The organism is Microbacterium sp. CCNWLW41 (assembly GCF_037083505.1).
Genome location: NZ_JBAOJP010000010.1, coordinates 114697 through 230039, shown reverse-complemented (window position 1 = coordinate 230039; position 115343 = coordinate 114697). Strand labels below are relative to the sequence as shown.

Below are 115343 nucleotides of genomic sequence, written 5' to 3'. Positions count from 1 at the left end.
GAGCGGATGCTGCGGGCGCTCGACGCTCCCCCGCCGCCGGTCCCGCCGCAGCGGGCGCGGGAGCGGGGTCTGCCTGCTGCCTAGGCACGCGCGCCGCGTCCGCCTCAGGACGCGTCGGCCACCCGCAACCGCAGAGTGCGGGCCGCCGGCTCTTCAGGCAGGTCCAGCGTCAGCTCGCCGGCATCCGCGTCCCACTGCGCGCTCGTCTCCAGACTGGTGGGGAACACCGCCTCGACCGTGAGACCCGCGCCCGCGTGAGCGGCCAGCGGCACACGGACGCGGGCAGGACCGGAGCGGCGCCAGACCGTGAGGAGGTCCCCGTCGGCGTCGCGCAGGCCCACCGCGACGACCGGATCGTGCCAGCCGGGCAGACCGAGCGGCCAGAAGGGCCGCGCTCCCGGGATGCGGTGCCGGATGGTGCGATAGGCCGAGGTCGCCTCCTGCACGAGCCGCATCTGCTCCGGCGACAGCCGGTCGATGCGGCCGGCCAGGTGCATGCGACCGAGGAGCGCGCTGGCGAGCGAGAAGGCGATGCGCTCGTCGGACCACGACGGGTCGGGGTACGCCCACACCGCACCCTGCTCGGGTGTCACCGTCGTGGGGGCCGCCGCCGCGATGGCGGCGGTCATCAAGGGGTCCTGGTTGTCGCTGGTGGACTGGACGGGATGCACCCGCAGCGTCGCGCCGTCCATCCGCTGCCCGCCGCTCGCGCAGCTCTCGATCACCAGCCCGGGGTGCCGGTCCATGAGCTCGCTCACCCACTCCAGCAGGGCCTGCTGATGGCCGAGCGCGCCATCGCCGGGGCTGTCCGCCCGCACGTCGGTGCCCTGGGTGACGTCCATGTTGTAGTCGAACTTGAGATAGCCCAGTCCGAGATCAGCGATCAGCCGCTCGACGGCGTCGTCGAGGTGCGCCCGAGCGGACGGATGCCGGAGATCCAGCTGCAGCCGGCCGGACTCGACGACCCGGCGCCCGTCGCGCTGGAAGAACGCCTCTGGCGGCAGCAGCTCGGCGACCGGGCTGCCGACGGAGACGACCTCCGGCTCGAGCCACAGCCCCGGCACCATGCCCCTGTCGCGGATGCGCCTCGTCATCGCCTCGAGCCCCTCGGGGAATCGGCGGGACGACGGACGCCACGCGCCGAGCTCGTTCCACCATCGCTCGCCCTCGGCGTACCAGCCCGAGTCGATGCAGTAGACCTCGGCTCCGGCCGCGGCGGCCGCGTCGATGAACGGCGGGAGGTTCTCCGCGGTGGGATCGCCCATGAGGGCGTTCATGAAGTCGTTGACGATGACCGGGAGCCCGTCATGATCGGGGTGGGGGCGACGCACCCGGCGCCGCGCCTCCGTCAGCGCGCCGAAGAGGTCGTCGTCGTCGCCCAGCACGAGCATCGCGGGGACGGAGCGGAACCGGCGCCCGGGCTCGAGTCGCCGCATCCACGCCGCACCCTGATCCGTGGGTCCGCTCGCCACGACGTAGAGCGCATCGCCGTGGTCTCCGATCTCCCATCGCCACGGCCCGTTGTGCTCGATCTGCCACAGCACAGAGCGCGGCTCCACGCGCGATCGGAGCATTCCCATCGGCAGGTGGCCGCCGGTGGACCAGCTGCCCCGCTGCGCCACGGCGAAGGAGGCGCGGGAGGTGGGCAGGCCCCACGTCCGCAGGCCCGTGTCGTCGAGTCCCAGCTCCGCCGGCGTGCGTCGCTGCCAGGCCATCTCGCGGAACCACGTGTTGTGCGCGAATCCGACCTCGTGATCCAGCCACCACTGCGAACCGGGCGCGGAGATGCCGCCGAGGGCGACCGACGACACCGCTCGCAGATCGACGGCGTGATCTCCGGCGACGACTTCGGTCTCGGCGCGGACGACAGGGAGGTCGGGCCAGCTCGACCAGCGGGCGATGACCAGGACATCCGACACCGCGTCCCGGGCGCTCACCTCGAGGTGCGAGACGCCGGCCTCGCTCCACGAGCGGTGCTCGACCGCACGCAGGCGCAGCCCGACCGCGCTGCCCATGAGTCGCTCCGACGATGCCACGCCGGAGCCTTCCGCGTTCACATGCACCTCCGCGATCGGCAGCGCCGCAGCGGGCGCCGGCGCCCCGGAGTCACCGGCCAGGGCCAGCCGCGAGACCGTCGGCGGACCGTCGGGCCCGAGATCCAGGTCCAGCTCCACGGCACCCGGGCGCCAGCGGACGATGCGCGATCCCATCGCGGTTCCTCTCTTGGTTGGCGGGCGGCATCGAGGCGGGGCGCTCACGCACCCCGCCCCGGAAGCCGTCGCTCAGCTGGCGTCGTACGCCGCCTGCCAGATCTCGACATAGCGGTCGACGCCGAGTCCCTGCAGACCCTGCAGGTAGGCATCCCAATCGGCGTCGCTCTCGGGATCGCGAACGCCCGTGATGAACTCCGCCGTCGACGTCGCCACGTTGCTCTCGATGTTGGTCGTCAGCGTGGACAGCTCGTTGGCCTCCTCGACGGGGACCCACAGGTTCCAGTACGGGAAGATCGCGTCGGATTCCTTGCCCTCGTAGAGCTCGGTCGCCTGGAAGAGGCGGCGCTCGAAGCCCTCCTGCGTGTAGATGTCCATCGGCTGCACCTGGGCGTTGCGGAACTCCTCGGTGTCGAACACCTGGGCCATCGGGCCCCAGTTGCCGTTGTAGTCCGCCTCGTTCTCCTCATCCAGCGGAAGATCGACGAAACTGGGCTCCAGCTCCGGGTCGAGAGCGATCTCGCCTTCCTCCGGGGCGCGCCATCCGATCCCCTCCTCGCCCTGCTGGGCCCTGACGTGGCCCTCGGGAGTGAAGATGTAGTCCATCATCTCCATGATGATCTTCTGCTCCGCCTCATCGGCGGCCTTGGTGACCACGAAGGTCGCGCCGGGCACGCTGGGCAGCTGATACGTCGTGATCGGGCCTTCCGCTCCCTCGAGCGGCGGCAGCGGGTTGTACTGGTTGTCGCGCCCGTCCTCTTGACCGATGCTCACGCCGATGCCGGGGTGGATGGCGGTGAAGCCGCCCACCACGACCGCCTCCGCGGAGTTGCCGGTGGCCTGCATCGTGTCACCGCCCTGCGAGAAGGCCGCAGGATCGATCACGCCGGCGTCCCAGAGACGGTTGAGGAACTTCACGCCCTCGCGCCATCCGTCCTGCATGGTCTGCATCTGCACGGTGTCGCCGTCCAGGCCGAGCGAGATGGGCTGGCTGTTCGCGCCCGCCCCCGTGTTGAACGAGTTCGAGATGAACGCGTTCATGATGTACGGCACGATCGACCACTGCGCGCTTCCCGTGATGGGGATCTCGTCGGCGACGCCGTTGCCGTTGGGGTCCTGCGTCTTGAACGCCACCATGACGTCGAAGAACTCGTCGGGCGTCGTCGGCATGGCGAGGCCCAGGTTTTCGAGCCAGACGGTGTTGATCCAGAACTTGTACGGGTAGGAGCAGTGGTAGCAGTCGTTCCACTGCGGAAGCCCCCAGATCGTCCCGTCGGGCGCGGTGGCCAGGGTCTCGAAGCCGGGCTCGGCATCGAGCGCCTCGGCGATGTGAGGCGCGTGCTCATCGATGAGGTCGTTCAGCGGAAGGATCAGCCCCTGCTCGCCGTAGCGCTGCAGCTCGGCCTGCGTGAACTGCGACGCCCACGGCACGAGCATGTACGCCTCGGGCAGCTCGCCTCCGGCGAGGCTGATCTGCCGGGCCTCGGTGGCCGCGCCCGAGTCGTACCCCGTCGTCTGGAAGTCGATGTCGACGTCGAACTCCTCCTCCAGCAGCTTCGTGAAGGAGTTGGTGTTGAGGTCCATCTGGCCGCCCTGCTCGCCGAAGATGGTGATGACCTTCTGGTCGTCCGCGGCATCGGCCGTGCAGCCGACGAGCGCGAGGCCCATCGTGGCGATGAGGGCGGAGACCGTCATCGCACGGCTGCGGTTCCGGCTGCGGCCGGACAACGGTTGTCTGAACACGATCTTGCCTTTCTGTAGGGGACGGATCTCTCCGGCTCTGCGGGTGCGGTCGGCGCCGCCGGGTCTCGTCGTCAGCCCTTGACGGCGCCGACGAGGATGCCCTTGTTGAAGAAGCGCGCGACGAACGGGTAGACGAGCATCACGGGAACGGTCGAGATGACGATCAGGGAGTACTTGAGGAGGTCGGCCAGCTGCTGCCGCTCGAGGGCGGCCGCGGCATCCATCCCCGGCGCCGCCTGATTGAGGATCAGCACGTTGCGCAGCACCAGCTGCAGGGGATACAGGCTCGGGTCTCGCAGATAGAGCAGCGCGTCGAAGTACGAGTTCCACTGGAAGATCGCGTACATGAGCGCGATCACCGCCAGCAGCGGCTTGGACAGCGGCAGCACGGTGGAGAAGAGGAAGCGCAGATCGCTGGCGCCGTCCAGCTGGGCCGCTTCGTAGAGCTCCTCCGGGATCGAGGTGCGGAAGAACGCGACGGCGATGATGACCTGCCACACCCCGATGGCCTGCGGGAGGACGAGCGCCCACCGGGTGTCGAGCATCCCCAGGTTCTGCACCACGAGGTACGTGGGGATGATCCCGCCGGCGAACAGCATCGTGAAGACGACGAACAGTGTGATCCCGCGGCGCCCCCAGAAGTCCCGACGCGACAGCGGGTAGGCGATCGCGACGGTCAGCACGAGGCTGATGGCGGTTCCGGCCAGCGTATAGATCAGCGAGTTGGTGAAGCCGGTGAGGATCGAGCTGTCGCTCAGCGCCCGCTGGTAGCCCTCGAGGGTGAAGTCGATGGGCCAGAACGTGACACGACCCGACGACACCGCCAGCGGATCGCTGAAGGAGCTGGCGAGGATGTACAGCAGCGGCAGCAGCACGCACAGCAGGAACGTCGTCAGCAGGATGTAGACCCCGACCATGAAGACGCGATCGGTGGTCGTCTCCTTGATGCGCCGCGGGCGCCCGACCTCGCGCGGGGCGCGCCGGCGCGGGCTCTCGGCGTCGGTGTCGTTCTGGATCAGTGTCGAGCTCACCACAGTCCGTTTCCCGTCAGTCTCTTGACCCCGGCGTTGACCGCCAGCAGCAGCACGAGGTTGATGGCGCCGTTGAACAGGCCGATCGCTGCGGCCTGGCTGAAGTCGGCGTTGAGCAGGCCGACCTTGTAGGTGTAGGTCGGGATGATCTCCGACTGAGAGATGTTGAGGCTGTTCTGGAAGAGGAACGCCTTCTCGAACCCGATCGCCATGACGTTGCCGACGCCCAGCACGAGGATGATCATCGCGGTGGGGAGGATGCCGGGGATGTCGACGTGGCGGATCTTCTGCCACCGGCTGGCGCCGTCGACCTTCGCCGCCTCGTAGAGGGTCGGATCGATCCCCGCCAGTGCCGCGAGATAGATCACCGCCGAGTAGCCCATCGTCTGCCAGATGTCGCTGAGCACATAGATGTGCCGGAAGTAGTCGGGGTCGCTGAGGAAGTCGATGGTGCCCAGCCCGAAGAAGTTCGTGACGTCTCCGGCGAGGCCGACCCGCGGCGAGAGGAAGAGGATCGTCATCGACACCACGACGACCGTCGAGATGAAGTACGGCGCGTACGTCACCATCTGGACGGTGTTCCGGAAGAACTTCAGCCGCACCTCGTTCAGCGCCAGCGCGAGGATGATCGGGACCGGGAAGCTGGCGAGCACGACGTACGCCGACAGCAGGAAGGTGTTGCCCAGCACCGGCCAGAAGATCGGGTTCGAGAAGAAGCGCTCGAAGTGCTTCACCCCGACCCAGTCGCTGCCCCAGACGCCGTCTACGACGTTGTAGTCCTTGAAGGCGATGACGGTGTTCGCCATCGGGATGTACTTGAAGACCACGAAGTACGCCAGCGGGATCAGGATCAGCAGGTACAGCTGCCAGTGGCGGCGGAAGCTCCGCTGGAAACCACGGATGCCGCGTGAGCCGCCCCGCTCGCGCACCTTGCGGGTCACGCCTCCGACGTCGAGACCGACGCCCCCGGGCGGCGTCACCATGCGCGCACTCCGTGACGGGCGCACTCAGTCACCGCATCGGGCACGGCGGCGCGGGTGGATCGCGGCAGCTCGCAGCGCATCATCCGGCCATTCCCATCCGCATCGTCGCAGGCATTGCTTCACCATAATCATCAGATGATTTCATGTCAACGTTGTAAACGGCGGCCGTTCCGGGGGCTTCGGCGCGAGATTGATTCAATCTTTCTGCTCCCTGTCGCCGTTTCTCGGGCCTGCGGCACGCGGCGGCAGAGTCTGTGCGGCATAGACTGCTCGCGTGGCGAACGGCGTCGACGACACCCCAGCGAGCACCGGCTCCCGCTCCGACCACGTGATCGCGATCGTCAAGCGCATGATCGCGTCGGGTGAGCTGCGCGCGGGTGATCGCCTCCCCATCGAGAAGGAGCTCGCCGCGCGCTGGGGCGTGTCGCGAGGGTCGCTGCGCGAGGCGGTGCGGTCGCTCGCCGCGCTGGGCGTGCTCGAGACCAGGCAGGGTGACGGGACCTACGTCACGCAGCTTGACCCCGGGTCGCTGCTGCGCCCCCTGGAGTTCTGGGCGGGCCTGCAGGAGGCGACGCAGGCGGTCGATCTCCTCGCCGTACGACGCGTCCTGGAGACGGAGTCCGCAGGCCTGGCGGCGGTGCGGCTCTCCGACCAGGATCTCGACGAGCTCGACCGCATCCTCTCCGGCATCGAGGAGGGACTGAGCACGGGCGAGCTCGGCCCCGAGTCCTTCATCGACGCGGATGCCGAGTTCCATCGTCGGATCGCGCAGGCCAGCGGCAACCCGGCCCTGGCCGCACTGATCGACAGCCTCATGACCCGGACGCTGCGCGGCCGGCTGTGGCGCGCCATCACCGAGAGCGACTCCGTGGGCGAGGCCCACGCCGACCACCGGGCGATCCTCGCCGCGCTGCGGACACGCGACGCCGAACGGGCGCGCATCCGCATGGCGGCGCACCTGCTGGGCGTCGAGCTGTTCGCCGCGGAGCATCCGGTCGCCGTGGACGCCCTCCCCGCGGCGGGCGCCGCGGCGGGGGCGCCGGTGGATCAGGTCACCGAGTAGCCGCCAGCGGTTCCATGGCGGCGCGCTCGAGCCAGTACGCGCCGTCGGGGAAGCGGTACCGCTCGACCGACTCCTCCCGCAGCTCCGCGCTGTAGCCGGGCGCGGCGGGCAGCCGGTAGTGGCCGCGGGCGACGACCACGGGGTCGACGAAGTGCTCGTGGAGGTGATCGACATATTCGGTGACGCGGTTGTCGAGGGATCCGGAGAGGGCGACGTAGTCGAAGACCGAGAGGTGCTGCACCAGCTCGCACAGCCCGACGCCACCGGCGTGCGGGCAGACCGGCACCCCGAACTTGTGGGCCATCAGGTAGACGGACAGGATCTCGTTCACGCTGGCCAGCCGAGCGGAGTCGAGCTGGCAGAAGTCGATCGCCTCGGCCTGGAACATCTGCTTGAACAGCACGCGGTTCATGCCGTGCTCGCCCGTGGCGACGCCGATCGGCGCGACCGCTCTGCGTATCGCCGCGTGCCCGAGGACGTCGTCGGGGCTCGTCGGCTCTTCGATCCACAGCGGCCGGAACTCCGACAGCGCGGTGATCCATTCGATCGCCTGCGGCACGTCCCACACCTGGTTGGCGTCGATCATGAGGTGGGCGTCCCAGCCGATCACCTCGCGGGCGATGCGGAGGCGACGGCGATCCTCGTCCAGGTCGGCCCCGACCTTGAGCTTGAAGTGGCGATGGCCCTCGTCCATCGCCGTCCGCAGCAGCGACCGCAGCCGGTCGTCGGAATAGCCGAGCCAGCCCGCGCTCGTCGTGTAGCAGGGATACCCGCCGCGAGCCCTCAGATCGTCGAGGCGCTCGCGACGACGCGGGGCGGCGGCGCTCAGCATCGCGATCGCCTCGTCGCGGGTCAGGACGTCCGACAGGTAGCGCAGATCCGCCGCGTCCACGAGCTGCTCGGGGCTCATCTCGACCAGGAGCCGCCAGAGGGGGACGCCGGCGCGGCGCGCCGCCATGTCCCACAGCGCGTTCATCACCGCCGCCATCGCGAGATGCACGACGCCCTTCTCCGGGCCGAGCCACCGCAGCTGCGTGTCGGAGGCGAGCTCCCGGTACGTCGCACCCAGGTCGTCGAGCAGCTCGTCGACGTCGCGCCCGACGAGCGGCAGTGCGCGCTGGCGAGCGGCCTCCACGCACAGGTCGTTGCCGCGCCCGATGGTGAACGTGAATCCGAAGCCCCGCAGAGCCTCATCGGTCTCCAGGACGACATAGGCCGCCGAGTAGTCTCCGTCCTTGTTCATGGCGTCGGAGCCGTCGGCGTCCAGCGATGTGGGGAAGCGCACGTCATGGACACGGAAGCCGGTGATGGTGGGCATCGTCTATTCCTTCATGCTCGCAATCCTCCGATTTCATTAGATCTATCGGAGTCGTTTGGCCGCGTGAATGCGCGCCTTCGGGCGATCTTGCCATATCTGTTCGGCACGCCTGGCCAAAAGGTCAGATCTTTACGGGATACTGACGCGCTGCTAGCGTGACGGCGAACCGAGAGGCGGGATGTCCGGATGCAACGTGAGCTCTTCGACCGCGGGTGGGAGTACCGGGAGCGCTTCACCGATCACCCGCCCGCGTTCGTCCCGGTGGCGCTCCCCCATGACGCCGTGGCGGGCTCGGCCCGCATCGACGACTCGTCACTGCAGGCCACCGGGTACTTCCCGGGGGGTGCGTGGGAGTACCGGACCCGGCTCACGGCGCCCGCGGAATGGCGTGACCGCCACGTGGCGCTCGAATTCGAGTCCGTGTACTGCTCGGCGGCGGTCTTCGTGAACGGCGAGCCGGCGGCGCGGCATCCGTCCGGCACATCCGGGTTCATCGTCGACCTCGATCCGCTCCTGCGCCACGGAGCCGACAACGAGATCGTCGTGGAGGCGCGGGCGAACAGGCACGCCCGGTGGTACACCGGCGGCGGCATCATCCGCCCGGTGCACCTGACGGTCGCGCCGCGCGTGCACATCCCCCTCGACGGCATCGTCGTCACGACGCCCGAGCATGACGCCGAGGCCTCGGTGGTGCAGGTGGTGACGACGGTGCGCAACCTCGAGCGGGTCTCCGTCGTGCGGCGGCTGGAGACGGCGATCCTCGATCCTGAAGGGCAGATCGTCGGCGTGGATCGCACCCGCGTCACCGTCCCGCCGCGTCGCGCGATCGAGGTGAGTCAGCGCGTCCTCGTGATGTCGCCGCTGCGGTGGTCGCCCGAGGCGCCGCACCTTTACCGCGTCGACTCGACTCTCGGATCGGGCGACCACGAGCGGGATCGAAGTCAGGTGGCCTTCGGCATCCGCACCCTCCACCTCGACGCGGCGCGGGGCTTGCGCATCAACGGCGCACCGGTCGATCTGCGCGGCGCCTGCGTCCACGCGGACAACGGCGTGATCGGCGCGGCCGTCTTCGATCGCGCCGAGGAGCGCCGCGTCGCCATCCTCAAGTCGGCGGGGTTCAACGCGATCCGCAGCGCGCATCAGCCGATGAGCCGCGCGATGCTGGACGCCTGCGACCGTCTGGGGATGCTCGTCATGGACGAGCTGACCGACTTCTGGACACGGTCCAAAGCGCCCGACGACGGAGCCGATCGGTTCGCCGACACGTGGCCTCGCGAGCTGGAGGCGATGATCGCCAAGGATCGCAACCACCCGAGCGTCGTCATCTACTCGCTCGGGAACGAGATCCCCGAGGCGGCCACGCGCACCGGCGCGGAGCTGTCCAGGACCATGTCCGCCGCCGCACGACGCCTCGACCCGTCGCGGTACGTGACGGCCGCCGTCAACGGCGCCCTGTTCGTGATGGACGGCGCGATCGAACCGGACCCCGCGTTCCTCGGCGGCGCCTCGACGGACCCGGTCGCGGAGATCAACGGCCGCACCCTGAGCCTCGAGGACCGGATGAGCACGCTGGGCGTCACCGACGCGGTCACGGCGCTAGCCGAGGAGGCGTACGACGCACCCGACATCGCGGGGATGAACTACCAGTCGTGCCGGTACGAGCTCGATCGCCGGCTCTTCCCCCATCGCGTCATCGTCGGGTCGGAGACGTTCCCGACGCAGATCGATCGCCTGTGGGCCCTCGTCCGCGCGAACCCCCACGTCATCGGGGACTTCACGTGGACGGGCTGGGACTACCTGGGAGAGCCCGGGCTCGGCCGCATGCACTACACCGACGACCCGCCCGGCGGCGGCGCGCTCGGCGCGTACCCGTTCCTGGTCGCGGGTTCGGGCGACATCGACATCACCGGGGAGCGTCGCCCGGCCTCCTACTACCGCGAGATCGTCTACGGACTGCGGTCGAAGCCGTACATCGCGGTCAGGCGCCCGCAGACGAGGGGCCGCACGATGAGGTCCGCGCCCTGGTCGTGGACCGACTGCGTGCCGTCGTGGACGTGGAACGACGTGGGGACCGAGCCGCTGGAGGTCGAGGTGTACAGCGACGCCCCCGAGGTGGAGCTTTTCCTCGACGGTCGGTCCGTGGGCCGGCTGCCCGCCGGGGCCGAGAACAGGTTCCGCGCGCTGTTCCGCGTCGGATTCGCGCCCGGGCGGCTGGAAGCCGTCGCGCTGCGCGACGGCGTCGCTGCCGAGAGCTTCGCGCTGCAGACGGCGGGGGCCGACCGCGCGCTGAGGCTCACCGTCGAGCCGACGGACCTCGCGTCGAACGGGCGCGACCTCGCGGCGAACGGGCGCGACCTCGCGGCGAACGGGCGCGACCTCGCCTTCGTCGTCATCGAGCTCGTCGACGCCGCGGGTGTCAGAGCAGCCGATGCCGACGTCGAGGTCGAGGTGCACATCGACGGGCCGGCGTCGCTGCAGGGTCTCGGGAGCGCCGCGATCTCCACCGAGGAGTCGTTCGCCGATGCCCGGCACCGGCTGCACGACGGTCGTGCGCTCGCGGTCGTCCGCCCGACCGGCGCCGAGCCCATCACCGTGAGCGCGTCCGCGGACGGCCTGGCGACGACGTCGGTCGTGATCGCCGCCCGCTGACGCTCAGCCGGGGATGCGGACGCGCGCCGGGCCCCGTGACAGGTCGAGGTCGGCCGTGAACCGGCCAGGGCCCGAGACGGTGATCACCTCGCCGTCCCGCGTCGCCTCCGATCCTTCGGCGAGCGAGAGGATGGCCGTCGCGCCGTCGGGCCCCCAGGTCAGCTCCTCCACGACGACACCGCCACGCGCTCGCACGCCCCGGATCGACCCGCTCGGCCAGGACGCCGGGAGCGCGGGCAGCAGGGCCACGTGCCCGGGCTGCGACTGCACCAGCATCTCGATCACGACGGCCGGGAGCCCCCCGCTCGCATCGACGTTGAAGATCGCGTCGCCGTCATGCGTCGACACCGCGTTCGACCTCCAGAAGTCGCGCGCGAGCGATTCGACGCACCGGCGGGCGGCGTCGGCGTCGCCGAGTCGCGCGGCAGCGAGCCCGAGGCCGACCAGGCCGAAGGCCATCTCCATGCGGCCGGTGGGAGCCGCCCAGGGCTTCTCGTCGCGCCACGCGAGCTTCCTCCTGATCGTCTCGAGGGCCGCGGCGCGCAGCTCGGGGGTGTCGGCGGCGTCGTCGTCCTCGTACCAGAACGGGTAGAGCTGCGAGACGTGGCGGTGCCCGATCTCCTCGTCGACGCTCGGGTCGAGCCACTCGGCGAAGGTCCCGTCGGCGGCGACCCGGTAGGGAGCGAGGCGGTCCGCGAACGAGCGCCAGGCGTCACCGTCGACGTCTTCTCCGAGCACGTCGGCGATCCTGGCACCCACTCGCGCGGCGTCACGGAAGGCCGCCACGTCCATGGTCGCGTCGGCGGCGATCGGAAGCGGCCGGTTGCCCGGGGTGTTCTCGGGCGAGTACGACGGGGCCAGGCGCAGCCGGCCGTCGTCGTCCGGGACGGCGACGGCGAGGGCGAACGCCATGACTTTGCGGGCCAGCGGCCACGCGTACTCGCGCAGCAGCTCGATGTCGCCGGTCGTGCTGAACTGATCCCAGGCCAATCGCAGCACCCAGGCGCCGCCGGCCATCCAGTAGAGGTGCGGATACGTGTCGGCGAAATGGCTGCTGTTGCCGTGCGAGTCGAAGCGGGCCGGAAGCAGCCATCCCGGGGCGCCGAAGACGCGTTCGGCGTTGGCCGCGTAGTCGTCGACGTGCCGGAAGAGCGCTCGGAGGTACGAGGTGAACAGCTGGGGAGTGCCGGAGAAGACGAGGGATGCCACGCCGCCGTGCTGCACGTTGCCGTTCTGCGTCCAATCACCCGACCATGCCGGCCGTCGGGTTCCCTGCCAGATGCCCACGAGCGTCGGAGGCAGCACGCCGGTCGAGGAGATGATGGTGTGGCGGCCGGAGGCGAACGCCAGCTCGACCGCCGCGAGCACGCTCTGCGCGTCGCCCGACCTCGCACCGCGCAGCACGTCGTCGTACGAGACGGTGTCGTCGATGCCGCTGCGGAGGTCGAGGGCGCACACGTCGAAGAGTGCGTCGTGCGACTCGGCGGGCACGGCATCCGCTCCCGCGCGTCCGCCGAAGAGCTCGATCCGGACCGGCAGGGTGACCGGGCGGCCGCCGGGAAGGCGGACGCGCACGCCGCCCTCGACCGGTTCCGCCGCAACGTCCTCAGGCAGCGCGACGGTCAGCCGGGCGTGCCGGGGCGGCCACGGGCTCGGCGGGTTCTGCCGCACGAACGGCAGCAGCCGTTCCTCGTCCACCCGCACGTCGAGCACCAGCTGCGACCCGCTCGACACCGGCACCGTCTGATCGAGATACACGCCGTAGTCGGTCGACGGGAAGGAGCCTTCCCCCTGCGCATCCTCACCGAACCCGAGGGCCAGCACGCCGCTGGCCTCGTGCTGCGACCACACCTCGATCGCCATGCCTCCCGACGCGCGGTCGGGAACGAGGGCGATGCCGCTGCGCCCGCCCGCCTCGTCGGTCCACTCGACGCCCACGCGGCCCGTCGTGAAGTCGCCGCTCCTGCGGTAGTCGTCGTGGCCCGCAGCAGCGTCGGGCGTCCAGGACAGCTCGCCGACCGGCACGAACGGGTCCGTCCAGATCATCGAGCCGTCGTACCCGTCCTCGTGAGCGGCGCGGTCGGTGAGCTCGGCGACCGCGCGGGAGTCGCCGGCGAGGGCCGCCGCTCGCACCTCCTCGATGACGGGCGCGATGCGCGGAGCGGCCTTCGCGGAGTTCACGGGGAGGAAGAACTCCTCGTGGCACACGTGGATCGCATGGCGCTCCGGCGTCCCCGACAGCACCGCCCCGATCGAGCCGGTGCCCGCGATGAGCCCGTGCTCCCAGTCGTGCCCGATGGATGAACTCCAGAATCCGGTTCTGACCGCCACGCGGCTCTCCTCGTCGATCGTTCGCCAGGTGTCCCGTTCAGCCTAGACGGAATGATCTGATGAATCAGCGGCGCCCGATCGCTCCGGGCGCAAGAATCGCCGATCAACACGGATTCGCCGCCGCTGACATCTGATCACTGCCGGGTCGCCCAGCGAGCCGTCCGGTAGCTGAACCTCCCTCAGACCGCCAGCTCGCGGATGGTGAGGCCGCGGAACGTCGCCGATCCCTCGTGCGCGTAGAGGCGGATGCCGTCGTCGCCGTCGAGCGGGAACACCCGGTGCGAATGCACCACACGGCCGTCGCCCACGAAGAACTCAACGCTCGTGCGATCGACGAGGATGCGGACCGTGAGACGCCCCGTCGAGGGATCGATCGGCGTCTGCGATTCGCCGCCGGTCGGATTGATCGTCGGGCGACGGTTCACGTACGTGAACGGCCCGTTCAGAAAGGCGCCGACGGCGACGTGACGGCCACCGCCGGCGGCGCGGCACACCTCGAAGCCGATGTTGGCGGGCCTCGCCGCCGGGTCCCACACGAGCTCGCACGTCAGGTCATAGGCGAGCGACCGGACGTCGAGATCATGCGTCCCCGCGACGGTGACGTCGCCGAGGGTGTGGGTCTTCTTCGCGTACTGAGCGAGGGCGGCGGTCGGGGTGGAGGCGAGGTAGTAGCCGCCGTCCCCCGCGGCGAGCCTCAGGTCGCGCACGATCATGTCGTCGCCGTTGTAGCCGTCGGTCGCGAGGGTCGGCGTGTTGTGCGGGTAGTCCCAGAAGTTCGCCCATCCGATCGCGCGGCGCAGCGTCGGGTCCTCCGCACCCGACGCGTCGTGGTTCGGGTAGGTCACGGCGCCGTAGAAGTCGAACCCGTAGTCCAGCCAGCGGGGCTCGCCGTGATCGGGGGCGAACGACGCGCCGTCGAACGCGCCGGTCCAGTACGCGTACGTCGCCGGCAGACCCCGCCCCTTGCCGTTGGCGCTGATGCCGAGGATCCAGTGGGCCGTGCCGTCGTCCGCCGTCATGCGGAAGATGTCGGGGCACTCCAGGAGCCCGAGGTCGGTGCGGACGAACTCGCCGACGCGCTGCCACGAGCGGAGGTTCGCCGAGACGTAGAACCCGATCCGCTGTCCTTCGGCGTTCGCCATGAACCAGCGCCCGCGGTCGGCGTCCCAGATGACCTTCGGGTCGCGGAAGTCGTGCACACCGGGGTTGGGCAGCACGGGGTCGTCGCCGCCGGGGCGGAACGTCTTGCCGCCGTCGGTCGAGTACCAGAGGTACTGCGCCTGCCGGCCGCCGGGCGCCTGCGTCACGAGGGCGATGACCGCGCCCACCCCGTAGCCGGCGGTGTTCTGCTCGTCGATGACGAGGCATCCCGACCAGCAGTCGCCGTTGCCGTTGCTGAACTTCGGAATGGCGATGCCCTGGTCGCGGAACGCCACGTGGTCGCGCGTCGTGGCCCGCCGCCACGCCGTACCCGCGCCGCCTTCGAGGTAGTCGGCGTTGTACAGGTAGTAGTAGTGGTACTCGCCGTCGATGAAGATCGGCCGCTGCGGGTCGTTCTTCCAGTTGTCGGGAACGCTGACGTGGTACGCGGGGCGCATCCTCATGCGTCCTTTCGAGGTGGTCGTGCCGGGAACGGATGCCGCTTCCGCCGCGGCTGCGGCGGCTCCGCCTCCTCCAGCCAGCGCCAGGGTGCCCGCTAGAGCGGTGACGCCGGCCCCGGCGAAGAGCGCGCGGCGTGAGACTGTCGTCGATGCCTCCATGAATGACCTTTCGTCGTGGCAGCGTCGGCGCTGCCGTGGGTGGTGGTTGCGCGGGAATCTCAACCGGCGGATGCCATGCGCCACGCTCGCAGCGTGGCTCCGGCGCCGCCGTCGACATCGACCGAGACCTGAAGCGCGTCGGGCCGTGTCGGATACGCGCGCGCGGCGAGCGCGATGCCGTTCGCGAACGCCTCCAGCGCGGAATGGTCGACCACGACGCGCAGGCGCACGGTGTCGCCCTCGAGGCCGACGACACCCGCGAGCGGCTTCGTGTCGACGGTGGTGTCGAGGCTCGACCGGCTCCGATCGAGCGAGAACTCGACCTCGTCGCCGACGCGGCGCAGGCGATAGACGGTGCGCTCCGCGCCGTCCGCCGTCGCGCGGACGGCGAGCTCGACCGACGCGCCCGCCGGAAGCACGGCCTCGAGTTCGAGGTCGAGCTGGTCGCCGCCGAGTCCCGACCCGGCGACCCCGGCGGCCGGGCCGTCGTAGAGGAGCTCCGCCCGCAGCGCGTCGACCTCGGGCGCCGGCGCCTGGTGCAGCGAGCCGTCGGAGCGCGCGGTCACGACACGCGGCAGCGACATGACGCCGGACCAGCCGGCGGCGACGGCCGCGGCATCCGTCCGCCCTTCCTGCATCCAGCCGAACATGAGCCGCCTGCCGGTCTCGTCGCGCATGGACTGCGGCGCGTAGAAGAATCGCCCGCCGAGGTCGAGGCGGTGCAGCGAGCGGGGCTCGAACCCGTCGCCGCGGTAGGAGCCCGACCAGTACAGCGGGTGGTGCGTCACGCCGTCGTCCCAGGCGGAGAAGACGAGCACGTCCGTGCCGTCGACCGCGAAGAGGTCGACGCACTCCCACATGGTGCCCGTCCAGTCCGGAGCCGTCCGCGCCCGGTCCGCCGTGTCGCCGACGAGGAGCGGGCCCACATAGCGCCACGAGCGCAGGTCGTCGGACTCGTACAGCAGCGCCGTGCCGCCCTCGCCGCGGATGCCGGCGCCGATGATGTGCCGCCACCGCGCCGGACGCGCATCGGTCGCCTCCTCGCGCCACACGCAGTGGTCCCGGTAGGCCACGATGTCCAGGTCCGCCGGCGGTGCCGCGATGACGGGGTTGCCGGGCTCCTTCGTCCACTCGACGAGGTCGTCCGACCCTGTGGCGAGGCAGGGCAGCTCCACGCCGCCGTGGCGGCCCGAATACACCAGCGTGGGCACGCCGCCGTCGTCGACGAACACCCCCGACCAGCAGCCGTCGGCGTCCGGGCCCGCGCTCGGTTCGAGGGCGATCGGCAGGTGCTCCCAGTGCACGAGGTCGGTGCTGCGGGCGTGCCCCCAGTGGATGCGGTCGTGCACGGGCGCGTACGGGTTGTACTGGTAGAAGAGGTGGTACCAGCCGTCCCGCTGGGTGAGGCCGTTGGGGTCGTTGAGCCACCCGGCGGGGGCGACGAAGTGGAACGCCGGCCGGTGCGGGTCGGCGGCGGCGCGCTCGACGAGATCGGGCGCCGCGGAGACGGGACTGGTCATCGGTGGCGTGGTCATGCGGCGTCGTTCTCCTGGTCGTCGGCGGGCTGTTCCAGCGCGGTTCCGGGCGCATCGGCGGGCGGGGCGTAGAGGCCGCAGCGCACCCAGTGCTGGGGCGTCTCGCTCAGCCGGTGGAACACCGGCTTCTCGTTCGAGCACTCCTCGTCGGCGACACCCGTCCAGCGGCACTCGGTCGGGCGGAGCACCTCACGGCGCAGGCGGGCCCGCTCGACGGGATCGAACGGCTCCGTGCGCTGCGGGTCGGGCACCGCCGAGATGAGCAGGCGCGTGTAGGGGTGTGCGGGGTTCGCCAGCAGCTCCATCGCGTCGCCGCCTTCGACGAACTCGCCCGCGAACATGACGATGATGCGGTCGGCGAGGTAGCGCGCGGAGGCGAGGTCGTGCGTGATGTACAGCATCGAGATCCCCTGCTCCTCGCAGAGGGTGCGCATGAGGTTGAGCACCCCGATCCGCACCGACACGTCCAGCATCGACGTGGGCTCGTCGGCGAGGATCAGCCGCGGGTTCACGGCGAGCGCGCGGGCGATCGCGATGCGCTGCCGCTGACCGCCGGAGAGCTCGTGCGGGTAGCGGTCGAGCATCTCGGCGGGAAGGCCCACCTTCTGCATCAGCCGCTGCTTGGCGTGCTCCATCGCGTCGCGTCCGGATGCCGCGCCGTGGATGCGCAGCGGACGCTCGAGGAAGTGCCCGACGCGGTGCACCGGGTTCAGCGACCCGAACGGATCCTGGAAGATCATCTGCACGGCCGACCGGTACTCGCGGCTGGCGCGCCGCTTCGAGGCGGCGAGCATGTCTTCGCCCTCGAAGAGGAAGGTGCCCGCCGACGGCTGCTCCAGACGCGCGAGGCATCTGGCGAGCGTCGACTTGCCGCTGCCGGACTCCCCTACCAGCGCGACGATCTCGCCGTGGGCGATGTCGAGGTCGACGCCGCCGAGGGCGCGCACCCGCTTGCGGGATAGCGTGCCGCCGATGGTGAACGTCTTCTCGAGTCCCCGCGTGGAGAGCACCGGGGTGTCGTGTCGGTTCATGAGATCGCCTCCGTGATGAGGGACGCGTCGTCGCTGGGCGCGACGAAATGCGTGGGGCCGACCTGCTCCAGATCGGGGATGTCGCGGAACCGCACGCCTTCGCCGAGCCCCTGCAGCCGCGCCCGGGGGCCCGACATGGGCGGGAACGCGTTCATCAGAGCGCGGGTGTACGGATGCCGCGGCGCGGCGAAGATCTCGCCGGCTCGAGCCGTCTCGACGAAGCGCCCCGCGTACATCACCGCCATGCGGTCCGAGAGCTCGACCATCAGCGACATGTCGTGGGTGATGAAGAGGATCGCGAACCCGAGCTCGCGCTGCAGGTCCTTGATCTGCGCCATGATCTCCTGCTGCACGACGACGTCGAGCGCCGTGGTCGGCTCGTCCATGATGAGCAGCGGCGGGCGCAGCGCGGTCGCCATCGCGATGACGACGCGCTGCCGCATCCCGCCCGAGAGCTGGTGCGGGTAGGCGCGCAGCCGTTCACGCGGGATCCCGACGAGGTCGAGCAGCTCGCCAGCCCGCGCGAGCGCGGCCTTCTTCGAGATGCCTTCGTGGGTGGTGAAGATGTCGGCGATCTGGTCGCCCACGGTCATCACCGGGTTGAGCGAGTTCATGGCGCTCTGGAACACCATCGCCACCTGGCGCCAGCGGAAGTCGCGCAGCTCGTCGGCGGTGAGGGCGAGCACGTCGGTGCCGGCGAAGCGGATCGAGCCTCCCGAGATGAGCGCGGGGTCGCGCAGCAGCCGCAGGATCGCGTTGGCGATCGTGGACTTGCCGCAGCCGGACTCGCCGGCGAGGCCGAACACCTCGCGCTCGGCGATCGAGAACGACACCCGGTCGACGGCGCGAACGGTGCGCGCCTCGGTGACGTACTCGACGGAGAGGTCGTCGACCTCGAGCAGCGGAGCGGTCATCGTGCCGCCTCCTTCCGCGGGCTGGCGACGACGCGCGTGGGCGCGTCGGGAGTGGTGCGACGGCGGGGCCGGCGCAGGCGCGGGTTGGTGGTCTCGTCGACGCCGTAGTTGACCAGCGCGAGCGCGAAGGCGACGAGGGCGATGCAGACACCCGGAGGGACGAACACCCACCATGCCCCGGTCAGCAGAGCGCCGTCGTTGCTCGCCCAGTACAGGTTCGTGCCCCAGCTGATGGTGCTGATGTCGCCGAGACCCAGGAACTCCAGGCCCGCCTGCGCGCCGATGCCGAAGATGACGCACGCGAGGAACGTGCTCATGACGATCGACGCCATGTTCGGCAGCATCTCGCGGAACATGATGCGCAGCCCGCCCTCGCCGGTCACCTGCGCCGCGGCGACGAAGTCCTTGCCGCGGATCGACATGGCCTGCGAGCGCAGCACGCGGGCCGAGCCCGCCCAGCCGGTGATGACCAGCACCAGGATGACGGTGCCGAGGCCCTGCGGCAGGAACGCGGCGAGGATGACGAGCAGCGGCAGACCCGGAAGCAGCAGGAACACGTTCGTCACCAGCGCCAGGATGTTGTCGACCGTGCGACCGAGGTAGGCCGAGGCGAGCCCGACCAGCAGTCCGACGAAGGTGGCGGCGATGCCGACGGTGAACCCGACGAACAGCGACGATCGCGAGCCCCACACGTTGAGTGCGAAGACGTCCTGTCCCTTCGCGGTGGTGCCGAGCCAGTGCTCGGCGGACGGCGGCTGGGAGCCGATGCCCTGGATGAGGGTCGGGTCGCCCGGCGCGATGACGGGGGCGAAGACGGCCATGAGTGCGAACACCACCAGGATGATGACGCCGGCGAGGGCCTTTCTGTTGCCGAGGAGTCCGCGGACGAGCCCTCCCCCGCCGCGTCGGCGGCGGGGTGGCGGCGCCGTGACGACCTGGCCGTCGGGACCGGGAGGCGAGCCGAGGTCGAGCTCGGCCATGACGCGGGGATCTTGGGCGAGTGACATGTCACACCCTCCGTTCAGCTCACGCGCACGCGCGGGTCGAGGCGCACGTACACGATGTCGACGAGGAAGTTGGCGATCAGCACGGCCGTGGTGATCGTGAGGAAGAGCCCCTGCATGAGGGGGTAGTCGAGGTTCTGCACCGCGGCGAGCAGCGTGTAGCCCACGCCCGGGTAGGCGAAGACGACCTCGGTGAGCAGCGCGCCGCCGACGACGAAGCCGAGCGACATGCCGAACGCGGTGACGGACGGCAGCAGGGCGTTGCGGGCCGCGTACTGCATCATGACGCGGTTCGCACGAAGGCCCTTCGCCTCGGCCATGACGATGTAGTCCTCGGCGTTCGTGGCGATCATGGTGTTGCGCATGCCGAGCATCCAGCCGCCGACCGAGACGAGCACGATCGAGGTGGCAGGCAGGATCAGGTGATAGGCGACGTCGCCGAGGAAGGCGAGCGAGAACTCGGGCACGGTGCCGACCTCGTACGCGTGCCGCAGCGGGAAGGCCTGGAGCGTCACCCCGAAGAGGTACAGCAGCCCCATCGCCAGCCAGAAGTAGGGGAACGAGCCGATGAAGATCAGCACGGGCGGCACGACGGAGTCCAGGATGCCGCCGCGACGCCAGGCGGCGAGGATGCCGAGCACGTTGCCGATGACCACGGCGATGATCAGCGACACGAAGCCGAGCAGCAGCGTCCAGCCGAGCACGCTCGCGATCACGTCGGTCACCGGCGTCGGGAACCGCGAGATCGAGAATCCCATGTTCCCGGTGAAGATCTGCCCCAGGTAGCGCAGGTACTGCTCCCACAGCGGGGCGTCGCTCAGGCCGAACGACTCGCGCAGCGCCTCGATCTGGTCGGGGCGGATCTGCCCCTGCAGCCGCGCGACCATGCGCGAGACCGGGTCGCCGGGCATGAAGCGCGGAAGGAAGAAGTTGAGGGTGATCGACACCCAGAACGCGACGAGGTAGAACCCCAGCCGTCGCAGTATGTAGCCCATGATGCGTCTCCTGGGTCGTCCTGCTGCGCCGCGCGAGCGGCGCAGCAGGACGACGCGATCGGTCAGTCGGTGACGACCGGCTCGAGCGTGGTGAGGACGAGGACCGTCGTGCGCGCGCGCGTCGAGAGCGTCGCGTAGGGGTCGTCCTCGGTCGGCCAGCCGGTGAACCGCTCCGTGCTGGCAGCGCCCCACTCCGGTCCGGGGAAGAGCGGTGCCACCGGTGCGAGCTCGGCGAACAGCGCCTGCAGCTGGTCCATGACCTCGTGCTGGGTGGCCTCGTCGGATGCCGCGGCGAACTGCGCGAGGAGTGCGTCGGCGTCGGCGCTGCCGAAGCGGTGGTAGTTGTCGAACGTCTGCTCGCCCACCGGCTTCACGGTCTCGGTCGACATCACGCCGCGGTAGAACTGGTACGGCGTGGGGGCGCCGGCGCTCCACACGATGCCGGAGTCGAACGTGCCGTTCTCGTACCCGGCGACGACGTCGCCCCAGTCCTTCGCGGCGACCGTGACGGTGACGCCGAGCTCGGCGAGGTTCTGCGAGATGACGTTGCCGACCGACACCCAGTCGCTCGAGGTCGAGCCGACCGAGAAGTCGAAGGCGAACGGCGAGCCGTCGGGGAGGACGCGCGTTCCGTCGGCGCCGAGCGTGATGCCCGCGGCATCCAACAGCTCTCCCGCTCCTTCGAGGTCGCGCTCGGTCCACGTGCACGACTCGACGACGGACTCGTCGCGCCACGTGTCGTATCCGCCGCTCAGGCCGGTGCAGTCGGCCGGAGCGGTGTAGCCCTGCATGCCGATCGAGGTGACCTGCTCGCGGTCGACGGCCATCGAGAGCGCCTTGCGCACGTCGGGGTCGTCGAACGGCGCCTTCGTGGTGTTGAACTGCCAGTTGATCATCGATCCGGTCGGCGGGAACCAGTAGAACCGGTGCTCGGGGTCCTTCGCGACGTAGGCCTCGTCGATGTTGGGGATGAACTGCGGCGCCCAGTCGACGTCGCCGTTGGCGGCGGCGAGGTTCGCGCCGTCGTTGCCCGAGAACGCGAGCACGCGGATGCCCTCGATCTGCTGCTTCTCGGGCTGCCAGTACTCGGGGTTCTTGCCGAGGTCGAACGACTGCGCCTGGAAGTTGGTGACCTCGGTGTACGGCCCCGTGCCGACCGGCTCCTCGTTCGCGAACTTGGTCGGGTCGTCCACCTCGTTCCAGATGTGGGCGGGGGCGATGATCTGCTGGCCGATGTCGAGCAGCGCGGGCGAGAACGGCTGGTTGAAGTCGAACTGCACCGTGAGCGGGTCGACCGCGGTGACCGACTCGATGTAGTCGAAGCCGCCGCGCACCTCGCGCTGCAGGTCGAACGACACCACGACGTCTTCGGCCACGAGCGGTTCGCCGTCCGACCAGGTGACGCCGTCGCGGAGGTGGTACGTGATGCCCGTGCTGTCGGGCGCCACCTCCCACTCGGTCGCGAGCCACGGGGTGGTCGAGCCGTCGGCGGGGTTGTAGATGAGCATCGACTCGTAGATGGCCTGATGCGTCATCGGGAAGTCGGGGTTCGCGAACGGGTTGAAGTTGCGGTCGAACGTCCCCATGTCCTCACGGGGGATGGTCAACAGCTGCGACCCGTCGAGCGCGTCGGCGGATTCGCCTCCGCCGGCGCTGCAACCGGACAGCGCGAGCGCCGCCGTCGCCGCCATGGCGGCCGCGACGACCGCCACCTTGCGGTGAAGTGTCATGATGAGGGTGTTCCTTTCTTCTTCGTTGAAGCCGAAGGGGGCTGACGCTCGGCGGTCGGATGTCCAGTCACACCGACGAGCGTTCCAAGAGTGGGCAGTCGACCGTCACGGTTCCCGTGGCGGTCGGCTGACCCGCGATGATCTCGGCGAGGAGTTCCACGCCCAGGGCGCCCATCTTCTCGAAGGGCAGTGCAACCGTCGTCAGACCCGGCCGCAGGTAGCCCGCGATGAGCTCCTGGTTGTCGAATCCGATGACGGCGACATCGTGGGGGATGCGCAGACCGCGTTCTTTGATCGCGTCGTACGCGCCCATCGCCATGCGGTCGTTCGCGCAGAAGAGGGCGGTGGGAGGGTCGGCGAGATCGAGAAGAGCGGATGCCGCGTCATAGCCGCCGTGGGCGGTGGCGTGTCCTGAGATCTCGAGCTCGTCGTCAGGGGTGATGCCCGCCTCCTGCAGCACCTCGTGGTAGCCGGTGAGCCGGCCCACGGCCGCGGGGATGTCGGGATCAAGGTTGATGAACCCGATACGGCGGTGCCCCGCGGCGAGCAGGCGCTCGGTCGCGCGGCGTCCGCCGGTGCGCTCGTCGGGGACCACGGCGGGGTACCGGCCCTCGGCGTCGAAGCAGTTGACGAGGACCGTCGGCACCTCGCGGGCGATCTCGGGCAGCACGACCGCGCGGTGCCACGTCGCGGCGTAGATGAGACCTTCGACGCGCTGCTCGAGCAGCCGCTCGATGGCCGCCGTCTCGACGGCAGGGTCGGCCTCGGTCGACGCGATGAGCAGATACTTGTCGTCGACGAGCGCGCGATCCTGGGCACCCTTGATGATCTCCACGGCGAAGGGTGCGGTCACGATCTCGGTGACGAGGCCGTACCAGTCGCTCTGCTTCTTCGCGAGGGCGCGGGCGCCGGCGTTGGGGCGGTAGCCGAGCTCGGCCGCGGCAGCGAGCACGCGGTCGCGCGTGTCCTCGGCGATGCTGACCGAGCGGCGGTCGTTGAGCACGAACGAGACGGCCGAGCGCGAGACGCCGGCGTGACGGGCGACGTCCGCCATGGTCACCGCGCGCCGGGTCGTCTCTGACATGTCGTTCCTTCGTTGGATGCCGCGCGATGGCGTACTAACGCGCGTGAGTGATGCGTGAGATCGATGCTAACGCGAGTTAGCGGATCCGGCAACCCGGCGTCGGACAAACAGCAATCGGGTAAGCGGGAAACGAGTGTGCGGGAAGGAGCGGTGAGGAACGGAGGTCCGGGCCCACTCACCGCGCTCTCGCGGTCGGTGCGGAACACCACCTGTCAGGCGACGCCTTTCGCCTTCCCTTGTCCCGCGAGCGTGAGTACGCTCTGCAGGCCCGCCGGCGTGCCCGGCCAGTGCCGCTCGATCGCTTCGCGTCCGGCGTGCCGGATCGCGAACCGCAAGACGACCGCGACCACGATGGCGTCGTCGGCGTATCCGAGCACGGGGATGAAGTCGGGGACGAGATCGATCGGGAGCAGCAGGTAGCCCAGCAGCCCCAGCAGCCACCACCTCGTTCCCCGCGGAACGGTCGGATCGCCTGCGAGGCGCTTGACCAGCCGGATCACATCCGGCACGAGCCGCAGCATCCCCCTCCAGTCCGCATCGGCTCCCGCGCGACGCTGCTGAATCGACAGCAGAAGCAGAAGCAGCATCCACAGCAGGACGAATCCGCCGACTACGGTCAATATCACGATGAGCCAGTCCGGCACGGATCACCTCCAGGACTTTCAGATCGGCCGCTCCCGCCGATCCCATCCCACCATGCATGCGACTCGCCTCATAGAAGGGTCGGAACACCGGCGCGGGGGCTCACGCGGATCTGGCGCGTCTGAGTTCGTTGAGGAGGAGGCGGTTGGGTTCTCGCCATCGTCGTTGCGGGTCGAGCCAGCCGGGTGGTCGCACCTGTGGCATGCCGTCGATCATGCGGATCTCCCACCCGCTGGTCTCGATGCCGCGGTGGTGGTGCCAGCACAGCAGCACGCCGTTGTCGATCGAGGTCGGGCCGCCGTTGGCCCAGTCGATGACGTGATGCACTTCGCACCAGGCGGCCGGGACTGTGCAGCCGGGGATGATGCAGCCGCCGTCGCGGGCGCCGATCGCCTTACGCTGCCAGTGGTTGAACACCCGGTCCTCGACGCGCAGCGCCTTGATCGCACCGTTGGCCGCGAGGGCGAGTCGGTGGATGGTGCCGTGGCAGCCGATGTGCCGGGCCAACGACGCCGGCACCGGCACCGGACCGTCCGCGCTCTCCACGAACGCCACACCATCCGCCCGGTCGAGGTCTTCCGCGGTCGTCGTGACGATCAGCGTCGGCGCCGCACCCCCCAACGTCGGAGTGCCGGCGGCACCGGCGGCAGCGGACAGGATCGACGCGAACGCATCATGCCGCTTCTGGTCGACGGTGCGAGGATCCAGCACCCGGTCCTCGGGCGCACCCTGGGGCTCGGCACTGTCAACCGCGGCATCCACGAACCGCGGCCCGCGGTCCTGCGAACGCGGGTTCAGGTGCGCGTCCACGAGCCGGTCGAACTGCGCCGCGACGTCCTCGGTCACATCACCGGAGATCCGGCGCAACCCCCGCCGGGACCGCCGACTGATCCGGATCCCCCGCATCCGCTCCGAGTACTCCTCATCCGGCAACGTGCCGTCAGGATCCAGGAACAACGCCCACGTCGTCGCCATCACCTTCAACTCATGGATCCCGCACCCAGGCGCCGCACCATCCCCGACCGCCGCCCCGACGAGCTCGCACTCGGCGGCCTGAAGCTCATCGACCGAGCACCGGCCCTGCAACGGCCGCAACGCGTCGACGATCGTCGTCAGCGCATCCGCACTGAGCCGCCCCACCGCCAGCGCAGCCCGGGCATGCTCCAGCGGAGCCGGACGTGACTGCCCCGTCAACGTCACCCGTGTCCGGTGATCGCCTTCGCATCCCGCAGCCGCGCCCGCGCCGTCCCGGCCGACACCAGCGTCGTCCGTTCCACGAGCTCCTGCGCGGACCCGCACCCGAACAGCGTCGTGATCGCATCCTCGCCGAACTCCGAATCCGCGCGACGCGCCACCTCACCGGCAAGCGCCAAGCGCGCGGCATCCGTGATCCGACCCAGCCGTTCGACAACACCCAGCGCCGCGACCAACTCACGGTGCGACAACGCCCGCTGCGCCTCGCCGCGCAGCGCCGACCCGAGCACGTCGCCGAGCGCATCGGCGAGGCCGGTCAGGTCGGCGAGCGGGAAGTTCATACCCCCAATTCTGGCGAGGGGTTCCGACATTGCCAACGATCTAAATCCCAGGTCAACAGGGGTTCTGTGGATAACTCGCAACACGCCGACAAAACCCCCACCTGGGGAGGAACCGCCGCCAGTCAGAGGGACACCGAATACCCCGCGATGGCCACGCCGACGACAGGACGGCCTACTCAACGCGGCAGTCCCCGCCGCCCGAGGACCTGCGCGCGACCACCCAGCTCCCGCTCACGACGCACGCCCCGAGCACCCGCAACTAATCTCGGTGATCAACGGCACTCAGGAGATCACAGCAACCCGCCAGACGCCGACCGCCAGCACCCCGGTGGTCGAGCGCGCCGCGCGCCGTCGGCTACTTCAGCTTGACGCGGACGGCGCCGCCGCCCTCTCTCGACTCGAGGGTGAACAGCCCGAGCTCGCGCAGCAGGTCCGACGTCTTCGCGTAGCCCCAGTTGCGGGGATCGAAATCGGGAAGCTGCTTGCGGATCTGCAGCCCCACCGCCGAGAGGTTCGCCCATCCGTCGTCTCCGGACGCGGTGCCGATGCTCTGACGGATCGTGGACAGGAGCTTGGTGTCACTGCGGAGCTTGTTCCCCGGCACGCGGGTGACGACCGCCTGCACGGATCCGGCATCCGGCTCGGCGCCCGTGTCCGGCTCGACGAGCACGTCGAGGTAGGTGAACCGGTCGCAGGCATTGCGGAACGCCTCCGGAGTCTTGCGCTCACCGAATCCGTAGACCGTCACACCGTCTTCGCGGATCCTCGACGCCAGCCGGGTGAAGTCGCTGTCCGACGAGACGATGCAGAAGCCCGTGAAGCGCCGCGTGTACAGCAGGTCCATCGCGTCGATGATGAGCGCACTGTCGGTCGCGTTCTTGCCGACAGTGTTGTCGAACTGCTGCATCGGGTGGATGACGTGCTCGCTCGCGGCATCCTTCCATCCCCGCAGGTTCGCTTTCGTCCAGTCGCCGTACACACGCTTGACCGATGCGATGCCGTACTGCGTGATCTCGGCGAGCACCGCACCGATCCGCGCGGGCGACACGTTGTCGGCATCGATGAGGACGGCGAGGAGGTCATTGGGTTGCGCCACGCGTACAGCATGGCAGTCGGATGCCGCGAACCGACGTCGCCCCGTGCGACCGCCCGCTACTGCTCCTCGCCCCTCCCTCCCTGCTCCTCGCCCCTGGCTCCCCGCTACTCCCTCGCCCTACTCCTCGTCGCCCGCCTCGAGCTGGGCCCGGGTGCTGGCGCTCAGGATCCCGGCGAGCTCGTCGTCGTCTCCGACCCGGCGCACCGACTCGCCGTACGCCGCCGTCACCTCGCGCGCGACGAGGTCGGCGAGGTGCCGCCACGGATCCGAAGTGGCCAGAAGCCACGTGCGGCGGGCGTCCCACGCGCAGGACTCGAGCAGCTCGAACGCGATGAGCGCCACTCCATCGCCGTCGACCGACGCGCCGACCTCGGCGAGCACACGCCGCTGCACGTCGGGAGCGATGCGGGCGCGCGCCTGGCGCAGGAACTCGTCGCGCTCGTCGTCGTCGATGGGCGGGGCGAACATGCCGGCGCGCAGAAGGGTCAGGAACTCGCGGAAGCGCTGGGCGCTCCACAGGGCGTCGTGCATCATGGTGCCGTCTCTCGTGTCAGCCGCGCGAAGCTGCACCGCGCGGGCGGTGAATCGAACAAGGAGGGCCGACAGCGCCGGCCGCGATACTCAGCGGGTCGCCGAGCATCGGCTCCTTGGGTCGGCGGCGCGGAGGGACGCGCGCACGATGTCGTTCACGAGTGACACGCCTGCGACCCTACGACCGGGCACCGACACAAGACAGGAGGCGGGCCCTACCCTCGGCGTATGCGGTGCGTCGCCTTCCTGCGGAACGTCAACCAGGGTCAGCGCGGGCACCCCTCCACCGCCGATATCGTGGCCGGGTTCGCGGATGCCGGATGCCACGACGTGCAGACCTTCCAGAGCAACGGCACCGTCGTCTTCGACTCCGACGAACCCGCCGAAGCGGTCGCGAGCGCGGCGGAGGCGATCGCCGCTCGATCCGGCCACGAGCGCGACATCCTCTGGATCCCCCTCTCCGACCTGGTGGCGATCGCCGCCGAGCACGGGGCGACGCCCGAACCCCGCGGGTACGAGTTCACGCTCCACTGTGGAGGCACCGTCGACGCGCAGGATCCCGAGGTCGCGAGTCTCGCCGCGCAGTACGGCTGCACGCTCGTCGACGCCGGTCCCCGCTGGACGCTCGTCCACAACGACGTCGAGGGTCAGGGCAACGCCACGCCGATGCTCGAGCGCCTCACCGGCGGCCGGGCGACCTCGCGCGGACTGCCGACACTCGTCCGGCTGGTCGCCCGCTTCGGCCCGTCGTGACCGAGCACCACCGCCAGCCCCGATCAGAAACGACGGCTTCCCTCCACGCCGACCTTGTCGCAGACTCGACACGTGGGCTCGCTGCACGTCGTGACGCTGGTGATCGACCTTCCGATCACGAAGCTCGACGCGCTCGACACGATCGCGTTCGTCGCCGACGGCGAGGTGGAGAACCCCGGCACGGCGCGGCCGCGCGTGTGGCTCAGCGTCGACGCGTGGGCGCAGGTCGAGATCCCGAAGTTCGCCGATCCTCCCCCGCTCGCGATCGACGTGTGCTCCGAGACCTCACGCGACGCCGCACTCTTCCAGGCCAAGCGTCTGGCCGCCGCTCTCGAGAAGCTCGGTTGGACGGTGCGTCCCGAACGGCCGGTCCACTGATGGGCACGGGCGGCCAGCCGTGAACGCACTCTCGCCGCGCCTGTAGAGCGGCCGGGCCCGCCACGCAACCGGATGCCCAGACGCCCCCGCCCCGCCTAGGCTCGCGTCACATGAGGACGAACGACCGCGACCACGACATCGTCCTGCTCGGCGCCTCGGGGTTCGTCGGCAGGTACACCGCGCGGCACCTGGCGCGATCGGCGCCCGACGGCGTGCGGATCGCCCTCGCCGGCCGGTCGACCGCACGCCTGAACGAGGTGAAGCGCGAGCTCGGCGTCGATTGGCCGACCCTCGAGGTCGACACCGCCGATGACGCGGCCGTCGCCCGGGTCGCGGCATCCGCCTCTGTCATCGCCACCACCGTCGGACCGTACCTGCGCTACGGCATGGAGGTCGCCGCGGCGTGCGCGCGCGCCGGCACGTCGTACGCCGACCTGACCGGCGAGAGCATCTTCGTCGCGCGCAGCATCGAGCGCAATCACGCGATCGCCGAGAGCACCGGCGCCAAGATCGTCCACTCGTGCGGGTTCGACTCGATCCCGTCCGACCTCGGCCTCGGGCTCGCCCACGCCGCCGCCGGCGGTGCGCCGATCGTCGCGGCGACCTTGACCGTGCGGTCGCTGCGCGGCGGCATCAGCGGCGGCACGATCGACTCGCTCCGACAGCAGGTGAAGGAGGCGAAGACGGATGCCTCGGCCCGCCGCCTCCTCGCCGACCCCTACGCGCTCACCCCCGGGCCGTCGGTGCGTCTGCCGAACCGGGCCGGCAGCGGCTGGGGCACCGTGCGGGGAACGTGGCAGGCGCCGTTCGTCATGGGCGGCTACAACCAGCAGATCGTCCAGCGCAGCAACTACCTCACCGGCTGGAGCTACGGGCAGCTGATGCAGTACCGCGAGGTCGTGGCGACCGGGCGCGGCCTCGCCGGCTTCGCACGGGCCGGCGGGATCGCCCTCGGGACGGCCGCCCTCGTCGGCGCGATGTGGTTCCCTCCCACGCGCGCCGTGCTCGACCGGGTGCTGCCGTCACCCGGCAGCGGACCCAGCGCGGAGGCGATCGAGCACGGCCGCTTCGCCCTCGACGTCGACGCCTACCCGGTCGAGGGCCCGCCGGTGCGCACCCGCGTCGCCGCGCCGTACGATCCCGGCTACGGCGGGACCGGGGTGATGCTCGCCGAGTCGGCGCTGAGCCTCGCCCTCGACGACCTCCCCGACCGGGCCGGCGTGCTGACGCCGATGGTCGCGATGGGCGAGCAGCTGGCGGAGCGGCTGCGGGGGCAGCGCTTCACGCTGGAGGCCAACGCCAGGTGATCCGGGCTCGGCGCACCGGGCGGTGTCGTCGAGCTCTCCGATAAGCACCCCCGGGCGCCTCCGAACCGGCGCCCGTCCCGCGGGCGCACGCGCCGGGAAAGGCCTCGTCGGCGGCCTATATTGCCTGCGACGCCGCCGTGTCAATCCCTTCCTGGATCGCGGGCGCGTCGCCGCGGGTCTTCCTACGATGTCCCTGCGCTCGATGAAGCGAGGGTGCGGCCCAAGTCCCAGGGGCGGGCAGCCGCACTCACCGTCCAAGACGAGGGGCCCGAGGGGGGCACCGGGAATGGAAGAACGATGAGCACGCAGAACCCATCACGTCCGCTGACCAGTGAAGAACTCGAGGCCGAGGGCGGCGTCGCGCTTCCCGACAAGGAGGTGGCCTCGATCCTCGACCTCAACGCCGACCTCGATCTCGGCATCTCCGCCGCGGCTCCCATCGACCTCGCGGTGGCTGCGAACGCGAACGTCGCGGCGCCGATCGATGCCGCGGCGTCGGCCAACATCCTCTCGTCGGGCTCCTCTGCTCAGGCACTGGCCGACCAGAGCGTCAGCATCGACCAGGGGGTCACCGCCGACGCGACGGCCGAGTCCACGCAGGACAGCACTCTCCAGCAGGGCGACACCGCCGGAACCGACGACACGACCACCGACGGCACCGCCGACACCGGGCTGCTGCCTGACGGCACGCTCCCGGACGCCGAGACCGTGCCCGACCTGACGTCGAGCCTCGACGGCGACCTGCTGAACGTGGACGTCGACGTGGCGGCCGATGCGGACCTCGCGGCGCCGATCAACGGTGCGGTGGCCGCCAACGCGAACGTCGCCGCCCCCATCGACGCGGCCGTCGCCGCGAACATCGGCTCGATCGACAGCGAGGCCGCTGCGCTGGCGCAGCAGGACGCGATCATCAACCAGCAGATCGACGGCGAGGCCACTGCGACGGCGGATCAGCAGTCCGACATCGGCCAGTAGGCACGGATGCCTCGAACCCCGGGCGGGTCGTCGACCGACGGCCCGCCCGCCGCCACCGCTCCGACCGCTACCGCTCCGCCGGCCGCCGCCGACGCCGCCGTCCCCGCCGGAGCGTGGGTTCCCGCCCGAGCGTCGGCCGTCGAGCTTCTCGGTCAGGCGCAGAACTCCGGTTATCGTGAGCCGCCGTGGCTCGTGCGCCGGGCGGATGGTCAGACGATCCAGCTGACACCGCTGCTGTACGCCGTGCTGGACGCGATCGACGGCGGGCGCGGACTGGCCGAGATCGCACAGGCAGCGGGTCGGGCTTCCGGGCGCGAGGTCAGCGCCGACAACGTGCGGGTGCTCATCGAGAACCGGCTCATGCCGCTCGGACTCCTGCGCCTGCCCGACGGCTCCGAACCGGAACTGAAGAAGAGCGACCCGCTGCTCGGCATCCGTTTCCGCTACACCGTCACCGACCCGGACCGCACGAACGCGCTCACCAGGCCCTTCGCCGCGCTGTTCCACCCCGTGATCATGATCGCCGTCACGGCGGCGTTCCTCGCCGCCTGCTGGTGGGTGCTCTTCGTGAAGGGCCTCGGCTCGGCGACGCACGACGCCTTCGCCAACCCCGGCCTGCTGCTGCTGGTGCTCGTCGTGACGGTGTTCTCGGCCGGATTCCACGAGTTCGGTCACGCCGCCGCCGCCCGCCGCGGCGGGGCCACGCCCGGATCCATGGGCGCAGGGCTCTACCTCGTCTGGCCTGCGTTCTACACCGACGTCACCGACTCGTACCGCCTGGGTCGCGGCGGTCGCATCCGCACCGACCTCGGCGGGCTCTACTTCAATGCGATCGTCGCCGTCGCGATCATGGCCGTGTGGCTCGCCACCGGCTGGGACGCGCTGCTGCTGGTCGTCGCGATCCAGGTGCTGCAGATGGTCCGGCAGCTCCTGCCGCTCCTCCGGTTCGACGGGTACCACATCCTCGCGGATCTCACCGGCGTGCCCGACCTTTTCCAGCGCATCAAGCCGACGCTTCTCGGGGCGCTGCCGTGGCGATGGGGCGATCCGGAAGCCAACGCGCTTCGGCCCTGGGCCCGAATCGTCGTAACGCTGTGGGTGCTGGTGACGGTGCCGCTCCTGATTCTGAGCGTCGCGCTCATGGTGCTCGCGCTCCCGCGGATCGTCGGAACCGCGTGGGCGTCCGTGCTCGACCAGCAGGAGCGGCTGGCGGGCGCGATGCCCGAAGGGAACTGGCTGGGCGTGATCGGGCACGTCGCGGCGATCGCCGTGCTGCTGCTCCCCCTTCTCGCGATCGGAGCGATGCTTGTCTTGCTCGTGCGCGGCATCGGCACCAGGATCATCCGCGGCACGCGCGGCCGCCCCGTCCGCCGCACCGCCGCCATCGCCCTGGCCGCGGTCGTTGCCGGCGCGGTCGCGTTCGCCTGGTGGCCCGACGCGCACCGGTACCGGCCCGTTCAGGCCTACGAGCGCGGAGCCCTCGTCGACGCGGTCGGCGCCGTCACCGCGCTGAGCCCCACCGAGTCCGAAGGACTGCGCCGCGGGGCGCAGGGCACGACCGTCACGGCTCTGCCCGAGAACACCGAGCTCGGCACCGCCGCGGATCCGCAGCTGGCGATGATCCTCGTTCCGCGTGAGGGGTCGGATGCCGCGACCTGGGTCTTCCCGTTCGACCGGCCGCTGCCGCCCGAGGCGGATGGCAATCAGGCCCTCGCCGTCAACACCGGCGATGGGTCGGTCGTCTACGACGTCGCATTCGCCCTGGTGTGGGCGGAGGACGACACCGTCGACACGCGCAACGAGGCGTACGCGTTCGCGAGCTGCACCGACTGCGCCGCGGTGGCGGTCGGCTTCCAGGTGGTGCTCATCGTCGGTCAGGCCGACGTCATCGTGCCCGAGAATCTGTCGGCGGCGGTCAACTACGGCTGCGTGAACTGCCTGGCCTACGCGCTGGCCAGCCAGCTCGTGGTGACCCTCGACGGCCCGCTCAGCGAGGACGGGATGGCGCGCCTGTCAGCCCTCTGGGAAGAGATCATGCTCTTCGCGGAGGACCTCGAGAGCGTTCCGCTGTCGGACATCGAGAATCAGCTGGAGGAGTACAAGGCCCTCATCGTCGAGGTGATCGAGGAGGACGCCGCAACGCGCGCCGAGGGCGACACGCGCACCGGGGACGACTCGGATCCGGCCGACGAGACCGGCACAGAGGGCGCCACACCGGCTCCCACCGCCGACGACGAGGGGTCGCTGCAGGACGCACCCGAGCCGACGCCTACGCCGACGCGCACGCCGACGCCCGAGGCGACGGCATCCGTCGATCCTCAACCGTCGCCCACCCCCACGCCAACGGGCACGGATCAGGAGACGGCGCCCTGAACGAAGGCGCCCAGGCGAGGGTCCGTCAGTCCCCTGCGGCAGGGGTTGCCGTCGCGAGCCGCTGCGCCCGGTGGAAGCGGATCGCGAGCAGCGGCCCGGCCGCCACGAGCGTCAGCCAGACGATGCTGATGACGATGATCTCGAACACGTCCCCCCGGTCCATGCCCATCCCGACACTGACCAGCACGAACGAGATCACCGTCGCCGCGAAGCTGCCGAGGAAGAGCCAGCGGATGCCGCGATCCAGGCCGGTCCGCTCCGCGAAGACCGGTGCGAGGCACAGGAAGACGAGGCTCATGACGATGTAGCCGAGTTCCTCGAGGGCGATGAACACGCCGTTGGGGTTGTACTGGGTGAGGATCGACCAGCCGTCGAGTTGCCCCTTCTCGAGGTTCAGCTGCATCACGGCGGCTTGGACGTAGTAGTCGATCAGCAGCACCGCGGATGCGATGACCGCGAGGCCGAACGCGAGGCGGCTGAAGACGGCTCGTCCGGCGGCGGCGAGCTCGTGCACCGCCGCGACGAGGGCGACGAACAGCACCATGAGCAGCATCGCCGGGAACATCCAGTAGTAGTCCCCCGGCCACTGCGCGACGATCTCGTCGCTCGTGAACGGGTACTCGACCTTGTTCGGGAGCGCCGTGATGGCCAGCGCGAACGTGATGACCGTCAGGGCGGCGGTGGCGATGGCGGTCCAGAAGCCGAAGCCCGCCGCGGTCGGGGTGATCGTCGTGCGGTTCTCGGGAAGCGTCGCCAGCGTGTTCATGTTCCCGCCCTTCCGGCTGCGACTTCAGCATCCGCCCGCTGGCGGAAGCCCGCCGGGACGAAGGTCCCCTGACCGGCATGGTGAGGCGCCGGCGCGCGGCATCCCATCCGATTCCGGACTCGCGCCGAAGACCTCTCACAGCACGGCAGATCGCCGTTGACAAGAGAGAGGTCTCACCATGGGCTCTTCACCGAATCGCATCGTCGCCACGGTCTTCGGCGCCGTCTACCTTCTCGTGGGCCTGCTCGGGTTCGCGTTCACGGGAGGTGTCGGCTTCGTCGCCACCGAAGGCGGGCTGCTTCTGGGCATCTTCGAAGTGAACCCGCTGCACAACGTCGCCCACCTGCTGATCGGCGCGGCGCTGTTCATCGCCGGCCTGCGCGGAGTGCGCCCCGCGAAGCTCGTGAACACGATCATCGGCGCGGCCTACCTGCTGCTCGGTGTGGTCGGCTTCTTCCTCGTCGGCACGCCGGCGAACATCCTCGCGCTGAACGCGCCCGACCACTTCCTGCACCTCGCCAGCGCCCTCGTGCTGCTCGGTGTCGGCCTGGGCGCCGAGCGCTCGTCGCGAGTCGCAACGGCGTGATCATGCGACACGAGGCATCCGCGACGGACCGCGCGGCCACCCGCGCGCCGTCGTGGGTGCCCGTGGCGGCGTGGGGCTTCGGCCTCGTGAGCGCGGCTCTGGGGGCAGCGGCGACCGTCGCACTCCAGGCCGACACCCTCTCGCGAGTGCTGGGGACGCTCGCGGTCGTGGTGGGGTTGACCGCGCTCGCCTGGGGCGCGGCCGGCCTCGCCATGGGTCGCACGCCGGCACCGCGGGGGGCGGTCGCCGGCGTGTCGGCGGGGGTGGTTGTCGCGGTGGGTCTGCTGGCGACCGCGCCGGGGCGTGCGAGCGTGTTTGCGATCGCGCTGCTGGGGGCGCTCGGAGTCGTGGTGGCGTGCGGCATTCTGCGGGGTCAGCGTCGTCCGTCGCGGCGCACGAGCCTGTGGGGCATGGTCGCTGCTGCGGCCGTTGTGACGATTCTCGTCGTGCCGGCGCTGGGCGCGTGCCAGGGGGCCGCGCTACTCAGCGCCGACGGCACGGTGCTGCCCGTCGTCACGCACGACGGACATTGATGACGGATGCCGCCACCGCCGGCGTTCGGCGTGCGCGAGCGGTTGCGTCACATCTCGTCACCATCTGACACGCTCCGACACTCGCCGACGATCCGGGCGGACCGCGTTTAGCGTGGGGTCATCGCGGCGATCCGGGCGGTCCCGGGCTCCGGTTCATACCCGGCAGCGTTGCGGGTTCGACTCCCGCCGTCGCGTCCATCCACAGCGCAGATAAGTAGTACGTAACTCACCGTTGCCGCACGGGCCCCTTGGGCGTCTTGCCACACTTTGCTCACACGCTCGGAGAACGTGGAGCGCCTCAAGCGGGGTTGTTCTGTCCGGCGGGGAGTTCGAGCGTGACGTTGTCGCCGGGGCGAGCGCCGTGTTGACGGTCTGATTGGACTGGTCGTGGCTGCATTGGCCTCGTTCTGGCGTGTCGACGCCGATGATCCGAACGGTACCGGCGCTGGTTTCGATCGTGTCCCCATCAACGACTGACAAGAACCCGACGGCTTGCCCAGTCGCGGGTGCGTCGAGGCCATCGCTGGACGATGGGGAGGCCGTGGCGGCGGGCTCTTTGATCGGTGGCGACAAGGGTGCACACGCGGTAAGCGTCACCACCAGGGCCACTGCTGGCGCCCCGAGCACCTGGCGTCTTCGCACACTTCTCCCTCTGCGGCTTGACTCTCGCATCGTGGCTGACTGCCCGATCCATGCTGGGCCGCCGTCCGGGGGTTATGTCGCGTGACGTTCGGAGCCAATCGACCGGGACCGCTCACACCGGGATCGCGGACACCGTCAGCCCCGGAATACAGGCGCGCTGCGCTCATCCTCGAGCTGACGGGAGTACGACAGCATGCCGTGAGTGATGGCAAGACGGATCACGAGGTACACCAACAACAGGTTGACGAGAAGGACGAGGAGGCCGATCGAGATAGCAGGAACCCAATACATGGGATCAGAGGCGCCAACAAGCATGCGCTCAACATATCCGCGCTCATTCGTCTGTGACTGACGGGCATCACATCCTAGAGGTGGCGTGTCGCCCAGGAACCGGGCCCGCATCCTCGCACGCCACCCGGAACATGGCGGGCACGCCCCGGCCGTGCGCGGATCAGACAACAAGCGCCGGGAGTCGGCATCTTCTCGCCCGCCTGTCGTTTCCCGACTGCCGCGAGGCGAGACCGCGAGTCCCACCGACGACAGCTTCGGTCCCGATGACTTCGTCCCAGAACCGTGGCTCGTCATCGTGATCCTCAAGGTCGCGTCAGCTTTGGCTCATGCCGCTTCGCATACCGCACATTTCGGTGCGCGGAGTCTACGGGTGCTCGCTAGGGTCGGGATGGATTTTCTCTGGGGGGAGAAGCTAGTGACGACACAACCGCCTGGGTGGTACCCAGATCCCGCAAGTGTGAACCGGCAGCGCTGGTGGGACGGCGCGGCATGGAGCCCGCATGTTGCCCGCAACGGTACGAGCTGGGTCGAACCACTCCCTGCCACGGCGCCCCCACGGCGCGGCGTCCGGCGCATGCCGGTGTGGGCGTGGGTCGTCCTCGGCGTCGTCGGGATGGCGATGATGCTCCTGCTGTGGCCGGTGGCGGCAGTGATCGCACTGGTCGTGCTCATCACGGGCATCGTGGCGTTGACCAAGGGCAGCCGCACCTGGCTACGGATTGAGTCTCGCAAGGCAGCGATCGCGGTGACCGCGGCAGCTGCTGCGGTGTTGCTGGTGACCGCAAGCGTGAGCGCGGCGGTGCTACCCACCCCCGGCAGCAACATAACCGCCGAAGCCGCGCGTTTCGGCGGTGCACCCTCGAACGACGCGGGCGATTCCGACGCTGCTACGTCGGAACGCTCAACTCCGAAACCGACACGGACGCCCACCCCGACTCCGGTGGAGACCAGCCGGGAAGAGGTCGTGACCGAGTTGATCCCCTTCACCGAAACACGGGTCGACGATGGAGCGCTGCCTCAAGGGCAGACCCAGGTCCGAACCCCCGGGCAGGACGGTGAGAAGGCGCTGACCTATCTTGTGCAGTTCGTGGACGGTAAGGAAGTCAGCCGCGAACTCATCTCTGAGACCATCACGACGCAGCCGACAACTCAGGTGGTCGCTAACGGCACCTACGTCGCGCCACCACCCCCGCCCGCCCCCGCTCCCGCTCCTGCACCCGCCCAGCCCGCCGGCGACTGTGACCCCAACTACGCCGACGCGTGCGTACCTATCTCCAGCGACGTGGACTGCGCCGGTGGCGGCGGCAACGGCCCCGCCTACTTCGACGGCGTCGCTCGAATTGTCGGCAACGACGTCTACGAGCTCGACCGCGACGGGGATGGGTTCGCCTGCGAACCCAATTGACGCGGGTTCGCCAGCCGCGAGGTCCCGGCTTCGGGTCGTAGTCGGGTCGTTGCCTTGTTTTCGGGAGGACGACAACGTTGATCGGACGATCGAAGCGGATCCGCGTGCCTGGGGTACCGGCAGACTTCCGGGTGCCACCCGGATGGCCGAGCCCAACGGACAAGTGGATCCGTGACAACGCGATGTGGCAACCACCCGCGGGCTGGACACCGGCGCCGAACGTGGTCGCAGCACCGTCGGGGTGGCACTACTGGGTGCCCAACAAGCTGTGGTCACAGACGACGGGTGCGTACTACAGCTCTATCGCGATCTGGGCGCGTCTCTCGAACTGGTGTGCGGCCCTCTGGCTCGTGGCATTCGCCGCGAGCGTGTTCCTCGGCTTCTCGCCAATGTTGCGGCTGATCGGGTGGTCCGCGGCGGTGGCGTCGCTCGCATTGATCATCGTTCACGAGTGGCTCAAGGCCCGCATGTCGAAGAAGCTGCTCGCGCAGTTCGCGATCGTGGCGCAACGCGGCCGGGAGCGAAGACTTACCCGCGAGTACCAGCGCTATCTCACGGCGATGACATGACCCTTGACGAAGCGCGCGCCCACCTGGGGGTCACCGCGGCAGCAAACGTCGACGAGATCCGTGATGCGTTTCGGCGACGGGCACGTGCGCTGCATCCCGATCTTCACCCGGAAGCAGATGATGCCGATCGAGCGCGACTCGGTCGAGAGTTCCACAACGTCCGCGAGGCCCGCGACATTCTGGTGCGCTACATCAGCGACCCGCTGCGGAAGCCTGCCCAACAGCCCACCGAGCAGAAGCCAGCTGGTCCTTCGACAGGCCGGCGCACAGCTCCACCGAAGCCGGCAGAGTCGATGCGAGCGACGCCGCCGCCGCCTCGTGTCACGATGCGGTTCGACGAGTTCGTCGCTTGGACGGATGCAGCGGGATTCGGCCCAGGCGCTCGGTCACCTCGCTATGTCGACTGGACGCGGATCATCGTGTGGACGACGCTTGGCCTTGTCGTTGCCGCGCTTGTCGGCGGAATGATTTTCGCCGCCAGCTCGATCTCGTCGATAGGTTGATCACGTGGCACCCGACTGACGCACGCCGCCCCGCCGCCGTACAATCACGACAGGCGCGACGGCGCGCCGACTCTCACGTGGGAAGTGACGTCCATGTCGACGGCGGGGCGAACGATCGCGGTCCTCGGTGCCACGGGCCGCCAGGGCGGTCAGGTTGTGCGCCACCTGCTCGAAGGTGGCTGGACCGTCCGCGCGATCACCCGCACGCCCGATGGGAAGAAGGCGGCTGAGCTGAGGCGTCTGGGAGCTCACATCGTCCGCGCCGACCTCGAGGATCCGGCGTCGCTCGACGCGGCATTCGCCGGCGCCTACGGCGTGTACAGCGTCCAGTTGCCGCGCTCCGGCGCCATCGAGGTCGAGATCGGCCAGGGCCGCAACGTCGGGGAAGCCGCTGCGCGCGCTGGCGTGAAGCACGTCGTCTACGGCTCGGCCGGACTCGACGACCAGAAGCGGGGCATCGAGCAGTGGGACGCCAAGATCGAGATCGCGCAGGGGTTCCGCCGGCTCGGCCTACCGCTGACCGTCCTGCGACCGATGGCCTTCATGGAGCTCATGACGGACGCCGCGTACTTTCCGCAGAGCTCGACCTGGTACACGATGCCGAAGCTCTTGGGCGACGACTACCGCGTCACGTGGATCAGTGTGCGTGACGTCGGGGCCATCGCCGCGAAGGCCTTCGCCGATCCGGAGCGCTTCGTCGGGCGGAGCCTGAACCTCGTGGCGGATGTCAGATCCCTCTCGGAGTGCAGAAAGATCTACCGCGAAGTGCGCGGGCGGAAGCCGCCGCGCTTCCCCATGCCGTTGTTCCTCTTCCGCCGATTCGTCGGCGACGACCTGATCACCATGTGGCGCTGGCTGCACGACAACCCGTTGCGTGCGGATCCCGCCGAGACGCGCGAGATCCTCCCCGAGGCGATGGACGTGCGCACCTGGCTGGCTGCGACGAGCTGAGGCATCCGTCCCCCGCACCATCGTGCCGTGGCCGAGGCTGGGTGCCGCGCGCGAGGAGGCAGAGGCATGATGAACGGATGCTGCGCGACCTGAGTCACCCGATCCACGACGGCATGATGGTCTACCCCGGCGACCCGGCGGTCGCCATCCGGCCGGCCCTCACGCTCTCGCAGGACGGAGTCGCCGTCGCGCACCTCGACCTGGGTTCGCACACCGGCACCCACGTGGACGCGCCGGCGCACACCGTGCCGGGCGGCCGGACGATGGCCGACGTCGCGCTCGACGAGCTGCTCGCGGACGCGCTGCTGATCCGGGTCCGCGGCGTCGGCGACGGCGAGCGCTACGGATGGGATGCCTTGACCGCAGACGGTGCGCTCCCCGAGACGCTGCCCGCGATCATCGTCATCGACACCAGCTGGGCGCAGTGGTTCGGGACGGATCGGGGGCTGCGGCATCCGTCACTGGATCCGTCCGCCGCACGAGAGCTGATGACGCGAGGGATGCGAGTGCTCGCGGTCGACACGCTGAGCCCCGACCCCACCGGGTCGGACGGCGGCTTTCCGGTGCACGACGTCGTGCTCAGCGGCGATGGGCTCATCGTCGAGAACGTGTGCGGGCTCGACGGCCTCCCCGCGCGGGTGCGGGTCGGGTTCTTCCCGCTACGGCTCGCAGGAGACGGCGCACCCGTGCGGGCAGTCGCGTTCGTCGACTGAGCACGCAACCCTCACCGTGTAGGCCGCGCCTCGACGCGCGTTCATCGGCGCACGACGTCCCCGGAACCCGACACGCGCAGGTCGGTACTCGGGTCGCCGGAGTACGACACCTGCCCGCTGCCCGAAAGGTCAACGGCGAGGCTCTCACTCGCTGAGACGTCCACCTCGCCCGACCCCGACAGGGTGACGACGGCATCCCGCGCCTCGAGCTGCTCGGCGTCGACCGCGCCGCTGCCCTCCACGTCGACGGAGAGCTCGACGGCAGAACCCGTCAGCACGACGTCGCCCGAACCCGACAGCCGCACCTCGACGCGATCCGCGTCCAGCCCTGACCAGTCGACGTCGTCCGAGCCGTCGAGGTCCAGGTGCACGGTGCCGTCCGTCGACACCGTCGCCTCGACATCGCCGGAGCCGTTCAACTCGATCAGCTCGAGCCGTGGCAGAGTCAATTCGTACCGCACGTCGCTGAACCCCATCGTGAGGCCGGGCTCGGCGGCCAGCACGAGGGTGTCGCCGTCCACCTCGGACGTGAGGCGCTCGATCACCCCCTCCGGCGCGTGCACGGTGAGTGACGGCTCCCCCTCCGACACGACGACATCACCGGAGGTGTCGAGCACCACCTGCGACACGTCGCCGATGTCCCGCTCCTCGGAGGTCATCGGCCCGACCGGGATCATCAGCGAGCACCCCGAGAGCGCGAGCGCGGACGCGGCGGTCACGAGAGCGACGCCGAGGGTGCGGCATCCGATTCTGTTCATCGCAGCTCGTTCCCTTCGTCGGCGACGAGGCGCCGCCACACAGTCAAGCCAGCGCCCGCCACGCGTCATGGGCCGAAGGTCCCCCCGCCGCGCCCTCGGCCGGTCAGCCGAGCGCGACGAAGCGAGCGGTCGTTCCGCGGAACGCCCGCGCCGGGCCGGCGTCCGCGGCGCCCGCAGCACCGGCGCCGCCGGGGGGCCGCTCGGAGCCCCGATCGACGAGCCGGCGATGCACGACCGGACGGTCGCCGCGCGGATGCAGGATCCTGCCCGCGCGAGCGAGAACCCGGGCGGGAAGGGTCGTCATCGCAGCTTCTCCGTGCAGAACCCCGGCGGCTCGAGCCACCGGCGGGAGGGATGGGATGGCGACGGGCTTGCGGTTACGCGGCTTCGGCATGGCTTTGACATTCGATGCAGGCGGCTGCGTACGGCAGTACTTCGAGCCGCGCGGGCGCGATCTGCCGTCCGCACCGGGTGCAGCGGCCGTACGTGCCCTGGGTGATCCGATTCAGCGCCGCGGTGATCAGCTCGACGACCGCGCGGTGGGATGCCGCCGTCTGGTAGGCGACGGGGTCGACGCTCGGAAGCGCGAAAGGCTCGAGCTCGGCAAGGACGGCGAGCCGCTCCTCGAGCTGCCGCTCCAGCTCGCGCTGGAGGCCGGCAAGGGAGACGGACTCGGTGGCTTCGATGGACATCTGTGCTCCTCTGGGTACAAAAAAAGCGCCGCAGGTGCGACGCGCAGGGTGTCCGGTTCGGACCGATCGAAGGGACCGGTGCTACGGGGGCGCGACGCGACGGGTGGACTGCACGCGCAGTCCATCCGCGCCGCTCCGCCGGGGCGGCAGCACCTCGTGACGGGCGCCGGCGATGTCGGCCACTGCCGTCACCACGGAGGCGTCGGTGGGACGCTCCATGCGGTGCGGGCGGGCCATCGTGGTCATGGCCATCACCATAGCCCGGTTCCAGAAAAAGGCAAGTCAGCGGATTTTTCTGTCGCGAGTCGCACGAGTTGACTTTCCTGGGAAGTCGGCTATGGTCAGGGGTTCACCCGCCAGCCGACCAGGGGAAGCGAGTCGTCATGTCAGACAGATCACCGCGAGCACGCGGCGCGAAGAAGGTCGCGCAGTCATCGCTGAAGGAGAAGCGCGCCGAGAAGCGCGCGAGCGCGGAGTCACGGGCGTTCATCAAGCCACGCAAGGGCGCGTCCGGTTGACGAACGGCGCGGGCTCCTCGTCGTGAGGAGCCCGCGGCACCGCCCGGACCCGCCGCGCCGCCTACCGGGCGTCGCGGCGCTCCGCCATGGCGAGGGCGGTCTGCGCGCGGACGGCCGGGACCCGCTCCACGGGCACCGCGTGCTCCAGGCGGCGCAGCACATCGAGCAGCACGTCGATGACATGCACGTTGCCGCGCGCGCTCTCGCGGATCTGATCGAACGACGCCGCGACGAAGTCGTCCCAGCCGGGACGGGCCACGATGATCCGGATGCCGCCACCCGGCGCCGTGCGCACCGGCGACGGGAACGCGCGCTGCCCGAGCCTCCCCAGCAGGTCGCCGAGGTAGTACAGCGCATGCTCGGCCGTGGTGGGGTCGTTGATCCCGGGTGAGAGCGCTCGGAGCGCGATGTCGACCAGCTGCCGCACGTCGAAGAGCAGATCCTGCTCGGCAGAGCGGGTCGCGTCGATCACGACGGCCTTGCGGATCGCGCGCGTCGTCTCCGCGGCATCCGCCGGCGCACCGGCGACGGTCGCGAGCAGGTCGTCGTGCGCGACGAACGCTCCCACAGCAACCCGGATGCGCACGCGCGTGACTCCCTCGAGCTCAGCGTTCAGGAGCGCCGCATCGTCGATCGACCGGACGAACCCGGTCTCGGTGGACCGGATCTCCCAGTCCTCCCCCGCCGCGTCCTCGGCCGCATCCCCCGCCGCCGCATCCTCTGCCGCCGCTGGCTCGCCGACCATCGAGGGATAGAGGTGGTCCAGTCGTTCGAGCATCTCGTCGTGGATCTGCCGCTCCACGAGGTCGACCTGCAGCATCTGCGAGATGTGGTGGATGAACAGGATCAGCAGGCCCACGCACACGATCGCCAGCGCGATGGCGACCGAGACCGAGAGGGCGGGGACGAACCCGGACGCGCCCTCCTCGGGGCTGCGCACCTCCCGCAGCACCATCAGCGAGTAGACGAAGGTGCCGATGTAGGCGCCGAGCACGATCTGGTTGACGCGATCCCCCGTGAACCGGCGCATGACGCGAGGCGAGAACTGCGACGATGCCTGCTGCAGCGCGATCACCGTCAGCGAGAACGCGATGGAGATGACTGTGATGAGCGAACCGGCGATGGTCGACAGGACGCTGCGTGCGGCATCCGCCGTTCCGCCGAACAGCCACGGGACCGACGAGTGATCCAGGCCGCTCAGGCGGGCGTCGACACCGGTCAGAACGCCCGCGAGGACGAGGGCTGCCGCCACCGCGAGAGACGGGACGAACCAGAAGCTGCTCGAGATGTTCCGCCAGAGGTTCTGGAGCCGCCCGGTTCTCACGCTGTGCCCTCCGCTACGCGTCGTCGTGTGAGGAGGCTACTTCGATCGCTCGGAGTGCCGCAGTGGCTTGACAGGGCTCGCTTCCACTGCGGACCCCGCGCTCGCCGCCATCGACTCCGACTCTGCAGCATCCCCGCCGTCGCCCACCCCACCCCGCGCGCCGACACGACCCGACTCCAGGCGTATGACGACATCCGCCGCGTCGATCACCGCGTCATCGTGACTGACGCACACCACGGCGACGCCGCGATCCGCCTCCGCTCTCATCGCCCGCACGATCCACTCCGCACTGTCGACGTCGAGGGCACTCGTGGGTTCGTCGAGCAGCAGCGTGTCGGCCCCTCGCGCCAACCCCTGCGCGAGGAGGGTCCGCTGCTGCTGGCCGCCGGACAGCGCCCCGAAGGCCGCTCGCTGCAGGCTGGTGAGCTCAAGTCGCTCGAGGGCGGCATCCACCGCTTCCCGCGCCGCGCGATCGAGCCGGCGCCACGCGCCGACGCGGCCCCAGGCTCCCACGCTGACCACATCTCGGACGGTGAGCGGCAGGGTCGGAGCGATGGCCGTCCGCTGTGGCACGAAGGCGCGTGACGCGGCGAGGATCTCGACGCTGCCGGCGCGCGGTGCGATCGTTCCGGCCAGCACCTCGAGCAGCGTCGACTTGCCCGCTCCGTTCGGGCCGGCGATCACCGTCAGCGCGCCCGCGGCCACCTCGACGTCGACGCCGAGCAGGGCCGGAGACCCGGCGTAGTCCACGCAGACCCCACGCAAGGACAGAGCCGCGACGGACGAGTTACGGAGGGACACCACGTCAGCCTAGCCGATTTTGAGAATCATTCTCATTAACGCTACGGTCGTCGCTCGTGCCCCTCATCACCGATCCGTTCGCGTTGGAGTTCGTCCAGCGTGCCCTCGTGGGCGGCAGCCTCGTGGCCGTGCTGTGCGGCGTCGTCGGCACCTGGGTCGTGGCCCGCGGCATGGCGTTCCTCGGCGAGGCGCTCGGCCATGGCATGCTCCCCGGCGTCGCCGTGGCGACCCTGCTCGGGGCGCCCGTGCTCCTCGGCGCCGCCGTCAGCGCGGTCGCGATGAGCCTCGGGATCGGAGCGCTGCAGCGGCGCGGCCGGCTCTCGTACGACACCAGCATCGGCATGCTCTTCGTGGCCATGCTCGCTGCCGGCGTGATCGTCGTCTCGCACTCGGCGAGCTTCGCGACGGATGCCACGGCCATCCTCTTCGGCGACATCCTGGCGATCTCAGCCGACGACCTCGCGGTCCTCGCGTGGGCGACCGGGATCGGCGTCGTGGTCGCCGCCGCCGCTCACCGCTCACTCGTGGCGCTGGCGATCGACGCGCGCGTCGCGGCCGTGCTCGGGCTCCGGCCGAGACTCGCCCAGGCGACGCTGGTCGGCCTGGTCACGCTCGCCATCGTCTCGTCGTACCAGGCCGTGGGCTCGCTGCTCGTGGTGGGCCTGCTCATCGCGCCGGCGGTCGCCGCCGGTCATTGGACCCGCCGACTGCCGTCCGCAATGGTTCTCGCGTGCGTCTTCGGCGTCGGCGCCGTCGTGCTCGGCCTGCTGCTGTCGTGGCACGCGGGCACCGCCGCCGGCGCCTCCATCGCCCTGACCGCGATCCTCCTCGCGGCCGCGTCGTGGGCCGGGCGCGGCCTCCACGACCGCACGCAAGCCGCCCAGGTGACGTACGCGTGACGCCCAGCCCGGTGGTCGCCCAGCCCGCCACCACCCCACGAAGGAACGAAGACCCCGTGCCCCACCGCTCCCGCCTCGCCGCGCGCACCGCGACGCTCACCTTCACCGCACTCGTCCTCACCGGCTGCGCCGGCGCCGGCGCCGGCGTGCCCGCCGCGAGTCCGGCATCCAGCGGGCACGGTGCCGTCGACGGCGCGACCGAGGTGAGCGAGCCGCCGCTCGCCCTGGTGACGATCGACCCGGCAGGCACGGTGCGTCAGCTCGACCTGCTCGACGAGACCGTGGCCGAGCTCGGCGAGGTGCCGTCCTCATCTCGGGCGAGCACCGACGGCCGCTACGTCTTCGCCGACAGCGGCGAGGGCGTCGCGGTCATCGACAGCGGCCGGTGGACCTGGGACCACGTCGACCACTTCCACTACTACCTCGCCGAACCGGCGATGCTCGGCGAGGTGCCGGGCCGAGGACCGGCCACAGTGGCGACGACCCTGTCGTCCACCACCGGCAGCACCGGCGTCTTCTTCGCCGGCAGCGGCGAAGCGGTGCTCCTCGATACCGCGGCGATGTCGCGGGGCCAGCTCGTCGAGCGCTTCCGCCTCGAGACCGAGCCGCACGACGGCATGATCGTGCCGATCGGGTCGTACGCGCTCGTGACACAGCCGCAGGGCGGGGTCGCGGCATCCGTCACAGTCCTCGATGAGGACGGGGTGCCCGGCGCCACCGCCGACTGCACCCAGGCGCGGGGCACCGTCACGACGCGGGTCGGCGCGGTCATCGGCTGCGCCGACGGTGCGCTGCTCGCGACCCTCGTCGAGGATCAGGTCCAGCTCGAGCGGATCCCGTATCCCGAGGTGTCGACCGCTCCCCCGGCCACGACGCTCGCGGGACGCGGCGGCCGCCCCACCGTCGCGGGGACCGCGGGAGACCGGGCGATCTGGCTGCTGGACACCCGCGAGCGCAGCTGGACTCTGCTGCCCGTCGATCGGCCGATCGTGCAGGCGACGGCGATCGACGATGAGGCGCAGCACGTGCTCGCGCTCGGCGCGGACGGGCGGGTGCTCGTGATCGACGGTGCGACCGGGGCGCTGCTGTCGCAGACGGAACCGCTGGTCGCGGAATCGCTCGCGACGGATGCCGCCCACCCGACGCTCATCGCCGACCAGCCCCGCGCGTACCTCAACGGGCCCGCTGAGCACGTCGTGTACGAGATCGACTACGCCGACGCCGCCCGCATCTCGAGGACGTTCGAGACGCCGACGTCGCCCGCCCTGCTCGCGGAGACCGGCCGATGACCCGCCGGCGCCCCGGAGTGCTCGCCGCCCTGCTGAGCGCTGCGGTCGCGGCATCCGTCCTCTCCGCCTGCACGCCGACGGCCGACGATCGCCCGCTCGTGGTGGTGTCGACGAACATCCTCGGTGACGTCGTGAGCGAGCTCGCGGGCGACGACGTCGAGGTGATGACGCTCATGAGGCCGGATGCCGACCCGCATTCGTTCGAGATCTCGGCACAGGATGCCGCGCGCCTGCGCGCCGCCGACCTGCTGGTGTCGAACGGCCTGGGCCTGGAAGAGGGGCTGCAGCAGCACCTCGACGCCGCCGCGGCCGAGGGGGTCGACAGGTTCGTCGCCGGCGAGTCGATCGACGTGCTCGACTACGCCACCGGCGACGCCGCGGGCACCCCCGACCCGCACTTCTGGACCGACCCGGCCCGCATGATCGACGTGGTGGAGGCGCTGGGCCCGCGCCTGTCGGAACTCCCGGGGGTGGAAGGCGCCGTCGTCGACGCGCACGTCGACGCCTATCTCGCGGAGCTCCGGCAGCTCGACGACGACATGTCCGCGGCGTTCGAGACGATTCCCGCCCCGCGCCGTGCGCTCGTCACGAACCACCACGTGTTCGGGTATCTCTCGGACCGCTTCGGGTTCCGCGTCGTGGGCGCCGCGATCCCGGGCGGCACGACACTCGCCGCGCCGAGCGCGTCCGACCTCGCCGACCTCGTGTCGGCGATCGAGGAGAACGACGTGGCCGCCGTGTTCGCCGAGTCGTCCTCGCCCGACCGCCTGATGCACGCCCTCGCGCAGGAGACCGACCTGCACGTCGACGTCATCGAGCTGTACACCGAGTCGCTCACCGCCGAAGGCGGCGGTGCCGAGGACTACCTGAACATGATGCGCGAGAACACGCAGCGCATCGTCACCGGGCTCGCGCAATGAGCCCCCACCGAGAAAGAGGAACACCCATGCGCACACGCACGCTGCGTCGCGCCGGCCTGATCGCCGTCGCCGCCGGTGCCGTCGCGACCCTGGCGGCCTGTTCGTCGGCGCCATCCGCGTCCGTCGGCAGCGGCGTCCAGACGCCGTCGGACGCCGCCGGGTCGCGGATCGCCGTCTCGTACGACGGCGGCATCGTCGTTCTCGACGGCGAGAGCCTCGAGCCGGTCGCCGACTTCACCGCCGAGGAGTTCACCCGGCTCAACCCGTCCGGCGACGGGCGCCACGTGTTCGTCACGATGAGCGAGGGCTTCCAGGTGCTCGACACCGCGGCGGGAAGCACGGACGATCCCGAGCTCACGGATCTGATCTTCGAGGCCGACGCCCCCGGCCACGTGGTCCGCCACGGCGGCAAGACGATCCTCTACGCCGATGGCACGAGCGACACGACGATCTTCGACACCGACGCGCTGCTCTCCTCCTCCGGCGAGCTGCCCGAGACCGAGACGATCCCGGGCGTGGAGGCCCACCACGGTGTCTCGGTCGTGCTCGAGGACGGCACCTTCCTCACCACGGTCGGCGACGCCGACGGACGCACCGGCATCTCGGCGAGCGACGAGTCCGGCGCGGTGATCGCCACGAGCGACGCCTGCCCCGGCGTGCACGGCGAAGGCACCGCGGCCGACGAGGCGGTCGTGTTCGGCTGCGAGAACGGCGCGCTGCTGTACCGCGACGGCGAGATCCTCAAGCTCGACGCCCCTGACCAGCCCTACGGCCGCATCGGCAACGCGTACGTGAGCGAGACGAGCCCGCTCGTCGTCGGCGATTACAAGAACGATCCGGATGCCGAGGGCTACCTCCTCGGTGCGGTCGCGGTCATCGACACCGAGGCCGGCACGCTCGAGGTGGTCGACCTTCCCGAGGGCGTCGAGTACACGTTCCGCGACATCGCGCGCGGGCCCGAGGATCTCGCCTACATCCTCGCGACCGACGGCTCCGTGCACGTCTTCGACCCGGCCGCCGGCGAGATCGTCGACGCGTTCCCCGTCATCGAGGCGTGGGAGGGTCCCGCCGAGTGGCAGGATCCGCATCCCGCGATCGTCGTCGAGGGCGATATCGCCTACGTGACCGAGCCCGCCTCCGACGAGATCCACGCCGTCGATCTCACGACGGGCGAGATCGTGGCGACGGCCACCCTCGACATCGCGCCGAACGAGATCGCCGTGGCGGCCGGCTGAGGCGGCTAGCCGCAGCGGGGGCGGGCTCGATGGCCCGCCCTCGCTCGCGGACTCACCACCACCAGCTCCGCCCCTGGAGCATGTCGCCGAAGTCCTCGGGTGAACCTCGCCCTGTATTCCGCGCCCCGAGGTAGCTGTCGACCACCGCGCGTCCGAGGTCGTCGAGCTCCGGCGCCACGACGTGCCCGCCGGCGCGCCGGGCGAGGGCGTCGATGAAGCGGGCGAGGCCCGGATCCTCCCCCAGGCGGAAGAACGTCGTCTGGGCGCCGAGCCGCTGCACGGTGTCGAGCTCGCGCACCGTGGCCGCCACCGTGTGCGGGTCGGGCGGATACGCGAAGAACACGCTCCCATCGGTGCGCAGGTGGGACGTGGGCTCGCCGTCCGTCACGATCAGCAGCACCGGCTGCGCGGTGGGGTTGCGGCGGAAGTGCCGCTGCGCCAGCAGCAGCGCGTGCTGCAGGTTCGTGCCCTTGTCCCACACCGCGTCCTTCGCAGTGAGCTGCTCGATGTCGATCACCTCGGCGTGCCGGGCGAACGCGATCAGCTGCAGCTTGTCGCCGCGGAACCGCGTCGAGATGAGGTGGTGCAGCGCGAGCGCGGTGCGCTTCATCGGCAGCCAGCGGCCGTCCATCGCCATCGAGAACGACGTGTCGACCAGCAGCGCGACCGCGGCCTGCGTGCGCTGCTCGGTCTCGACGACCTCGACGTCCCGCGTGTCGAGCCGCACGCCGGCCGCGACATCCGCTCCGTCGAGCACGGTCCGCAGCACTGCGTTCGACACCGTGCGTGGGATGTCCCACGGCTCGGTGTCGCCGAACGCCCACTCGCGCGTCGAGCCGGTGCGGTCGCCGGCGGCGCCGACGTTGCGCGTCTCGCGGCGGCCGGTGCGACCGGACTGCCGCGTGGCGATGTCGCGCAGCAGCGCCCGCCCCAGCTGCCGCATCGCCCGCGGGGTGAGCCGGAGCTGTCCGTCGGACGCCCGCTGCAGCATCCCGGTGTCCCGCAGCTCCTGCTCCAGCTCCCGCAGGGTGCGGGCGCTGACGGCGGCATCCTGGCCGATCAGCCGTTCGAGCGCGTCGAGATCGATGTCATCCATGCGCGCGCCGGGGTACATCTGGCCGAGCTGGTCGGTGAGCGAATCCAGGTCGGAGAGGTCCTGCATGATGCCGGTCGCCTCGCCGAGACCCGCCGGCTGATCCCCGGAGAAGGATGCCGAACCCGTCCAGTCCTCGCCGGGCCGGAGCGAGCGCAGATTGTCGTCGAGGCGCGACAGCGACTGCATGAGGTCGGGCGAGCCGAACGCCTGCTCGGCGAGGCTCAACAGTTCGTCGCGCTGCTCGGGGGTCATCGAGTTGAGCATCCGCTGCGCCGCCGCCGCGCGCTCGGCGAGCGTGTCGAGCAGCTCGTCGAGGTTCTGCGGGTTCTCGGGGAACTGGTCCCCGTGCTTGCGCATGAACTGGTCGAAGTCCTCCTGCGTGTCGTCGCCGAGGCGGCGCTTCTCGAGCAGGGCGTTGAGGTCGTTCAGCATGTCGCGGATCGCCTGGCGGTCGGCATCCGTCGCATTCTCGAGCGCGTTCTTCATACCGGCGAACCGCTGATCCAGCAGCTCGCGGCCCAGCAGCTCGCGGATCCGGTCGTAGTCGGCGCGGGCGCTCGGGCTCTGCCAGTCGTAGTCGGCCAGGTCGTTGACGGCCGCGGCGGTGCTGGGCGGCAGGTTCCCGAGCCGCATCTCGGCGAACGCACGGGTGGTGTCGTCGAGGTTCACGTCGCGGACGAGGTGCTTGCGCTCCTCGAGCACGGCCCGGTCGAGCAGCTTCCTGACCTCCTCGAGCGTGCCGTCGAGGCGGTGCCGCCGCGTGAGCTCCGCCCGGCGCTCGCGGACACGCCGGGCGAGGTCGTCGAGGCCGAGCCGGTCGCGGTCGCCGCGGCGGAGGTACTCGCGCAGCGCGCGGTCGGCAGAGGTCCCCTCCATCACCTCGCGCCCGATCGCCTCGAGCGCGGACTGCACCTCGACCGGCGGCGCGAGCGGGTCGCCGCCGGTGTAGCGCCCATACCGCGCGGTATGGGCGGGGGTGCGATGGAAGGAGCGGGGCATTACCGGATGCCTCCTCCCGGCGTGGAGACGCCTGGGCGCGGCATCCGCTCATCCATAGACGGTCTCACCGCCCGCGCTGTCCTTGCCGATGCGCTTGTCGAGGTAGAGGGACTCGAGGAGCAGTTCGAGCGCCCCCGCGCGCTCGCCCGGGGTCTGCGCGCCGAGGCGCTCGGCGACCTGGTCGTAGAGATCGGACTCGCCGAGCACCGGCATGGCGGCCAGCACATCGGCCGCCCGCACCTGCTCGCCGGTCATCACGGTGGCGCCGTCATGGAGGGCGTCGGCGAGCGCGCGGGCGTCGAGCCCCCGCAGGTGCGCGCGGGCGGTGTCGGCGACGGCGGTGCGCAGCAGGTGCTCGAGGATGGCGCGCTCGCGCCCCTCCTCCCCCGTCTCGAACTCGATCTTTCCGCCGAGCACGTCGACGGCGGTCTCGAGGTCCACGGGCCGGGCCACGGCGACGTCCTCATGCTGCCGTGTCGCGCGGTGCAGGGCCGCCGCGGCGATCGTCTCGGCGCCGGCGATCGCGAACCTCGCCGATACGCCGGCGCGCTGATCGACGGCATCCGATTCCCGGAGATTTCGCGTGAAGCGCGCGAGGATCTCGAGGAGGTGCTCGGGAACGGCGGCGACGAGGTCGGCCTCCTGGCGGATGACGGCGATCTCCTCGTCGATCGTCTGGGGGTAGTGCGTGCGGATCTCGGCGCCGAAGCGGTCCTGCAGCGGCGTGATGATGCGGCCGCGGTTCGTGTAGTCCTCGGGGTTGGCGGTGGCGACCACGAGCACGTCGAGGTCGAGGCGCAGCACGTATCCGCGGATCTGGATGTCGCGCTCCTCCATGACGTTCAGCAGCGACACCTGGATGCGCTCGGCGAGGTCGGGCAGCTCGTTGATCGCGACGATGCCGCCGTTGCTGCGCGGCACGAGCCCGTAGTGGATCGTCTCGGGGTCGCCGAGCGAGCGCCCCTCGGCCACCTTGATCGGGTCGACGTCGCCGATGAGGTCGGCCACCGACGTGTCGGGGGTGGCGAGCTTCTCGGCGTACCGCTCGCTGCGATGGCGCCACGCGATGGGCAGGTCGTCGCCCAGTTCGCTGGCGCGGCGGACGGATGCCGGGGCGATGGGGTGGAACGGATGCTCGCCGAGCTCCGACCCCTCGATGACCGGGCTGTACTCGTCGAGGAGTCCGACCAGGCTGCGCAGGAGGCGGGTCTTGCCCTGCCCACGCTCCCCGAGGAGCACGATGTCGTGACCGGCGAGGAGCGCCCGCTCGAGCTGCGGGATGACGGTGTCGTCGAACCCGTGGATGCCGGGCCACGGGTCTTCGCCGTCCGCCAGGGCGCGGAGGAGGTTCTCGCGCAGCTCGATGCGGACCGGCCGGTAGGTGTGACCCGATGCGCGCAGCTGCCCGGCCGTCGTGATCCCCGAAGGCGAAGGTGTCATGCCCGGGAGGCTACGCCTGCTGCGGCGGGGCGAGGGCCGGACCGAGGGAAATTCTCGGGGACGGGGTCGGGGACGGGGTTTGGATGGGTGGGGCCGCCCATGATTCGGTGCGACCGCCCCCACCTGCGGACGGTGGGCTTGCGCGTGAATCCATAGGCTAGTCGTATATATCTTCGAGTGTCTGAGGCTCATGCCACAATGAAATATGGACATCTTCTCCGATCTGCAGGACGCGATCAGCGCCCTGCAGGACGCCCTCGGAGACGGCGATGCCGCGCGGATTCCGGCGACCGTGCACGGACTCGGCGACGACGAACTCCTGCGGGTGATCCGGAGCGCGACGACGCTCGTGCGCGCCGGAGAGTCCGTCCGTATCGCGGCGTCGGGCGTCGTCGCGGCGCGCTCGACCAGGGATGCCGGTCACAGCGGCCTCGCACAGAAGAACGGGCACCGGTCCGCCGTGTCGCTCATCCAAGACCTGACTGGCAGCACCCGCGCCGACGCGACGAAGCCGGTGCGCATCGGGGAAGCCATGGCGACATCGATCGTGTCAGCGCCTCCCGACGCTGACGCCGGCGGCGACTCGGGGACAGCGTGCACGACGTCGGCTGCGCCGCCCTGGCACGCCCCGCTCGGCGAGGCCCTGTTGGTGGGCACGCTGACGTCCGCGCAGCACGACGCCATCTTCCGCGGTCTCGGCGATCCGCCCGCGGGCGTCGACGACGAACACGCCGACGATACGGCGGCGCACGACGCGTGGGCGCTCGCGGCACAGCAGCTGGTCGATGAAGCGCAGGTGCGCACCGTCGAAGAACTCGGGACTGCTGCTCGCGCAGTCCGCGACGTGCTCGACCCCGAGGGCGCGCAGCGCCGCTTCGACGAGCGGTTCGACGCGCGCTCCTTCCGCACCTGGACCGACCGCGACGGCGTGCGCCGCGGCAGCTTCACGTTCGACGACGTCGGCGCCGTCGGCATCGACACCATCATCGCCACCGCGCTGCGCCCGCGTCGCGGCGGACCGCGCTTCGTCGATCCCGACGAGGCGGCGCGGGCTCAGGAGCTCTCCGACGATCCGCGCACGAACGATCAGATCGCCTACGACCTGATCATGGACATCATCCGGGCCGGCGCGCTCGCCGACGCCTCGACGGTGTTCGGCACGCGACAGGCCGGCATCCGCATCGTCGCCACCCAGGATGCCCACGACGGCGCCATGACCGGACGGCCGGCGGTCGCCCTCGTCGAAGACACCGGTTCGACGCTGCCAGGCTGGGTCATCGCGGCTCGAACCTGCTACACCGCGACGGTCACCGTCACCCTCGACCCGTCCGGCAATCCGCTCCACCTCGGCCGCGAAGCACGACTGTTCAGCCCGGCACAGCGCGTCGCGTTGGCGGTCCGTGATGGCGGATGCCGCATCCCCGACTGCGACCGACCCGCCTCGTACTGCGAGGCGCACCACATCGACCCGTACGCGCACGGCGGCCGCACCGACGTCGATCGGGGCATCCTGCTCTGCGCGTTCCACCACATGAACCTGCATCATCATCGGTGGCGCATCACCCGCGACGGCACGGAGGAGTTCGTCCTCCATCGCCCCGGTCTGCCGCCCGTCCCGCTCCCCATGCGGGTCGCTCGACGCTACGACTTCGGCGACCTCGCTCCTCCAGGTCGAAGACTCCACCCCACCGGATAGCGGCGTGCCGGCGCCGAGTGCGCCGCGGGGCCGCGGGTCGCCCTCTATCCTTCGGAGACGAGAGCCTCGTCCGTCGCGGGGCCGCGGGTCGCGGCATCCGTCGTCCCCTTCTTCCGTCGATCACGCGCGGCCGCGACGATCGAGATCGCGGCGTAGAGGAAGAGCCCGCCGGCGACGACCGCGAGCACGATGGTGCGGTTCGAGCCGTTGAGGACGTTGTTCACCCAGCCCAGCAGCGGCAGGCTGTACCAGAGCGTGCCGCGGACCTGCACGGACCTCACCGGCTCCGGATCGACCGCGTCATTGTTGTCGCCCTTCGTGATGAAGGTCAGCTCGCCATCCGCATACGTCTTCGAGACCACGCGATGACTCACGACAGCCGCCTCGCCCGACCGGATCTGATACGTGATCACATCGCCCACGCGGATGTCGTCCACCGGCGTCGGCCGGATGACGACGAGCGTCCCCGGCGGCAGCCCCGGCTCCATCGACTGCGTCAGCACCGTCATCGCGCTGCCCCCGACCACGACCGGCAGACCGACCACCGCGACGGCCACGCCGAGCAGCAGCACGAGGATCGACGCACTCAGCGACACGGCGAGGTAGTGCAGCAGGCTCTGGCCCTCGTCGCGCCGACGAGACGCGGCGCGGCCGGTGGGCGCCGCGTCAGCGATCGTCTCAACGGACGCGGTGTGCGGCGGAGCTTCGGTGGTCATCGTCATGGGAATCGATCTCGCAGGGGTTCAGGCGCAGTGGTAACGGGGGCCGGACTGAGCCGACTCCGACGGGTTCGTGGTGCGGGTGACCTCGACCGGCGCGCTCGCGGACGCCGTCGTCCCCGAGGCCGAGGTCTCGGTCGCCTCGACGGCGAGGGAGTACGTGCCGTTCTGGGCGATCGCGGTGCCGCTCAACACAGCCGAGACCGTCGCATCGGCGCTCGTCACCGTCGCAACGGTGGCTCCGGACGCGACGTCGTACAGGCGGTACGAGATGGCGGCGGTGTCGGTGCGGTGAGCGGGGGCGCTCCACGTCAGGCGGATGTCGCGTCCACCTTCACGCAGACACGTCGGTGTGCCGGCGGCGGCCAGCCGGTAGGCGGTCTGCGTGATCGAGGCGGCGGTCGCCGACGTCGTCCAGTGCGCGCCGACCGCGCCGGTGACGCTCAAGGTGGCGGTTGCGCTCTGCCCCTGCAGCTCCGCGTTCGTGGCGCCCTCGATCTGCGTCGAGACGCAGACCCTGACGCTCGCACCGGCGGCGAGTGTGCGTGCCGCCGCGGGCAGCGCGGGAGCAGTGTCGGCGAGCGTCGTCACGACCGCGCCGACGGGAGCCGTCGCACCGCACGTGCCGGTCCACAGCCGCAGGGTGGTCTTCTGGGCGAGCGTCGTGCTGCCGGTCACCCGGTTGGCGAGGGCATACGACAGCGGCGCACCGCCGGCGTTCGTGATCGTGAGCTCGCCGACGACCGCCGTCGAACGACTGCCGGCGTAGCGGTACGTCGTGGTCAGCGCACCCGTCTGCGCCAGCGTGGTGGCGACGGCCGCGGACGAGGTGGACGCCGACACCGACGCGCTCGCGACCCATGCGGCGGTCGCCCCACCCGCGCCGCCGAGCACAGCGAGGGTGACGAGCGCGGCGATCGGTCCGAGGTGGCGACGGCGGATCATCGGTGCACCTGCGTTCCGGAGACGGTGAGCGAGAGGACGGATGCCGCTCCCCCGGCCGCGTCCGCCGGTGCATCGTGCGGCAGGCCGACGCCGATGCACACGATGTGCGAGGCGCCGGGGGCGAGGGTGAGCTGCAGGTCGGAACCGGTGGCGGCGCCGACCCGGGTGGTCACCGTCGCCGGCACTCGACCGGCGGTGCAGTCCGCGGCCGACGCGGCCGTGCCGGCGGTGACGGCGACCGCCGCCGTGAAGGCGGTGGCGCCGGCCGAGCTCGTCACCGGGTCGATCGCGAGGGCGAGCGCCGTGGTGCCGGTGTTGCGCACGGTGGTCGGTGCCCAGACGGTGCGGCCCGGGTAGAGATCGGTGGCCGAGAGCTCGAGGGGCGAGGCGGTGAGGCCCGCCGATCCGGCACGGAGCGTGACGGCGGATGCCGCCGGCGCCGCCGCCGTCCAGATCGCGAACGTTCCCCCGCCGGCCAGGACGCCGAGGACGATCGCACCGGCGGCGCCCAGCGCACCCAGCAGCAGGCGCCGGGGCGCCGTAGCGCGACGGGTGTCGTGCTGTGCGGCATGGCGGCGGGGGCGGCGGGTCATGGCGGGGTCCTCGGTCGGTGTCGCAGCGGGAGAAGGGGGCGGAGCGGGCGGCGTCCGCCGGAGGGCCCGCCTCTTCGGAGGCGGGCCCTTTCGGATTACTCGACGTCCTGCGTGAGGCTGACGGTCAGCGCGTCGAGGGTGACGGCGCCGTTCATCGCGTCGTTGTTGCCGCCGACGACGTCGCCGTACGGGAAGGCGATGGTGACCGTGACGGTGACGTCCTCGCTGACGACGCCGGCGCCCGGGGTGACGGTGAACGTCGGGCCGGTGCCGCTGATGCCGGTGCCGGAGGCGGTGAGCTCGGCAGAGTCGGTGAGGTAGCCCGCCAGCGCCACATCAGCGGGGTTCCCCGCGTCGGCGGGTGCGATCGACGAATCGGTCAGGGCGAGCGTCGCGCTCAGGCTGTCGCCCTCGGCACCGACCTTCATCGTCTTCGTGTAGGTGAGCACGTCGCCGGGAGCGACGGCGTAGTCGGCGATGGTGATCGGCGAGCCGTTGGCGGTCCAGGTTCCCTCGGCCTGCGCGGCCTCGACGACCAGGTTGCCCGACACGATCGACGCACCCTGCGCCGACGCCGACGAGTTCCAGGTGGCGAACGTGCCCGCGCCGCCCAGCAGCAGGATGACGCCGGCGGTAGTGGCGATGGAGGCCTTGACGATCTTCTTCATGGGAGTGTCCTTTCGCGGGAAGCCCGCTCTTCATCTGCGGAGTCAGAGGTGCCGGGACCTGCGCGGCCGGTCTCCCGATCGCTCCTCGAGCACGATGAAAGTCTTCAGCCCGCGCCGCAACGTCCGGCCGAGTGACCGCCAGCGCTCCCGCAAGGCATCCGCAAGATCTGCGTGACCGTGGGAGCGATCCCATCCGAACCGCAAGATCAGCGCAAGAACATCCCGAACGCACTTTTCGCGCGGGTTCGGTGTGCTAATCGCCCAGCGGTCAGCGGTTGTCGCCGGAGACCTCGATCAGCACCTTGCCCACCGCGCCCTGCTCGACGGCGTCATGGGCGGCCGCCGTCTCCTCGAGCGCGAACCACGTGAGCGGGAGCCCCGCTGCCTCACCCACCGGAAGCGCACCGTCGCGCAGCGCAGCGGTGATGTCCTCCGCGGCGGCCTGGAGCGCGGCATCCCCCACGGTGTAGAGCAGCAGACCCTGGAGCCGCACGTTCTTCGCGAACGTGGGCCGCACCGGGATCGTGGCGGCCGCGCCGCCGTTGTCGGCGTAGTACGCGATCGAGCCGTGGTTGGCGACGACCTGCCCGTCGAGATCGGCGTTCTGCGCGATCGACACCTCGACGATGTGGTCGACGCCGCCGGGCGCGAGCGCGGCGACGCGCCCGACGGCGTCGCCGTCACGGTAGTTCACGACGTGGTCGGCGCCCGCGGCTCGCGCGAGCGCGGCCTTCTCCTCGCTCGAGACCGTCGCGATCACCGTCGCCCCCGCCCACACCGCGAGCTGGATGGCGGCGTGCCCGACGGCACCCGCTCCCCCGGCGACTAGCACGACCCGCCCGTCGAGCGATCCCGGCGACAGCCGTGCCGGCCCGAACTCGTGCACCGTGAGCGCCCGGTGCGCCGTCATCGCGGGCACGCCCAGGCTCGCTGCGACATCGAAGCCGATCCCCTCGGGCAGTTTCACGGCGCGCTCAGCGGGGATGACCGTGAACTCCTGCGCGGTGCCGGTGGGTCGCTGGTGCTGGGCGAGATACAGCCACACACGGTCGCCGACCGCCAATTCCATCACGCCCTCGCCGACGGCGTCCACGACTCCGGCGCCGTCCTGATTCGGCACGACCTCGTCGAACGCCGGCGTGGATCCGGCGGAAGCGCGCGCCTTCCAGTCCGTCGGGTTCACCCCGGAGACGGCGACCTTCACGCGGACCTCCCCGGGCCCGGGTTCCGCGGGCTCCCGCTCCGCGAGCGAGAGGACGGACGAGCTGCCGGTGCAGGAGTAGACGATCGATCGCATGCGACAAGCCAACGCGGCGGCGACCGCGGGCATTTCCGATCGCTAGACCGGCCGCCCGGCGCGGCTCATGGCGTCGGCGAACCCGTCGAGCAGGAGCTCCAGGCCGTACTCGAACTCGGCGGCGTCGTCCTGCCCGGCGAGCGTCGGGCCGATCTCGGTGACCAGCGGGAGCAGCTTCTCGGCACTGGCATCCTGCATGCTGTCTCGGATGGGCGGGGTGATCGCCCTCGCCTCGGGCGAGAAGTAGCCGCCGACGTCGATGTCGAGCGTGCCGAGCGAGTAGGCGGCGAGTGCGCGGTAGCAGCGCGCGGTGCTGAGCGCGTCGAAACCCGCACGGCGGAAGGACCGGAAGCCTGCTTCCACGAACGCGAGCGCGTCGGGGGTGTGGGGCGGGAACCTATGGATCAGGCGCGCGGCGTTCGGGTGGCGCATCGCGACATGACGCACCGAGCGCATGATGAACCGCATCGCGTCGCGCCAGTGGACGTCTTCGGGGGGCGTGTCCACTTCGGCGAGCAGCAACTGCGCGACGGCGTCGAGAAGGGCGTCCTTGTCGGCGAAGTACGTGTACAGCGACATCGCGGACGTGCCCAGATCCTGCGCCAGTCTGCGCATGCTCAGGGCGTCCACGCCGTTCGCGTCGATCGCCGCCAGGGCCGCGTCGGCGATCACGCGCTGTGAGAGCTTTTCTGCCAATTCCGAACCTCCTGCTTGACAGCGTACATCGTACGCTGCATCATGTACGACGTATCCGTACACCGTAAAGAGATATGACTACACCGTAAGGAGTTGAGATGTCCGAGATCCGGGAAGCGACGCCCGAGGACGCCGCGGTGCTCGACGAGATGGTGCGGGAACTCGCCGCCCATGAGGATTCGCTGGAGCACGTCCTCGTCGGCGCTGCCGAGTGGCGCACCCTGCTGGCGCGTCCCGAGGTGACCGTGCTGATCGCCGAGGCCGAGGGCGAGGCGGTCGGGTTCACGTCGATGGTGCGCCGCCTGCACCTGTGGAGCGGCCGAGACCTCCTCGCACTCGACGACCTCTATGTCCGGCCGGGCCATCGCGACAACGGCGTCGGCGGCCGGCTGATGAACGCGGCCGCGCGTCTGGCCTCCCGCGACGATCTGCTCGTCGTGTGGGGCGTGAGGCTCGACAACCACGCCGGCCAGCGCTTCTACGCACGCCTCGGCGCGACCCTGAGCACGAAGATGGCGGCCTCCTGGACGCCCGACCGCTACCGCCGACACCTGACAACGACCATCCACTGACAACGGGAGCAAGAATCATGACCACGATCGCCATTCAGGCAGCCGACCTCGTGAAGACCTACGGGTCGGGGCCCGCCGCCGTCCGCGCCCTCGACCGTGCCAGCCTCGCCATCGCGCGCGGCCGGTTCACCGCCATCATGGGCCCCTCGGGGTCCGGCAAGTCGACGATGATGCACGCCATGGCCGGGCTCGACACGGTCGACTCGGGAAGCATCCGTCTCGGCGACCTGGAACTGACCGGGCTCGGCGAGAAGCAGCGCACGCTCCTGCGGCGCACCCGCATCGGGTTCATCTTCCAGTCGTACAACCTCGTTCCCGCGCTGACGGCGCGGGAGAACATCGAGCTGCCCCTCCGCCTCGCCGGGGCGCGGGCCGACAGTGACTGGGTGAACGATCTCGCTGACACGCTCGGCATCGCCGACCGCCTCACCCACCGACCGGCCGAGCTCTCCGGCGGTCAGCAGCAGCGGGTGGCCGTCGCCCGCGCCCTGGCCGCCCGCCCGGAGGTCGTGTTCGCCGATGAGCCCACGGGTGCCCTGGACTCCCGCGCCTCTCAGGCGCTCCTGACCTTCCTGCGCCGCGCCGCGCGCGAGTTCGGTCAGACCATCGTGATGGTCACGCACGACCCCTCGGCCGCCGGGTTCGCCGACCGGGTCGAGTTCCTGTCGGACGGCGCCGTGGTGGATGGGTTCGACGACCCCACCGCCGCGAGCGTGCTCGACCGGATGGCTCGCTTCGACGCCGCAGTGGAGGTGGCGGCATGATCCGCTTCGCCCTCGCCCAGCTCGTCGCGCACCGCCTTCGCCTCGCCCTGACGGTGATCGCCGTCATGCTGGGGGTCGCCTTCGTCTCGGGCAGCCTCATCCTCAACGACACCGCTCAGAAGCTCTTCGACGACCAGTTCGCCACGGCGGCCGCCGGTGCCGACGTGACGGTCCGCACCGCCACCGCGTTCGACTCGGGTATGGGCGTGGAGGTCGAACGGGATCCGCTCGCCGCCGGAGTCCTCGAGGAGGTCGCCGCCATCCAGGATGTCACCGCCGCGGTGCCGGTCGCCAAGGGCGCCGCCCGTCTGGAGCGGGATGCCACCGACCTCGGAGGCATCCAGCTCTCCACCTGGGTCGCGCCGCCCATCGGCTCCTATCCCCTGCTCGACGGCGATTCCCCGTCGGGCCCGGGTGAGGTCGCCCTCGACAAGGCCACCGCGGATGCGCTCGGCCTCGGCGTCGGCGATCGCGTGACCGTCGTCGGCGAGCAGCGCGTCGACGCCCGCATCGTCGGACTGGTCGGATTCGGCGAGGCCGACGGGCCGCCAGTGGGTGCCGTCGCCCTCGCGACGCTCGCCGGCGCACAGTCCGCGCTCGGTCTCGGCGACGGGCTGAGCGAGCTCCTCATCACCTCCGACCTCCCCGTCGGCGATCTCCAGCCGCTCCTGGCCGACGAGCTCGGCGGCGACGTCCAGGTCGCCACCGCGCAGGACCTCGCCGCCGCCGGCGCCGAGCAAGCCGCCTCGAACCTCGAGATGCTGCAGATCGTGCTCGTGGCGATGAGCGTCGCCGCGCTCGTCATCGGCGCCTTCCTCATCGCGAACACGTTCGGCATCGTCATCTCGCAGCGCACGCGCGAACTGGCGGTGGCACGCGCCGCCGGCGCCACCGGCGCGCAGGTCGCGGGGTCGGTGCTCGTCGAGGCCCTGGTCGTGGGAGCCGTCGCCGCCGCAGCCGGAGTGGTGCTCGGCATCGCCAGCACGTACGGCCTCCGCGGCCTGTCGCGCACCTTCGGCGTCAGCATCCCCGACGGCGACCTCGTCGTCCAGCCGCGCACCGTCCTCATCGCGCTCGCGGTCGGCACCGTGGTGACGGTCGCGTCGGCTGTGGGCCCGGCGCGGCGCGCCGCGACCGTGTCGCCGCTGGCCGTCATGCGCGCCGGTGCCGCGGAGGCGCGCAGCGTGGGTCGCGGACGGACCATCACCGGTGCGGCGCTGCTCGCCGTCGGTGCGGTGGTCGCCGCGCTGCCCACGTTCGGGGCGCCCGTCGTGCTGCTGGGCGCGGGTCTCATCATCGCCCTCGTCGGGGTCGTCATGGCGGGTCCCGCTGCGCTGCGGCCGCTGGTCGCGGCGGTCGGTCGCGCCGGCGCCGGCACGGTGCCGGGGCGACTCGCCCGGGACGCCGCCCTGCGCGCGCCCCGGCGGACGTCAGCGACCGTGATGGCGCTCGCGTTCGGACTTGCATTGATGGCGTTCGTCTCGGTCGTCGGAGCATCCGTGAAGGCGGCGACAGGCGCGCAGTACCGCGAGGTGATCTCGGCCGACGTCGTCATCGAGAGCGCCGGCCAGGAGATGCTCGGCGGGGTGCACGCGTCCGTGTACGACGAGGTCCTCGGCGTTGCGGAGGTCGGCACCGCGACGCGACTGAAATACGGGCACTGGAAGGACGGCGAGTCGACGTCGGCACTGACCGCCTTCGACCCGGAGCGCATCGCCGACGTCGCCGGCATCCGGATGGTGGACGGCAGCCTCGGGGCCTTGACGGGAGGCGGTGTGATCATCGCCGAGCGCGTCGCGGCCGACCGCGAGCTCGGAGTGGGCGACGAACTGCCGATGACCTTCGCCCGCACCGGCGAGCGCTCGCTCCCCATCGTCGGCGTCATCGCCGACAGCCCCGCCCAGGCGCTGCAGACCGACTACTTCGTGTCGCTCGACACCTACGCCGGGCTGTTCACCGAAGACATGGACGCGAGCATCTTCGTCACCGCCGCCGACGGCACGACCCCCGCGGAGCTGACGGCGGCGCTGGGAGCGGCGCTCGACGACCACCCGACGGTGCAGGTCCGCGACCAGGCCGCCGTCATCGCCGGCCGCACGCAGACCGTGGACCAGATCTTCGGTCTGGTCACAGTGCTCCTCGGTTTCGCGATGGTCATCGCCGTGCTCGGGATCGCCAACACGCTCGCCCTGTCGATCGTCGAACGCACGCGTGAGATCGGACTGCTCCGCTCCGTGGGGATGTTCCGTGGCGGGGTGGCGCTGATGGTGCAGACTGAAGCGGTGATGGTCGCGGTGGTCGCGCTCGTCACCGGGCTCGCCCTCGGTATCGGCGCCGCGTTCGCCGCGGTCGGCGCGTTGTCGACGATCGCGCCGTTGGGGATCGTGATCCCCGTCGACCAACTCGTCGCGCTCGTCGTCGTCGTCGCCGTCGCCGGGCTCGTCGCGGGCCTCGCCCCCGCCCGCCGCGCGGCGCGGCTCCCCGTTCTGGAGGCGATCGCCCATGTCTGAGAACCGCCGGCTGTCCCTCGTGCTCACGCTGGTCGCCGCCCAGCTGGTCGTGATGATGGACTCCAGCATCCTGAACGTCGCGCTGCCCTCCATCGCGGAGGACCTGGACCTCTCGGCCACCGCCACCGCCTGGGTGCTCAACGCCTACTTCCTGACGTTCGGAGGGCTGCTGCTCGTCTCTGGCCGCGCCGCCGACATCGTGGGGCGCCGGCGGATGTTCCTCGCCGGCGCCGCCGTCCTGACCATCGGATCCGTCGTCGGCGCCCTGGCGGCCGACGAGGTGACGCTCATCTGCGCGCGGCTGCTCCAGGGAGCCGGGGCGGCCATGCTGAGCCCGGCGGCCATGTCGGTGATCCTCGCGCGCTTCACCGGCGAGGACCGCACCCGGACCATGAGCTGGTGGGGGGCGGCATCCACCGTCGGCGGGGCGCTCGGCGTCACCGTCGGCGGCATCCTCACCGGTGCGTTCGGGTGGAACAGCGTGATGGTGGTCACCGCCGCCTTCTCCGCCGCCATCCTCCTGGCGGGCTGGGTGATGCTCCCGGTCGACGAGAAGGGATCGCGGCGCTCGTTCGATGCGACGGGCGCCTCCCTGGTCACCGTCGCCGCGGTCGCGGTCGTCTACGCGGTCCTCGCCGCGCCCCATGCCGGTCTCATCTCTCCCGAGGTCATCATGGCGGCCCTCGCCGCGGTCGGTGCCGGACTCGCGTTCGTGCTCGTGGAGCGGCGCGCGTCAGACCCGATCCTCTCCCCGTCCGCGCTCCGCGACGCGCGGGTCTCCGGTGGCATCGTCGTGAACATGCTCGGGGGTGCGGCGCGCATCGCGTGCTTCGTGCTCGTCGCCCTCCTCATCCAGCAGGTCCTCCGGTACGCCCCCGCCGTCGCCGGACTCGCGATGCTGCCGACGTCCCTCGCCGGGTTCGCGGTCAGCACCCTCGTGCTGCCGCGCGTCCTCCGTCGCTTCGGACCCGAGAAGGTCGTGCTCGCGGGGCTCGGGATGCTCGTGGTCGCGCACCTGCTGTTCGCGTCGATCGACGCCGGCGCGCCGTACATCTGGCGCGTCCTGCCGGTGCTGATCCTCGCGGCCACGGGCGTCGCGTTCAGCTTCACGCCGACCACCCTCGTCATCGCCGACGGCATGGCCGCGCGCAACGCCGGAGTGAGCTCGGGGCTGGCATCGGCCACCGCGCAGATCGGGGGCGCCATCGGCATCGCCGTCTTCGGCGCCGCCAACGCGGCGGCGTACGCGGCGACGGTCGACGCCGGCGGTACGAGCGCGGCCGCCGTTGACGCGGGCCTCGCGGCCGCGCACCTCGCCGCCGCCGGCAGTGCCGCCGCAGCCATCCTCATTGCGATGCTGACCTTCCCGGCCCTGCGGATCCCCGGCGCGGCGCGGCGCCGGGCGGGGCAGGCCCGCCCCGCCGATCCGCGCTGAGTCAGACCCCGACGTCCCGCATCGCGACGGGGAGCTCCCGCGCCAACTCCCCCGCGAGGAAGCCGAGTCCGAGGCGCGCGCCCAGCAGCCGCCCCGCGCGGCCGTGCGTCCACGCTGCCCAGACCGCGGCCCGCGACGGCTCGAGCCCGCGCGCGGCGAACCCGGCGATCGCGCCGGCGAGCACGTCCCCACTCCCCGATGTGCCCAGCCCGGCGTCGCCCTCGTCGACGCGCCAGGCGCGGCCGGACGGGTCCGCGACCACGCCGTAGCAGTTCACCACCGCGTCGAAGCGGCGTGCGATCTCGCGCACGTCGTCCACGTGGTCGTCGAGGTCGCGCCCCAGCAGGATCCCGGCCTCCTCCTTGTTCGGGTTCAGCACGAGCCGCGCCGGCAGGGCGCCGCGGTCCACATCGCCGAGCACACCGAGGGCGAACGCGTCGAGCACGAGCACCTCGGGGCCCACGTTCGCGACGGCGAGCAGCGTGGCCCGGGTCTCGTCGGCGTCGGAGAATCCGGGACCGACGAGCACGGCATCCGCCGACTCGAGCTGCTCCCGCAGCGCGCCGCCGAGGGGCGTCTCGGCATCATCGGGGAGCGCGAGGATGCCGGCTTCGGGCAGCGCGATGCCGACGTGGGCGTCGATGGACTGGGGCACGGCGAGCGCGACGCGTCCGGCGCCGACGCGGAGCGCGGCCTCGCCCGCCAGCAGCACCGCACCGGGCGACGTTCTCGAGCCGCCGACCACCACGACGTCTCCGCGCGACTTCTTCGAGTCCCCGGGATCGGGCAGGCCCCAGCCGCGCAGCAGCGACTCGGTGACGCGCTCAGGCCGGCTCGACATCGGGGCTCCCCGGGTGCGCGGTGACGTCGGCGCCCTCTCGCCGCAGGTGCGCGACGTCGGAGAAGTCGACGAGCTCCCAGCCGCGGTCGCCGCGAACCAGGTGGGTGACCGACCCGTTGAGCACGGTGTGGTCTTCGGCGAACGCCAGCAGCTCGTCCTCGCGGAGGGGCAGCAGCACGTACAGCACGAGCATCACCACCGCGTCGTGGGCCACCATCAGCACGCTCTCGCCCGGACCGTCGAGCGCCTCACGCAGGAACGAGCGCAGCCGCAGCGCGACGTCGGCCCATGACTCCCCGCCGGGCGGGCGGTGGTAGAACTTGCCGAGGTGCCTGCGCCGGGCCATCTCGTCGGGGTGGCGGCGCGCGACACCGGTCCGGGTGAGCAGATCCAGGATGCCGAGCTCGCGGTCGCGCAACCGCTCGTCCACCACCACCGCGGCGTCCGCGCCGGACGCGTCGAGGGCGAGTGCGAGCGTCTCACGAGCCCGCAGATACGGCGATGCCCAGAAGGCGTCGATCGTCGCCCGCCGGTCGTGCAGCCATGCGCCGAGCGCCGTCGCCTGCTCGCGACCCGTATCGGACAGCGGGACGTCGGCGTCGCGCTCGTCGAGGGGGATGACCTCGAGCCCGTCGATCTCGGCTCTCGTCGCCGCGACGTTGCCGATGCTCTCCCCGTGCCGCACCAACCACAGCTCTCTGACCGCCATCACCTCAGGCTAGGCAGAACGCCCGGCGCGGGCACCCCGTTGACACGAGGTGCCCGCACCGGGCAGACGACCGCCGTCCGACGTCAGTTTGCGATGCCCCCGCACAGCACCGGAACCGTCGCCTCGAGCGGGATGGCCGCACCCAGCGACGACGAGCGGCTGGCGAACGGGTCGTCCGGGTTGAACGCGTACTGGCCGTTGCCGTCGAAGTCGATGCCGTGCACGATGACCTGCACCATCCCGGCGTCCGCGTACCCCGGGACGCTCGTGAGCGTGCGCTGGTAGAAGAGGTATCCGCTGGCGTCGGCGACCGCGAACCGATCCAGCGCGAGGGCGCTGCTGGGCGAGACGTCTCCGGTCGAGGTGAGCGAGGTGAGGATGCCGCCGTAGAACGGCACGCCGTCGACCACCGTCACCACTCCGTCCGGGCCGGCCGCATCGGGACCCGGGCAGCCGAGGTCCGCGGCATTCCCCGGCACGCCGTGGAGATGCATCGCGTGGGGCAGGTTCGGCGAGAGGCCCCACGCCTCCACCGTCACCTGCAGTTTGCCGTTGGGCAGCGCCTTGACCCGTGTGGTCCCGCTGGCCTGGCCGCCGGGCACGTCGGCCGGCTGGATCGACTCGAGGTCGTAGCTGTAACTGGCCACGGTCGCCGACGGGTTGTCGTCGTGAGCAGCGGATGCCGCTCCTGCGGTCCCCAGGACCAGGGCCACTCCCGCCGCGGCGGCCGCGACGGCTCTTGAGATTCTCATGGGATGGACTCCTTCGTCTCGCGGCGTCGGCCGCGCCCGCGACAGCGGAAAGGCTGTCGCGGGTGATTCGGAGCTCGGACCGATTCGGATGCCTCCGGACCGGTCACGACGCGACGCGGCGGCCACCCGATCCGGGTGACCGCCGCCCGCTGCGCTCAGTCGTCGCTGTCCGCGCCGGTCGCCACGACGGCGAACTCCGCGTCGAGGTCGATCTCGATGAACTCGCCGCCCGCCGTGAGCACCGTGACGTCCCACGGCGAGGTGCTGTCGTCGTCGGCCTCGATCTCGACGATGCGCCCGTCGGCCTCGGCGAGCGCCGCGTCGACGATCGCCGCGATCGCGTCGGCGTCGAGCACGTTCTGGGGCGCGGTGTCGTCCGCGTCGGCTTCCTCGGTGGAGGTGACGGATGTCTCCCCGGCGGCGTCGACCCGCACCTCGGTCTCGGTGCCGTCCTCGGTCTCGAGCGACACCTCGGCGCCGCCGTCGCGCTTCAGGTCGATCGACACCGGCTCGCCCTCGCCGGCGCCGGACGCGGCCTCGACCATGGCGACGAGGTCGTCGGCGGAGTCGGTGCCGAGGTTCGACAGGTCGCCGGACGCGCGGTCGTCGGACGCGTCGTCGTCGGCAGAGCCGTCGTCGGCGGAGCCGTCGTCGGTCGCGTCATCGGCGCCGTCGTCCGACACCGCCGAGGCGATGGCGTCGCCGGCGTCGTCGGCCTCGTCGGCGATCGCCGAGCCGATGGCGATGCCGCCGCCGGCGAGGATCGCGGCGGTGAGCACCGCCCCGCCGGCGATCAGCAGGCCGCGGGTGCGGCGGCGCTTCGGGGCTGCGGGAGCGGGAGTCGGCGTCACCGTGGCCGTGGTCGCGTCGGTCCGGGCGGCGTCTGCCTGGGCGGCCTCTTCCCGGCCGGCGTCGACGGGCTGGGGCGTGGAGGGGGAAGTCTCGGGGGTGCTGTTCTTGTCGTCCATGATTCGATGGTGCAGGCCGGCCGCTGAAGCACGCCTGAAGCGTCCTGAAGGCGTCTTCAGGATGCGGCGGGCAGCACGACCGAGAACCGCGCCCCGCCGAGCGGCGAGTCCTCGACGCGCACGCCGCCGCCTTCGACCTCCGCGATCGCGCGGACGATCGCGAGCCCCAGGCCGCTGCCGCCCGCGTCGCGGGCGCGCGCCTCGTCGAGCCGCACGAAGCGCTCGAAGATGCGATCGCGCTCGTCGGGCGGCACACCGGCGCCGTCGTCGTCGACGGTCAGCACCACCTCCGCGCCACGCCCTGTCACCCCGATAGCAACCGCGGATCGTGCGTGGCGGGCGGCGTTGTCGGCGAGGTTCCGCACCAGCTGCCCCAGCAGCCTGGCGTCGCCGCGCACCCGCGCCGCGCGGATGCCCGACCCGTCCACGGTGGCGCCGCCCGCGCGCAGCCGCCGCACCTCGGCGAGCGCGAGGTCGTCGAGGTCGACCAGGTCCTCGCGGAGCGCCGCCTGCTCGTCGAGCCGCGTCAGCAGCAGCAGCGCATCCACGAGCTCCTGCATGCGCAGCCCCTCGTCGTGGACCACCCCGGCGAGGTCGTCGACGGAGGTCGCGTCCGGATGCAGCTGGGCCAGCTCGGCGTGCTGGCGGATCGTCGCGAGCGGGGAGCGCAGCTCGTGCGAGGCATCCGACACGAACCGCCGCTGCGCGGTGGCCGCGGCATCCAACCGGTCCAGCATGCGGTTCATCGTGCCGGCGAGCGCGGCGATCTCATCACCCGAGGCCGGCACCGCGACACGGCGGTCGAGGCGGTCGGCGGTGATGTCGTCGACCTCCGCGCGGATGCGCGCGACCGGGCGGAGGGCGCGCCCGACCACCCACCACGTGATCGCCGCGACCAGCCCCGTGACGCCTGCGACGGCGACCGCGAGCAGCAGCGCCACCGTCGCGAGCGTGCCCTGGTCGTCCTCGATCGAGACGGCGAGCAGGAGGGCGCCGTCGTCGAGGTCCTCCCGCACGACGAGCATCGGCTCGCCATCGAACGTGGCGACGCTCGCGCCCTCGCCGTCGGGCAGGTCGCCGCCGTCGGCCTCCTCCGACGCCGCCACGACGCGGCCGTCGTCGTCGAGGACCTGCACGATGTCGTCCTCCAGCTCGGTCACCGCCGAGAGCCCTTCCGTGTCGACCCGCGCGGCCAGCTGCTCGGCGCGCGCCTCGGCGCCGCGGACGGCGGCATCGCGGATGCTGGAGGAGAGGATGCCGTAGAACGCCAGCGCCCCGGCCACGAGCGCGGCGGCGACGACCAGCGTCGCGGCCGCGGAGATGCGGGTCCGCAGCGACCGGCGGCGTCGCTCAGCCACCGTCGGCCGCCAGACGGTACCCCGCGCCGCGGACGGTCTCGATCGCCGCGCGACCGAACGGCCGGTCGACCTTGCGCCGCAGGTGCCCGACGTACACCTCGACGATGTTGGGGTCGCCCTCGAAGTCGTCGTTCCACACGCCGGCGATGAGGTCGCGCTTGGAGAGCACCTGCCCGCGGTGGCGCATGAGGTGCTCGAGCACCGAGAACTCCCGCGACGTGAGGTCGATCTCGGCGTCCCCGCGCCACGCCCGGCGGGCTCCCGGATCGAGTCGCAGGTCGCCCGCCTCGAGCACTGTCGGCCGCTCGACCCCGCCACGGCGGATGAGTGCACGCAGCCGCGCGACGAGCACGGCGAACGAGAAGGGCTTGGTGACGTAGTCATCGGCGCCCGTCTCGAGCGCCTCGACCTGGTCCCACTCGCCGTCCTTCGCGGTGAGCATCAGCACGGGCGTCCAGTTCTCCTCCGCGCGCAGCGCCTCGCAGACCCGCCAGCCGCTCATGCCCGGCATCATGAGGTCGAGCACGATCGCGTCGTACGCGGTCTCGCGGGCTCGCCACAGTCCGTCCACGCCGTTGTGAGCGACATCCACGCCGAAGCCTTCGGCTTCCAATCCGCGACGGATGCCGTCGGCCAGGCGCACCTCGTCATCCACCACCAGAATCCGCATCCGCTCCAGTCTGGCGCTCGGCGGCTGAATCCCGCCTGAAGCGCGCGCCGCTCAGTCGTCGCCGTCGTCGCCCTGGTCCTCGAGCCGCTTCTGCTCTTCCTCGGCCTGCTTGCGCTGCTCCTCTTCGAGCTTCTTCTGCTCCTGCTCGGCCTTCTTCTGGGCCTCTTCGGCTCTCTTCTGGGCCTGCTCGGCCGCCTTGCGCTCCTCGTCGGTCATGCCGGGGTCGACGACGACGTCGTTGCCGGAGTCGTCGGCCGGCGGCTCGGAGGGTGCGGGGTCGGCGGGGACGGTCAGCGCCGGCTCGGGCGAGGGACTGGGGGCGTTCAGGGCCGAGATGCCGAGCACGGCCGCGAGCCCGACCAGGGCAGCACCGAGCCCCGCCCCGATGAGGGCGACGGGACGCGGGCGCCGACGGGTCCGACCGACGTCGTTCGAGCGCGCCGGGTCCGCTGCCGCAGCGGAGCCGGGGGTCGAGGCGGGACCGGCCGGACCGGCAGCAGCGGCACCCGCTCCCGCACCCGCGATGCCCGCGAGCGGCGCGACGAGCGTCGGTCCGGTCAACGGAACAGTCGCAGCGGTCGCGTCGGTCGGATCCACGGCGGCCCCGGCCGTCGGCATCCGCTCCGTCAGTCCGCGGGCGGCCGCCGCGACCTCGGCAGCCGTCGGGCGCGCGCCCGGCTCGGTGCCGAGCATGCGCGTGAGCAGCTGCGTCCACCCCGGGCCCAGCGAGGCGGGCACGACGGGCGGGTTCTCCAGACGCGCCAGCGCCGCAGCCATGCCGCCGCCGTGCGGGTGGGCGCGGTCGCCGGTGAGCGCCTCCAGCAGCACGAGGCCGAGCGAGTAGATGTCGGAGGCGGGGGCCGGATCGCCGCCGCGGAGCTGCTCGGGTGCGAGGTAGGCGACGGTGCCGATGACCAGGCCGGGCGACGTGAGTCGCGAGGTATCGAGGAGGTACGCGATGCCGAAGTCCGCGAGCTTCGCGCGCGGGCGGGCGCCGGGGATCTGGGGCGGGCTCAGCAGCACGTTGGAGGGCTTGATGTCGCGGTGCACGACGCCGGCCTTGTGCACGACGTGCAGCGCCTCCGCCAGCTCGGTCGCCAGATGCGCCACGATGTCGGGGGGCAGGGCGCCCGCCGCGAGTCGTGCCGCGAGCGTCGGACCGGCCACGAACTCCATGGCCAGGTACTCGGGCCGGCCGGGGACCAGGCGGGCGTCGTAGAGCGTGACGAGCGACGGGTGGTTGAGCGAGGCGAGGACCGTCATCTCGCTGTGGGCGCGCTCGGAGGAGGAGCCGTCGACACCGGGCCGCATGATCTTGATCGCGACGGTACGCCCGAGCATCACGTCCTCGGCGCGGTAGACGCGCGCCATGCCGCCTTCGCCGACGCACTCGTCCAGTCGATAGCGACCGTCCAGCAGCGCAGCGGTCTCGTCGGCCTTCGCAGGTGTCATCCGCTCTCCCTGTCCGGGGCGCAGTCGCGCCGGGGCACTGTCGACGCTAGTCGGCGCGCGGCGATCGCGCCGCCTCTTGACCACGCGGCGCTCAGGCGGTCCGGCCCCAGGAGAGTCGGTGACCGGCCGCGGAGAACAGCTGCCGGCGCGGCCCACCGCAAGAGCCGCGCCGGCAGGGCCGGGTCACTGCCCGACGATCACCTCGATCTCGGCGAAGAGCTGATCGACTGCGGCATCCACCGTGATGGTCCCGAAGCCGAGCTCCTGACCCAGCGCCTTGAACTTCGCCTCGACCGACCCGTAGCCGACGATGGGCACGGGCGGCGGGTCGCCGAGCCTGTCGGCGATGGAGGCCTCGTAGTCGAGGATCTGCTGGGCGATCGCATCGAGCTCGATGCCGTCCCGCTGCGTCTCGGATGCCGGCATGCCGCGGTTCGTGCCGAAGATCGCCCCCGCCTCGGGGCTGTTGACCATGAAATCGATGAACGCGGCCGCCGCCTCGGGGTGGTCGGTCGTCTGCGCCGCCGACATCAGCATGCCGGCTTTCATGTACAGATCCTTCGCCCCCTCGTCGGTGACGGGAGGCGCCACGAGCTCGAGCTCGGTGTACGGCTCGCCGAGGTTGGCGAGGTAGCCCGCACCGAAGTTGTCCCACGTGATCTCGGAGAGCTGCTCGGCCGCGTCGAAGCCCGACATCGGCGACAGCTCCTCGAGCCGCTGCTGCGGCGTGACGACGTCGTCGTCGCGCAGCGTGACGCCGCGGTTCCAGAAGTCGGCGAGCTCCTCCTTCGTGAACCCGACCTCGCCGTCCTCGGTGAAGACGGACTTGCCCTCCGAGCGCAGCGCGAGCTCGAACGTCTGGATGAAGCCGGTGGGATTGCTCCCACCCCACGCCTGGACGCCCGCCTCGTTCGCCGCATCGCGCACGTCCGAGAGCCACTGGTCGTAGTCGTCCCAGTCGCCGCCGGTGAACAGCTCCGCCCCGACCTCGTCGGCGAGCATCGGGTTCTGGAACATGCCGAGCGCGTTGGTCGAGATCGGCATGCCGGCCGTCGCGTCGCCGACCTTCGCGATGTCGAGCACGTTCTGCTCGTACCCGTCGGTCGCGATGACCCCGCCGAGGTACGGGGTGAGGTCCAGGAGCAGCCCGTTCTCGGAGTACTGACGGACGTACGTCATGTCCATCTGGAACACGTCGGGAAGATCGCGCCCGGCGGCCTCGGTCTGCCGCTTCTCCCAGTACTCGTCCCAGGCGAGGAACGTCGAGTTCACCGTGATGTTCGGGTGCTCCTCGTTGAAGGCGGCGATCGCCTCGTCGTACATCTCGGCACGGACGTCGTTCCCCCAGAACGCGAAGTCGAGGGTGACCTCCTGATCCGGGTCCGGCGTGCCGGCACCCTCGGGGGCATCGCTTGCACACCCGGCGAGCAGGCCGAGCGACGCGGTCAGCGCGATCCCGGCCGCCAGTCTCCTACTGCGGAACATCATCGTCCTCTCAAGAAAGTGTTCGTTCACTATTGGTGGTGCCGCCACCGTAGTGAACGATCACCTTTGCTGTCAAGGAGGCCTCAGCCCGCATGCCGGACGTCGGCCATGATCGTTCACTCGCGCGCGGTGGCGTACCGTGAGACGCAGCGCGACGGACGACAGCGCGGAGGGAGACGCCGATGACCACCCAGCCGACCGGGTCGCGGCGTCCGACGATCATGGAGGTCGCCCGCCTCGCGGGCGTCTCGCACCAGACCGTGTCGCGGTATCTCCGCTTCGGCGGCGAGGGACTCAAACCCCGCACGCGCGACAGCGTCGCCGAGGCGATCGCGCAGCTGCACTACCGGCCGAACCTCGCGGCCCGTTCGATGCGCACGCGCGTGACGGGTCGCGTCGCCGTGGTGATGCCGGCGCTCGCCTACAACCCCACGCGCATGCTCGCGGGGGCGACGCACGCCGCGCATGAGGCCGGCTACCAGGTCGAGGTCATCAGCCCCGAGGGCGGGGCCGCGGCGCGCGCGGAGCGCGTGCTCGAGCTGGCGGACTCACGCCAGGTCGACGGCATCCTGGCGCTGTCGACGGTCGACCTGCCCACGCGCGATCTCCCGGCCGACGCGGTGCTCGTCGTGGCAGCGGCGTTCGACGACGAGATGCGCGGCATGGGCGAGCTCGTCGACGCCTCCCCCCTGGAGGAGATCATCGAGCACCTCGCCGGACTCGGCCACCGCCGCTTCCTCCATGTTGCCGGGTCGACGCTGTTCGCGTCGGCCCGTGCGCGCGCCGCGACGTTCACCGCGACGCTCGACCGCCTGGGGCTGCAGTCCGCCGGCGTGTTCGACGGCGACTGGTCGGGCGAATCGGGGATCGCCGCGGTGGAGTCCATCCGCGCGGGCGAGGAGCCGACCGCCATCATCGCCGCCAACGACCTCGTGGCGATGGGGGTGCTCCGCGGTGCTCACCAGCGCGGCTGGAGCGTTCCGGGCGACGTCAGCGTGACCGGCTGGGACGACACCCCCGGCAGCGCCGTGCTCGTCCCGTCGCTGACCACCGTCGACGTCAACCACGAGCGCATCGGCGAGAACGCCATGGCGCGGCTCATCGCCCGGCTCCGCGGCGAGGAGCCGCGGATCGCCGACGACCCGATCGCCCGCGTCGTCTGGCGCGAGTCGACGGGACCTGCGCCGACCGCGGGCTGAGGGGTTCGGCGGGTGCCCGGCGTCCGCGCGGCGGACCCGTCGCGCTCCGCGCACGCGCTGAGCGCGCGCGCCGGTCCTCAGCGGAGCGTCTCGGTGCGCACCCGCCGGACGACCGCCGAGCGGATCTCGAGCACGGGCACGTCGCCGGTCGGACGCACCCGCGGATCGACGTAGACGCCCGACGTCGGCGACCAGGCGAACGCCCGCAGCGTCAGCGGCGCCGAGGTCAGCCGCGACCGGTACGGCGTCAGATCGATCTCCCACGAACGGCCAGACCAGAACTGGTCGGCGATCAGCTCTTCCCCCACGTAGGCGCGGACGACGTCACCGGTCCACTCCAGCTCGAGGATCGACTGCTCGGCGTCCCACGCCTCCGCCGGCAGCGACACGTCGACGACGGCGGAATGCTCGAAGTCCTGGTCGGTCGGCGCCGAGAGGCGACCGGCCGGGCCGCCGCGTCGCACGGGGGCGACCGGGGCGGCGGCGAAGCCCGGCACGTCGAGCCGGATCGGGTGCGCACCGCCTGGCAGGGCGTACCGGGTGAAGACGGTGCCCTCGGCCGCCACCTCGGCGGGCGGCGCGTCGCGCAGCGGCGGCACCGCGTGGACGACAGCAACCGCCGCGCCGCGCACGGCGCGGAAGCCGTCCTCGAACCAGCCGCTCCCTGGCCACAGCACGATCGTGTCGCGCCCGTCGATCACCCCGCGCCACACCGACTCGGCGGTCTCGCGGTCGAGGAACACGAGCGTGGTGTCGCCGACGATCACCTCGCAGCCGACGCCGGGCGCGGCATCCGGAGTCGCATGGACGATGCCGTCGTCCACCCGCACCCGCGCACCGCGGATGTGCGAGGGGTCGACGCCCTCGAACTGCAGCTCGAGGTCGATGCCGTCGGCGGCGGCGAAGAGCACGACCGTGCCGACTGCGGTCTCGAAGCGGGTGATGGGCTGGGCGGTCGCGGTCAGCGCCGGGATCCCGCAGTACCGCTGACGCAGCGGCCAGGCGACGTACGCGCCGGTCGGCAGCGTCACCGGCTGCGACGGCACCGTGACGGCGCGATCGTCGAAGGCGACCTCGAACTGCACGTGGGCGACCGGAGGCAGGGCCGCGATCGCCGGCTGGTGGTTGTTCGCGAACAGGAACCCGCGACGCCCGTCGCCGCGGACGGCCCAGCGTGGCGCGCCGTCGCGCTGCACCGGGATGACGGCCGGTGCCGACGCGAGCTCGGTCGCGAACGCGCTCAGCATCAGGTGCTGCTGACGCAGTTTGTGGAAGTGCGGACGCTGCGAGCCGACCGTCCCCAGCGGCGCGAAGAAGTCGTAGTCGCGCACAGGCACGTCGTTGGGATAGTCGGTCGCCTGCGACTCCTGCGTCGACGAGAGCTCGCCCTGCACCTGCGTGCCGCCGTGGAACATGTAGTAGCCCTGCCACGCCGAGCCGCTTCCGACCTTGGTGAGGGCCAGCGCCGCGACGTCGTCCGGATCCACGAGGGGGCGTCGGTGGTACGCCACCGTCATGCCGCCGCCGAGCTCGCACGTGACGAACGGCCAGGGGTCGTCCCCGCCGAGCGACGCACCGGGGCGTGCGTCGGCGGGGGCGTCGCGCAGATCGGCGCCGACCGTGAGGTCGTCGCGCACCGTGCTGTACGTGAAGTGCATGACGCCGAACGCCGGCCAGCCGGTGTCGGACTCCTCCCAGAACCCGTCGGAGTAGCCGGCATAGACCGGGAGCACGCGTCCGCGCGGGAGCTGCGCCCCGCCCCACCCGGTCGCCGTCCACAGGCTCGCGCGCATGCCGACGTCCTCCGCGATGTCCCGCAGCGTCGCCAGATGGGGGCCGTCGTCGTAGAGCTCGTTGTCGACCTGGATGCCGACGATCGGGCGGTCCGGATGCTCCGGTGTGCGGAACAGCCCGCGCACCTGCTCCTCGATCGCCGCGTACCAGCGGCGAACGTGCTCGAGGTAGGACGGGTCGTTCGAGCGGTGCGCGAGGGGCAGCGCCTGCAGCCAGTCGGGGAACCCGCCGTTGCGCGCCTCGCCGTGCGCCCACGGGCCGATCCGCAGCATCACCGTCAGCCCCACGGCGTCGGCGAGCTCGACGAACCGTCGGATGTCGCAGGGCCCGTCCCATCGGAGCGCGCCCTCGATCTCCTCGTGGACGATCCAGAGCAGATACGTCGCGACGACGTCGATGCCCCCCGCCTTCATCTTGCGCAGCTCCCGCTCCCAGCGCTCGGGACGGTCACGGCTGAAGTGGTACTCCCCCATGACCGGGATCCACGGCCGTCCGTCGCGCGTGACGAAACGACTGGTCAGCCGGATGCCGCGGGCGGCGGTCGCGTCGTCGCCCATGTCGAGCGGCGCCGGCGTGACGGGTGCCGGATCCGTCACTCGGATGCGGTGCGGGCCGGGACGCGGCCCCGTCGCGGTCTCGGCGTCGGCGGTGGACTGCTGCGGCGGGACGCCGTCGAACGGAGTGGGCACCCATCGAACCTACGCGGATGCCCGAGCCCGGCCCCATGACGATCCGACGGAGACCCTGGACGAACCGCGCGATCAGGGCTGCGGATGCTGGTGCCACTGGCTGCGGCGCAGGTCGGCCAGCGATGCCTTCCAGACAGTGTGCCGCGGGTGCGCGGCCGCGCAGGGTGGAGACGGCGGATCGGAGTGCCGTGAGATCGTGCCGGTGCGAGGCTCAGGCGCCGGATTCCAGGACCTCCCGCGGCGAGCGCCCGCGCGGCTGCGTCGGCGCGGGACCGGGGTGCGCGAGCGGCGGCGTGGGGAGCGTGAGCGGCGCGCCCGGCCGCACCTCCACCTCCTCGCCGAAGTGACGCAGGCGCAGCGGCTGCTCCGTCGCGGTCAGGGTATACGTCGCGGCGCCGGCCTCGACGTCCACGCGCAGCACCGCGCCCGCGACGCGGATCCCGAAGCCGAGACCGGTGATCGGCTCCGCCAGCCGGGGCGAGAACGCGAGCCCGTCGGGCCCGTCCTTCATGCCGCCCAGGCCCGAGACCACCGCCGTCCAGACCCCCGCCAGCGCAGCGACGTGCAGCCCGTCGTCGATGTCGTCGCGCAGATCGTCGAGGTCGATCGTCGCCGCCTCGGTGAGGTAGTCGATCGCCAGTCCCAGGTGCCCCACCCACGCCGCCACCACCGACTGCGTCGCCGACGACAGCGACGAGTCGCGCACCGTGAGCTCCTCGTAGTACGCGAAGGCGCGCGCCGTCTCGTCCTCGGTGAAGCACTCGTGGTGGAACTGCAGCGCCAGCACCAGGTCGGCCTGCTTGAGCACCTGCTTGCGGTAGAGGTCGAAGTAGGGGAAGTGGTCCTGCAGCGGGTACTGGTCTTTCGACGTGGCTTCGAAGTCCCAGCGCTCGCGGCGGGTGAAGCCGGCGGACTGCTCGTGCACGTTCCGCTGCGCGTCGAACGGCACGGCCATCGCGTCGGCGGTCACCTCCCACGCGCCGATCTCCTCATCGGTCACCCGCAGGCGCCGTGCTTCGCCGGGATGCCGCCGCGCCGCCTCGGCCGCGCCCCGCAGGTTGCTCTGCGCGGCGAGATTCGTGAACGTGTTGTCGTCGACCAGCGCCGAGTACTCGTCGGGGCCGGTGATCCCGTCGATGTGGAAGACGCCGGCGTCGTCCCACCGGCCGAGCGAGACCCACAGGCGCGCGGTCTCGACGAGGATCTCCACCCCGACCTCGCCTTCGAAGTCGACGTCGCCCGTCGCCCGGACGTGCCGGATCACCGCCGCGGCGATGTCGGCGTTGATGTGGAACGCGACGGTGCCGGCCGGCCAATACCCCGAGCACTCGCGGCCGCTGATCGTCCGCCACGGGAACGCGGCACCGGCCAGATGCAGCTGCTTCGCGCGATGGCGCGCATGGTCGAGGGTCGACCGGCGCCAGCGCAGCGCGTCGGCCGCCGCGTCGGGGAGCGTGTACGTGAGCACGGGGAGGACGAAGGCCTCGGCGTCCCAGAAGGTGTGCCCCTCGTAGCCCGGCCCGGTGAGCCCCTTGCCGGGAATCGAGCGCACCTCGGCGCGTGCCGCCGCCTGGAGCACCTGGAACTGCGCGAACCGCGCGGCCTGCTGCAGCCGCGCCGAGCCGTCGATCCGCACGTCGGCGGCGTCCCAGTACTCGTCGAGGCAGGCCCGCTGCTGCGTCGCCAGAGCGTCCCAGCCGAGCCGGGCGGCGGTCGACACGGCGGCCTCGGCGCGGTCGCGGAGCGCGGCATCCGTCACCGCGTCCGACCACTCGTGCGCCACGAACTTCCCGATGCGGATGCCGTCGCCCGGCGCCAGCCGCGCGGTCACCGTCGTGCGTGCGACATCGTCGTCCGCGTCGGTGTCGCACGAGGCATCCGCGCCGGTGATGTCGTGCTCCATCACGACGGCGACGTGGATGCCGCTGCGGCGGGTGCGGTGCAGCATCGTCGCGCCGGTCCCCGAGACCGTGCGGTCGACCGGCTGGAAGGGGCGCTCGAGCGGTTCCATCACCCGATCGTCGGGGTGGACCGGCGGCAGCGGCTCGTTCGCGACGATCTCGGAGAGCACGGTGATCTCGACGGGGCCCGACACGGCCGTCACGCGGTAGTCGATCGCCGCGACCGCGCGGTGGGTGAGCGAGACGAGCCTCGTCGACTGGACGCGGACCGACCGGCCGGCGGGCGAGGTCCACTCCACCTCGCGCGTGAGCGTGCCGGCGCGGAAGTCCAGGAACTGGGTGTGGGTCGTCAGGCGACCCTCGCGGATGTCGAAGGGCTCGTCGCCCACCAGCAGCCGGATCACCTTGCCGTCCGGCGCGTTGATCAGGCTCTCGCCGACGTCGGGGTAGCCGTAGCCGTCCTCCGCGTACGGCATCGGGTGCTCCTCGAAGAGCCCGTTGAGGTACGCGCCGGACACCTCGCACGGGTCGCCCTCGTCGAGGGTGCCGCGCCAGCCGATGTGCCCGTTCGACAGCGAGAACACCGACTCCCGTCGCGCCTGGCGCTCGGGGTCCCATCCCGTCCAGCCGATGCCCCAGGCGGACACGTCGAAGCGGGAGCTGTGGCGCATGCCGCCATTCTCGGATTGCGGCCGACAGGGTGCGAAGCCCTTGCGTTCGCGACGCGGCCGGGCTATCGGCCGCCGCGTCGCATCGCCGCCGGAAGCGGCCCTCCGGCGGATGTGCTACCGTGGAACGTTCCCTGTCCGGGGAAATGAGTGTCGCTCCCCCTCTGCCTCAACGTGGAGAAGCAGATTCAGACGCTCACCGCACAACCCGCAGCGGCCATCTGCTCGCCGCCGCCCCTCTTCTCCGCAGAGCTCCGCATCGTCGTGAGCTCGGATTCCCACTGATGATCAGCACCTCCCTGCCTGCGCTCGACTGGCGCCAAGCCGACGACGGCGTCTTCGTGGCGACCCTCGCCGGCGAATACGCCGGTTTCGTCGACGTCGGCTCGGACGGCGCGGACGCCTACAGCAGCCGAGCCGTCCACCTCGGCCGCCACGACGCCGTCGACGCCGCCCGCGCGGCGGTCGCGGCCTCCCACTTCGAGCCGGCATCGCCGCCCGCTCGCCTCCATCGTCCGCTCCGAATGTTTCGGCGCGGCACCCCCGGTCGCTCCGGCGGCCCGAAAAGTAAAAGGAAAGACACGATGGCCACTGGCACCGTGAAATGGTTCAACTCCGAGAAGGGCTACGGCTTCATCGCACCCGATGACGGCTCGGCCGACCTCTTCGCGCACTTCAGCGCGATCACCGGCAATGGGTTCAAGGAGCTCCGCGACGACCAGAAGGTCGAATTCGACGCCGAGCAGGGCCCCAAGGGCATGCAGGCGGCGAACATCCGCCCGCTCTGATCCCTCATCCGCGCCGCCGGGCTCTCGTCACGAACGAACCGGCGGATCGGACTCCGGCGCCCGTCTCGCTTCAGCGAGGCGGGCGCTTCCGCATGCCGGGGAGCGGCCGCGGCCCGCCCGTCGCGGACCTGACGATCGCCCGTGAGTCGGCGCATATTCCCCCCGCCTCATACGCATCCCCGTAGCCTGGGCACAGCGATGGGCAACCGCCTTTGGCTTCCGACGGCCATAGCGGTCCCCCATCGAAACGGTGTCATCATCTCCACATCCGTCCTCGAGTCCCGGCTCGGCCCCATCCGCCAGACCTACGCCGGCACCGCCGAGTTCCCGCCCGTCGCCCGCGCCTACACCGAGGTGTCGCAGGTGGTGCGCGAGAGCGGCCTCCTCCGGCGCACGCCGTGGTTCTACGCCATGGTCGGCGTGGCCATCACGCTCGCCTTCGGCGGCGCGGTCACCGGCTTCATCCTGCTCGGCGACAGCTGGTACCAGCTGCTCATCGCCGCAGCGCTCGGCATCCTCTTCACGCAGGTCGCGTTCCTCTCCCACGAGGCCGCGCACCGGCAGATCCTCGCGTCCGGGCCGGCGAACGACCGACTCGCGCGCATCCTCGGCAACGGGGTCGTCGGCATGAGCTACTCGTGGTGGGCGACGAAGCACACCCGCCACCACGCCAACCCGAATCGGGTCGGCAAGGACCCCGACATCGACGTCGACACGATCTCCTTCCTCGACGAGGACGCGGCCCAGGCCCGCGGCATCCGTCGCCTGATCACCCGCCGCCAGGGCTGGCTGTTCTTCCCGCTGCTGACGCTGGAGGGCCTCAACCTGCACTTCATCGCCATCCGCCACCTCGTCGGACGCGGAGAGGTCAAGGGCCGCTGGATCGAGCTCGGCATGCTCGCGGCGCGGTTCGCCGTCGTCTGGACGCCGGTCTTCGTCTTCCTGCCGCTGGGCATGGCGTTCGCGTTCCTGGGCGTGCAGCTCGCCGTCTTCGGCGTGTACATGGGCGCCTCGTTCGCCCCGAACCACAAGGGGATGCCGGTCATCGCCCCCGACGCGAAGCTCGACTTCTTCAGCAAGCAGGTCCGCACGTCGCGCAACGTGTCCGGCGGCTGGTGGGCGACGTGGCTCATGGGCGGGCTGAACTACCAGGTCGAGCACCACCTGTTCCCGAACATGCCGCGCCCGCACCTCGCCAAGGCCCGCGAGATCGTGCGCGACCACTGCCGCACGCTGGGCGTCCCGTACACCGAGACGACGCTGTGGCGCTCGTACGGCATCGTGATCGACTACCTCAACCGCGTCGGGCTCGCCGCCCGCGACCCGTTCGACTGCCCCGTCGTCGGCACCTACCGCCGGGCCTGAGCCGGCGCCACCGGACGGGCGCGTCTCGATGTCGTGACCCCCTGCGCGGGGGTGCGGTGTCGGATGCCCGTGCTTGGCTGAGCTCATGGACACCGTGACCTCCGCCGACGGCACCCCGATCGCGTACGAGCAGACGGGCGCCGGCCCGGTGGTCGTCATCGTGGGCGGCGCGTTCTCCACCGCCGCCGACGCCGCAGGGCTGGCGAGCGCGCTGGCGGATGCCGGATTCCTGGCCGTCACGTGGGACCGCCGCGCGCGAGGCTCGAGCGGCGACGCACCGGGCTCCACGCCCGAGCGGGAGGCCGAGGATCTCGCGGCGGTGATCGACGCCGTCGGCGGCCACGCGGCCGTGCTCGGGCATTCGTCCGGCGCCGTGCTGGCCCTCTTCGCGGCAGCGCGCGGCGTGCCGGTCCGGGCGCTGTTCCTGTCGGAGCCGCCGCTGCGCTTCGGTGTCGACGAGCCCGACGACGCCCTCGCCGAGCGGCTGCAGCGACTCGTCGACGAGGGCCGGCCCGACGAGGCGGTCGTGACCTTCCAGCTCGAAGGCGTGGGCCTGCCCCGCGACATGGTCGAGAGCATCCGGGCGAGCGACCAGTTCGCCGCTCTCCTCCCCCTCGCGCAGTCGACGGTCTACGACACCAACCTCGTGCGCGAGGCCTCGACGCCGAGCGATGCGATGCTGTCGGTCCGCGCCTCCGTCACGGTGCTCCGCGGCGAGCAGACGTTCCCCCTCCTGCTGACGGCGGCCGACCGCCTTGCGGAGGCTGTCGACGGGGCCGAGCTGGTCGTCGTGCCCGAGTCCGTCATGCATCGCCCCGACCCCGTGGCGACCGCGCGCGTCGTGCGCGAGCGCATGTCCTGATCGGCCGCGACCCCGGCGACGACGCCGTCAGGCCCGGAAGAACCCCACGCCGAGGTCGGGGTGATCGACGAACACCCCGTCGACGCCCGCGTCGCGGATGACGCCCCATTCCGACTCCCAGTCCCCGAACGACGACGGGCCGCCCCGCGTGCGGAACTGCCCGATGAGGAATCGGTTCTCGGGCCGGCAGGTCCACGTGTACACGCGCAGGCCGCGCTCGTGGGCGTCGCCGACCACGCGGGACGCGCCACTGGTGCGGCCCAGCTTGTCGGGCGCCAGGATCATGCGCTTGTCGACGCTGATGCCGTCGACCCGGCCGGCGAGGGTGTCCAGCCCGGCGGGCGCCGCGGTCTGGGCATACGTCAGGGCGGCCGTGCCGTGCGCGGCATAGAGGTCGAACGGGCGTCCCGCGGCCTCCAGCAGATACACGTACGTCGCCGGGATGCCGCGCGCCTGGAGCGCGAACAGCACGCTCGACTCGAACGCCTCGATCGTGAGCGGCAGCACCCCCGTCGCCCACCCCGCGTCCCGGAGCTCTGCGTCGACCAGCGCGGCGATGTCCCAGCCGACCGACGCGAAGTACGTGGCGTGCTTGATCTCGAGCACGACGCCGATCTCGCGGCCGTGCTCGAGCGACGCCTCCCGCGCCGCGTCGAGCACATCGCGCAGCCGCAGCACCGGCTGCTCGCCGTCGAAGCTGGCGCTGGCCGGCCGGAGGTCGGGGATGCGCTCTCGGCAGCGCAGTGTCGAGAGCTCGTCCCAGGTGAAGTCCTCGGTGAACCAGCCGGTCAGCGAGCTGCCGTCGACGGTCTTCGTCGTGCGGCGACCGGCGAACTCGGGGCGGTCGGCGACATCCGTCGTGCCCGAGATCTCGTTCTCGTGCCGGACGACCAGCACACCGTCCCTCGAGACGACCACGTCGGGCTCCACCGCATCGACGCCCATGGCGAAGGCGAGCGCGTAGGACGAGCGGGAGTGCTCAGGACGGTAGCCGGGCGCGCCGCGGTGCCCGATGACGAGCGGGGTCCGGCGCGGCACCGTCCCACCCTAGCCGCGGCGCCCTCGACCGACGCCGGGACCGGCGGTCGAGGCATCCGTTCATAGCCCTCTCACAGCGCGGGTCCGTGCCCGGCGGGGCGGCCGTCGGATAGTGTGGATCAACAGCATCGTGCTGGGATTCCCTTGACATTGGAGTGTGAGAGCAGTGGCCCTCAACAACCCCGCGTTCAACAACCCGGCCTTCCAGGACCCGAAGGCCGTTCAGACCTACCCCGGCGGTCCGCAGGCGGCGAACCTCGGCGGGCCCACGCAGTACGCGACGGCGCAGCATGCGGGAACGGATGCCGCGGCCCAGGCGCACCTCGAGGGCATGTACGCGGCCCCGTCTGCCGGTGCCGTCGAGACCGGTCGCATGACGATCGAGGACACCGTCTGGAAGACGCTCGGCCTCTTCGCCGTCCTCCTGGTCACCGCCACGGTCGGCTGGGTGTGGACCATGGCCGGCGTCACCCCCGCCAACCCGAACCCGTCGATCCTCCCCTGGATGCTCGGCGCCCTCGGCGGCTTCGTGCTGTCGCTCGTCGTGATCTTCGGCTCGCGCAAGAAGGTGCGGCCGGGCCTCATCATCGCGTACGCCGCGTTCGAGGGTCTGTTCGTCGGCGGCATCTCGGCGTTCTTCGAGTTCATCTGGCCCGGCATCGTCGTGCAGGCGACGCTGGCCACGCTGTCGGTCGTGGGCGTGACGCTCGCGCTCTTCGCCAGCGGCAAGGTCCGCGCCTCCAAGCGCGCGACGAAGATCTTCATGATCGCGATGATCGGCTACCTCGTGTTCTCGCTGATCAACGTCGGCCTCATGCTCTTCAACGTCCCGATCGCCGGCGGCGCCTTCGGCCTGCTGAGCCAGGAGTTCATGGGCATCCCGCTCGGCCTCATCATCGGCGTGCTCGTGGTCATCATGGCCGCGTACTCGCTGGTGCTGGACTTCGACCAGGTGCAGCAGGGCGTGCGCAACGGCGCCCCGCGTCAGTACGCCTGGCTCGGCGCGTTCGGCATCATGGTGACCGTCGTCTGGCTGTACGTCGAGATCCTTCGCATCCTCGCCATCCTGCGCGGAAGCGAGTGACCCGCAGCTGATCACGGAGGGCCGTCCCGGAAGGGGCGGCCCCCCGTCGTTGCGGCGACGGCCTCCCGCCGCAGCGAGGAGGGTCGCCTATAGTGGCGCCATGACCGCACCGAGGCGGGCTCGCACGAGAGCAGGCGTCATCGCCCTGTGGGCGGTCCTCCTCGGCCTGGCGTCCCCGTTGCTCGGCGCGACGCCGGCCATGGCCGAGCTCGGGTACGCGCCGGCCGAGTGCTCCGTCGACGTCCCCGAGCAGCACGCCCACCGGGTCACGTGCGGCATCCTGACCGTGCCGGAGGGCCGGGGCGGCGCCGGCGACCCGGCGCGCGAGCTGCAGCTCCCGGTGGTCAGGGTGAAGAGCACCTCGGACGCGCCGGCCGCCGACCCGCTGATCTTCCCCACGACCGGGGGCCCCGGCGGCGGCAGCGTGTCGGCGCTCTGGTACTTCCTCGACCACGCGCAGTGGGCCACCGACGACCGCGACGTGATCATCGTCGAGCAGCGCGGCGACGTCGATGCCGAACCCACGCTCGACTGCCCGGAGCTCGACACGAGCGCCCTGGCCGAGGACGGGCGGCTGCCCACGGGAGCGGCGCTCGCCGAGCGGCGCGCCGCGCTCCTCTCGGAGTGCCGCGAGCGCCTCGTCGCCGACGGCATGGATCTCGCCGCCTACACGAGCGCGGCGAGCGTGGCCGACCTCGCGGATCTGCGAGCCGCGCTCGGCTACGACCAGTGGAACCTGTACGGCGTCTCGTACGGGTCGCGACTGGCGATGACGGTGATGCGCGACCGGCCCGACGGCCTGCGCGCGGTCGTGCTGGACGGCGTGTACCCCCCGAACATCGACCGCTTCGAGCTGACCCCGCAAGCGCTGCGGGCCTCCATCGACTGGCTGCTGGCGGCGTGCGCCGCGGACGCGGACTGCCACGAGCGGTACCCCGACCTGGAGGGCTCCCTCGAGCGGGTGCTCGAGCGCACCGCCCGCGAACCGATCACCGCGGCGGTGCGGGACCCCGGGACGGGCGGCACGCTGCAGCTCGAGATCGCGGACGACGACATCATGGGCGGCCTGTTCGACGCCTTCTACGACGCCGCGACGGTGCGGGTGCTCCCCTTCGTCATCGATCGCCTGGACCGCGGCGATGACGGCGTCGTCGTTCCGCTCGCGCAGCGTGCCATCGACAACGCGGATTCGCTCAGTGAAGGGCTGAACCTGTCCATCGAGTGCGCCGAGGAGGTCCCGTTCAACGACCCGGCGCTCATCGAGGAGACGACGTCCGCCGACCCGCTGCTCACCCACTACGCGGGCTTCGCGCCGGTCAGCGAGGACTGCGCGGTGTGGAACGTGCCCGCGCTCCCCGCGAGCGAGAACGACCCGGTCTCCAGCGCCATCCCCACGCTCATCACGAGCGGCCGGTTCGACCCGGTGACGCCGAGCGCGTGGAGCGAACCCGCCGCCGCGGGTCTGACGGCGGCCTACCGCTACGAGTTCCCGGGCATGGGGCACGGAGCGGTGTGGGGCAACTGGTACGAGCCGTGCGCGGCATCCGTCGCCACCGCGTTCCTCCGCGACCCGTCGGTCGAGCCCGACACGTCGTGCATCGGCGACGCCGACCCGATCGACTTCCTCACCGCCACCGACATCCGTCCCACCACCGCGGTCTACCGGCTCGACGCGGATCTCGTCCGGAGCCCGAACCCATGGCAGATCGGCATCGCGGGGGTCACGGTGATCGGCCTCGGCCTGATCCTCCTCTACGCGCTCGGCTACGGCGTCCACCGTCTCGTGCGGCGCCACGGCGAGGCACCGGACGGCGCCGTGCTCACGGCGGGGATCGCCGCCGGGGCGAATCTGGCGTTCGTGGGAGCCCTCGCGCTCATCCTGCTGCGCACCGAGCCGCTCGTCCTCGGCTTCGGGCTCCCCACCGGCACCTGGCCGATCGTGCTGCTGCCGCTCGTCGGCATGGTGTTCACCGTCATGCTCGGCGTGCTCCTTGTGCGGGCCGGCGTCACGCGCGAAGGCGCCATCGGCCACGTCGTGGCGCTGTGGATCGCCGCGGCCGTCCTCGTCGTGTTCGCCGTCTGGGTCCTGGTGCGCGGGCTCGTCGTCTTCTGACGACCGCGCGCACAGGATCGGAGGTTCTGGCCGACCCGCCGCCCGTGGCGGCCGGGCGGCGGCGTGTCGGCCGAGGCATCCGATCCTGCGCACGTTCTGCTGTGGGCGGAACGGCTCGCGACCTGCGCCGCCGGCGTCTTATCGTGACGCCATGGCCGAGATCATCCCGCTGCCGACCGCGCCCGCCTCGAGGACCGCGCCGCGCGACCCCGAGCCGCTCTGGCGAGACGCCCTCGGCGACCGCCTGCGCCGGCTCCGCCACGAGCGCGGCGAACGGCTCGCCGACACCGCCGACCGCGCCGGCGTCTCGCCGCAGTACCTGTCCGAGATCGAGCGCGGCATCAAGGAGCCCTCGAGCGAGATGATCGCCGCCGTCGCCGGAGCGCTCGAAGTCACGCTGATCGAGCTCACCGCCGGCGTCGTCGACGACCTCCGGATGCGGGCGACCGAGCGCGCGGTGGCTGGATGCCGCGCCGCGTACTCGCTGGCCGCCTGAGCCGACCGGCGCCCCGGCCGGGCGGGGCGTCAACCCCTGGCCGATGTCGCGGGGCGTCGCTAGCGTGGGCCGGGTGACGCCTGCCAAGACGGAAGCCGAGCTCCTCCAGATCGACGGGCACGAGGTGCGCATCTCGAGCCCCGGCAAGATCGTGTTCCCGGATCCCGGCATCACCAAGCTCGACGTGGTGCGGTACTACCTCGCGGTGGCCGAGGGCGCCCTGCGCGGCGCGGGCGGACGCCCCATGGTGCTCAAGCGCTTCCCGAAGGGCATCGACGCCGAGCCGTTCTTCCAGAAGCGCGTGCCCGAGAACCACCCCGACTTCGTCGACACCGCGACGCTGCAGTACGCCCGGGGCACCTCGGCCGAAGAGGCGGTGATCCGGGATGCCGCGGGCCTGGCGTGGGTCGTCAACCTCGGGTGCCTCGACCTCAACCCGCACCCCGTGCGCGCGGAGGACCTCGACCATCCCGACGAGCTGCGCATCGACCTCGACCCGATGCCCGGCGTCGACTGGTCGCAGATCGTCGACGTGGCCTTCGTCGCCCGCGACGTGCTCGACGACGTGGGCCTGGTGGGATGGCCGAAGACGAGCGGGTCGCGCGGCCTGCACATCCTGGTGCGCATCGCGCCCCACTGGGACTACAAGCAGGTGCGCCTGGCGGCCGAGACGCTCGCGCGCGAGGTCGAGGACCGCGCACCCGGCCTTGCGACCGCCCGCTGGTGGAAGGAGGAGCGCGGCGAGAGCGTGTTCGTCGACTTCAACCAGAACGCGAAGGACCGCACCGTGGCATCCGCGTACTCCATCCGGCCGCTTCCCGACGCGCGCGTGTCGACCCCGCTCGACTGGGACGAGGTGCGGGCGCGGCGCCCCGAGGAGTTCACGGTGCTCACCGTGCCGCAGCGCTACGCCGACCTCGGCGACCCGCACGCCGGCATCGACGACGCCGTCGGCACCCTCGACGGCCTGCTGCGCCTGGCCGAGGAGCTGGGTCCCGCCGAGAAGCCGCCACGCGGCGGCGACGGCTCGGGCCGGCGGCAGTCCACGATGCCGCTCATCGAGGTGGCCCGCACCAAGACGAAGCCCGAGGCCACCGCCGCGCTCGACGAGTGGACGAAGCGGCATCCGTCGGTCGCCGCCCAGCTGCACCCCGCCGACGTGATGGTCGACGGGATGCGCGGGTCGAGCTCGCTCTGGTACCGCGTGCGGGTGAACCTGCAGCACGTGCCCGAGTCCGAGCGCCCGCCGCAGGAGGAGCTCATCGCCGACTACGACCCCTGGGAGGGCAAGGTCTGGCCGGGCGCGACCGAGGAGTGAGTGTGCCGGCGGGCGGGCGGGCTCACCGCTCCGCGAGCACGTGGTCGGCGAGCCCGTAGGCCACGGCGTCGGCCGCAGTGAAGACGCGGTCGCGGTCGGTGTCGGCTCGGAGCTTCGCGGCATCCTGCCCGGTGTGCCGCGCGAGGATCTGCTCGACCTCGCCCCGCACGCGCACGAGCTCGTCGGCCTGCAGGATGAGGTCGGGGATCGCGCCCCTCCCCTGACCGGCCGGCTGATGCAGCACGACGCGCGCGTGGGGCAGCACCGAGCGCTTGCCCGGCGCACCCGCGGCCAGCATCACCGCGCCTACGCCGATCGCCTGCCCCACGACCGTGGTGGCGACATCCGGCCGCACGTGCTGCATCGTGTCGTACACCGCGAGCATCGCCGACGGGTCGCCGCCCTCGCAGTTGATGTAGAGCTGGATGTCACGCTCCGGGGAGTCCGCGTCGAGGTGCAGCAGCTGCGCGATGAGCGCGTTCGCGACGCCGGCGTCGATCCCGGTGCCGAGGTAGACGACGCGCTCCGCGAGCAGGTGCGAGTAGACGTCCATGATGCGATCGCCGCGCGGATGCTGCGCCACGACGTTGGGGATCGCGTACGAGCTCATGCCGCCACCTCCGCCGGGCCGAGGCCGAGCCCGGCCGGACGCCGCCGGCGCGGGACGACCTGCGCGAAGTCCGCGACGACGCCGTCGATGAACCCGTAGTCCTGCGCCTCGGCGGCGGTGTACCAGCGGTCGTGCAGCGAGTCGTCGAAGATGCGCTCGACGCTCTGGCCGGTGTCGTGTGCGATGAGGCCGAGCACGGTGTCGCGCATGTGGCGCAGGTCGTCGGCCTGCACCTCGACCTCCACTGCCGAGCCCCCGATCCCCGCCGAGCCCTGGTGCATGAGGATCCGCGCGTGCGGCAGGGCGCGCCGCTTGCCCTTCGCGCCCGCCGACAGCAGGAACTGCCCGGCGCTGCACGCCAGCCCGAGGGCGAGCGTCGCGACGTCGTTGGGGATGAGGTTCATGACGTCGCGGATCGCGAGCATCGAGGGCACCGACCCGCCGGGCGAGTGGATCCACAGCGCGATGTCGGATGCCTCGTCCTCCGCCGCGAGCGCGAGGAGCTGCGTCGCCAGCAGCGTGCCGTTGTCGTCGTCGAGGGGGCCGTCGAGCACGAGCACGCGCTGGTGGAACAGCTCGCGCCGCGCTTCGGCCCCGAACCGGGGGATTCTGCCTTCGTCTGCCATGCCCCCAGCCTGCGCCGCGCCGGACGCCGCGGCATCCGTTTCCGCTCCCGGCCGCTCTGCCCTCAGCGGAGCGCCCGCTCAACCCCGTTCACTTGCGCTGTATGTACGCGAAAACCCGGGAACGGCGTACATACAGCACAAGCGAACCCAGGGGAAGGGGCGACGGGCGACGGGTCAGGGCGGCGAAGGCGTCGCGCCGGGGCTGTCGAAGACGCCGCTCAGGCGAGCCGATGCATCAGCGTGCGCGCGGAGGGAAGCGCCGCGACCGCTGCGAAGCCGTGCCGGTCGAACATGGCGACGGTGCCGGTGGAGAACCCGGCGGGCAGCTCGCCGCCTCGTCTCGAGGTGTCGACGGGGTAGGCCTCGAGAGCGGTCGCTCCGTGCTCGAGGGCGTGGTCCAGGGCCGCCGTCAGGAGCGCCGCGCCGACGCCCGCGCGGCGTCGCGCGGGCGGCACGAGGATGCAGTAGATCGCCCACACACCCGGGTCGTCCGCCGCGTACGGGCTGTGAGCGCGTACGAGTCGGTTCGCCAGGACGTGCCGCACCCGCACGCGCGGCTCGACGCCGCACCAGCCGACGGGCGCGTCCGCGCCGAAGGCGACGAGACCACGCGGCGGATCGAGACTGCGCACCTGCTCGCGCAGGAGGTCTCGCCGGGATTCGCGGGTGGTTCGCCGCGCATCCGCATTCTCGAGGATGTGGAACTGGCACAGGCAGTTGCGCGACGAGGCGTCGGCCTGCATCACGGTGTCGACGGCATCCCATCCCGCCTCCGTCGCCGGGAGCACCCGCACGTCCATGGCCCGACGGTACGGCCCCCCACCGACATCGCCGAGCGTCGGAGCGCGGCTCAGCCGGCTCACTTGCGCTGTATGCACGAGAAAACCGGAAACGGCGTACATACAGCCCAAGTGAACCAGGGGAAAGGGGCGACGGGAGCGTCGGGTCAGGGGCGGCGCGGGGGGCGTTCGACGGCGGTGCGGAGGGCGGCGACGAGGGCGGGACGCACGGCGTCGGGCGTGAAGGCAGCGGCCGCACGGCGCGCCCGGGATGACAGCTCGGCGCGCCGGGCGTCGTCTCGCAGCAGCTCGACGATCGCGGTCGCCAGCGCGTCGACGTCGCCGGGCGGCACCATCACCCCCGCGTCCCCGACCGCTTCGCGGGGGCCGTACCGGACGTCGGTCGACACCACCGGAAGCCCGCGGGCGAGGGCCTCGGCGATCGACAGACCCTGTCCCTCGAACGCGGTGGACGTGACGAACAGCGCCGACCGGTCGAAGATCGCGTCCCGGTCGCTCGTCGAGCCGCGGAGGGTGACGGATGCCGCCACCCCCAGCTCCTCGATCAGCTCCTGCAGCTCGTCCCGCAGCGGGCCCTCGCCGTAGATGTCGAGGCGCGCGTCGGGCAGTTCCGCCGCCACCCGCGCCCAGGCGCGGATCGCGAGGTCGACGCGCTTCTGCGGTGCCAGCCGGTTGAGCATCACGACCCGGAGCGGGTCGCGGGATGCCGCGCCCGGAGGCTCCGCGCCGAGCTCGATCGTGTTCGGCACGACGTTCAAGGTGCCCGGGTCGCCGAACCGGGCGGCGATCTCGTCGCGCTGCGCGGCCGTGGGGAACAGCACGGCGTCATAGCGGTCGACCGTCGAGAGCCACCGCTCCCACATGCCGGTCACGGGGGCGTCGGGATCGTCGTGCGGCGCCGGCAGGTGCGAATTGTGGACGGTGTGCACGAGCCGCACGCGCGGATCGTCCCACTCGACCATCGCCTCGCCGATCTGGCGCGACTCGAGGATCACGACCAGCATCCGGTCGGGATCGCCTGCCGCCGCCCGCCGCTCGTCGGCGATGGCCGTCAGCCATGCGGCGTACAGGCTTCGGAATCCGCGGAGGACGCGGTCGCCGTCCGGGGCGTGAACGATGATCGCGGCATCCGAGAGATGCCAGGTCGGATCGTCGTGAAGCACCGGCAGCGACACGACCGGCCGGCCCGAGGCATCCGTCACCACCCGGTACTCGATGCCGGGATCCGCCGTGTCCGTCGCCGGCTCCCCGGCCGCGAAGAGCCACGACGGGTCGGTCACGATCTCGTCGAAGAGATTCCGCGCCGACGCGGTGCGCTCGAGCAGGCCGGCGTCGACGAACGCCTGCCGCTGTGCGGCGTGCACCTCGGGTGACGCGCCGTCGACGCTCAGCAGCAGCGGGTCGGCTGCGCCGGCGGATGCCAGCAGCCGCAGGCGGGTCGGCACCGCAACGGCGAAGCCGCCGTCCAGGCCGAGAGCGACGCGGCTGCCGAGCAGCACGTAGTCGGCGTCGGGAAGGGCGTCGTCGGGGGCCGCAGTCACGCGTCCATCCTCCCGCACGGGGGCGGGGACGACGGCACGATCAGGCGACGGAGACGGCGGATGCCCCGAATCGGCGAGGTTCGAGGCATCCGTTCACGTCACTCCCACTCGATGGTCCCCGGCGGCTTCGACGTGACGTCGAGCACGACGCGGTTGACCTCGCGCACCTCGTTCGTGATGCGGTTGGAGATGCGGGAGAGCACGTCGTAGGGCAGGCGCGTCCAGTCCGCGGTCATCGCGTCCTCGGACGACACCGGGCGCAGCACGATCGGGTGGCCGTAGGTGCGGCCGTCGCCCTGCACGCCCACCGAGCGGACGTCGGCCAGGAGCACGACCGGGCACTGCCAGATCTCGCCGTCCAGGGCCGCCCTGGTCAGCTCCTCGCGGGCGATGGCGTCGGCGTCACGCAGGATCTCGAGGCGGTCAGCGGTGACCTCACCCACGATCCGGATGCCGAGGCCGGGGCCCGGAAAGGGCTGTCGCGCGACGATCGCCTCCGGGAGGCCGAGCTCGCGCCCGATCGCGCGCACCTCGTCCTTGAAGAGGGTGCGCAGCGGCTCGACGAGCTCGAACTGCAGGTCCTCGGGAAGGCCGCCGACGTTGTGGTGGGACTTGATGTTCGCGGTGCCCGTGCCGCCGCCAGACTCGACCACGTCGGGGTACAGCGTGCCCTGCACGAGGAAGCGGATGGGCTCGCCCTCGGCCGCGGCCTCGGCGACGAGGTCGGCCTGCACCTTCTCGAAGGCGCGGATGAACTCGCGGCCGATGATCTTGCGCTTCTGCTCCGGGTCGCTGACGCCGGCGAGCGCCGACAGGAACTGCTCGCGCGCGTCGACGGTCACCAGGCGCACGCCTGTGGAGGCGACGTAGTCCTGCTCGACCTGCTCGCGCTCGCCCTTGCGGAGGAGACCGTGGTCGACGAACACGGCGACGAGCTGGTCGCCGACGGCCTCGTGCACGAGGGCCGTCGAGACGGCCGAGTCGACGCCGCCCGACAGGGCCGACAGCACGCGCCCCGAGCCGACCTGCGCCCGGATCTTCTCCACCTGCTCGGCGATGACGTTGCCGCTGTTCCAGTCGGCCGGGAGCCCCGCCGCCTTGTGCAGGAAGTTCTCGATGACGTTCTGCCCGTAGTCGGTGTGCTTGACCTCGGGATGCCACTGCACGCCGTAGAAGCGGCGCTCGTCGCTGCCGAACGCGGCGACGGGCGTGGCATCCGTCGACGCGAGCACGTCGAAGCCCTCGGGCGCGCGCGACACCTGGTCGCCGTGGCTCATCCACACGTTCTGCTCGGTGGGCTGACCGGCCAGCAGCACGCCGCCGTCACCGCTGACCGCGGCATCCGTCGCCCCGTACTCGCGCAGGCCGGTGTGCGCGACCTCGCCGCCGAGCGCCTGCGCCATGACCTGGAAGCCGTAGCAGATGCCCAGCGTCGGCACGCCGAGGTCGAACACGCCGGTGTCCAGCGACGGCGCCCCCTCCTCGTACACCGAGGACGGTCCGCCCGAGAGGATGATGCCCACCGGGTTCTTCGCCGCGATGTCCTGGGCGGTCGCGGTGTGCGGCACGATCTCGCTGTAGACGCCGGCCTCGCGCACGCGGCGGGCGATCAGCTGCGCGTACTGCGCACCGAAATCGACGACGAGGACGGGACGCTGGGAGGTCTCGGTCTGTTCGGTCAACGCTGGTTCTCCGTGGGGATCGCGGGGGCGGGGGTCGCAAGTGAGTCGGCGGCGGTCGAGCGCTCGGTGCCCGCGTGCAGCTCCGCCGCCTCGCGCTCGGCGAGATAGGCCTTCACGTCACGGCCGACGCGGGCCTCCATGAAGAACGACAGCAGCGGCACGATGCCGCCGGCGGCGAGCATCGCCAGGCGCCACAGGTTCCAGCGCATGAGGCTCCACACGCGGAAGCACGAGATGAGGTAGACGACGTAGAACCAGCCGTGGGCGACGAGGATGCCCAGCGACAGGTTGAACCCGTCGCCGGTCGACTCGAGACCCGCAGCGGTCTCGACGACCGGCGCGAACCACAGGAGGCCGCCCGATCCGCCGAGGAACAGCTCGTAGCCGAGTGCGTACTTGGCGATCATCTCGGCGACCAGCAGCAGCAGCATGGTGCCCGTGATGACCGAGCAGACCTGGTAGAACCTCAGGGCTCCGCGGATCGCCGGAAAGGAAGCGAGCTTCGGGGCGCGGGGCATGGCCCCAGTCTACCCGCGGGATTCCGTGCGCCCGTCGGGGCCTGTGGCCGTGGCATCCGCCTCGTCGTCGTCCTCGAAGTCCTCGAGCTCCCGCTCCCACGCGTCCTTGGCGAGGCGATACCAGAGGTAGAACGCGAAGCCGGCGAACACGGCCCACTCGACCGCGTAGAAGATGTTGAGCCAGTTGACGCTCGAGGTCTCGGCCGGCGCCGGCGACGAGATCGCCTCGAGTCCGCCGAACGGCTCGTCGGAGGTCAGGTAGGGCCGGTAGACGAACAGCTCCTCGACGTCGTTCCACTGGCCGAGGAGCATCGCCGGCGACATGCGCGTCATCGTCTGCGGGTCAGCCCCGGCGGGCGGCGGCACGGGGCCCTCGTCCGAGATGAGGCGTCCGGTGACGGCGACGGAGCCGAGGGCGGATGCCTCGTCGTCCAGCCTTTCGACGGCGGCGAGCGCGTCGTCCTCCGACGCCGCCCAACCGAGCGCCACCGCGATGGAGGTCGGCTCGCCCGCCTCCGTCTCGGTCTCGTCCAGCCGCAGCTGACCGGTGACCCAGTAGCCCTCGACGCCGTCGTTGAAGCGTGACTGGACGATCAGGAAATCACCGGGGACGAGCCTGCCGGAGGTCTCGACGCGCTGCCCGACGAGAGGCTCGGGGAGGTACTCCCCCGGCTGGGCGACGTCCGAGAGCGGGCGGACGTCCTCCGTGACGCCGGGCGGCAGCGGGTCGGTGTCGATCGCACGCCCCAGCTGCCACTGCCCGAGCCACGCGAAGACGCCGGCCACGACCAGGCACAGCAGCAGCATTCCGATCCACGCCGGTCGGAGCATGACCTCCCGCAGCGTCGGAGGGAACGCCTCTGGGGGGTCGGCGGGGGCGGCGGCGTTGGGGTGTGCAGGGTCGGCGTCGGGTCCTCCGGGCTCGGAGGGATCGGCGGGGTCGGGGTGCGCGGGGTCGGCGTCGGGTCCTCCGGGCTCGGAGGGATCGGCGGGGTCGACTGGTCCGGCGGGCTCGGCGTCGGGTTGCGGCCGCTCGGCAGCCGGTCGACCCGGCTCCCCGGCTCCGCCGGCCGCGGGGCCCGTCGAAGGGTCGGTCATGGCATCCGTCATCCCGCGGCGTACGGGGCGACGACCACCTCGACGCGCTGGAACTCCTTGAGGTCGGAGTATCCGGTGGTGGCCATCGACTTGCGGAGGGCCCCGATGAGGTTCGCGGTGCCGTCGGCGACGGGCGCCGGGCCGTAGAGGATCTCCTCGAGCGAGGCGACCTGGTCCACCTTCACTCGGCGGCCGCGCGGCAGCTTGGCGTGGTGCGCCTCGGGGCCCCAGTGGAAGCCCCGGCCCGGGGCATCCGTCGCCCGCGCCAGCGCCACCCCGAGCATGACGGCGTCGGCGCCCATCGCGATCGCCTTGACGATGTCGCCCGACGTGCCCACGCCGCCGTCGGCGATGACGTGCACGTAGCGCCCGCCCGACTCGTCGAGGTAGTCGCGCCGCGCCCCGGCGACGTCGGCGACCGCCGTGGCCATGGGGGCGTGCAGCCCGAGTGTGACGCGCGTGGTCGACGCGGCGCCGCCGCCGAAGCCGACGAGGACGCCCGCCGCGCCGGTGCGCATGAGGTGCAGAGCCGCGGTGTACGTCGACGCGCCGCCCACGATGACGGGGACGTCGAGGTCGTAGATGAACTTCTTGAGGTTGAGCGGCTGGTCGACCGACGAGACGTGCTCGGCCGACACCGTGGTGCCGCGGATGACGAAGAGGTCGACACCGGCGGCGACGACGGTCTCGTAGAGCTCCTGGGTGCGCTGGGGGGTGAGCGCGCCGGCGACGGTGACGCCCGCGGCGCGGATCTCGGCGAGCCGGTCGCGCACCAGCTCGGGCTTGATGGGCTCGGCGTACAGCTCCTGCATGCGGCGGGTCGCGGCGGCCTTCTCGAGGCCGGCGATCTCGGCCAGCAGCGGCTCGGGGTCGTCGTAGCGGGTCCACAGGCCCTCGAGGTCGAGCACGCCCAGGCCGCCGAGCTGGCCGAGCATGATGGCCGTGCGCGGGCTCACGACCGAGTCCATCGGGGCGCCCAGCACCGGGATGTCGAAGCTGAAGGCATCGATCGTCCACGCGGTCGAGACGTCCTCGGGGTTGCGGGTGCGCCGCGAGGGCACCACCGCGATGTCGTCGAACGTGTAGGCGCGGCGTGCGCGCTTGGCCCGGCCGAGCTCCATGTCCATGCTCACCCGACCAGCCTACCGGGCGGGCTTCCCGCCGCCCGAAGCCCCCGGTCGCGGTAGGTCTTCCTCCCGGGTTTTGGGGCGCGCCGCGCGCGTTCGCCTCGGGTTTGGGGCTCGCCGCGCGCGTTCACCCCAGGTTTGGGGCGCGCCGCGCGCGTTCACCCCAGGATTGGGGCGCGCCGCGCGCGTTCACCCCAGGTTTGGGGCGCGCCGCGCGCGTTCGGGGCGTACGCGGTGCGCCCCGAACGGGCGTGAGGCGCCCCAAACCCGGCGGGGTGAGGTCGGGGCCGGGACTGGGGCGGATGACGGATGCCGCGGGGCGAGGCATCCGTCACTCGCGCGCGGATCCGGAAACCGGAGTTGTGCCCCGTTTCCGGAGCGCACGGCCGCGTCCGATCCGGAAAACGGCCGAAGGTCCGGATTCCGGATCCGGGAACCGAGCGAGTGGAGGGCGGCCAGGTCCGCCGCCATGCAATGCGGGATGACGGATGCCGCGGGGCGAGGCATCCGTCACCGCGCCTGGATCCGGAAACCGGAGTTGTGCAGCGTTTCCGGAGCGCACGGCCCCCTCGGATCCGGAAACCGGCCGGAAGTCCGAATTCCGGATCCGATAATCAGGCGAGAGGACCGTGCACCAGCCCCTTGCCCCGGTCGGGACCCGCTGGGCTCTCGCAACCATTCCCGGGGTTTGGGGCGCGCCGCGCGCATCTGGGGCGTACGCGGTGCGCCCCGACCGGACGGAACGCGCCCCAAACCCGGGGAAGGTGAGGTCGGGGCGACGACGGAGGCGGGTGACGGATGCCGCGACCCGAGGCATCCGTCACCGCGCTCGCGCGACGCGCGCCTCGTCCCACACCGGCTCGCCGGACTCGAACACCCGGCCGTCCGCCCCGAAGACCAGGAAGCGGTCGAACGACTTCGCCAGCCACCGGTCGTGCGTCACCGCGAGGACGGTCCCCTCGAAGCGGGCGAGGGCGTCCTGCAGCGCCTCGGCCGAGACGAGGTCGAGGTTGTCGGTCGGCTCGTCCAGCAGCAGCAGCGTCGCGCCGGACAGCTCGAGCAGCAGGATCTGGAAGCGCGCCTGCTGCCCGCCCGACAGGCTGCCGAACGCCTGCTCGGCCTGCGCCACGAGCCCGTAGCGGTCGAGCGCGCCGGATGCCGCCTCCCGCGGGAGCCCCGACCGCGCGTCCTCGCCGCGGTGCAGGATGTCCAGCAGCGTGCGGCCTTCGAACTCCGGATGACTGTGCGTCTGCGCGAACCAGCCCGGGACGACGCGCGCCCCGAGCACCGCGCGCCCCGTGTGCGAGACCCGCTCGAGCGCGGCGCCGGTCGTCGTCACGTGTCCGAGCCGGCCGTCGGGGTCGGTGCCGCCGCGGGCGAGCAGCCGCAGGAAGTGCGACTTGCCCGAGCCGTTCGAGCCGAGCACCGCGACGCGGTCGCCGAACCACACCTCGAGGTCGAACGGCTTCATGAGCCCGGTGAGCTCGAGCTGCTCGGCCACCACCGCGCGACGGCCGGTGCGCGACCCTCGCAGGCGGACATCCAGCTCCTGCTGCCGCGGACGCTCCTGCGGCGGCCCCGCCTCCTCGAACTTTCGCAGCCGCGTCTGGGCCGCACGGTAGCGGGAGGTGAAGCTGTCGTTGGCGGTGGCCTTGACCTTGAGCGTCGCGACGAGCTCCTTCAGCTTCGCGTGCTGCTCGTCCCAGCGCCGCCGCAGCTCGTCGAGGCGCGCCATCCGGTCCTCCCGCGCACGGTGGTAGGTGCCGAACCCGCCGCCGTGCACCCACGCCGTGCTCCCGGCGCCGCCCGCCTCGAGCGTCACGATCCGGTCGGCGGCACGCGCGAGCAGCTCCCGGTCGTGCGACACCAGCAGCACCGTCTTCGCGGTCTCGCGCAGACGCTCCTCGAGCCACCGCTTGCCCGGGACGTCGAGGTAGTTGTCGGGCTCGTCCAGCAGCAGGACCTGGTCGGGCCCGCGCAGCAGCGCCTCCAGCGCGAGCCGCTTCTGCTCGCCGCCGGAGAGCGTGGCCAGCTCGCGGAACCGGGCTCGGGAGAACGGGATGCCGAGGGCCGCCGTCGTGCACGTGTCCCAGACGGTCTCGTACTCGTAGCCGCCGGCCTCGGCGTAGTCGGCGATGGCGCCCGCGTACCGCATCTGCGTGTCGAGGTCGTCCTGCTCGATGATCGCCGCCTCGGCGTCCTCGAGCTCGCGCGCGGCGCGGCGCACCCGATCGGGGGCGACCGCGATCAGCAGATCGTGCACCGTCTGCCCCGGCTCGCCGTGGCCGACGAACTGGTCCATGACGCCGAGCCCGCCGTCGATCGAGACGACGCCCGAGAGCGCCGGGGTCTCGCCGCGGATGATGCGCAGCAGCGTGGTCTTGCCCACGCCGTTCTGCCCGATGAGCGCGGTCGTCGACCCCTCGCCGACCCGGAACGAGACCTCGTCGAGGAGCGGCCGGCCGTCCGGCAGCGCATACGAGACGGCGGCGATGTCGATGTACCCCACGGTGTTCCTTCACTGCTCCGCGGGACCGGGCGTTCCGGTGGGGAGCCGACCAGACTACCGCAGGACTCCGGTGCGGCTCAGGCCCCCGGCCGTCTCAGCACGCCGGCCGGCCCCGGCCGCCTCAACACCCCGGCCGGCCACGGCCGCCTCAGCACCACGGCCGCCTCACGCCGCGGGTGCGGCGTAGCGGCCGGACTTGATCGCCCGCTCGCGGGCCTTGGCCGCTTCGACCTCGCGGTTCTTGGGCGGCGCGGTGGCGACGAGGTCGTCGAGGAGGTGCTGGGTCACGTGGGCGATGTCGTGCACCGCGCGGTCGAACGCGTCTTGGTTCGCCTTCGAGGGCTTCGTGGTGCCCGCGATCTTGCGCACGTACTGGAGCGCGGCCGCGTGCACCTCGTCGGAGCTCGCCGCGGGCTCGAAGTTGTGGAGCGTGTGGATGTTCCGGCACATGCCCCCGACGATACGCCGCGCCCCGCACGGCGGCCAAGGGGCGGCATCCCCCGATCAAACGGCGCCGAGATCGCACCATCTCGCCGAGATCACACGTCGCGGGCGCCGACAACGTGCGCTTTCGACGAGATCACACGATCTCGACGGATGCCGCGACCCGACGCGCTAGCGACGAGATCCCAGATGTCGACGGACGCCGCGCCCCGGACGCCGACCAAGGGGCGGCATCCCCCGATCAAACGGCGCCGAGATCGCACCATCTCGCCGAGATCACACGTCGCGGGCGCCAACAACGTGCGTTCTCGACGAGATCACACGATCTCGACGGATGGCCGGCGACAGAGAGTCGACGGATGCCGCCGCGACCCGACGTGCTCGGTCAACCCTTGCCGCGCAACAGGCGGGTGAGCGGCCCGTCGACGAGGAACAGCAGGAACGCCGCCGAGCCGATCCAGGGCGCCAGCGCCACGACGGCGCCCGAGATGAGCAGCGCGCTCAGCGAGCCGCGGCCCCACGCGACCGCCTCGTCGTGCGACATGTCGGGGAGCATGACCTCGTGCCGCCGCACCGCCCATCCCCACTGCAGCCAGCTGAAGAGGATCGCGAGGAAGAAGGCGATCGGCATCGCGAGCCTGCCGGCGAGGTACTCGGAGTACTCGGTCGTCAGATTCGTCGCGAACGGCACGAGCACGATGAACAGCAGCCGCGCGTTGTTGAGCCACACCATCGTGGCGTCCACGCGCGCGACGTGCTCGAACTGCTGCACGTGCACCATCCACATCAGGCACAGCAGCACGAAGCTCAGCGCGAAGTTGAGGAAGAGCTCCCACATGCCGCCGACGGCCGCCCACATCTCGGCGTCGGAGCCGACGTCGCCGAGCGAGTGCTGCGTGAGGTCGAGGACGAGCAGCGTGGCCGCGATCGCGAACACCCCGTCGGTGAAGGCCTCCAGCCGCGTGGTGCGCTGCGTCGCGGCGGCGTGCACGCGCTGTCTGATCATGCCGACAGGCTAGCGACTGCGGCGGCCGGTGGACGGATGCCTCGAAGAGGCGTCACCTCTTGTAGTTGGGCGCTTCCACGACGATCTGGACGTCGTGGGGGTGGGACTCCTTGAGGCCCGCGGCCGTGATGCGCACGAACTTCCCCTTGGCCTTGAGCTCCTCGACGGTGCGGGCGCCGACGTAGAACATCGACTGACGCAGGCCGCCGACCAGCTGGTAGGCGACCGCCGAGACCGGGCCGCGGTACGCGACCTGACCCTCGATGCCCTCGGGGATCAGCTTGTCGTCGCTGGGGACGTCGGCCTGGAAGTAGCGGTCCTTCGAATAGGACGTCTTCTTGCCGCGCGTCTGGAGGGCGCCGAGGGATCCCATGCCGCGGTACTGCTTGAACTGCTTGCCGCCCTGGAACACGATCTCGCCCGGGGACTCGTCGGTGCCGGCCAGGAGGGAGCCGAGCATGACGGTGTCGGCACCGGCGACGAGCGCCTTGGCGATGTCGCCGGAGTACTGCAGGCCGCCGTCGGCGATGACCGGGACACCCGCCTCGCGCGCGGCGAGGGCTGCCTCGTAGATCGCGGTCACCTGGGGCACGCCGACGCCGGCGACCACGCGGGTGGTGCAGATGGAGCCCGGGCCCACGCCGACCTTGACGGCGTCCACGCCGGCGTCGACGAGCGCCTGCGCGCCCTCGCGCGTGGCGACGTTGCCGCCGATCACGTCGATGTGGGCGAACGACTCGTCGCCCTTCAGGCGGCGCACCATGTCGATGACGCCGGCCGACTGGCCGTTCGCGGTGTCGACCACGATGACGTCCACACCCGCGTCGCGCAGCGCCTCTGCGCGCTGCCACGCGTCGCCGAAGAACCCGATCGCCGCGCCGACCCGGAGGCGGCCCTGCTCGTCCTTGGTGGCGAGCGGGTACTTCTCGCTCTTGTCGAAGTCCTTGATGGTGATGAGGCCCGCGAGCGTGCCGTCGTCGTCGATGAGCGGCAGCTTCTCGACGCGGTGCCGCGCGAAGAGGGCGATGACCTCTCCGGCGCTGATGCCGACGCGGCCGGTGACGAGGTTCTCGCTCGTCATGACGTCGCGCACCTTGGTGGTCTGGCGCTCGAAGCCCGACACGAACCGCATGTCGCGGTTGGTGACGATGCCGACGAGGCGGCCGCCGTCGTCGACCACCGGGAGACCCGAGATGCGGTAGGTCGCGCACAGCGTGTTGACCTCTTCGATCGTCGCGTCCGGCGTCGTCGTGATCGGGTCGGTGATCATGCCCGACTCGCTGCGCTTGACGCGGTCGACCATCGACGCCTGCTCCTCGATGGAGAGGTTGCGGTGGATGATGCCGAGCCCGCCCTCGCGGGCGATGGCGATGGCCAGACGCGCCTCGGTGACCGTGTCCATCGCGGCCGAGAGCAGCGGCGTCGCGACCGTGATGCGACGCGTCACGCGTGACGACGTGTCGGCCTCGCTCGGGATCACGTCGGTGTGGCCGGGCAGCAGCAGCACATCGTCGTAGGTCAGTCCGACGAAGCCGAAGGGGTCGTTGTGCTCCATGGGGTCTCCTGCGCGCTCGGCGCGTTCTCTCGGGTGTGGACGACGACGGCCGGTGCGCTCGTGACGCTCCGCCCTCGATTCTAAGCGTCCCGCGGGACCGATTCATTCCCCGCGAGAACGGCACGCGCGCCCCGCACGCGCGAGCGCACGCGCGTCCCGCGGGCCTCGATTCCGATCGGGTCACGTATCCACAGGTGACCGTAGGCGAAACAGCGCCGACACATTACAGTCGTAGCGTCGTTCATCACGGCCGATGCGACCCGAGCTTCGGTGTCCGCGTGGTGCCGAACTGGAGGTTTTGTGGGTCCTTCGACTGCGATCACGATCAGCAGCCGCCGCTGGATCGTTCTGCTCTTCGGACTGCTGATGGCGGCGGGCATGGTCTTCCTGTCCACCCCCACCGGCGCGCACGCGGACGCCCCCGACACCCCGGGCGCCGACCAGGAGCAGACCGACTACTACTTCGGCGGCGTCGTCACCTTCGAGGGCGAGCCCGTCGAGGGCGTGACGATGTCCATCGAGGGGGGCGGTTTCGACGCCGAGACCGTCACCAACGCCGAGGGCCGCTGGCGCCTGTACGTCCCCGAGAAGGACGACTACGTCCTCACCATCGAGGAGGACACCCTCCCCGAGGGCGTCATCGTCGACCCGGAGCAGCTGCCCGAAGGCACGCAGCCCATCGAGGGCACGAGCGGATCGTTCGAGGTGACGTTCGGCCTGACCAACAGCAAGATCCTCAACCTCTTCCTCGGCGAGGGCGAGCGCGTCGTGGCGACGCAGTTCGACCGGGTCGTCGCACTCGTGATCAACGGCCTGAACTTCGGCCTCCTCCTCGCGCTCGCATCGATCGGCGTCTCGCTGATCTTCGGCACGACGGGCCTGACGAACTTCGCCCACGCCGAGATGGTCACCTTCGGTGCCATCGTGGCGCTCGTCTTCGGCACGTTCCTGACGTGGCCGATGTGGATCGTCATCCCGCTGGTGCTCGTGTTCGGCGCGGCCTTCGGGTGGGGCTTGGACGCGGGACTGTGGCGCCCGCTGCGACGGCGCGGCCTGGGCCTGGTGCAGCTGATGATCGTCAGCATCGGCCTGTCGCTCGCGCTGCGCTACACCTTCCAGTTCTTCATCGGCGGCACGAGCTATCAGCTTCCGGGCGCCGGCGCGGCGAAGATCCGCATCATCGGCCCGGTCTCGCTCTCGGTGATCGACATGGCCTCGATGGGCATCAGCATCGTGGTGATCGTCGCCGTCGCGTTCTGGCTCGTGCGCACGCGCGTCGGCAAGGCGACGCGGGCCATCTCGGACAACCCCGGACTCGCCGCGGCCTCCGGCATCGACGTCGACGGGGTCATCCGCATCGTGTGGATGATGTCGGCGGCGCTGGCCGCCCTCGCCGGCGTGCTGTGGGCCTACTTCCGCCCGGGCGTCCGGTGGGACATGGGCGTGCAGATCCTGCTGCTGATCTTCGCCGCGGTCACCCTCGGCGGTCTCGGCACGGCGTTCGGCGCCCTGATCGGCTCGATCATCGTGGGTCTGCTCGTGGAGATCTCCACGCTGTGGCTGCCTCCCGACCTGAAGTACGTGGGCGCGCTGGCCGTGCTCATCCTCGTGCTGCTGGTCAGACCACAGGGAATCCTGGGTCGCAAGGAACGAGTGGGTTAGGGGCCGCGAGATGGATTGGGGACAGATCTTCAACAACACCGCGAGCTGGTTCTTTCAGCCGACGACCATCGCGTACGCGCTGGCTGCCACCGGCCTCGCCGTCCACTTCGGCTACGCGGGCCTGCTCAACTTCGGCATGGCGGGGTTCATGGCGATCGGGGCGTACTCGTACGCGATCTCGATCCTGAGCTTCGGCCTGCCGTGGTGGGTGGGAATCCTGATCGGGATGCTGGGCGCCGTCGTGTTCGCCTTCATCCTCGGTATCCCGACGCTGCGACTGCGCGCGGACTACCTGGCCATCGTGACGATCGCGGCCGCCGAGATCGTGCGTCTGCTGTTCACCACCACGGTGTTCGACGAGTACACGAACTCGGCGGACGGCCTGGGCGGGTACCACGCCGGCTTCCGGGCCGCGAACCCGTTCCCCGAGGGCACCTACGGCTTCGGCCCGTGGACGTGGACGGCCGACCAGCTGTGGGTGCGCGTGTTCGGCGCCCTCCTGCTCGCGATCGCGATCTACCTGGTGTGGGCGCTCATGCGCAGCCCGTGGGGGCGCGTGCTGAAGGGCATCCGCGAGGACGAGGACGCGGTGCGGTCGCTCGGCAAGAACGTCTTCGCCTACAAGATGCAGGCGCTCATCATCGGCGGCATCTTCGGTGCGCTGGGCGGTGTGGTCTTCGCACTCCCCTCGGCCGTGATCCCCGCCACCTATACGACGTCGCTGACGTTCTTCCTGTGGACGATCCTGCTCCTCGGCGGCGCGGCGACGGTCTTCGGCCCGGCGGTCGGCTCGGTCATCTTCTGGGTCATCATGGCGTTCCTCGACAACGTCCTGCCGGCACTGGCCAGCGAGGGCATCCTGCCGATGACGCCGATCCAGGCCGGCATCCTGCGGTTCATCCTCGTGGGTGTCGCGCTGATGCTGATCGTGATCTTCCGCCCGCAGGGCATCTTCGGAAACAAGAGGGAGCTGACCTTTGTCAAGTAACCCGCCCACCACGCCCGAGCCGGCGCCGCAGGGTCCGGGCGCCGTCCCGCCGGTCCCCCCGGCCGGCACCGGCGCGGTCCCCACCGCGACCGGTTCCATCCGGCGCCCGAAGACCGGCGGTCTCGCCAAGGGCGACCCCGTCCCGGGTGTCGCCAAGAGCGACCCGATCCTCATCGTCGACGGCGTGACGCGCCGGTTCGGCGGCCTCACCGCTGTCGACGTCGACCACCTCGAGATCCCCCGCAACGCCATCACGGCGCTGATCGGCCCCAATGGCGCCGGCAAGACGACGCTGTTCAACCTGCTGTGCGGCTTCGACAAGCCGAACTCGGGCGCATGGTCGTTCGACGGCAAGCAGCTGGCCGGCATCCCCTCGTTCAAGGTGGCCCGCATGGGCCAGGTGCGCACGTTCCAGCTGACCAAATCGCTGTCGCTGCTCACCGTGCTCGAGAACATGAAGCTCGGCGCCACGGCCCAGAAGGGAGAGAACATCTGGGCCAGCATCGTCCCGGCGCTCTGGCGCAAGCAGGACGACGGCATCGAAGAGAAGGCGCGTGAGCTGCTGGCGCGCTTCAAGCTCGACGCGAAGGCCGACGACTACGCCGCGTCGCTCTCCGGCGGTCAGCGCAAGCTGCTCGAGATGGCGCGCGCTCTCATGAGCGACCCGACGCTGGTGATGCTGGACGAGCCGATGGCCGGCGTGAACCCCGCGCTGACGGAGTCGCTGCTCGACCACATCCTCGACCTGAAGGACCTCGGCATGACGGTGCTCTTCGTCGAGCACGACATGCACATGGTGCGCCACATCGCCGACTGGGTCGTCGTGATGGCCGAGGGCAAGGTCGTCGCCGAGGGACCGCCCGACACGGTGATGGAGGACCAGGCGGTGATCGACGCGTACCTCGGCAGCCACCAGGACGTCGATCTGGGCGTGGTCACCGGCCGCGTCGCCGGCGAGCTCGACACCTCCGCCGTCCAGCTGCTCGAAGAGATCCGCGAGGCCGAGGAGGCCTCGATCCACGAGGCCGAGGAGGAGTCCAAGTGAGCGCATCGACGGGCGCAGGGTCGCCGACCGCCGCGGGCGCCACCGCGGAGGCGGCCAAGACCGACCGCATCGTGGTGGAGGTCAAGGACCTCACGGCCGGGTACCTGCCCGGCATCAACATCATCAACGGCGCCAACCTGGTCGCCCGCAAGGGTGAGCTGATCGGCATCATCGGCCCGAACGGCGCCGGCAAGTCGACGCTGCTGAAGGCCATCTTCGGCATGGTGAAGGTGCGCGACGGAGACATCACCGTCGACGGCGAGAGCGTGGTCGGGCTGAAGTCCGACAAGCTCGTGCAGCGCGGCGTCGGCTTCGTGCCGCAGACCAACAACGTCTTCCCCTCGCTCAGCATCGAGGAGAACCTGCAGATGGGCCTGTACCAGCGCCCGAAGGTGTACGCCGAGCGCCTGGAGTTCGTCACCGGCATCTTCGCCGAGCTGGGCAAGCGCCTCAAGCAGCGGGCCGGCTCGCTCTCCGGCGGTGAGCGGCAGATGGTCGCGATGTCGCGCGCGCTCATGATGGACCCGTCGGTGCTGCTGCTGGACGAGCCCTCGGCCGGTCTGTCGCCCGTGCGCCAGGACGACGCGTTCATCCGCGTCTCCGACATCAACAAGGCGGGGGTGACGACCATCATGGTCGAGCAGAACGCGCGTCGCTGCCTGCAGATCTGCGACCGCGGCTACGTCCTCGACCAGGGCCGCGACGCGTACCATGGCACCGGCCGCGAGCTGCTGAACGACCCGAAGGTCGTCGGCCTCTACCTCGGCACGCTGGGCACCGAGGGGCACTGACCCCGCGCCTGCACCAAGAATCGGAGCGGATGCCTCGGATAGAGGCATCCGCTCCACTTCTTCGTGTGCGCGCGGCATCCCGGCCACTGGGGCGACAACGGCAGAGGGCCCCGGATCGCTCCGGGGCCCTCTGGTGTCGACTGACCCGAATCAGTTGATGCGGGTGTGCGTGTTGTCGGCGCCGTACTCGAAGATGCCGATCGACGCCTCGGTCGGGTCGCCGTTCTCGTCGAACGTGACGTTGCCCGAGTAGCCGTCGTAGTCGGCGGTGCCGCCGTCGAGGATGATGTCGGCGCACTCCTCGAACGAGGTGCACTTCTCACCCTCGCCGCTGCCGCCCGAGACCTCCTGCAGCTTGCCGGCGATGTCGGCCGGGTCGTTGGAGTTGGCTGCGAGTGCGGCCAGCGCCAGGAGCACGACGGCGTCGTACGACTCAGCGGCGTAGTTGAGGTCGGCGAGCTCTTCGTTGCCCTCGCCGGTCCACCACTCGTTGAGGCGCTCGATGAAGTCGTCCTCGAGAGCGGGTCCGGGCTGCGTGCCCTTCGAGCCCTCGATGCTCACCGGCATCTCGTCGCCCCACTGGCTGGTGTTGCCGTCGACGAAGTAGAAGTTGCCTCCGTCGAAGCCCTCCGCCACGATGGCCGGCACGATCGTCGAGGTCTCGACGAAGCCGATCACGGCGATCGCGTCGGGGCTCTCGGCGAGCACCGCGCTGACCTGCGCGTCGAACGTGGTGTCGGTCGCGTTGTACGCCTGGCTGGCGACGACCTCTCCACCGGCGGCCTCGAAGTTCTCGGTCAGCGCCGCCTCGAGACCCGTGCCGTACGCGTCGTTGAGGTAGATGATGCCGAGGCTCTGGTGGCCGTCCTCGGCGATCAGGTTGCCGAGCACCTCACCCTGGAGCAGGTCGCTGGGAGCGGTGCGCCAGTAGAGGTTGTCGTCGTCCCACGTGGTGAAGTCCGGCGAGGTGTTGGCCGGGGAGAACGTGATGACGCCCGCGGCGACCGCCTGGTCGAGGAACAGCTTGGTCACACCGGACGAGGCGGCGCCGATGAGCGCCTGAACGTCGTTGCCCAGCAGGCGCGGGACGGTGGTCTCGTAGGCCTTGTTGTCGGGGTCGCCCGAGTCGCCGAACTCCACGTCGACCGTGATGCTCTTGGCGGCCTCGTTGATGTCGGCCGCGGCGAGGCCGACACCGGCCTCCTCGGGCGGGCCGAGGAACGCCAGGGCTCCGGTCTGCGGAAGGACCGTGCCGATGTTCAGCGAGAGTTCCTCGCGGTCCTCGCTGGGGGCACTGGTCTCGCCTCCGCCGGTGTCACCGCCGCCGGTGCAACCGGCGAGGACGAGGGCGCTGGCGCCGGCGAGCGCGATGCCACCGAGGACGGTGGCCTTGCGCGAGCGGGTGAAGACGCTCATGTTGCTCCTTGCTGTATGTATGTGGGCGCGGCTCGGGCGCCCGACCCAATGCGATAAACCTAACCGCGCCGGAGGGCGCGCAGTGTTGCCATTCGTTAACGATGTGTAACGCGTGTGACCGGGGCATTCCGTTCCGATAACGGCCCGCGGCGCCACCATACCCCCCAGCGGTATAGACTGGCCATCGAGGTACCCCACAGGGGTATCACCGACCGGTTCGAGGAGAGGGAAGACATGACTGAGGCCGAGTACAAGGTGACGGGCATGAGCTGCGGGCACTGCGAGGCATCCGTGCGCGGCGAGGTGTCCAAGCTCGCCGGCGTCGAGGACGTCCACGTCAGCGCCGCCGCCGGCACCCTGAAGATCGTGTCCTCCGCCGAGCTCGCCGACGAGGCGGTCATCGCCGCGGTCGACGAGGCCGGCTACACCGCGGTCCGCGCCTGATGGCCCCCGCCTCGGCCCCGGCCGCCCGGATCGAGCTCGAGATCGGCGGCATGACGTGCGCGTCCTGCGCCTCGCGGATCGAGAAGCGGCTCAACCGGCTCGACGGGGTCGAGGCATCCGTCAACTACGCCACCGAGAAGGCGGTCGTGCGGGGCCCCTCGGGCCTCGACGCGCAGACGCTCATCGACGAGGTCGTCAAGACCGGCTACACCGCGGCGGTGCCCGCTCCCCCTGTGGAGGACGCGACCGCGTCCGAGGATGCGGATCCCGAGCTGCGCGCGCTGCGGCAGCGGCTGATCGGATCGATCGTGCTGTCGGTGCCGGTGATCCTCATGGCGATGATCCCGCCGCTGCAGTTCACGTACTGGCAGTGGGCGTCGCTCGCCCTGGCCGCCCCGGTCGTGGTGTGGGGCGCGTGGCCCTTCCACCGCGCGGCGTGGGTCAACCTCCGCCACGGCGCAGCGACCATGGACACGCTCATCTCGCTCGGCGTGTCGGCGGCCTTCCTGTGGTCGGTGTACGCGCTGTTCCTGGGGCACGCCGGCATGCCCGGGATGACGCACACGTTCGAGTGGTCCGTCACCCCGAGCGACGGAGCGGGTGACATCTATCTCGAGGTCGCCGCGGGCGTCACCACCTTCGTGCTGGCGGGCCGGTACTTCGAGCAGCGCTCGAAGCGGCGCGCGGGTGCGGCGCTGCGGGCCCTCCTCGAGATCGGCGCGAAGGACGTCGCCGTGCTGCGGCCGACCGCCGCCGGCGCGACGGAGGTGCGCGTGCCGATCGCCGAGCTGCGCGTCGGCGACGAGTTCGTGGTGCGGCCCGGCGAGAAGATCGCAACCGACGGCGTCGTGGCATCGGGGACGTCGGCCGTCGACGCCTCGATGGTCACCGGCGAGTCCGTGCCCGTCGAGGTCGTGCCCGGCGACGCGGTCGTCGGCGCCACCGTCAACGCCGGCGGGCGGCTCGTGGTGCGCGCGACCCGCGTGGGCGACGACACGCAGCTCGCCCAGATGGCGCGCCTGGTCGAGGAGGCCCAGTCCGGCAAGGCGCAGGTGCAGCGCCTGGCCGACCGGATCTCCGGGGTCTTCGTGCCTGTCGTGCTGCTGCTCGCGCTCGGCACGCTGGTGGCATGGCTGCTCACCGGCGCCCCGGCATCCATGGCCTTCACCGCCGCCGTCGCGGTGCTGATCATCGCGTGCCCCTGCGCGCTCGGGCTCGCCACCCCCACCGCGCTGCTCGTCGGCACCGGCCGCGGCGCGCAGCTCGGCATCCTCATCAAGGGGCCCGAGGTCCTGGAGTCCACGCGCACCGTCGACACCGTCGTGCTCGACAAGACCGGCACGGTCACGACCGGCCGGATGGCCCTCGTCGACGTGGTGGTCGCGTCGCAGACGGGGCAGACGGATGCCGCGGCATCCGGTCGCTCTCAGCTCCTCCGTCTCGCGGGTGCGCTCGAGCACGCGTCCGAGCACCCGATCGCGCAGGCGATCGCCCGCGCGGCCGCCGATGAGACCGGACCGCTCGCCGACGTCGAGGCGTTCCAGAACGTGCCGGGGAAGGGCGTCTCGGGCGTCGTGGACGGCCACGCCGTGCTCGTCGGACGCGAAGCGCTCCTCACCGACTGGTCGCTCGCGCTGCCCGCCGATGTCGCCGCGGCCAAGGCATCCGCCGAGGCGCTCGGGCGCACCGCCGTGCTGGTCGCCGCGGACGGCGCCGTGCGAGGACTCCTCGTGGTGGCCGACCAGGTGAAGCCGACGAGCGCCGAGGCCGTCGCGCAGCTGCGCGCGCTCGGGCTCACGCCGGTGCTGCTCACCGGAGACAACGCCGCCGCGGCGCGCGCGATCGCCGACGAGGTCGGCATCGAGCGCGTCACCGCCGAGGTGCTCCCGCACGACAAGGTCGCCGTCATCGAGGCGCTGCAGGCGGAGGGCCGCGTGGTCGCGATGGTCGGCGACGGCGTCAACGACGCCGCCGCCCTCGCTCAGGCAGACCTGGGACTCGCGATGGGGACGGGGACGGATGCCGCGATCGAGGCATCCGACATCACGCTCGTCCGCGGCGATCTGCGCAGCGCCGCCGACGCGATCCGGCTCTCGCGGGCCACGCTCGGCACCATCAAGGTGAACCTGTTCTGGGCGTTCGCGTACAACGTCGCCGCGATCCCCCTCGCGGCCCTCGGGCTGCTGAACCCTATGATCGCCGGAGCGGCGATGGCCTTCTCGAGCGTCTTCGTCGTGGGCAACAGCCTGCGGCTGCGCCGGTTCCAGAGCCTCTCCACCCGTCACCGCTGAAGGAGTCCGACATGACCGACACCACCCTCGCGCCTTCGCCCGCCGGAGAGCACTCCCACCACGGCTACATCACCGACAAGGACAAGTACCTCAACCGCCTGAAGCGCATCGAGGGTCAGGCCCGCGGCATCCACAAGATGGTGGAGGACGAGAAGTACTGCATCGACATCCTCACGCAGATCAGCGCCCTGACCTCGGCGCTCGAGGCCGTCGCGGTCGGGCTCCTCGACGACCACCTGCGCCACTGCGTCGTGGACGCGGCTCGCCTGGGCGGCCCCGAGGCCGACGCGAAGATCACCGAGGCCTCGCAGGCCATCGCACGCCTCGTGCGCTGAGCTGAGCGACGAGGCCTCACGCGGCGGCGCGCATGCGCCGGGCGTGGAGGATCGAGTCGACCGTCAGCACCGAGAGGGCGAGCCACACCAGCCCGAAGCCGATCCACCGCTCCAGCGGCATCGGCTCCCCGAGCACCAGCCACCCCACGAGGAACTGCAGGATGGGCGCCACGAACTGCAGCAGCCCGATCGTCGTGAGCGAGACCCGGCGGGCGCCCGCGGCGAACAGCAGCAGGGGGATCGCGGTGACGATGCCCGCCAGGCTCAGCAGCACGGCGTGCGGCCAGCCGGCGGCGCCCATCGTGAGCCCCTCCGTCACGCCGACGATCACGAGGACCGCCACCGCGATCGGGGTCAGCCACAGCGTCTCGAGGGTGAGGCCGCTGACGGCATCCACCGACGGCCCGACCTTCTTCTTGACCAGGCCGTACACGCCGAACGACGCCGCGAGGGTGAGGGCGATCCACGGGAAGGCGCCGTAGCCGACGACGATCACGGTGACCGCCGCCGCGGCGATACCGATGGCGACCCACTGCGTCGGCCGCAGGCGCTCCCGCAGCACGAGCACCGCGAGCAGCACGGTGGCGATCGGGTTGATGAAGTAGCCGAGGCTCGTCTCGATGACGTGCCCGGTCAGCGCGCCGTAGATGAAGACCTGCCAGTTGACGTAGATGACCAGGCCCGCGATCACGGTCAGCCCGAGGACCCGCGGCTGCCGGAAGATGGCGACGAGCCGGGGCCACGTGCGCGTCACCGTGAGCAGCAGCGCGCAGAACGCGAGCGACAGCAGGATGCGCCACGCCACGATCTCCCACGGCCCGGTGGGAGCCAGCAGCAGGAAGTACAGCGGCAGGAAGCCCCACAGCAGGTACGCCGAGAACGTGTAGATCCCGCCCACCGAGCGCTCCCGCGCCTCGGCGACGCGGACGGCGCCGGTGCTGGTGGTGACCCCGAGGTCCAGCGCCGTGGAGTCGTCGAGCCCGTCCGCCTCGGCGCGTGCGGGGAGGCGGGACTGCTCGTGACTCACCGGGTCAGCCTACGCCCGCCCGACGCGGGCGGCGCGGGGATGAGCCCGGCACACGGCGAGAGGGCCGGATGCCGAAGCATCCGACCCTCTCGGTTCGCGCAGCGCGCGGGACTCAGCGGACGACGACCGCCAGGACGTCGCGGGCCGACAGGACGAGGAACTCGTCGCCGCCGAACTTGACCTCGGTCCCGCCGTACTTGCTGTAGATCACGCGGTCGCCGACGGCGACGTCGAGCGGGATGCGGTTGCCGTTGTCGTCGATACGACCCGGGCCCACCGCCACGACCTCGCCCTCCTGGGGCTTCTCCTTGGCGGTGTCGGGGATGACCAGACCGCTGGACGTGGTCTGCTCGGCCTCGACCTGCTTGATGACGATGCGGTCCTCGAGCGGCTTGATGGAAACCGACACGGTCTACCTCTTCCTTCTTGAGACTAAGACTCGTTAGCACTCTGCCCTTGAGAGTGCTGATGTCAGTCTAGGCAACCGGCTGGCACTCACGCAACGTGAGTGCCAACGGAGGACGTCGTGTGACGGCGGAAGTAGGCTCGGCGGGTGGAGATGTCCGAACTGGAGGCGCTGCTGACGCCCGAGGGCCTGCGGCTGCTCGACGCGATGGCGCCGGTGGAGTCCTCCGACGACGTCGCCCGCGCGGTCACGCGCCTGCGCCGCGAGGGGCACTCCCCCGACCTGGTGTCGGCGGTCGTCGGCCAGGCGCGCCTGCGCACCCGGGCGACCGCGAAGTTCGGCGATCTCGCCGCCCGGATGCTCTTCACGCGCGCAGGCCTCGAGCAGGCCACGCGCCTGCCGATCGCGGTCCGCCATGCGGCCCGCTTCCGCGAGGCGGGCTTCACGCACGTCGCCGACCTCGGGTGCGGCATCGGCGGCGACGCGCTCGGGCTCGCGGGGCTGGGCCTGAGGGTCACGGCCGTCGAAGCCGACGAGGTGACTGCCGGCATCGCCGCCTACAACCTCGCTCCGTTCGGCGCGGACGCCGAGGTGCGCCACGGCACCGCCGAGACGGCCGACCTCGCCGGCGTCGACGCGGTGTGGCTCGACCCGGCGCGTCGCACCGCCGGGCATACCGAGACGGCGCGCACGCGCCCCGAGGACTGGTCACCGCCGCTCGACTGGGTGTTCGACCTCGCGCGCCGCATGCCGTCCGGCGTGAAGCTCGGCCCCGGGCTGGACCGCGAGTCCATCCCCGACGACGTCGAAGCCCAGTGGGTGAGCGCGGACGGCTCCACGGTCGAGCTCGTGCTGTGGTCGGGCGCCCTGGCGCGTGCGGGCGTTCGGCGCGCGGCGCTGGTCATGCGCGGCGAGTCCGCCCACGAGCTGACCAGCGGGGCGGATGCCTCGGACGAGCCGGCCCGCGAGCTCGGGGCGTACCTGCACGAGCCGGACGGCGCGGTGATCCGCGCGCGGCTCATCGGAGACGTCGCGCGCTCGCTGGAGGCGGGCATGCTCGACGAGCACATCGCCTACCTGACGTCGGACGCCGCCCTGACGTCGCCGTTCGTGTCGACCTTCCGCGTGCGCGAGACGCTCCCGGCCGATGAGAAAGCCCTCGCGAAGGCGCTGCGGGAGCGCGGCATCGGGCGCCTCGAGATCAAGAAGCGGGGCGTCGACGTCGACCCGGCGACGTTGCGGACACGGCTGAAGCTGCGCGGCGGCGAGGCGGCGACGCTGATCCTGACGCGGATCGGCACCCGCCGGACCGCGATCCTCGCCGACCGCGTCTGACCGCACCGAGCCCGCCCGGTCGGCGCCTGGCCGCGTCACCGTCCGATTCCGTCGGACCCTGCCGCTTCAGCCGAAGAGGTTGGCCCGCATCGCGGCGAAGAGCAGCCACCCCGCGCTGTAGAGGATCGAGACCGTGCCCAGCGCGATCGCCCACACCGCGACGGCCCGGCTCTCGAGCGGGCGCCGCAGCGCGATGATCGCCGAGACGACGGCGACCAGGCCGATGGGGAAACCCCAGCCGACGAACAGCGACACGATCAGCCCGATGATGCCGAAGGCGAGCGCCCACCCGGCGAGCCCGCGGCTGAACGCGTCATCGTCGGGAGCCACCCAGTCGCCGGCGTCGGCCGAGAATTCGCCGCCCGGCTCGGCGGGCGCCGTCTCGACGGTCACCGGGACGGGCGCCGTCGGAAGGCGCGAGAACCCGCCGCGATGCTCACCGGGAAGAGGCGACGCCTCCTGCGCGAGCTCGACGTCCGGCGACGGCGCCTCCACCGTCGCCCCGCCGGTCCCGGCCGGCGCCTCAGTCGTCATCCCGCCGGCCGCGGCCGCCGCCTCGGCACTGCCACCGACGACCCGGCCGTCGGCGGGACGCGCCGGGGATTCCGGCGCGGCGGGAGGCAGCATCCGCTCGTCGCCTGTCATGCCCGCTCCGCGACCTGGATGTCGGTGACCGGCAGGGTGGAGTCGGCGCCGAACTCGAGGGTCGACGGCGGGCGACCCGCCATGATGAGCTCCGACGTCAGCGCCGCGATCATGGCGCCGTTGTCGGTGCACAGCGACAGCGGCGGGATCCGCACCGTCACGCCCTCGGCGGCCGCCCGCTCGAGGGCGACGTCACGCAGGCGGCGGTTGGCGATCACGCCGCCGCCGAGCAGCAGGCGGGGCACGCCGTGGTCGCGGCACGCCGCCAGCGCCTTCGTGACGAGCACGTCGACGACGGCCTCGCGGAAGCCCGCCGCGACGTCGGCGACCGGCACCTCCTCGCCCGCGGCACGGCGCTGCTCCACCCACCGGGCGACCGCGGTCTTCAGCCCCGAGAACGAGAAGTCGTAGCGGTGGTGCGCCATGTCGGACGCCCGAGACAGCCCGCGGGGGAACGTGATCGCGTGCGGGTCGCCGGATGCCGCGGCGCGGTCGATCTCGGGACCTCCCGGATAGGGCAGCCCGAGCAGCCGCGCGACCTTGTCGAACGCCTCGCCGGCAGCGTCGTCCATCGTCTCGCCGAGCAGCTCGACGTCGCTCGTGAGGTCGCGGACGAGGAGGAGCGAGGTGTGGCCTCCGCTCACGAGCAGCGCGACGGTGGGGTACTCGAGCGGCGGCGCCTCGGAATCCAGGATGTCGGCGGCGATGTGACCCACGAGGTGGTTGACGGCGTAGAGCGGCTTGTCCAGCGACACCGCGAGCGCCTTGGCCGCACCGACGCCGACCATGAGGGCGCCGGCAAGTCCCGGTCCGCTCGTCACCGCGACGGCGTCCAGGTCGGCCAGGGCCACGCCGGACTCGGCGAGCGCCGCCTCGATCGCCGGCTGCAGCGCCTCCAGGTGGGCGCGCGCCGCGACCTCGGGAACGACGCCGCCGTAGCGGGAGTGCTCGTCCATGGAGCTGGCGATCGTGTTCGACAGCAGCGTGCGCCCGCGGACGATCCCGATGCCCGTCTCGTCGCAGCTCGTCTCGATTCCGAGCACGAGCGGCTCGGCCGGGAACGTCGATGCGCTCACGTGCACACTCCCCCCTCCCAGGCCCCGCCGCTCCGGAATTCGGAGGTCCCGCCGCTTTCCGGATCCTGGGGGCGATCCGCTCCGGAAAGCGTGCGATCGTCCGCATTCCGGATCGCGGACTCAGCCGGAGCGGACGGATGCCTCGCCGCGGCCCAGCCGCGCAGGTCGAGCTTCATCACCACGGCGTCGACGTCGTCGGGCTGGTAGTAGCGGGGCTTGCGTCCGATCTCGAGGAAGCCCTCCGAGGCGTACAGCGCCTGGGCGACCGGGTTGTCGGCGCGGACCTCGAGGAACACCTCGACCACGCCGCGTCGGCGGGCCTCGTCGAGGAGGGCCCGAAGAAGGGCCCGGCCGCGACCACGGCCCCGCGACGCCTCGGCGATCGCGATGGTCTGGACGTCGGCATCCTTCGCGCTCTTCACCGCCCGCAGGCCGGCGTAGCCGAGCAGCCGGCCGGCCTCCTCGTCCACGACGTACCAGCCGTGCGGCGACGCGAGCTCCTCGCGCATCATCGCCTCCGACCACGCGTCGGTGGGGAACGAGGCGCGCTCGAGCGCCATGATGGCGGCGAGGTCGTCGCCCGTGGCGGCGCGGAGGGTCACGCGATCACCCGCTTGGGCGCGAGCGAGGGCGTCACGTCGGGCGAGCGCAGGTACAGCGCGTCGGCGGACGCGAGGCTGCGCCCGGCGGCGAGGGCGCGGGCCGCCGCGAGCGCGAGCATGGCGGCGGGGATGCGATCGGCGTCGCGCCGCGCGGCGCCCAGGCCGGCGAGCACGCCGTCGAGATCGTCGCGCGGGGCGAGTGCGGGCTCGGCGGTGCGGATCGGCAGGCCGTCGTCGTCGATGCCGCAGTACACGGTGTAGGCGAACTCGCGCCGGCGGGCGTCGGTCACCACCGCGAAGGTGCCGGCGTCGGCGTCCTCGGCGCCGGTGGCGTATCCCCAGTCCGTGGTCAGCGCGGTGTGCAGCAGGAGCTCGAGCGCGACGGCGTCGTGGCTGGGCACGGGCACGACCGGCACGC

The 115343-nt window shown here is 71.3% G+C and carries 105 protein-coding genes, 1 tRNA gene and 1 pseudogene (2 of these 107 only partly in view); 42 read left to right on the top strand and 65 right to left on the bottom strand.

From position 1 onward, the window contains the following. Positions 1-84: the 3' portion of a helix-turn-helix transcriptional regulator gene (locus V6R91_RS29520; RefSeq protein ID WP_336398254.1), read on the top strand. Its footprint begins 936 nt before the window's first position; only the last 84 of its 1020 coding nucleotides appear in the window; the start codon falls outside the window, past its left edge; it ends in the stop codon at positions 82-84. Positions 85-104: 20 nt separating this feature from the next. Here the strand turns inward: V6R91_RS29520 and V6R91_RS29515 are convergent, their stop codons facing one another. From V6R91_RS29515 to V6R91_RS29500, 4 genes are all read right to left on the bottom strand, one after another. Beyond that, positions 105-2210 carry a glycoside hydrolase family 36 protein gene (locus V6R91_RS29515; protein ID WP_336398253.1) on the bottom strand — a complete coding sequence of 702 codons (2106 nt, stop codon included), beginning with the start codon at positions 2208-2210 and terminating at the stop codon, positions 105-107. Between the two features lie 72 nt (positions 2211-2282). Continuing rightward, the gene (locus V6R91_RS29510; RefSeq protein ID WP_336398252.1) at positions 2283-3905 is read right to left on the bottom strand and encodes an ABC transporter substrate-binding protein; all 1623 of its coding nucleotides are present in this window, start codon (positions 3903-3905) and stop codon (positions 2283-2285) included. Between the two features lie 119 nt (positions 3906-4024). After that, entirely contained in the window at positions 4025-4984 is a 960-nt protein-coding gene (locus V6R91_RS29505) for a carbohydrate ABC transporter permease (protein ID WP_336398251.1), read from the bottom strand. After that, entirely contained in the window at positions 4981-5967 is a 987-nt protein-coding gene (locus V6R91_RS29500) for an ABC transporter permease (protein ID WP_336398250.1), read from the bottom strand. Before V6R91_RS29500 ends, V6R91_RS29505 begins: the two co-directional genes overlap by 4 nt. Positions 5968-6241: 274 nt before the next feature. On the opposite strand from V6R91_RS29500, the gene V6R91_RS29495 reads away from it, so the two are divergent. Further along, positions 6242-7030, top strand: coding sequence for a FadR/GntR family transcriptional regulator (locus V6R91_RS29495; protein WP_336398249.1), 789 nt, complete (start codon positions 6242-6244; stop codon positions 7028-7030). Here V6R91_RS29495 and V6R91_RS29490 read toward each other — a convergent pair. Beyond that, positions 7020-8348 (bottom strand): enolase C-terminal domain-like protein, encoded by a 1329-nt coding sequence (locus V6R91_RS29490; RefSeq protein WP_336398248.1) that lies wholly within the window; start codon positions 8346-8348, stop codon positions 7020-7022. The two genes, V6R91_RS29495 and V6R91_RS29490, sit on opposite strands and share 11 nt — an antisense overlap. Positions 8349-8534: 186 nt before the next feature. Between V6R91_RS29490 and V6R91_RS29485 the strand changes: the two genes are divergently transcribed. After that, positions 8535-10997, top strand: coding sequence for a glycoside hydrolase family 2 TIM barrel-domain containing protein (locus tag V6R91_RS29485; protein ID WP_336398247.1), 2463 nt, complete (start codon positions 8535-8537; stop codon positions 10995-10997). A 3-nt stretch (positions 10998-11000) separates the two neighbouring features. On the opposite strand, the gene V6R91_RS29480 is transcribed toward V6R91_RS29485, so the two are convergent. The 14 genes from V6R91_RS29480 to V6R91_RS29415 form a co-directional block, all read right to left on the bottom strand. Further along, on the bottom strand, positions 11001-13328 hold the full coding sequence (locus V6R91_RS29480; protein ID WP_336398246.1) for a glycosyl hydrolase family 95 catalytic domain-containing protein: 2328 nt from the start codon (positions 13326-13328) through the stop codon (positions 11001-11003). A gap of 179 nt (positions 13329-13507) precedes the next feature. Continuing rightward, the gene (locus V6R91_RS29475; RefSeq protein ID WP_442928196.1) at positions 13508-14932 is read right to left on the bottom strand and encodes a glycoside hydrolase family 32 protein; all 1425 of its coding nucleotides are present in this window, start codon (positions 14930-14932) and stop codon (positions 13508-13510) included. 215 nt (positions 14933-15147) lie between these two features. Further along, entirely contained in the window at positions 15148-16623 is a 1476-nt protein-coding gene (locus tag V6R91_RS29470; RefSeq protein ID WP_336398245.1) for a glycoside hydrolase family 32 protein, read from the bottom strand. Then, entirely contained in the window at positions 16620-17654 is a 1035-nt protein-coding gene (locus tag V6R91_RS29465) for an ABC transporter ATP-binding protein (RefSeq protein WP_336398244.1), read from the bottom strand. Before V6R91_RS29465 ends, V6R91_RS29470 begins: the two co-directional genes overlap by 4 nt. Next, entirely contained in the window at positions 17651-18568 is a 918-nt protein-coding gene (locus tag V6R91_RS29460; protein ID WP_336398243.1) for an ABC transporter ATP-binding protein, read from the bottom strand. The genes V6R91_RS29465 and V6R91_RS29460 overlap by 4 nt, the downstream gene beginning before the upstream one ends. After that, complete coding sequence (locus V6R91_RS29455; RefSeq protein ID WP_442928199.1) at positions 18565-19548, bottom strand: ABC transporter permease; 984 nt, start codon at positions 19546-19548, stop codon at positions 18565-18567. The genes V6R91_RS29460 and V6R91_RS29455 overlap by 4 nt, the downstream gene beginning before the upstream one ends. Positions 19549-19589: 41 nt before the next feature. Beyond that, on the bottom strand, positions 19590-20567 hold the full coding sequence (locus tag V6R91_RS29450) for an ABC transporter permease (protein ID WP_336398241.1): 978 nt from the start codon (positions 20565-20567) through the stop codon (positions 19590-19592). Positions 20568-20629: 62 nt separating this feature from the next. Further along, positions 20630-22297: an ABC transporter substrate-binding protein gene (locus V6R91_RS29445; RefSeq protein ID WP_336398240.1), complete on the bottom strand. Its 1668-nt coding sequence runs from the start codon at positions 22295-22297 to the stop codon at positions 20630-20632. Positions 22298-22364: 67 nt separating this feature from the next. Then, positions 22365-23381, bottom strand: a complete 1017-nt coding sequence (locus tag V6R91_RS29440; RefSeq protein WP_336398239.1) for a LacI family DNA-binding transcriptional regulator — start codon at positions 23379-23381, stop codon at positions 22365-22367. A gap of 212 nt (positions 23382-23593) precedes the next feature. Beyond that, on the bottom strand, positions 23594-24025 hold the full coding sequence (locus V6R91_RS29435; protein ID WP_336398238.1) for a YkvA family protein: 432 nt from the start codon (positions 24023-24025) through the stop codon (positions 23594-23596). A gap of 100 nt (positions 24026-24125) precedes the next feature. Further along, positions 24126-25223, bottom strand: coding sequence for an HNH endonuclease signature motif containing protein (locus tag V6R91_RS29430; RefSeq protein WP_336398237.1), 1098 nt, complete (start codon positions 25221-25223; stop codon positions 24126-24128). Then, positions 25220-25558: a hypothetical protein gene (locus V6R91_RS29425; RefSeq protein ID WP_336398236.1), complete on the bottom strand. Its 339-nt coding sequence runs from the start codon at positions 25556-25558 to the stop codon at positions 25220-25222. Before V6R91_RS29425 ends, V6R91_RS29430 begins: the two co-directional genes overlap by 4 nt. A gap of 355 nt (positions 25559-25913) precedes the next feature. Then, positions 25914-26654 (bottom strand): NYN domain-containing protein, encoded by a 741-nt coding sequence (locus V6R91_RS29420; RefSeq protein WP_336398235.1) that lies wholly within the window; start codon positions 26652-26654, stop codon positions 25914-25916. Between the two features lie 117 nt (positions 26655-26771). Then, a complete protein-coding gene (locus V6R91_RS29415; RefSeq protein WP_336398234.1) occupies positions 26772-27188 on the bottom strand; it encodes a hypothetical protein in 417 nt (138 codons plus the stop codon). A 225-nt stretch (positions 27189-27413) separates the two neighbouring features. Here V6R91_RS29415 and V6R91_RS29410 point away from each other — a divergent pair, with 225 nt between their 5' ends. The 5 genes from V6R91_RS29410 (at position 27414) to V6R91_RS29390 (ending at position 32971) form a co-directional block, all read left to right on the top strand. Then, positions 27414-27938, top strand: a complete 525-nt coding sequence (locus V6R91_RS29410) for a DUF1697 domain-containing protein (RefSeq protein ID WP_336398233.1) — start codon at positions 27414-27416, stop codon at positions 27936-27938. A gap of 72 nt (positions 27939-28010) precedes the next feature. Beyond that, positions 28011-28316, top strand: coding sequence for a hypothetical protein (locus V6R91_RS29405; protein WP_336398232.1), 306 nt, complete (start codon positions 28011-28013; stop codon positions 28314-28316). A gap of 110 nt (positions 28317-28426) precedes the next feature. Further along, positions 28427-29623: a saccharopine dehydrogenase family protein gene (locus tag V6R91_RS29400; protein WP_336398231.1), complete on the top strand. Its 1197-nt coding sequence runs from the start codon at positions 28427-28429 to the stop codon at positions 29621-29623. Between the two features lie 297 nt (positions 29624-29920). Beyond that, positions 29921-30598: a peptidoglycan-binding protein gene (locus V6R91_RS29395; protein WP_336398230.1), complete on the top strand. Its 678-nt coding sequence runs from the start codon at positions 29921-29923 to the stop codon at positions 30596-30598. A 6-nt stretch (positions 30599-30604) separates the two neighbouring features. After that, positions 30605-32971: a hypothetical protein gene (locus V6R91_RS29390; RefSeq protein WP_336398229.1), complete on the top strand. Its 2367-nt coding sequence runs from the start codon at positions 30605-30607 to the stop codon at positions 32969-32971. 25 nt (positions 32972-32996) lie between these two features. Here the strand turns inward: V6R91_RS29390 and V6R91_RS29385 are convergent, their stop codons facing one another. Continuing rightward, positions 32997-33737, bottom strand: a complete 741-nt coding sequence (locus V6R91_RS29385; protein WP_336398228.1) for a hypothetical protein — start codon at positions 33735-33737, stop codon at positions 32997-32999. 178 nt (positions 33738-33915) lie between these two features. Here V6R91_RS29385 and V6R91_RS29380 point away from each other — a divergent pair, with 178 nt between their 5' ends. The 3 genes from V6R91_RS29380 (at position 33916) to V6R91_RS29370 (ending at position 35054) form a co-directional block, all read left to right on the top strand. Continuing rightward, positions 33916-34323, top strand: a complete 408-nt coding sequence (locus V6R91_RS29380) for a DUF4383 domain-containing protein (protein WP_336398227.1) — start codon at positions 33916-33918, stop codon at positions 34321-34323. Then, positions 34320-34856, top strand: coding sequence for a hypothetical protein (locus tag V6R91_RS29375; protein ID WP_336398226.1), 537 nt, complete (start codon positions 34320-34322; stop codon positions 34854-34856). The genes V6R91_RS29380 and V6R91_RS29375 overlap by 4 nt, the downstream gene beginning before the upstream one ends. Before the next feature lie 122 nt (positions 34857-34978). Further along, a tRNA-Met gene (locus V6R91_RS29370) sits at positions 34979-35054 on the top strand. A 579-nt stretch (positions 35055-35633) separates the two neighbouring features. Here V6R91_RS29370 and V6R91_RS29365 read toward each other — a convergent pair. Beyond that, positions 35634-35813: a hypothetical protein gene (locus V6R91_RS29365; RefSeq protein ID WP_336398225.1), complete on the bottom strand. Its 180-nt coding sequence runs from the start codon at positions 35811-35813 to the stop codon at positions 35634-35636. 364 nt (positions 35814-36177) lie between these two features. Here V6R91_RS29365 and V6R91_RS36415 point away from each other — a divergent pair. The 6 genes and pseudogenes from V6R91_RS36415 to V6R91_RS29340 all read left to right on the top strand — a co-directional run. Beyond that, positions 36178-36297, top strand: a pseudogene (locus tag V6R91_RS36415) (DUF2510 domain-containing protein); the annotation flags it as partial. Between the two features lie 66 nt (positions 36298-36363). Beyond that, positions 36364-37194, top strand: coding sequence for a G5 domain-containing protein (locus tag V6R91_RS29360; protein ID WP_336398224.1), 831 nt, complete (start codon positions 36364-36366; stop codon positions 37192-37194). A gap of 254 nt (positions 37195-37448) precedes the next feature. Next, positions 37449-37763: a hypothetical protein gene (locus V6R91_RS29355; protein ID WP_336398223.1), complete on the top strand. Its 315-nt coding sequence runs from the start codon at positions 37449-37451 to the stop codon at positions 37761-37763. After that, entirely contained in the window at positions 37760-38266 is a 507-nt protein-coding gene (locus V6R91_RS29350; protein ID WP_336398222.1) for a DnaJ domain-containing protein, read from the top strand. Before V6R91_RS29355 ends, V6R91_RS29350 begins: the two co-directional genes overlap by 4 nt. 93 nt (positions 38267-38359) lie before the next feature. Continuing rightward, positions 38360-39217, top strand: coding sequence for an NmrA/HSCARG family protein (locus V6R91_RS29345; RefSeq protein WP_336398221.1), 858 nt, complete (start codon positions 38360-38362; stop codon positions 39215-39217). A gap of 77 nt (positions 39218-39294) precedes the next feature. After that, the gene (locus V6R91_RS29340; RefSeq protein WP_336398220.1) at positions 39295-39930 is read left to right on the top strand and encodes a cyclase family protein; all 636 of its coding nucleotides are present in this window, start codon (positions 39295-39297) and stop codon (positions 39928-39930) included. Positions 39931-39971: 41 nt separating this feature from the next. Here V6R91_RS29340 and V6R91_RS29335 read toward each other — a convergent pair whose 3' ends face one another. The 6 genes from V6R91_RS29335 to aztA all read right to left on the bottom strand — a co-directional run bounded on the left by V6R91_RS29335 (position 39972) and on the right by aztA (position 44023). Beyond that, on the bottom strand, positions 39972-40688 hold the full coding sequence (locus V6R91_RS29335; protein WP_336398219.1) for a head GIN domain-containing protein: 717 nt from the start codon (positions 40686-40688) through the stop codon (positions 39972-39974). Between the two features lie 103 nt (positions 40689-40791). Beyond that, positions 40792-40992, bottom strand: coding sequence for a hypothetical protein (locus V6R91_RS29330; protein ID WP_336398218.1), 201 nt, complete (start codon positions 40990-40992; stop codon positions 40792-40794). Positions 40993-41065: 73 nt separating this feature from the next. Beyond that, entirely contained in the window at positions 41066-41380 is a 315-nt protein-coding gene (locus V6R91_RS29325) for a TraR/DksA family transcriptional regulator (RefSeq protein ID WP_336398217.1), read from the bottom strand. 81 nt (positions 41381-41461) lie between these two features. Next, positions 41462-41626 (bottom strand): hypothetical protein, encoded by a 165-nt coding sequence (locus V6R91_RS29320; RefSeq protein WP_336398216.1) that lies wholly within the window; start codon positions 41624-41626, stop codon positions 41462-41464. A gap of 333 nt (positions 41627-41959) precedes the next feature. Next, positions 41960-43222, bottom strand: coding sequence for a DUF2254 domain-containing protein (locus tag V6R91_RS29315; RefSeq protein ID WP_336398215.1), 1263 nt, complete (start codon positions 43220-43222; stop codon positions 41960-41962). A gap of 36 nt (positions 43223-43258) precedes the next feature. After that, on the bottom strand, positions 43259-44023 hold the full coding sequence (gene aztA / locus V6R91_RS29310; protein WP_336398214.1) for a zinc ABC transporter ATP-binding protein AztA: 765 nt from the start codon (positions 44021-44023) through the stop codon (positions 43259-43261). A gap of 56 nt (positions 44024-44079) precedes the next feature. On the opposite strand from aztA, the gene aztB reads away from it, so the two are divergent. From aztB to aztD, 4 genes are read left to right on the top strand one after another with little or no spacing between them, the layout of a single operon-like run. Continuing rightward, positions 44080-44922 (top strand): zinc ABC transporter permease AztB, encoded by an 843-nt coding sequence (gene aztB / locus V6R91_RS29305; RefSeq protein WP_336398213.1) that lies wholly within the window; start codon positions 44080-44082, stop codon positions 44920-44922. 56 nt (positions 44923-44978) lie between these two features. Further along, entirely contained in the window at positions 44979-46211 is a 1233-nt protein-coding gene (locus tag V6R91_RS29300) for an ABC transporter (RefSeq protein WP_336398212.1), read from the top strand. Beyond that, positions 46208-47131 carry a zinc ABC transporter substrate-binding protein AztC gene (aztC, locus tag V6R91_RS29295; protein ID WP_336398211.1) on the top strand — a complete coding sequence of 308 codons (924 nt, stop codon included), beginning with the start codon at positions 46208-46210 and terminating at the stop codon, positions 47129-47131. Before V6R91_RS29300 ends, aztC begins: the two co-directional genes overlap by 4 nt. 26 nt (positions 47132-47157) lie before the next feature. Continuing rightward, complete coding sequence (gene aztD / locus V6R91_RS29290; protein ID WP_336398210.1) at positions 47158-48366, top strand: zinc metallochaperone AztD; 1209 nt, start codon at positions 47158-47160, stop codon at positions 48364-48366. A gap of 52 nt (positions 48367-48418) precedes the next feature. Here the strand turns inward: aztD and V6R91_RS29285 are convergent, their stop codons facing one another. Beyond that, positions 48419-50461, bottom strand: coding sequence for a VWA domain-containing protein (locus tag V6R91_RS29285; protein ID WP_336398209.1), 2043 nt, complete (start codon positions 50459-50461; stop codon positions 48419-48421). 48 nt (positions 50462-50509) lie between these two features. Further along, positions 50510-51901: an AAA family ATPase gene (locus tag V6R91_RS29280; RefSeq protein ID WP_336398208.1), complete on the bottom strand. Its 1392-nt coding sequence runs from the start codon at positions 51899-51901 to the stop codon at positions 50510-50512. 205 nt (positions 51902-52106) lie between these two features. Here V6R91_RS29280 and V6R91_RS29275 point away from each other — a divergent pair, with 205 nt between their 5' ends. Continuing rightward, positions 52107-53597: an HNH endonuclease signature motif containing protein gene (locus V6R91_RS29275; RefSeq protein ID WP_336398207.1), complete on the top strand. Its 1491-nt coding sequence runs from the start codon at positions 52107-52109 to the stop codon at positions 53595-53597. Between the two features lie 44 nt (positions 53598-53641). On the opposite strand, the gene V6R91_RS29270 is transcribed toward V6R91_RS29275, so the two are convergent. The 6 genes from V6R91_RS29270 to V6R91_RS29245 all read right to left on the bottom strand — a co-directional run bounded on the left by V6R91_RS29270 (position 53642) and on the right by V6R91_RS29245 (position 58515). Further along, on the bottom strand, positions 53642-54313 hold the full coding sequence (locus tag V6R91_RS29270; RefSeq protein WP_336398206.1) for a signal peptidase I: 672 nt from the start codon (positions 54311-54313) through the stop codon (positions 53642-53644). 27 nt (positions 54314-54340) lie between these two features. Further along, on the bottom strand, positions 54341-55261 hold the full coding sequence (locus V6R91_RS29265) for a hypothetical protein (RefSeq protein ID WP_336398205.1): 921 nt from the start codon (positions 55259-55261) through the stop codon (positions 54341-54343). Next, positions 55258-55854 carry a hypothetical protein gene (locus tag V6R91_RS29260; RefSeq protein WP_336398204.1) on the bottom strand — a complete coding sequence of 199 codons (597 nt, stop codon included), beginning with the start codon at positions 55852-55854 and terminating at the stop codon, positions 55258-55260. The genes V6R91_RS29265 and V6R91_RS29260 overlap by 4 nt, the downstream gene beginning before the upstream one ends. Positions 55855-55949: 95 nt before the next feature. Next, complete coding sequence (locus V6R91_RS29255; RefSeq protein ID WP_336398203.1) at positions 55950-56522, bottom strand: alternate-type signal peptide domain-containing protein; 573 nt, start codon at positions 56520-56522, stop codon at positions 55950-55952. 268 nt (positions 56523-56790) lie between these two features. Further along, the gene (locus tag V6R91_RS29250; protein WP_336398202.1) at positions 56791-57819 is read right to left on the bottom strand and encodes an NADPH:quinone reductase; all 1029 of its coding nucleotides are present in this window, start codon (positions 57817-57819) and stop codon (positions 56791-56793) included. Positions 57820-57861: 42 nt separating this feature from the next. After that, entirely contained in the window at positions 57862-58515 is a 654-nt protein-coding gene (locus V6R91_RS29245; RefSeq protein ID WP_336398201.1) for a TetR/AcrR family transcriptional regulator, read from the bottom strand. Positions 58516-58613: 98 nt separating this feature from the next. Between V6R91_RS29245 and V6R91_RS29240 the strand changes: the two genes are divergently transcribed. From V6R91_RS29240 to V6R91_RS29225, 4 genes are read left to right on the top strand one after another with little or no spacing between them, the layout of a single operon-like run. Beyond that, positions 58614-59087 carry a GNAT family N-acetyltransferase gene (locus V6R91_RS29240; protein WP_336398200.1) on the top strand — a complete coding sequence of 158 codons (474 nt, stop codon included), beginning with the start codon at positions 58614-58616 and terminating at the stop codon, positions 59085-59087. A 17-nt stretch (positions 59088-59104) separates the two neighbouring features. Continuing rightward, positions 59105-59851 carry an ABC transporter ATP-binding protein gene (locus tag V6R91_RS29235; protein WP_336398199.1) on the top strand — a complete coding sequence of 249 codons (747 nt, stop codon included), beginning with the start codon at positions 59105-59107 and terminating at the stop codon, positions 59849-59851. Beyond that, positions 59848-62361 (top strand): ABC transporter permease, encoded by a 2514-nt coding sequence (locus V6R91_RS29230; RefSeq protein ID WP_336398198.1) that lies wholly within the window; start codon positions 59848-59850, stop codon positions 62359-62361. Before V6R91_RS29235 ends, V6R91_RS29230 begins: the two co-directional genes overlap by 4 nt. Then, a complete protein-coding gene (locus V6R91_RS29225; protein WP_336398197.1) occupies positions 62354-63796 on the top strand; it encodes an MFS transporter in 1443 nt (480 codons plus the stop codon). Before V6R91_RS29230 ends, V6R91_RS29225 begins: the two co-directional genes overlap by 8 nt. A 1-nt stretch (position 63797) precedes the next feature. Here the strand turns inward: V6R91_RS29225 and V6R91_RS29220 are convergent, their stop codons facing one another. From V6R91_RS29220 to V6R91_RS29185, 8 genes are all read right to left on the bottom strand, one after another. Further along, positions 63798-64637, bottom strand: a complete 840-nt coding sequence (locus V6R91_RS29220; protein WP_336398196.1) for an ADP-dependent NAD(P)H-hydrate dehydratase — start codon at positions 64635-64637, stop codon at positions 63798-63800. Continuing rightward, complete coding sequence (locus tag V6R91_RS29215; protein ID WP_336398195.1) at positions 64621-65346, bottom strand: histidine phosphatase family protein; 726 nt, start codon at positions 65344-65346, stop codon at positions 64621-64623. The genes V6R91_RS29220 and V6R91_RS29215 overlap by 17 nt, the downstream gene beginning before the upstream one ends. Before the next feature lie 83 nt (positions 65347-65429). Then, complete coding sequence (locus V6R91_RS29210) at positions 65430-66098, bottom strand: hypothetical protein (protein ID WP_336398194.1); 669 nt, start codon at positions 66096-66098, stop codon at positions 65430-65432. 155 nt (positions 66099-66253) lie between these two features. Further along, positions 66254-67066, bottom strand: coding sequence for a hypothetical protein (locus V6R91_RS29205; protein WP_336398193.1), 813 nt, complete (start codon positions 67064-67066; stop codon positions 66254-66256). A gap of 56 nt (positions 67067-67122) precedes the next feature. Then, complete coding sequence (locus V6R91_RS29200) at positions 67123-68424, bottom strand: sensor histidine kinase (protein WP_336398192.1); 1302 nt, start codon at positions 68422-68424, stop codon at positions 67123-67125. Next, entirely contained in the window at positions 68417-69094 is a 678-nt protein-coding gene (locus V6R91_RS29195; RefSeq protein ID WP_336398191.1) for a response regulator transcription factor, read from the bottom strand. The genes V6R91_RS29200 and V6R91_RS29195 overlap by 8 nt, the downstream gene beginning before the upstream one ends. A 51-nt stretch (positions 69095-69145) precedes the next feature. Beyond that, complete coding sequence (locus V6R91_RS29190; protein ID WP_336398190.1) at positions 69146-70546, bottom strand: serine/threonine-protein kinase; 1401 nt, start codon at positions 70544-70546, stop codon at positions 69146-69148. A 183-nt stretch (positions 70547-70729) separates the two neighbouring features. Then, positions 70730-72034, bottom strand: coding sequence for an ABC transporter substrate-binding protein (locus tag V6R91_RS29185; protein WP_336398189.1), 1305 nt, complete (start codon positions 72032-72034; stop codon positions 70730-70732). 179 nt (positions 72035-72213) lie between these two features. Between V6R91_RS29185 and V6R91_RS29180 the strand changes: the two genes are divergently transcribed. After that, positions 72214-73230 (top strand): LacI family DNA-binding transcriptional regulator, encoded by a 1017-nt coding sequence (locus V6R91_RS29180; protein WP_336398188.1) that lies wholly within the window; start codon positions 72214-72216, stop codon positions 73228-73230. Between the two features lie 77 nt (positions 73231-73307). On the opposite strand, the gene V6R91_RS29175 is transcribed toward V6R91_RS29180, so the two are convergent. Continuing rightward, entirely contained in the window at positions 73308-75713 is a 2406-nt protein-coding gene (locus V6R91_RS29175) for a beta-galactosidase (protein WP_336398187.1), read from the bottom strand. A gap of 211 nt (positions 75714-75924) precedes the next feature. After that, entirely contained in the window at positions 75925-78285 is a 2361-nt protein-coding gene (locus tag V6R91_RS29170; RefSeq protein WP_336398186.1) for a glycoside hydrolase family 65 protein, read from the bottom strand. Positions 78286-78866: 581 nt separating this feature from the next. Between V6R91_RS29170 and V6R91_RS29165 the strand changes: the two genes are divergently transcribed. From V6R91_RS29165 to V6R91_RS29155, 3 genes are all read left to right on the top strand, one after another. Continuing rightward, positions 78867-79070, top strand: coding sequence for a cold-shock protein (locus tag V6R91_RS29165; protein WP_336398338.1), 204 nt, complete (start codon positions 78867-78869; stop codon positions 79068-79070). A 198-nt stretch (positions 79071-79268) separates the two neighbouring features. Next, complete coding sequence (locus V6R91_RS29160) at positions 79269-80435, top strand: fatty acid desaturase family protein (RefSeq protein WP_336398185.1); 1167 nt, start codon at positions 79269-79271, stop codon at positions 80433-80435. An 85-nt stretch (positions 80436-80520) separates the two neighbouring features. Then, positions 80521-81297: an alpha/beta fold hydrolase gene (locus tag V6R91_RS29155; protein WP_336398184.1), complete on the top strand. Its 777-nt coding sequence runs from the start codon at positions 80521-80523 to the stop codon at positions 81295-81297. A gap of 27 nt (positions 81298-81324) precedes the next feature. Here V6R91_RS29155 and V6R91_RS29150 read toward each other — a convergent pair whose 3' ends face one another. Continuing rightward, positions 81325-82335: a glycerophosphodiester phosphodiesterase family protein gene (locus tag V6R91_RS29150; RefSeq protein ID WP_336398183.1), complete on the bottom strand. Its 1011-nt coding sequence runs from the start codon at positions 82333-82335 to the stop codon at positions 81325-81327. A 166-nt stretch (positions 82336-82501) separates the two neighbouring features. On the opposite strand from V6R91_RS29150, the gene V6R91_RS29145 reads away from it, so the two are divergent. The 4 genes from V6R91_RS29145 to ligD all read left to right on the top strand — a co-directional run bounded on the left by V6R91_RS29145 (position 82502) and on the right by ligD (position 87346). Next, positions 82502-83419 (top strand): Bax inhibitor-1/YccA family protein, encoded by a 918-nt coding sequence (locus tag V6R91_RS29145; RefSeq protein ID WP_336398182.1) that lies wholly within the window; start codon positions 82502-82504, stop codon positions 83417-83419. 100 nt (positions 83420-83519) lie between these two features. Next, on the top strand, positions 83520-85532 hold the full coding sequence (locus tag V6R91_RS29140; protein WP_336398181.1) for an alpha/beta hydrolase: 2013 nt from the start codon (positions 83520-83522) through the stop codon (positions 85530-85532). 151 nt (positions 85533-85683) lie between these two features. Then, a complete protein-coding gene (locus tag V6R91_RS29135; RefSeq protein ID WP_336398180.1) occupies positions 85684-86028 on the top strand; it encodes a helix-turn-helix domain-containing protein in 345 nt (114 codons plus the stop codon). Positions 86029-86101: 73 nt separating this feature from the next. After that, complete coding sequence (ligD, locus tag V6R91_RS29130) at positions 86102-87346, top strand: non-homologous end-joining DNA ligase (protein ID WP_336398179.1); 1245 nt, start codon at positions 86102-86104, stop codon at positions 87344-87346. Positions 87347-87368: 22 nt separating this feature from the next. Here the strand turns inward: ligD and V6R91_RS29125 are convergent, their stop codons facing one another. The 12 genes from V6R91_RS29125 to guaB all read right to left on the bottom strand — a co-directional run bounded on the left by V6R91_RS29125 (position 87369) and on the right by guaB (position 100862). Continuing rightward, positions 87369-87956: a ClpP family protease gene (locus V6R91_RS29125; RefSeq protein ID WP_336398178.1), complete on the bottom strand. Its 588-nt coding sequence runs from the start codon at positions 87954-87956 to the stop codon at positions 87369-87371. Beyond that, a complete protein-coding gene (locus V6R91_RS29120; RefSeq protein WP_336398177.1) occupies positions 87953-88582 on the bottom strand; it encodes a ClpP family protease in 630 nt (209 codons plus the stop codon). Before V6R91_RS29120 ends, V6R91_RS29125 begins: the two co-directional genes overlap by 4 nt. 218 nt (positions 88583-88800) lie before the next feature. After that, on the bottom strand, positions 88801-89382 hold the full coding sequence (locus V6R91_RS29115) for a GNAT family N-acetyltransferase (RefSeq protein WP_336398176.1): 582 nt from the start codon (positions 89380-89382) through the stop codon (positions 88801-88803). Positions 89383-89528: 146 nt separating this feature from the next. Then, positions 89529-90923 (bottom strand): glycosyltransferase, encoded by a 1395-nt coding sequence (locus V6R91_RS29110; protein ID WP_336398175.1) that lies wholly within the window; start codon positions 90921-90923, stop codon positions 89529-89531. Between the two features lie 98 nt (positions 90924-91021). After that, complete coding sequence (guaA, locus tag V6R91_RS29105; protein WP_336398174.1) at positions 91022-92605, bottom strand: glutamine-hydrolyzing GMP synthase; 1584 nt, start codon at positions 92603-92605, stop codon at positions 91022-91024. Further along, complete coding sequence (locus V6R91_RS29100) at positions 92602-93123, bottom strand: DUF3817 domain-containing protein (RefSeq protein WP_336398173.1); 522 nt, start codon at positions 93121-93123, stop codon at positions 92602-92604. The genes guaA and V6R91_RS29100 overlap by 4 nt, the downstream gene beginning before the upstream one ends. A 9-nt stretch (positions 93124-93132) precedes the next feature. Then, positions 93133-93954, bottom strand: coding sequence for an SURF1 family protein (locus V6R91_RS29095; protein ID WP_336398337.1), 822 nt, complete (start codon positions 93952-93954; stop codon positions 93133-93135). A gap of 275 nt (positions 93955-94229) precedes the next feature. Continuing rightward, complete coding sequence (locus V6R91_RS29090; protein ID WP_336398336.1) at positions 94230-95348, bottom strand: GuaB3 family IMP dehydrogenase-related protein; 1119 nt, start codon at positions 95346-95348, stop codon at positions 94230-94232. An 820-nt stretch (positions 95349-96168) separates the two neighbouring features. Beyond that, positions 96169-97857, bottom strand: coding sequence for an ABC-F family ATP-binding cassette domain-containing protein (locus tag V6R91_RS29085; RefSeq protein WP_336398172.1), 1689 nt, complete (start codon positions 97855-97857; stop codon positions 96169-96171). A gap of 165 nt (positions 97858-98022) precedes the next feature. Further along, positions 98023-98307: a DUF2277 domain-containing protein gene (locus V6R91_RS29080; protein ID WP_336398171.1), complete on the bottom strand. Its 285-nt coding sequence runs from the start codon at positions 98305-98307 to the stop codon at positions 98023-98025. A 379-nt stretch (positions 98308-98686) separates the two neighbouring features. Further along, positions 98687-99307: a TMEM175 family protein gene (locus V6R91_RS29075; RefSeq protein WP_336398170.1), complete on the bottom strand. Its 621-nt coding sequence runs from the start codon at positions 99305-99307 to the stop codon at positions 98687-98689. Between the two features lie 52 nt (positions 99308-99359). Beyond that, positions 99360-100862: an IMP dehydrogenase gene (gene guaB, locus V6R91_RS29070; RefSeq protein WP_336398169.1), complete on the bottom strand. Its 1503-nt coding sequence runs from the start codon at positions 100860-100862 to the stop codon at positions 99360-99362. Positions 100863-101240: 378 nt separating this feature from the next. Between guaB and V6R91_RS29065 the strand changes: the two genes are divergently transcribed. From V6R91_RS29065 to V6R91_RS29050, 4 genes are all read left to right on the top strand, one after another. Continuing rightward, on the top strand, positions 101241-102524 hold the full coding sequence (locus V6R91_RS29065) for an ABC transporter permease subunit (protein ID WP_378884310.1): 1284 nt from the start codon (positions 101241-101243) through the stop codon (positions 102522-102524). A 10-nt stretch (positions 102525-102534) separates the two neighbouring features. Beyond that, positions 102535-103512: a branched-chain amino acid ABC transporter permease gene (locus tag V6R91_RS29060; protein ID WP_336398167.1), complete on the top strand. Its 978-nt coding sequence runs from the start codon at positions 102535-102537 to the stop codon at positions 103510-103512. A gap of 97 nt (positions 103513-103609) precedes the next feature. Continuing rightward, the gene (locus tag V6R91_RS29055) at positions 103610-104557 is read left to right on the top strand and encodes an ABC transporter ATP-binding protein (protein WP_336398335.1); all 948 of its coding nucleotides are present in this window, start codon (positions 103610-103612) and stop codon (positions 104555-104557) included. A gap of 68 nt (positions 104558-104625) precedes the next feature. Beyond that, a complete protein-coding gene (locus V6R91_RS29050; protein ID WP_336398334.1) occupies positions 104626-105348 on the top strand; it encodes an ABC transporter ATP-binding protein in 723 nt (240 codons plus the stop codon). A gap of 150 nt (positions 105349-105498) precedes the next feature. Here the strand turns inward: V6R91_RS29050 and V6R91_RS29045 are convergent, their stop codons facing one another. Beyond that, complete coding sequence (locus tag V6R91_RS29045) at positions 105499-106764, bottom strand: ABC transporter substrate-binding protein (protein WP_336398166.1); 1266 nt, start codon at positions 106762-106764, stop codon at positions 105499-105501. Positions 106765-106998: 234 nt separating this feature from the next. Between V6R91_RS29045 and V6R91_RS29040 the strand changes: the two genes are divergently transcribed. The 3 genes from V6R91_RS29040 to V6R91_RS29030 are packed head-to-tail and all read left to right on the top strand — an operon-like array spanning position 106999 to position 109834. Further along, positions 106999-107208 carry a heavy-metal-associated domain-containing protein gene (locus V6R91_RS29040; protein ID WP_336398165.1) on the top strand — a complete coding sequence of 70 codons (210 nt, stop codon included), beginning with the start codon at positions 106999-107001 and terminating at the stop codon, positions 107206-107208. Beyond that, positions 107208-109499 carry a heavy metal translocating P-type ATPase gene (locus tag V6R91_RS29035; RefSeq protein ID WP_336398164.1) on the top strand — a complete coding sequence of 764 codons (2292 nt, stop codon included), beginning with the start codon at positions 107208-107210 and terminating at the stop codon, positions 109497-109499. Before V6R91_RS29040 ends, V6R91_RS29035 begins: the two co-directional genes overlap by 1 nt. 11 nt (positions 109500-109510) lie before the next feature. Then, positions 109511-109834: a metal-sensitive transcriptional regulator gene (locus V6R91_RS29030; RefSeq protein ID WP_336398163.1), complete on the top strand. Its 324-nt coding sequence runs from the start codon at positions 109511-109513 to the stop codon at positions 109832-109834. A 16-nt stretch (positions 109835-109850) separates the two neighbouring features. Here the strand turns inward: V6R91_RS29030 and rarD are convergent, their stop codons facing one another. Then, on the bottom strand, positions 109851-110732 hold the full coding sequence (gene rarD / locus V6R91_RS29025; RefSeq protein ID WP_336398333.1) for an EamA family transporter RarD: 882 nt from the start codon (positions 110730-110732) through the stop codon (positions 109851-109853). Positions 110733-110973: 241 nt separating this feature from the next. After that, the gene (gene groES / locus V6R91_RS29020; RefSeq protein WP_045275440.1) at positions 110974-111270 is read right to left on the bottom strand and encodes a co-chaperone GroES; all 297 of its coding nucleotides are present in this window, start codon (positions 111268-111270) and stop codon (positions 110974-110976) included. 144 nt (positions 111271-111414) lie between these two features. Here groES and V6R91_RS29015 point away from each other — a divergent pair, with 144 nt between their 5' ends. Continuing rightward, the gene (locus V6R91_RS29015; protein ID WP_336398162.1) at positions 111415-112602 is read left to right on the top strand and encodes a class I SAM-dependent methyltransferase; all 1188 of its coding nucleotides are present in this window, start codon (positions 111415-111417) and stop codon (positions 112600-112602) included. Positions 112603-112668: 66 nt separating this feature from the next. Here V6R91_RS29015 and V6R91_RS29010 read toward each other — a convergent pair whose 3' ends face one another. The 4 genes in view from V6R91_RS29010 to tsaB are tightly spaced (each overlapping or abutting the next) and all read right to left on the bottom strand, a layout consistent with a single transcriptional unit that may run on beyond the window. Beyond that, the gene (locus V6R91_RS29010; RefSeq protein WP_336398161.1) at positions 112669-113247 is read right to left on the bottom strand and encodes a hypothetical protein; all 579 of its coding nucleotides are present in this window, start codon (positions 113245-113247) and stop codon (positions 112669-112671) included. Continuing rightward, positions 113244-114329: a tRNA (adenosine(37)-N6)-threonylcarbamoyltransferase complex transferase subunit TsaD gene (tsaD, locus tag V6R91_RS29005; protein ID WP_336398160.1), complete on the bottom strand. Its 1086-nt coding sequence runs from the start codon at positions 114327-114329 to the stop codon at positions 113244-113246. The genes V6R91_RS29010 and tsaD overlap by 4 nt, the downstream gene beginning before the upstream one ends. Then, positions 114320-114925 carry a ribosomal protein S18-alanine N-acetyltransferase gene (gene rimI / locus V6R91_RS29000; RefSeq protein ID WP_336398159.1) on the bottom strand — a complete coding sequence of 202 codons (606 nt, stop codon included), beginning with the start codon at positions 114923-114925 and terminating at the stop codon, positions 114320-114322. The genes tsaD and rimI overlap by 10 nt, the downstream gene beginning before the upstream one ends. Next, positions 114922-115343: the 3' portion of a tRNA (adenosine(37)-N6)-threonylcarbamoyltransferase complex dimerization subunit type 1 TsaB gene (gene tsaB / locus V6R91_RS28995; protein WP_336398158.1), read on the bottom strand. 256 nt of this gene lie beyond the right edge of the window; 422 of the gene's 678 nt are visible here — the last part of the coding sequence; its start codon lies beyond the right edge, outside the window; the stop codon is at positions 114922-114924. Before tsaB ends, rimI begins: the two co-directional genes overlap by 4 nt.

Coding starts and splice junctions, on each gene's coding strand:
- V6R91_RS29235 (WP_336398199.1), top strand. CDS start 59,105: ATGACCACGATCGCCATTCAGGCAGCCGACCTCGTGAAGACCTACGGG.
- V6R91_RS29120 (WP_336398177.1), bottom strand. CDS start 88,582: ATGGCAGACGAAGGCAGAATCCCCCGGTTCGGGGCCGAAGCGCGGCGC.
- V6R91_RS29215 (WP_336398195.1), bottom strand. CDS start 65,346: ATGGCGGTCAGAGAGCTGTGGTTGGTGCGGCACGGGGAGAGCATCGGC.
- V6R91_RS29440 (WP_336398239.1), bottom strand. CDS start 23,381: ATGTCAGAGACGACCCGGCGCGCGGTGACCATGGCGGACGTCGCCCGT.
- V6R91_RS29490 (WP_336398248.1), bottom strand. CDS start 8,348: ATGCCCACCATCACCGGCTTCCGTGTCCATGACGTGCGCTTCCCCACA.
- V6R91_RS29045 (WP_336398166.1), bottom strand. CDS start 106,764: ATGAGCGTCTTCACCCGCTCGCGCAAGGCCACCGTCCTCGGTGGCATC.
- V6R91_RS29260 (WP_336398204.1), bottom strand. CDS start 55,854: ATGACCCGCCGCCCCCGCCGCCATGCCGCACAGCACGACACCCGTCGC.
- V6R91_RS29140 (WP_336398181.1), top strand. CDS start 83,520: ATGACCGCACCGAGGCGGGCTCGCACGAGAGCAGGCGTCATCGCCCTG.
- V6R91_RS29485 (WP_336398247.1), top strand. CDS start 8,535: ATGCAACGTGAGCTCTTCGACCGCGGGTGGGAGTACCGGGAGCGCTTC.
- V6R91_RS29065 (WP_378884310.1), top strand. CDS start 101,241: ATGGTCTTCCTGTCCACCCCCACCGGCGCGCACGCGGACGCCCCCGAC.
- V6R91_RS29365 (WP_336398225.1), bottom strand. CDS start 35,813: ATGCTTGTTGGCGCCTCTGATCCCATGTATTGGGTTCCTGCTATCTCG.
- V6R91_RS29325 (WP_336398217.1), bottom strand. CDS start 41,380: ATGTCCATCGAAGCCACCGAGTCCGTCTCCCTTGCCGGCCTCCAGCGC.
- V6R91_RS29035 (WP_336398164.1), top strand. CDS start 107,208: ATGGCCCCCGCCTCGGCCCCGGCCGCCCGGATCGAGCTCGAGATCGGC.
- V6R91_RS29470 (WP_336398245.1), bottom strand. CDS start 16,623: ATGACCACGCCACCGATGACCAGTCCCGTCTCCGCGGCGCCCGATCTC.
- V6R91_RS29115 (WP_336398176.1), bottom strand. CDS start 89,382: ATGGACGTGCGGGTGCTCCCGGCGACGGAGGCGGGATGGGATGCCGTC.
- V6R91_RS29400 (WP_336398231.1), top strand. CDS start 28,427: ATGAGGACGAACGACCGCGACCACGACATCGTCCTGCTCGGCGCCTCG.
- V6R91_RS29100 (WP_336398173.1), bottom strand. CDS start 93,123: ATGCCCCGCGCCCCGAAGCTCGCTTCCTTTCCGGCGATCCGCGGAGCC.
- V6R91_RS29380 (WP_336398227.1), top strand. CDS start 33,916: ATGGGCTCTTCACCGAATCGCATCGTCGCCACGGTCTTCGGCGCCGTC.
- V6R91_RS29280 (WP_336398208.1), bottom strand. CDS start 51,901: ATGACACCTTCGCCTTCGGGGATCACGACGGCCGGGCAGCTGCGCGCA.
- V6R91_RS29450 (WP_336398241.1), bottom strand. CDS start 20,567: ATGGGCTACATACTGCGACGGCTGGGGTTCTACCTCGTCGCGTTCTGG.
- V6R91_RS29165 (WP_336398338.1), top strand. CDS start 78,867: ATGGCCACTGGCACCGTGAAATGGTTCAACTCCGAGAAGGGCTACGGC.
- V6R91_RS29240 (WP_336398200.1), top strand. CDS start 58,614: ATGTCCGAGATCCGGGAAGCGACGCCCGAGGACGCCGCGGTGCTCGAC.
- V6R91_RS29180 (WP_336398188.1), top strand. CDS start 72,214: ATGACCACCCAGCCGACCGGGTCGCGGCGTCCGACGATCATGGAGGTC.
- V6R91_RS29040 (WP_336398165.1), top strand. CDS start 106,999: ATGACTGAGGCCGAGTACAAGGTGACGGGCATGAGCTGCGGGCACTGC.
- V6R91_RS29155 (WP_336398184.1), top strand. CDS start 80,521: ATGGACACCGTGACCTCCGCCGACGGCACCCCGATCGCGTACGAGCAG.
- V6R91_RS29460 (WP_336398243.1), bottom strand. CDS start 18,568: ATGACCGCTCCGCTGCTCGAGGTCGACGACCTCTCCGTCGAGTACGTC.
- V6R91_RS29410 (WP_336398233.1), top strand. CDS start 27,414: ATGCGGTGCGTCGCCTTCCTGCGGAACGTCAACCAGGGTCAGCGCGGG.
- V6R91_RS29190 (WP_336398190.1), bottom strand. CDS start 70,546: ATGACACCTGCGAAGGCCGACGAGACCGCTGCGCTGCTGGACGGTCGC.
- V6R91_RS29160 (WP_336398185.1), top strand. CDS start 79,269: ATGGGCAACCGCCTTTGGCTTCCGACGGCCATAGCGGTCCCCCATCGA.
- V6R91_RS29265 (WP_336398205.1), bottom strand. CDS start 55,261: ATGATCCGCCGTCGCCACCTCGGACCGATCGCCGCGCTCGTCACCCTC.
- V6R91_RS29095 (WP_336398337.1), bottom strand. CDS start 93,954: ATGCTCCGACCGGCGTGGATCGGAATGCTGCTGCTGTGCCTGGTCGTG.
- V6R91_RS29395 (WP_336398230.1), top strand. CDS start 29,921: ATGAGCACGCAGAACCCATCACGTCCGCTGACCAGTGAAGAACTCGAG.
- V6R91_RS29510 (WP_336398252.1), bottom strand. CDS start 3,905: ATGACGGTCTCCGCCCTCATCGCCACGATGGGCCTCGCGCTCGTCGGC.
- V6R91_RS29475 (WP_442928196.1), bottom strand. CDS start 14,932: ATGAGGATGCGCCCCGCGTACCACGTCAGCGTTCCCGACAACTGGAAG.
- V6R91_RS29335 (WP_336398219.1), bottom strand. CDS start 40,688: ATGAACAGAATCGGATGCCGCACCCTCGGCGTCGCTCTCGTGACCGCC.
- V6R91_RS29515 (WP_336398253.1), bottom strand. CDS start 2,210: ATGGGATCGCGCATCGTCCGCTGGCGCCCGGGTGCCGTGGAGCTGGAC.
- aztC (WP_336398211.1), top strand. CDS start 46,208: ATGACCCGCCGGCGCCCCGGAGTGCTCGCCGCCCTGCTGAGCGCTGCG.
- V6R91_RS29230 (WP_336398198.1), top strand. CDS start 59,848: ATGATCCGCTTCGCCCTCGCCCAGCTCGTCGCGCACCGCCTTCGCCTC.
- V6R91_RS29080 (WP_336398171.1), bottom strand. CDS start 98,307: ATGTGCCGGAACATCCACACGCTCCACAACTTCGAGCCCGCGGCGAGC.
- V6R91_RS29320 (WP_336398216.1), bottom strand. CDS start 41,626: ATGACCACGATGGCCCGCCCGCACCGCATGGAGCGTCCCACCGACGCC.
- V6R91_RS29225 (WP_336398197.1), top strand. CDS start 62,354: ATGTCTGAGAACCGCCGGCTGTCCCTCGTGCTCACGCTGGTCGCCGCC.
- V6R91_RS29390 (WP_336398229.1), top strand. CDS start 30,605: ATGCCTCGAACCCCGGGCGGGTCGTCGACCGACGGCCCGCCCGCCGCC.
- V6R91_RS29385 (WP_336398228.1), bottom strand. CDS start 33,737: ATGAACACGCTGGCGACGCTTCCCGAGAACCGCACGACGATCACCCCG.
- V6R91_RS29330 (WP_336398218.1), bottom strand. CDS start 40,992: ATGACGACCCTTCCCGCCCGGGTTCTCGCTCGCGCGGGCAGGATCCTG.
- V6R91_RS29250 (WP_336398202.1), bottom strand. CDS start 57,819: ATGCGATCGATCGTCTACTCCTGCACCGGCAGCTCGTCCGTCCTCTCG.
- V6R91_RS29415 (WP_336398234.1), bottom strand. CDS start 27,188: ATGATGCACGACGCCCTGTGGAGCGCCCAGCGCTTCCGCGAGTTCCTG.
- V6R91_RS29090 (WP_336398336.1), bottom strand. CDS start 95,348: ATGGACATGGAGCTCGGCCGGGCCAAGCGCGCACGCCGCGCCTACACG.
- V6R91_RS29340 (WP_336398220.1), top strand. CDS start 39,295: ATGCTGCGCGACCTGAGTCACCCGATCCACGACGGCATGATGGTCTAC.
- V6R91_RS29445 (WP_336398240.1), bottom strand. CDS start 22,297: ATGACACTTCACCGCAAGGTGGCGGTCGTCGCGGCCGCCATGGCGGCG.
- V6R91_RS29255 (WP_336398203.1), bottom strand. CDS start 56,522: ATGAAGAAGATCGTCAAGGCCTCCATCGCCACTACCGCCGGCGTCATC.
- V6R91_RS29205 (WP_336398193.1), bottom strand. CDS start 67,066: ATGGACGACAAGAACAGCACCCCCGAGACTTCCCCCTCCACGCCCCAG.
- V6R91_RS29455 (WP_442928199.1), bottom strand. CDS start 19,548: ATGGCCGAGCTCGACCTCGGCTCGCCTCCCGGTCCCGACGGCCAGGTC.
- V6R91_RS29360 (WP_336398224.1), top strand. CDS start 36,364: ATGCCGGTGTGGGCGTGGGTCGTCCTCGGCGTCGTCGGGATGGCGATG.
- V6R91_RS29220 (WP_336398196.1), bottom strand. CDS start 64,637: ATGTCGAGCCGGCCTGAGCGCGTCACCGAGTCGCTGCTGCGCGGCTGG.
- V6R91_RS29135 (WP_336398180.1), top strand. CDS start 85,684: ATGGCCGAGATCATCCCGCTGCCGACCGCGCCCGCCTCGAGGACCGCG.
- V6R91_RS29270 (WP_336398206.1), bottom strand. CDS start 54,313: ATGACCACCGAAGCTCCGCCGCACACCGCGTCCGTTGAGACGATCGCT.
- V6R91_RS29425 (WP_336398236.1), bottom strand. CDS start 25,558: ATGAACTTCCCGCTCGCCGACCTGACCGGCCTCGCCGATGCGCTCGGC.
- V6R91_RS29350 (WP_336398222.1), top strand. CDS start 37,760: ATGACCCTTGACGAAGCGCGCGCCCACCTGGGGGTCACCGCGGCAGCA.
- V6R91_RS29500 (WP_336398250.1), bottom strand. CDS start 5,967: ATGGTGACGCCGCCCGGGGGCGTCGGTCTCGACGTCGGAGGCGTGACC.
- V6R91_RS29030 (WP_336398163.1), top strand. CDS start 109,511: ATGACCGACACCACCCTCGCGCCTTCGCCCGCCGGAGAGCACTCCCAC.
- V6R91_RS29285 (WP_336398209.1), bottom strand. CDS start 50,461: ATGCCCCGCTCCTTCCATCGCACCCCCGCCCATACCGCGCGGTATGGG.
- V6R91_RS29010 (WP_336398161.1), bottom strand. CDS start 113,247: ATGACAGGCGACGAGCGGATGCTGCCTCCCGCCGCGCCGGAATCCCCG.
- V6R91_RS29275 (WP_336398207.1), top strand. CDS start 52,107: ATGGACATCTTCTCCGATCTGCAGGACGCGATCAGCGCCCTGCAGGAC.
- V6R91_RS29465 (WP_336398244.1), bottom strand. CDS start 17,654: ATGAACCGACACGACACCCCGGTGCTCTCCACGCGGGGACTCGAGAAG.
- V6R91_RS29170 (WP_336398186.1), bottom strand. CDS start 78,285: ATGCGCCACAGCTCCCGCTTCGACGTGTCCGCCTGGGGCATCGGCTGG.
- V6R91_RS29210 (WP_336398194.1), bottom strand. CDS start 66,098: ATGAGAATCTCAAGAGCCGTCGCGGCCGCCGCGGCGGGAGTGGCCCTG.
- V6R91_RS29345 (WP_336398221.1), top strand. CDS start 38,360: ATGTCGACGGCGGGGCGAACGATCGCGGTCCTCGGTGCCACGGGCCGC.
- V6R91_RS29075 (WP_336398170.1), bottom strand. CDS start 99,307: ATGATCAGACAGCGCGTGCACGCCGCCGCGACGCAGCGCACCACGCGG.
- guaB (WP_336398169.1), bottom strand. CDS start 100,862: ATGGAGCACAACGACCCCTTCGGCTTCGTCGGACTGACCTACGACGAT.
- V6R91_RS29185 (WP_336398189.1), bottom strand. CDS start 72,034: ATGATGTTCCGCAGTAGGAGACTGGCGGCCGGGATCGCGCTGACCGCG.
- V6R91_RS29060 (WP_336398167.1), top strand. CDS start 102,535: ATGGATTGGGGACAGATCTTCAACAACACCGCGAGCTGGTTCTTTCAG.
- aztD (WP_336398210.1), top strand. CDS start 47,158: ATGCGCACACGCACGCTGCGTCGCGCCGGCCTGATCGCCGTCGCCGCC.
- V6R91_RS29195 (WP_336398191.1), bottom strand. CDS start 69,094: ATGCGGATTCTGGTGGTGGATGACGAGGTGCGCCTGGCCGACGGCATC.
- V6R91_RS29125 (WP_336398178.1), bottom strand. CDS start 87,956: ATGAGCTCGTACGCGATCCCCAACGTCGTGGCGCAGCATCCGCGCGGC.